The following is a 114,972-nucleotide window of genomic DNA, read 5'->3' on the forward strand; positions in this document are numbered from 1 at the left end:
TTGAACCACACGTTGAGCAGCCATTACTTGCCATTGATCCACTTGTTGCTGCTGTCTCTGGTAACGCTGTCGCTTCACTAATTTCTACAAAGTCTAAATCCTCTATATCTGAAAATAATTCTTCTACTAATTTGTCTTTTTCATTTCCCATTGATTTCTCTCTCCCATTAATTTATTTTTTTAACTTCTTTTGAATAGCCATACCAAGAGTAATTAAAACAATTGAAACTCCAACTAAAATCATAATTTCTTTTGGATAATCTAACACTGAGTCATTTGTTGACCATACCCCTCTCATCATGGTTAAGCCATAAATAATTGGATTAAAAAGGTAAACCAAATTCTTTAAAAAAGTTGGAAACATCTCTGGCGGGAATGTTAACCCACCTAAGAAAATTTGAAAATAGAATATTAATAGTGAAACTGATTGATAGGTTACACTTTTATTTATAAAAGCAGTTAAAAAATACGTAATCGCAAATTGATACATATTAATGATTAAAAACACTATGATTACATTTGGTACATTTTCAAACGGAATCGAAATATTTTTTAAAACTGAAGCAAATACAACTAATACTAACGATGCAACCAATTGAAAAATAAAAGTCGCGATGTAAAGACTGGCAGAAACTGTTAAACCTGATATCCCTAACAACTTAAATTTCAATAAATTCCCTTGTTCTTTATAAACAATGAAATTTTGTCCAAATATCACCATAACACCATTAACTATAATAATTGGGATGTATGCTGGTACAAGTAGGTTTGTAAGCGCCATCTGTCCATCAACTGTATAGCCAGATAATAAATTACTAAAAATGAAAAACATAGCTATTGGTAAGGTGAATCCTAAAATTACGCTTTTAACATTTCTTAATAGTAGCTTAATTTGATAGCCTGATAGAACTAATAAATTATCCATTTAAGATCTCCCCATTCTTTACTAACTTGTAACCTAATATTTTTAGAAAAGCATCTTCAAAAGTATGATTTTTGATAGCTATATCATATCCACCTAATTGTTTTACTTTTTTATACATTTCCTCCTCTTTATCTCCTCTGTAATCTAAAGACAACACATTTCCTTCATTTATAATTTTCCCACCAAACGCTGCATAGAACTCTTCTCTATTATCTGCTCTAAATTCAATCTTTTTAGCTGAGTCAAATTCTTCATTTATGATATTAGAAACTGTTCCAATTCTTTCAATTTTCCCCTTATTTAAAATAACTACCTTATCCGCTAAATATTCAACTTCATCTAGAAAATGGCTAGTTAAAATAACAGTCATTCTCTTCTCTTGATTTAGCTTTTTAACATAGTTCCAAATTTGATGTCTTGACATTGCATCAAGACCTGTTGACAGTTCATCAAATATAACAAGTTCTGGATCTCCTATTAATGTTAAAAGAATTGATAATTTTTGCCTTTGTCCACCAGATAAATCTTTAATATACATATTTTTAAAATTTGTAAATTCAAAATCCTGTAATAAACTTTCCAAATCAATGGAGCTTTTTAAAATTTTTTTGTATAATTTACACACTTCATATACTTTAGATTCTTGTTCATAACTTGACGATTGCATTTGATATCCTACCTTTTTGTATAAATCTTTCTTATCAAAACTAAACTCAATCTCCCCATCATAATCGATAATATTCATAATCGAATTGATTAAAGTTGTTTTCCCTGCACCATTATGTCCTAAAATTGCAACAATACTTCCTTTCTCTACAAAAAAGCTAATATCTTTCAGAACTTGTTTTTTTCCATATTTCTTTGATAATTTTTTTAGTTTAACTACATTCATGTTAGCTCCTCCTCTCAAATTTAAAACACCGTTTTCGCAACTAGTTTCATATCTGGTAGCTTTAAATGAAAGAATCGATTAATTGGTAAAGCTGCATCTACATATAATTTTTGGTGTGTGTTATTTATTAAAAAGATTAGGTTATTTATTAATAGAGAATAAATTGTTAACATATTTGCATAAGATGGGATTACTTGCGAATCACTACTCTTACGTACATTAGTTCCAAGTTGCTCTTTAGGAAATTCAGCTAATGAAAAGATACAAGGCCCTAATGTCATTTCGGTTACCGAATAAGGAAGAATACAATCAAATCCATCTAGCATATCTAGATCAGAGTTTAAAAACTCCTTTTCTACAACCCCAATTATCCTTTTATTTACATTCTCAATAGTATCAACAACATGAAATCCATTATTTTCTAATATTGTGGAGAGTAGATTGTTTTTGTCACCTAAGATATAGATACATGTATTTTCAAGTGACTCCCTATAATTCAATAAATCTTCTATTGGTGTTCCTGTTTGTTCACATAGTAAAAATACATTTCTAATATTCAATTCCTTACTTAACACCTTTATATCTTTACTTAATAAAAATTTTTCCGGAACTGATTTAAAAATACTAATCAGAACTTTTCCTTCTTCTGAATCCCAATCTTTTAATTTATTAATTTCAATTCCTTCATACATCATTTTTTGTAGTCTGGCATCATCTATTGATTCATTAACTTTGATCTTCGTTACACTTTTATTAAAAATATTCTCTATATAAATTGTATTATCTATATTTAATAATTTATTTTCTGCTTTTAATATAAGATTCATCTATCCCACCACCATTACATATAATAAGTCATACTCTTTTATATACTTTTTAAATTCTTCTTCATAAAATCCACCAATGCAAGTAGTATTCAACCCTAAATATTCCGCATATAGTGAAATATTTTGAGCCATATGACCAATTTCTTGATTTAGCAACCGATAAGATAATTCACCATATTTATCTTCCAATAATTGGTAGTCACTTGTGAAAAATATTTTTAATGGGAATTTAGCTAATTGGTTATCAATAACCACCTCATCTAAATAATGCCCTGTATTCAAAGAATATTTTTCTAACATATGCTTATATGGGTTATATCTATATATATCATCTTTAAAATCAGGAAGATTAATTGTTAAAAATAAAGTACACGGATACAATGCTCCTGGCGAAGGATACGCAAAGTAATTATTTTCACTATCTGTAATTCCCACAGAAAATAACAACAATTTTGATAGAATTTCTTTCGTAATATTTACCTCCGAACGAACCCTTCTCGTTCTTCTACGCTTTAAAATTTCTTCAATCTGTACTTTTGATGAATACTTTTGTAATGCAATCCCTTCGTATTTATCCCACTTCTTCGAACCTTTAACCTTTTTTATTTGAACTGATGTATAATTTCTTCTCGAAATTGAATGTTTATGAAAATACTTCCTCAGCGAAGATCTATCAAAATCTGTATCCCACCAAGTCACTTCTTTACTTAATTTCATATGTCAGTTCCCTCATTTCACTGAGACTCTTTGCAATTTCATACTCTAATTCAGGATGTACTCCCAAACGATTGTTTGTCATATGAATATGTGATAAAATCACATGAAGTGGAAACCCTTTTAATTTTTTTAATGCTTCTAAATACTCACTATATGCTTTTTGCGGAACATTCATTTTTTTTAAATAATCTACCCTTTTTTTAATTAAATAATCTTTTTTTTCAGAATCATCACTACAGTTTGCTTGTTTATATATTTTCCACATTTCTTTATATATGCTATATGTACTATTTGGAAGATCCAATTCTTTAATCGTCCAGAAAAGCAGATCAGTAGCAACTATTAATCTGTATCCAAAAGACAATGTATTTAACTTTAATACTAGATTGCTACTCTGAGAAAAAATGTTTTCTGATATCTCCATACCTTCCCTTCCACCATATCTATCGTATTCCGGTTCATAATTATCTTTTTCTACGGTACCATGCTGTTTCCAAAATACTGAACTTATATTTTCCCCTTTCAGCATTGTTTCATTATAAAAATTATCGTAATCGATTAATTTAATACTCTCTTTGGATATAAAATCTTCAATTGATTTTTGGAATTTCTCTCTAAAAAATTCATGATTGAAAGATTGCTCATTATTCACCCTTAATCTAATATGTGGACCACCTAGCCAATATCTTATAAAAAACCAATTATTTTTATCAGGTATATTCTCCTCAATAAATTTTGGAAACTTCTCACTCATATATTTGTCTAACGCGTTATAATCATGAATATAAGCATGATAGGAAAACCACATGTCCATACACCTCTCTCATTTTATAAATACTCCCTAATCTGAGTTACAGGACTATTACATAAAACACCAATATAATTTATTTCCCATGTATTATCTAGCTCTAATATCTCTTTTAAATATTCATCGTTATGATTTTTCATTGGTCGAAAAGCATAACCTTTTTCTGCACTATGAAGACAAAATGCTTGCATTAATTCCCCTGCAGAAATAATTGTAGAGATTAAACCATCTTTTTTAATTAATTTCTCGTTTGAATAACAAACTACAACTTTTGAATATGTTTGCAAATCAAAGAATTCATGATCATTATAAAGAATTTTACTAAAATCAACGCTAATATTTTGATTACTACCATTATCAAAAGTTATTTTCTCTTTCTCTACTATGCAAAAATTGATCTCTGGATTTGTAATGCAGTTTTTAACTCTACCAATTGAGAGTACTGCTTCTCTCGCATTCAATTTATCAAATTGTTCAGATATATTAAAGTTCCCTACCATTGTATGCGCCGAATTTCTTACCTTGTTATATGAAAATCCAATTTCATCATGCATCGGAATAAAACTACCTATTTCTTTTAATTTAAAATGCTCAAGCAGTTGACTCACATATGCAGTTGGTTTTAATTCATTAAACGTTTTCAATGTCGCGATTCTTTTCTGTTTAACATCCACTTCAATTTCCAACTCTCCATTAGGCCTATCCATTTCAACTAGGAAAGAAGCATATGAAGAATCTAGTGGTATATCCAATTGTTTTAATACTTCTGTAACATTAAATGATTTGTAACACCCATATTTATTTCCTAATAAGTTTAATGTATTTTTTACGTTAAATAACACGTGTCCAGCATCCAAAATACTGAGATATAAGGCGAACTCACTATAATACCGTGAAATATTCAATAAATCTGAAAAACCGATTATGTATATCTTGTCCATTGAAAAATTATTTCCTATTATGTGATCATTAACTAAGAACAGTTCATCTTCATATAAATCATAGAATAATACCTTACTATTAACCCAAAATAATAGTTGACAAGAATGCATATTCCTTGTTGAAGGAGAATGATTATGCTCCTGATATCTACTCAAAATATCAAATCGGTTTATCTTCAGCGTATTTTTTATAATCTGTTTCAGAATTGTATTCAATTCCGTTTCTTTTTCAAGATTGACTCTTGTCCCTCCAGAAAAATATTGTTTTTTTATAAATGGAGTTAGGTGTGTTAAATGAGTCATATTGTATCTATCTTTTGAGTATCGTTTATAATATTGAAATTCTAATGAATTCACTATTTCACCTACTTTATGGAAATGGATGAGGAACATTGGTTAGTACTTTGAAATCTCCCTCTAATTTATTTATCTTCACTGCTTGTTCTAATCGATCCCTATTGATATTTTGGTATTGCATTCCAAATCCAATATTTTGTAATGTTGGTATATGAATTTTAGTACAACTCAACCCCATATCTCTTAAAAATGCATTGCTTAAATCCGAAATAAAAATTTCTTTGTGATTTTGAGTTATCCTATTTAATAATTCCTCTAATAATTCTCCTTGGGTAATTCTCCTCCCATTATCTGCTTGATAGCTTTGAATACTCAATACGATATCAGTATGTTTCGGAGTATTTAAAGCAAATTCGAGGTGTTTCCTCATCTCCTTGGACGAAAATAAATATAGATGATCTTCTAATTTATTAACATTTAAATAGTTTCTTTTTAAATTTAAAAGTTCACTCTCTGTATACTTTTTATACATATATGCCTTAAACACTTTAATTGAAGTAGCAGCTTCAATTAATGCTGATTTTATTGCAGCTATTGGATTAATATTGGCTCCAGCAGCTGTATAAAAAGCTAAGTTTTCATCATTATCTCCTTTATATTCAAGTAAAACCCAGTAAGCAGGAATTCTTGATTCTAAAGTAATATCAAATAGATGAACTTTGTAATCAATCATTTCTAAATATGCTAGCATTAGCTGAATATCCGTATCTGGATAACTCTCGATGTTATCTAGTTTAATTGGTGGTGATTTTGTATACCAATGGACAAGAAATGAATCTCTTTCAATAACCTCCATCAAAGATACGATTGCCGCTTCTTCCCACGTACTACCTATCGCTGTTCCATTCGAAGTTTCAGCTATATATCTTTCTTCACTACCATCTTTATAAAATTGTTCATTAGAAAAATAGATAATTTGTTCTGGAATCAATACTTCCCTTTTCTTGTTATAATCAAATGTAGATCTCCATCTAATTTTCTTTTTTGAGGAATATTCATTAAATTCGAATGTTTTTAATTCATAATTTTCTTTTCCGTAATGATTAAATTTTTTCATCGGTAAATATTCCATCTTTAATTTCTTCAATTCATCTTCACTCATAATAATTGTCTTTGAATCTTGTGGAGCTACTCCATGAAATCTCTCCAAAGCCTCTAAGACACCTGTATAATAAGATTCATTGTAACTAGAAGCTCTGCCATATGCATCATAACTTCGCCTTCCTAATTTTGCATCAACAGCAATTAATGGCATGGAATCAGCAATTCCTCGATAATGTCCCTTAAATATACCAAATATCGGATGAATTAAACTGGAGTGATAAACTAAAATCTTTTTCATAATTTCTTCAAATTTTGTTTTCCTGAAATTTTGATAACTAATTTTACTAGAATCACAACTTAAATGTTCCCTAGTATTTACCAAGGAATAGTCTAAAACACGCCTTTCCTCAAATGTTTTTGTAATTAAGCTGAAAGTATAGTATTTTTCATTATTAACCAGACTTTTTAAAACTTTAATTATTTCATAATCAATAAACGCCATTTTTTCTTCATCAAAATCTTCAATCTCATAATCAGTATTATCTTGAATACGTTCTTTAATATAATGGTTCCAAGAATACAATGTTGCTATAACAATCAACTCTCTAACCTTTTTTATAATAATTTTGCTATTCATTGTATTCACCTACATCAATTCTCCTAGCAGCAAATCCAAATTTTAAAAGCTCGTACTCATAGGTCCATGCCCATTCTTCATACCTAATGTTATTTTCTTTAAAAAGCCTTAAGGCTTTTTCAATGAAATGATTTTCATCTTCATGGAATGGAACGAATTCTTCTTGTAGATCTGTTAACTTAATTTTATGCTCTTTAAAATAATATGGTGTTTTTACATTAGCTTCAGAGTTTAATTTATTGAAAATATAATTAATGACAGTCTTTTCGATTTGCTCTTCTAACCTAATTGTCTTTTGATTGTCACCAAATAGCTGCTGATCTTCAGTACCAATATATATTTTATACGCTCCTGAATATTCAAAACGTTCTATATATAAATTCACATCCGTTAAAAAATATTTATATGCCGATAACACTTTTATATTTCTCAATTGACTACTACTCATTTTAAAAATTGAACTAGGCTCTTCTAAGTGTTCTAAAAGCAGACATGCTTTTTTATAATAGTAATCTTTAGCTGTTGTAACCAACCACTGATTTCCAGTGTGTTTTGTTAAATATGATTGCAAAGTGAATGTTATTGTCTCAACGCTGTTCTTTTCAAAATTCAATCCAGCAATTGAATATTCTTCATTATCTATAACATCTTTCATTCCATATGTTGAAAAACCAATTTGCTTTAATTCCCCTAACTTTGTTAAATGATTCGATATTTGCAAATGAATTCTATTATTTAATAAATACTGTTCAAAATTATCGATTTGATCAATCGGTTCTATATCACTAACAATTAATGGGATTTGTGATGTACTAATAACTTCGATTTCACCTTGTTTTGTCTCATTTTCAATGAATTTTCCATTTTCATTTATATAAAAGGTATCTTTCCCAAAACCAATAATTTGTTTTAGAGTGAAAATGAAAATGTAGAATGCTCCCATGTTTTGTACCAAAGTATTGATTTCATTATCCAATAATTCATAATCTAGATAATCTACTACAGTTCCACAAATACCCGTATTAAATTTTTGAATAAATATATATCGTTGATCACCGCTTAAGATATCTTCCTTTTTATCTGTAATAACGAAATCATTATTTTTAACTTCTTTTTTATCCTTATATATAAATACATTTATATTATTTGATTGAAATACTTGTGCAATATTAGGGATCTTCACTACAAGTGTTTCAGCAATCGCAATATTAGATTTTTCAACTTTGCTGGCTGCTTCTTGCGAATTATATTGACTAGGCAAATACTGCGATAAAATTGGAAACCACTTTTGATTTTTATTTCGATCAATAGGATCATTTTCATAATAACTAAATAGCATACCGTGGTTTATAAGCAATTTCACTATTTTCAAACAACTTTTTCTGTTCCCCAACATAATGTTGGAGAACCATTCCCCATTTATTGTCTGAGTTAGTATCTTGGTAAGTAATTTATGCTCTTGATCATCAAGCTCAATCTTTAACGTTTTATAGCTTGTCTTTAAAAGAGTAATATTCTTCTTTCTATATATCATTACATTCTCTCGGTTTAATAATTTTATTTCTTTACTCATTGTATCTCCCTCCCTTTTTAAGATTTCACCTCTTTACTCACTGAACATCCTCTTTTTTAAAAATTTCAATGTCGTATTCTGTTGCAAATGTAGCATCATCGCTCAAACATTCTTCAATATATAAGTTTTCATATTTAGTACCTGCATGTTTTTTCAATATCTCCTTTTCGAAAACTTTCAGTGAAATAGGGTTTAGTACATCTACAAAAAATGGTTTAAAATCAATAAGCTTAAATTCTTTATCAGATAAATCTCGCTTAGCAACGACAAAAAATTGTTTTGGTAATCCATGCTTTGTAAAATACAAATTCAACCGTTTATGATATTCCATTGAACTTTCTAATTCTTTTTTATTTAAAAACTCTGCAGCACAACTTAAAGTAACTCTTCTTCTACTTAAAATAATATTATTTGCAAAAATCCTTGGAATTTTCTCTCCTCTAATTAAATCTGGAAATTTAAATGTCATCCTTCCAGAAGAAAATAGTTGTAGTAAGGTTGATATATAACCAGGCATTGCGGTAGGAATTAAAGATCCTCTAAATAAAATTTTCACACGCTTTCCACTATTTCCAGTATGGAATCTTATCGCATCCGTTTCTTTTTCAGCATCAATTGATAAACTTTCTACTTCTAAGTAATCTTTTGCAGCTTTTGAGAATCTTTTTCTTCCTGTTCCAACTGTTGTAACTAAATTATTTAACGTATATTCTTTTATATTTCCATTAAAACCAAAGTTTTCTGTGTACTCACTGTAATCTTGTTTTTTATAATAATCTTCTTCGAATTTTTGATAATTCTCATCACTAATCAGATATTTCTTAAAATAATCCATGAATCTTGCTTTGTATTTTTCTTGTCCATCATAAATTGCATTAATAATTATTTTGTCTCCATTTAGTTGCACGAAAAAGCTCGAAGATAGATCCGCTATATTATATATTTGCTCTGGAATTTTTTTATTATATTTTTCAATTAGTGAAATTATATTAACATCTTCTTTTCCATTACAAATTTCATTTAATTCTTTTATAAATTCCAATTTTAATTCATCTAAAAGTTTGACCCATTTAGAAGTTGCGTTAAGATATCGATATACTGGTCTTGACCAATATGGAAGAATTTCTTTAGATGTATCAAATAATAATGTAAAAAAATCATTGTTCATTTTTTTTACATTATGTTCCTTCAGTTGTTTTCCAAGCTCTAACTGCATTCTAATATTCACATCAAATAGTAAAGACAATCTTTGAAGACTTTTAAGAACAGGCAAATTCTTTTCTAATCGAGAATAATCTAAATGAAACTCGTCTTTTACCACGCCATCTTCATAAAACAATCTACTTGGATCTATATAGATATCCCTAGTTTCAGAGTAACTATTAAGAAGATTCGCCGTATCCTTATATAATTTGTTTCTATGGTGAATATTTATGGAACCTTGTAATTGATTCTTGATATTACTTAAAGATTGTAATATCTGTGAAAGCTCTTTATATTTTTCTGGGGATAAGTATTCATTTCCAACTTCCAGAATTTCCGAAATAAATTCTGTCTCATTTTTTTGAGAAAACCCAACAGTTGGTACTAATAATCCTATTTGTACATATTCTTTTATAAGATCTAACACCTGCTTTTCAGAGATTTTTTCTCCTTGAAAGACGCCTAATAAATCTTTCACACTAATAACACTATTTACACTATGTTTCTTAAAAAATTCAGCTAACCTCCTAGGCATTCTTAATTTCTTCACAATTTCACTTGTCTCAAAAATTTTTTCACTTTTCTTATCATCACTGGTAGCCACAAAGCTAATGTAATTTTTTTGATTTTCTTTCTCAATAGATAAGGGAGGAATTTTGTAGGTTACTTTCTTGTAAAAATTATCCTCATTGAGCAAAAATTCAAAAATTAATCGATTTAAAAATGCATAGTTTATTTTTATAAATTTTTCATATTTAAAAACAGATCTATCATCCTCATAATCACTCTCAACTAAGTTAACTCTCCCAACCCTTGTTATTTCAGAGAATGGGCTAGTCTTCATAGCTGCTCTTGAAAGTACCTTATAAAGAGTATAATCGAGTTTTCTTTCTTTATTTTTATGTTCTTCTGGTGGCAATGCTAAATACTTATTTAATGTTTGATAAATTTTGGGTTGAATCATTAATAAGTTATTTTTTATTTCATTACTATTCTTTACTTCTTCATACATTTTTCTTCTGGCATTGTTATAGGTATTCTCATACAACATTTCATATTCAGTTTCATGATTCAGATAATTCATCCATAATTCATAAAACATTGTAAGTTCTCTCACTATATCTTCATTTAGCTTAGAAGTAACTTCAAATAATATTTTTTCAAACTTATTAAATCTTTCATTATATATGGCTCTTTTTATGTTTAGTAATTTATTATCTTTAGAGACTTCAATGAGCCTTTCTAATAGGTTAATTAATTTTTCTTTCGATTTATCAAATTGTTCCTTTAACTCTAATATTTTCTTTATTTGTTCTTCAAATTCAATTTTATTGCTTATCTCTACTGACTTTTTCTCAATTGAATTCGTCCTAATCAACACAAAAGGATTCAGTGTTTCCATTAGAAATACCTCATTTCTAAAACTTAAATTTTCATAAGGAGATTGCTATAATTTTCTTCTACATGTTTAATTGCACAGTATCCATAAAAATGTTTTTTTAACATTCCTTGTTCAAAAAATGGCAATGTAATATAGAATAGATTAATAATATTTCGATAAATTATCATCTCATCTGACATCATTAGTGCTTCCAAATCTCCTTTTTCAAGTAACAAATTGTGAAATGGATTGTCCATCTTTGAAATATGCTTTTTAAACATTTGATATTGAATATTTAAATCAAGGTTTTTGTCATCAATAAATTTTTCTTTTTTGAAATCAGCCCTCATATCATCACTAATAGTTTTCCATACTTCTTTCCATTCACTTAAAGCTGATTTAGTTTCTTGAGTATAATTTATAACTTCTTCTTTAAACAACTTGTTATATAAATCATCAAATCGTTCCTTAACATTTTCATCATGTCCTTCAAGTTTTAATCTTGAGAAAAAGCCCATAACATGAGATAGATAAGAAATGTATCCCTGAGTAATATTTCCGTTAAATAAAGTAGCAATATATAGAAACATTTCCGTAAATAATTTTGTACGCTCCTTCTCATTCATATCACTAATCTCTTTTAATAATTTATTATTAACAGGCTGGCTCAAAAATCTAAATCTATGAAATAATTGTCTGTGATATTCAGAGTTATAAACACCACTTTTTCCCTCTCCTATTTCTACTACCCCATCATCTTGCATCTCAATATTTTCAGCTGTTCTTAACTCAAGATCAATTAATCTCTTTTGTTCTTTTTCATATTTTCTCTTTATCGTTTCGATAACAACTGGATCTACACTATTTTCATTTTTATAATGTTCAACATATTGCTTTACTTGATCAGCAAGTCTTTCCTCTGATTCCTTTTCTCTTAATGTAATTAAAATGCTCGGCCCTTTTAACCAATCTGTATCTAAAAAATAATTACCTGGTACTTCTTTCTCTAATACATTTTCGGCTAAACCTAACATTAATGGGGTTTTACTATTTTGATAATCATATACTCTCACTGGCACAATGAAACACTCCTATTTTTATATTTTGAATTTAAATACTAATATTTTTTATTTCTTACTCATTACCCTTCTTAGTTCTCCCTGTTTGTTTCCTCTAAATTTTCTAAGTTGTTCTTCAAATTTTTTTGTGTTTTCCTTTGTGACTACAGTATATCTCTAATACTTCTTATTTTTTTATTTTTATCTCTATTCACTTGATTTCCATCAAAATCGTTTTTACATAATATAAAAAAGACGATTTTGATATCAAAATCGTCTTTACCCACTTAAAATAGTCTTCATTATAAGATGTGAAACAAGAAAAAAGCAACACTTTTAAGGATTCTGTCCCACCTTATGTTCTTCCCTTTTCCAATCCTAATTCTCCATTTACTTTCGTGCACTTTTCTTCTAAAAAATGTCCTTCATAAAACACAAGAGCAGCTAAGCTACATAGTAAAGTCATTGGCACACTTACCTTATATAAATCTATAAAACTCTTCGCCATTTTCTTTTCTGCGTAATGCCTCACATCATTTGAAAATGTAAGAATTTCTTTTCTATTTCTTCTCTTCCTACTTCTCTATATTCTACTGGGGCTTTATTTAATATTTCACTGACTTCACTTAAAATTAGTTTTTCTTTTTGCTATTTGCTCAAATTTAGAGCTTCTACATTTCTTTTTCAGACGATTTGTTTTTAATCCGATGCTGAAACGACAGAGTCGTGAGAAATACAGTTACTCCCCATGCCCAAAGCGATTTTAAAATTGCATACGGAAATAGTGCAAAGACTGCAACATAGCTCCATCCTTTAGTCAAATAAGGTTTATCAGCTATTTCTGACCTCATACGTTTCTCATGTTTTAAGTTCAAAAGATATTCTCCCTTCTCATTTTCTTTTATTCACCTCAAACATCGGTGTGTAAAATAATCAAAATATGCATGTATTTTTGCTTACTATGCAAGTAAGATCATATTCCCTCAACCAACTCTTTCTTTTTACATATATCGTATATTGTGACAAAAATGGATAATACTAACAAATAAAGTTATAAAAGAATAGGGGCTTTGTAAAATGAAACGAAAAATATTTTTCTTACTTACTCTTCTTTGTATAGTATTGCCGATACAAGTAAGTGCCTTTACATTTCAAGAACTTCCTGTTGCTTCAAAGTCTAAACAATGGTATATCGAAATTGATAAATCTTACAACTCAAACAAACAAGCGATACAACCGAAGCAAGGTGTCTATGATACATATAGTTTATTCGTTAAAAATATCGGTAAAGATGTATCAAATGTATCTATAGAAATAGTTGGTAATGATCCATCAGCTAAAACTACATTTAAACCTACTGTACCACATACAAATGTCTCAAAAAGTCATACAAGTTTTGATTATATGGTTTTCCCACTATATTTTACTAGCCATACATTTAAAGTTGTCATGACTTGGGAAGAAAAAGAATTTACTTATAACGGGCATCCAGAAAGTAAAAGTAAAAAGATGAAACAAACATTTATATTTACTGAAGAATAACAAATTTTTCAAATCAAAAAGGTGTTTTCTGTGGAGAAAACACCTTTTTCGTTTATTACATTTTTAAATTACTTTTCAATGTCCAATATTTTTCTTGCTTATCTTTCATCGAAAACTCTACCCATCCATTTGGATCTTCACGATGAACTGTTACTTTTGATCCATTCGTTAATGTTCCCATTTCATTTTGTGTAATATCTGGGATACTCTTAATTTTCAAATCGTATGGATACGGCACTTTATAATATTTTCCAGATGCCTGAACAGCAATTTCTCTATTTCCTAAATCCTTATATGGAATTTCATTTCCTAACGCTTCAACGTCTAAAGTATGTGGGTTTTTCGGTAATCTGTTAGCATTTTTATAATCATTTCGATCAAACGGCTTAATACGCTCCATTAAACCAGCAATTTTTCCAGCCCATTCTGGATCGGATGCATATTTCACATTCATACCAACTAATGTTGGACCATTATAATAGATTGCACCTTTCTCTAAATAACGTTCTCTCACGTAGTTAGCATTGTACGAAATACTATCACGGTATGTTGGTAAATATTTTGCATGATAGAATGGATCGCGATCATATGCACGTAGTCCAAATAAATTATGTTTACGATATGCAATCTCAGATCTTCCATATCCAGATTCTAAAATTGCATGTGCTGCTAAGTAAAGAGCATTTACACCATGTTCATTTTGTGCTGCAATAAAGTCTTGTCCATGGCCAATTAACGGACTATCAGAACGCGATTTCTTAAGAAAATTATCAATTTCTTCTGCTGTTACATTGGAAGCTAATGTTAAATCTAAATTTAAATAAGATTGTTCCGCATTAAATAAAAATTGTGCATATTCCTCACGTGTGACAGTTTTTGACGGATAAAATGCACCCGTTCCATCTCCCTCTGCCATTCCATTAGACTGTAACGCACTAATTGCATCTTTCGCCCAAGAATTCGGATCCACATCATGAAATGTATGATTCGCCTTTACTTTTAAATGATAAGCTCTTTGTAAAATCATTGCCATTTCAGCGCGAGTTAATGAATCCTTTGGTCTAAAGTTTTTGTTCTCATCCCCTGTAAAGATTCCCATCTCCGTTAAAGCTAAAATCCCATTTGGAAACATTGTTGTACTTGCACTTACATCATGATATGGATTTTTATATTCTGCTTTCGCTTCTGGTTTCAATGCACGATAAATAAGTGCAGCTACTTGTTCACGCGTTACGCTGTCTCCCAATCCAAATTTACCGTTGTCATAACCTGCAATGATGTTTCGATTTGCTAAATCATTGATTGCCTCATATGCCCAATGACTCTTTGGTACATCTGAAAATCCTTTTTCTGCCGCAAATGAGGTTGTTGGAACCATTATAACTTGTAGTGCAGCTGTCATTGCTAAAACGTTAGAAATTACTTTTTTCATCTTACTCTTAACACGTTATGTACTTACTTGTCCCGTGTTAACTAGCCTCCTTTTTTCATAAAATACTAGCATTTCATCTATCAAACTCATTCATACTCTCCTCTTCTTATAAGAAGGAGATAAAAATACCCTATGCTACGAGATAAATTAGCTAACGATAAAAGTATACGTTATTAAAATCAACTAATCTAGCCCTATATCTTAAAAATTAATATAAAACGATATATTTCTCTATTTTAATGAAAAATTATATTGTAAAAAAAACAGTTTATCTGAATGCTAGATTTGAAAATCAAATCGCTATTTGACTAATTGGCACTTGAATACGTCAGACCTTTTCCATTTGTACTCCCCTCTTTTTCACTGCTTACAAACTTAAAAAAAATAATTTTCTGAATTTAAATAAATAACTTGATTCCTCGAAAAATTTAAATTATTATAAAACACATGTTACCAACAACTTCATAACTGAAACACTCTCGCCTAAAACGTGAGATAGAGGTTGCAGCACTTATGATTATTCTAAAGGAGACACAGAGATGTCAATGAGTTTAGAGGAAAGGAAGTGTTGCCGAAATCGATAAATTTCTCTGCATTTATCGATTGGGGCTGTTTTCGAATAGAAACAGAACTGTCATATATACAGACGTGTATATATGAAGAGCTATCTACAAAAAAGAGATATCATGTTTATACTGATATTCCTTTTTTGGCGATTTTTTTATTAGCTCCGTTTTCTGTTTCCCTTTTCCTGTAACAGCACCATCCTCATCTATTTGAGATGGTGTTTTTTCTTTTCTGTCCGGTAACTACAGGAATATTGGGGATTTTCATATTACTCTCCTATATTACATTTCCTGATGTATTGTGAAAAATAAGCTGAAAGAAGGAATGAACGATGGAAACGATTGTGCAAAAATTCGGCGGTACTTCTGTCGGAAATATTCAACGCATTCAACATGTCGCTAATTTAATGATCGAAGAGTACGAAAAAGGACATAATGTCGTCACTGTCGTCTCAGCAATGGGCAAAAGTACTGACGAACTCGTTGCACTTGCTACTTCTATTACAGAAAATCCAAGTAAGCGCGAATTAGACATGCTGCTGACAACTGGTGAACAAGTAACAATTTCACTCTTAACAATGGCATTGCAAACAAAAGGATATCAAGCGATTTCATTAACAGGTTGGCAAGCTGGTATTACAACTGAACCTGTGCACGGAAATGCTCGCATTACCGATATCCATACAGAGCGAATCCAATCTTATTTACAAGAAGGGACAATTGTTATTGTGGCTGGTTTCCAAGGATTAAGTGAAGAAAAAGAAATTACAACCCTAGGCCGAGGTGGTTCTGATACAACTGCTGTTGCATTAGCAGCTGCTCTTAAAGCAAAGAAATGTGATATTTATACGGACGTAACTGGTGTTTACACAACTGATCCACGCGTTGTAAATAATGCATATAAATTAGATGAAATCTCTTATGATGAAATGTTAGAACTTGCCAACTTAGGGGCTGGTGTCTTACATCCGCGTGCTGTTGAATTTGCGAAAAACCATAATGTCGTATTAGAAGTCCGTTCCAGTATGGAACAAGAAAACGGAACAATTGTAAGGGGAGAATGTAACATGGAACAACAATCCATCGTAAAAGGTATTGCATTTGAAGATAATATTACACGCGTTACAATAAAAGGATTAGAGCATGACTCATTATCAACGATTTTCTCTACATTAGCAGAGGCTCATATTAATGTTGATATTATTATTCAAAGTATTACAAATGAAGGAACTGTGCATCTATCTTTCTCTATTCATTCAAATGATTTAAGAGAAACATTAGAAGCATTAAAACAAAATCAAGAAACACTTCACTATGAATCTGTAGAATATGAAAATCATCTTGCGAAAGTATCCATTGTAGGTTCTGGGATGGTGTCCAATCCAGGCGTCGCTGCCCATATGTTCTCTACATTAAAAGAAGAAAACATTCATGTTAAAATGGTAAGTACATCTGAAATTAAAATATCTGTTGTTATTGATCGTCTACATTTAGTAGATGGTGTAGAAGCACTTCACCAAGCGTTTATGACAAAAGTTGAACCATTGGTACAAATGAATAAATAAACTTGCTACATAACAGCAAAGAATATTTCTTTGTTGTTATTTGTTCTCTAGCTAATTATGATTATGTTACACTATGAAACACGAAATGTTTTCCATATCATTTAAAAAGGTAAGAAAACAATATTGACATAATAAAAAACAATTTCCCCTTTTATATAGTGGAAATTGTTTTTTATGATTTGCAAATTAACTTCCAAAAAAGATACCTACAAGAGAGTAGATAATAACTGTGGAAAATAAAATTGTCATATGGAACAGTGAGAAAATAAACAATGATTTTGCCCATTTCTCTGAATCCATTTTTTTATACCCATAAATACTTAAGGCCAACCATAAAATGCTTAATAGAAGCGATACTAACATAAGGCCGATACTTAATGATCCTAAAAGAATACTTATGATAATTAAAATAACTAAATACACATTTGTTTGTATATATGTTCTTTTAACTCCCTTCACTACTGGAAGCATTGGAACGTTCGCAGCCTCATACTCTTTATGTTTACGAATCGCTATTGCATAGAAATGAGGCATTTGCCAAATAATCATAATAATAAAAAGACCGATAATAGCTGGATGTGTCACATCCGGATATATAGCAGCCCAACCGATAAGCGGCGGCATTGCTCCTGAAACACTTCCGATTTCTGTGTTGTAAATGGTTCTTCTTTTGCTCCACATTGTATATGGTACAATATATAAAAATAAACCTATAAACCCTAGTATTGCTGCTAAATATGTCGTTAGCGCAAGGAATACTAAACCAAAAATCGTCATAAATATTCCAAGCCATAGTGCTGTCTTCGGGCTTATATCTCCCGTTACAGTTGGTCTATTTTTTGTTCTCTCCATAATAGAGTCAATATCACGATCATATAAATTATTAAATGCCCCCGCTGCTCCTATTATTAAGATTGAACCTATAAAAGCAAATAGAATCTCTGGTATTTTTTCAAACGGGCTTATTTTATATTTATATAAAGCGAGTGTCAATCCAGCAAACATTGGCACCAAATTGGATTTAATAATTCCAGTTTTAATAGTTTGAGCCAAAATTTCCGGTCGTTGTCTTTGGGCATTTGTTACTTCTTTTTTCCTTCCCATAATATCTTTTCTCCCTTCCATTAAATTATCTTACTACAATAGAACAAATGATTCCTACTTTTTTATCCACTATTTTAGGGCAGTGAAATCTCCATCTAAAAAGTTAAGTACATGAAAGAAAGGCGATGAGAAATAATTGCCCGTTAATATGTGATAAAGAGTATGAATCTTCTCGGTCACTTCATTTTTTCTGCTATGTATCGTTCACAAATTATATACGAATTCGAACTTATATACCACTCGGTATATTAATACCTCATGATATAATTGTCAAGAGAGGGGGTATATTATGAGCCGCCAAAGATTAACCCAAGAACAACGAAAACATGAAACACGAAAGTTACTTTTAGAATCCGCTTTTGAAACATTTGCTAAATTAGGCTTCCATGGAGCTTCTGTTGATAAGATTGCAGAACATGCTGGATTTAGTAAAGGAGCCGTTTATGCTCATTTTCATACGAAAGAAGAACTATTTCTAGCAATTGTAGAAAGACAAATGCATCTATATGTGCAAGATATTTGTATCATGATAGAAAAAGAGCAATCATTAGCAAGCTTTATCGAGAAAATGGACCAATATTCCCATTCTCTTAGACAGAAAACAAAAACATGGAACATGCTTACTATGGAATTTCTTCTATATGCAATGCGTGAGGAATCAGTGCGAGATAAATGGGCAAGATTGATTGCTGATGCGGTAGAACAAATTTCTAAGTCTATTGAAAATTTCATACAAAACACAGACTATCAAGCTACTTTATCAGCAAAAGAAATAGCGTGGACTATCCTTTCATTAGAAAACGGTATATCTATATTTTATAATATCAGCCAGCAGCATATTCCGATGAACCTATATAAAAAGGCTCTACAAAACATGTTGCTATCCTTCGACACAAACATGTAAAAATTTCTTTCATTACATAATGAAAAGCACATTTTATATCCCATTAAAATGTGCTTTTTTATCACCTTCCCCTCGCTTCCCTACTGATTTAAATCGGGCATATAACTGTCCTGTTTACTGTAACTACTCAATCAGTGCGATACAAAACAGTAAGATAAATAAGATCATGTGCTGATATTCCTAAAAAATTTAGATACGGAATATGATTAATCCTAAATACTATAAAAGCATGTACAATACTTCAAACAGTTCCCGCGTCTTACTCCATATCTAATTTAAAATATGTTATCAAGAGTCCAATTACAGACAACAGCATAGAAACGATTCCTAAATCAATACCGATCACATAAGAAAAACACCTATATAATAACTGTCAATCACTAATTTATACTCGTTTTATGATTATAAAAAAGGATAGCGGTTCTATGATTGAACCAACTATCCTTTACATACTTTCTATTTAAAACAAATGAATGTTTTCCTTCTTACAAGCTTCCCGCATTTCATCAGGCCATACAGAAGATTGAACTTCACCGATATGTGCTTTACGTAAGAAATACATGCACATTCTTGATTGTCCAATGCCACCACCAATTGTTAATGGTAGTACATCTTCTAAAATTCCTTTATGGAAATCGTAATCGCGTTTGAAGTCTTCTCCAGCTTTCGTTAGCTGTTCGTCAAGTGATTGACTATCCACACGAATTCCCATTGAAGATAATTCAAATGAAGATTGAAGTACGGGATGCCAGAATAAAATATCACCATTTAATTTCCAGTCATCATAGTCAGCTGCACGTCCATCATGTTTTTCACCAGAGCGAAGTACATCACCAATTCCAATAATAAAGACCGCACCATATTCTTTCGCAATTGCATGTTCACGCTCTTTCGGTGTTAGCTCTGGATATTTATCTTCTAATTCTTGCGAAGTAATAAATGCAATATCTTCTGGTAAATATTTACCGAGGAATGGGTACTTTTCAAATAAATGGTCTTCTAAATCTTTAAATATTCCATAAATCGTCCGTACTGTCTCTTGCAAGTATTCCACTGTACGCCATTCTTTTTGAACAATTTTTTCCCAATCCCACTGGTCAACGTAAATGGAATGTGTTGCATCAAGCTCTTCATCACGGCGAATCGCATTCATGTTTGTATATAAACCTTCACCAGCTTCATAGCCATATTCATGTAGCGCAAATCGTTTCCACTTCGCTAGTGAATGAACAATTTCTAATTCTTCTCCTGAATGTAGCATATCAAATTCAATTGGGCGTTCTACACCGTTTAAGTGATCATTTAAACCTGATTTTTTCGTTACGAATAATGGTGCAGATACACGGAATAGTCCAAGTCGTTTTGCCAATTGATCTTCAAAGAATGTTTTAACTTCCTTGATTGCGATTTGTGTTTCTCTTACTGTCATTAATGATTGATACATGTCCATTTCCTCCTAAAATGTTTGGATGTAATGGAAAGAAACCAATCAAAAAAGCCTTTCTTTCCCAAAAAACTGGGACGAAAGGCTTTGGTTCCGCGGTACCACCCAAATTAGCAACAGAGGTTGCTCACTTATACAGTACGGAGATACAAATCTCGATACTGTTCTTCTTGTAACGGCGAAGTTCCCGGCTAAGTCTACTTTCCATAGTTGGATTTCGGTTAGCGACTCCAGGAGGTTCTTCATAATAGGTTTCGTATCAGGCTTACACCATCCCTGACTCGCTTTGACTACGTCCTACTACTACTCGTCCTTTCATAGTCTTTTTTGTTGTCACATCTCTGAAACATTTTATTAATGATTATTTTATACAAAAAACAAAGAAAGTCAATGAATTTTTAAAAATATGTTTCAATTCTTTATTTTAAGTCTTTATTGATTGTTGTTAATATGCTATCTTTACTTCTTTTGCCTCGTCAATCCGAAAAACGTTTCACTGACCGAAACGAACATATACACAGCAATTAATATAATCGTTCGAAATATAGAATCCGCAGTATTTCTTATTATTTTCATTTTCTTTGTAATTCCTTTCAATATTACTTGCAAATTCATGATATACTATAGCATTCAAGTCGTTTTTTATTTAAAACAAACATAGTCCTTTATCAAGATTATTTTCTCAATGATTGACTATTATTAAATAATGTCTTTATATAGCGGAGTGATGATGTGAGTAAAACGAAAGCGAAACCGAAAAAAGGTGTAGGACAAGGTACAGGAAGCAAAGGATGGAACCGTTGGCAATCAAGCGCAAGAAAAAAGAAAATTGCAAAGCCATATAAAAATAAAAGTAAAGGGACTAACAAATAAATTTTGTTTTATTTCTTTACTTTGTTCAAAACAAAATAAAATTATTACAGCAAAAAAGCTATGCTTTCATCTAGGTGAAAGCATAGCTTTTTTTACATTTAAATCATAAGTATATCCCGAATTTCTTCCTCCGTAATAGAAAATAATTTCTCTTCCCCCGGTTCAATCACTTCAGCAATTAAATTTTTCTTACTCTCTTGAAGTTCATGTATCTTTTCTTCAATTGTTCCGCGGGCTACTAACTTAATCACTTGTACTGTATTTTTTTGCCCCATTCGGTACGCCCTATCCGCCGCTTGTTGCTCAACTGCTGGATTCCACCATAAATCGTATAATATTACCGTATCTGCACCAGTTAAATTGAGACCAGTACCACCAGCTTTTAAAGAAATAAGAAATAGATCTCCTTCTCCTTCATTAAACCGATTGCATAGCTCTACACGCTCTTGTGATGGTGTATTCCCGTCTAAATAAAAGTATGGAATGGCTTGACGATTTAGCTCACGACCAATAATAGAAAGCATCTTCGTAAATTGAGAAAAAATTAAAATACGCTTCCCTGTACTTCTACATTCCTCTAAAATTTCTAACAATTGTTCAAATTTAGCTGAACTCCCCTTGTAATCATCAACAAATAAAGCGGGATGACAACAAATTTGTCGCAATCTCGTTAAACCAGCTAAAATTCTAATTTTATTTTTACGTAACGTATCTTTATCTAAATGCTTTAACGTTTCTTCTCTTAACTTTGCTAAATACGCTGCATAAAGTCGCTTTTGATCTGGTAATAACTCCGATGATTGTAAGTGTTCTATTTTATCTGGCAACTCATTTAATACGTCTTCTTTTAGCCTTCTTAATACAAATGGTTTCACTCGCTTCGCTATATCTTCACGTCTTAAATCGCCGAACTCTTTTTTTCCTGGTAGTAGTTCTGGAAAAACGACATAAAAAATCGACCATAGCTCTTCTAATGAATTTTCTACAGGTGTTCCCGTTAATCCAAAACGGTACTCAGCCTGAATTGTTTTCACCGCTTTTGCAGTTTGCGTCGTATGATTTTTAAATGCCTGCGCCTCATCTAAAAATAATGTATGAAATGGCTCTGAATACAGCCTCACATCTCGTCGTAATAAAGGATACGATGTAATCACCACATCGAAATTCGTTATATTCCTTAAACTATTCCGGCGCTCTATTTGCTTCCCATCTACAATCATTGCTCGTATATGAGGAGCAAATTTTCGAATTTCATGAAGCCAGTTATACACTAACGAAGACGGTGCCACAACTAAGACAGGCAGCTTTTTTTTCCGAATTTCAGGCAAAACGGAGACAATGTACGCAATACTCTGAAGCGTTTTGCCAAGTCCCATATCATCTGCTAATATACCGCCAAAGCGATAATGTGCTAACGTCTTCATCCATGCAAATCCATACTTTTGATACTCTCTAAGTACTGTCGTTATTCCCTCTGGTATAGGAAATTTAAGATTTCTAGGATTTTGAATATTTTCTATCAAATCTTGAACAGATTGGTCCATATTTAAAATGTTTCCTTCTTGAAGTGAGCTTAGCCATTTTATACTACGCACAAGCGGTACATTCACTTCTTTTCCTTGTAAAAAATCTTTTCGAATACCTGATTCTTTTACAAATTGGTTGACCTCGTTAAATTCTTTACTTTCAAGTGATAACAAGGATCCATTCGCCAATCGGTAATATTTTCGCTTCTCTTCCAGCGCTGCCAGCACTCCCTTAATTTCAGCTTCTGGAATTCCTTTTATGTCAAATCGAAATGATAACCAATCTATTCGCTCTTTTCGCCTTACTCGTACAAGAGGGGCACTGCCCCCTTTTACAATCCGCAACTGAATCGCTGTCGTCGCGTAAACAGTAAGCAACTTTTTTAACCTTGGAACAACATGATATAAGAAATGATATTCCGCTTCCTCATTGTGCATAAAATAGCCGCCTTCCGTTTTCGCAAAGGCACTTTCATCCATAATCCGCAATATTTCCCGCTCTTTCTTCTCATCTCGATTTAAAACAGTCGGTTGCCCCTCTTCTAGCGGATTGATTACAACGTTCCCATATTGAAATTCAAGTCCTGCTAATAAGCGATTTTTCACTCGATCTAAAAATAGTTTTGCTTTTAAAGAAGGCATTTCAAACCTTTCTGATACTACTTCATCCATCCGAACTGTCCCAATCTTCATTAACCCTGGTACAACCTTTTGGATAAACGGCTCTATTTTATCACTTGGAATATGAAATTGATTACGTATGGACTGGTTCATCATCTTTTTTAAGGCAATAAGCCTATTACAATCCTCTATCGTTAAAGAATATAGCTTTCCTTCTAAAAGAGCATACCCATACGCACTCATCACGTCCACCTTTTGCAAGCCAGCAATTTTCAACATATAACCGCTGTTTTCTCCCTTATGAAATGCAAACGTTAAAGGTAACAATCCCCCTGAAATATGAAATCCATTGTGTACTTGCTCACCTTGTATAAAACTCACAAAAGAAGCTTTAGACAGCAAAGTAAGCATCTCCTCCCAAGAAGCGGGCGGAATAAAAATCATACTTTCATCTTGTTCAGAATGTATTTGCAACGATTCTACGTACATTTTCTCATTTTGATAAATTTGAATAAGTCGCTGAATAATTGTATCTGTTTCTTGTTCGAAACTATGTTCTTCTGGTATGTAAGTAAAATCATTTGTACATGTAAAAGATTCTCTTCGCTCGACCTGATGTAGAAATTCTCTAATCTTATGTATAAAGTATTGTTTCTTTAACCGTAATTGGATACCTAATACCGCTCCGCCGCTTTTCAAAGATACTGGCACACAAATGAATTCCACATCTAGTACTTCACGTGTATCGAAACGATGCTGCTTACTCTTTGGACGTAGCGGCTTTTGGTCAAATAGGTGCAACATACCATTTGCCAATCGCTCATCTTCAGTGTATATAGAACTTGATTTTTGATTTATCTCAAGCGATTGCTCTTGTTGAAAATGATTGATGGAGAATAATACAGCTGCAATATGCTGACAGTATAATGGGATAGACGCAAGTGAAGGACATGTACACGTTCCAACAACATTACCATGATTCGCTTTTTCTATCACAACATAAAAATCTTCCGTCCCTTTCACAGTTGCCTCATAAACATTGCTCTCAACATGATAATTTGTAATATGTACCCGATTTTCTCGATAATACATTTCACCTTTTTTATATGCAGCTTCTCCACATAACCGTTTAATCATTGTTTTATTTACCATACATGTAATCCTTTCTTTGAAATCAAAATCCTCCGCCGACTAAAACGATATTAAAAAATATTAAACCATATATTCATTCTTCTATTCCCATTTTATATAGAACACTTACTCTTATACAACATTTTACATGCATATATACGAAAAGGGATTGCAGCTTTCACACCGCATCCCTTTTTTCTACATGAGTTTTTGAACTCCTTGAACAGCTTCATATCCAAAATACATACCAAATCCAACTAATATGATTCCTGCTGCAAGAGAAATCCATTTCATGATACGATCATTAACAAATTTTCTACCGAAGTGAATCGTCGTTGCCATAAATAAGTCCCAAATCATAATCCCGACAAATATCATAATGCTGTATAGCAATGCTTTTTCCTTACCTACAGTACCAATCGCACTTGTTAAAACTGCACCGTAGATTCCAATCCAAAATACAATATTAAGCGGATTAGAAATTGCAATGAAAAAACCAGCGGCAAATGATTTCATCGGATGTTCTTTTTCCTCGTTTTCTATACTGTCAACCTGCTTAGAAGCATCTCTTATACTTTCATAACCGAGATACAAGAGTGTAAAAAAACCGAATACCCAAATCATTAATTTGGCAATAGGTGTTGTTAAATACGTAGAGACACCAAAATAAATAAGAAACATCATCATAACATCAGCTAACATCGCACCTACCCCTACAAGCCATGCGCTTAAAAATCCGTTTTTTATTCCCTTATTTATTTGCGCAACATTGATAGGACCAACTGGTGCTGATAAAGAAACCCCAAGCAATACGTAACTAAAAAGAACGCTAATCACGGTTCCTCTCATCTCCTTTATATGTACTCCTAAACGAAATGTATATTCCATTATATCCTTTCATCGCAGAAAATTAACAATTTCCTGAATTTAAAAAGAGAAAGAATACTCACCTATCCCGTAACCCTGAAAGCAGAATTCCGTGTTGCAACTTCTCTATCGTATCCAACAGCCAACGCTGCGGAAGACATGCAGCTATTTTTTTACTGTTGTCGGCATAACTTCAATCGGAAAATAATATCCAGCGATTAAGCATGTTGGTAGAATCACTGAAGCTCTCCTTTATACGAAAGCTTTGACCCCTTCTATCACAAGTCCAATTACAAAGCCACATACAGCACCATTGACACGAATCCATTGCAAATCTTTCCCTACATTTTTCTCAATCATTGTAATAAGTGTTTGATCATCTAATTTATCTAAGTTCTCTTGCACAAGTTGTCCAATTTTTGAATGATTGTTTTCCACAAGTTTCACAATTTGCTTTTGCAACCAATTCTCCATTTTTTGCACTACTTCTGCATCTTCTTTTATTTTATTGAGCTGCTTCATCATAAACGGCAACAAATACTGATCTGTAAATTCTTCTTTTTTAATAAAAGTTACTGCTCTTTCTTGTACTTGGTCTAATAGTTCTTTTATTTTTTCAGCTGCATTCCAGTTCGCAATCCACGTTTCTTTCCATTTTTGTAACTCCTGTAATACTGCTTCATTTTCTTTTACTTGAACGAACTCCTCACGCATTTTCATTATGATAAGCTGTCTCGTACGATTATGAGGATTTTGCAAACTATGAATGTTACTTATGACAAATTTCTGCAATATATTTCCGATTTTTTCTTCATCGACAATATTCATAAATGATTTTAATGTAAATTGCAAAAAGCCATCTACTTTTATATTTTCCATCGCTTTCATCCCTAAGCTTCCAAGCTGATACCGCGCTTCATCTTGCGCGGTCCATTCCTTTGCTTTCGCTAACATATAATCAAGCGCCTTCTCATCATATTCTTGCCTTACGAGTTGATCCATTAAAATTTGCAGTATATTTCCTGTATCGATTGTATGCAAGTATGTTTTTAATTCTTTTTCTACAATAACAGCAAGTTTTTCTGTATTCATTTGCCGAATCGCTTTTTCAATAATCGTAACAAATCCTTTTTTGACCGTTTCTGATTGCAGTTCTCTTTCTGCAATTTGTAGTACCATTTGTGTTAACTGCAACTCTTTCAGTTTGCTTGTAATACTTTCCTTTGTCAGCCAATCATTTTCTAATGTTGTAACAAGACCTTTTGTCATACGTTTGCGATTTTTCGGTAAAAGCGCTGTATGCGGAATAGGAAGTCCCATCGGATGACGAAATAAAGCGGTAACCGCAAACCAGTCAGCGAGTCCCCCTACTAACCCTGCTTCAAAACCACCTTGCATAATTTCTCCTGCTACTACATGTTGAAACGGAATAGTAGCAACAAATCCAATTCCCATCACACCAAGAGAAATTCCTGCTATATATTTTGATTGTAATGACATTGTACACACACCCTCTTTATGTAAACTGAAAAATTTGTTCCATCATTATCTGTAAAAGTCCATATATATACTATAAAGAACCTCTTTAAAAATAACAAAGAAAATCCCACTGAATAAAGTTTCACTTTATTGATAGCAGGATTGTTCTCTTTACATATCGAAGCTTTTATATAACAAAATCATGAGGAGGCTTCATAAGTGAGATTAACAGTAATTGGTGGCGGTGATTTACAAAATGGAAATCACCTTCCTATTAACGAAAGGCTTGTAGAACTAACGTATAAACAGTCTCCAAACGTATTATTCATTCCAACAGCGAGTCATGACGATGAAAATTATATTGAATCATTTTTCAATGTCTTTGGAAAACAATTAAACTGTGAGGTTCATGTTTTACGCACATTAAATAGGACACCGAGCAAAAAGGAACAGGACGCTCTCATTCATGCTGCAGATCTCATTTATCTTGGCGGTGGAAACTACATCCATATGATGGAATGTTGGAAAACATATGAAATAGATAAAAGTTTACAGCGTGCATTACAAAAGGAAACATTAATTGCAGGAGTTAGCGCTGGTGCTATGTGTTGGTTTACTTCTAGCATTCGTTCAAATGAGGAACGAAATGATTATGCGGAAGCACTTGGATGGGGAATCATCAACAAAAGATTTTGTCCGCATTATCATCAACCAGACCGGGCCATCGCCTTTCACTCACTTTTACAACGTTATGAAGGAAATATAGAAGGTATTGCTTTAGAAGATGATTGTGCCATTTACATTACTGAAAATTCATTTGAGATTATTGGAAAACCAGAAAAAGCTTGGGAATTTTACACGAGTAATGGAGAGCTGAGTAGGCAGCATCTTGACGTTACGTTAAAAAGTTATTTATAAAAATAGCAATACCCCTCCATACAGGGTATTGCTATTTTCTAACTCACAAGTCGTGTAATTCGTTTTTTCTTCCATACAAATCGATAATAGCCATATTGTAAAAGCAAGCTCACAATAAAGGCAGCTGGATAGCCAATCCATATTCCTTCTATGCCAAGGTCAGTATGGTACGATAATACATAGGCAACAGGAACCTCTACAAGCCAAATCGATACGACACCGATAATCGTCGGCCAAAGTACTGTTCCACTTGCACGCATAGTAGCACCAATAATTTGCGCATGTCCAAAAATTAAATAGCTCCATAACGTAATCATTACTAAGCTATGCGCAATATCAATTGTACTTGAGCTTGTTAAAAATAGTGATAAAATTTCTCTTGCGAATAAGTAAATGAGAGCAATTAAGACGCCCCCAATGACATAATTCATAATAATACCAGCTCGAACGACTTTTTGTAATCGTCCAAACTGATTCGCACCAATTGATTGTGCAGCAAAGATGGAAACAGTAATTCCAAGACTAACTGCTGGCATTTGTACATAGCTTGCTACTTGATTCACAACTCCGTATGCCGCAGTTGCATCCGAACCAAAGCGATTGACAAATGCAATAACCGCAATCTCAGATAAAGAAACTAAAATCATATTAATACTTGCTGGAATACCAAGACGCAGCAATAATTTGAGCAGCTCCCAATCCATGCGAAGGTATTTTCGTACCGTCTTATCTAACTGTAATGGATGGTTTTTCTTCTTTAAGTACATAAGCATTACAACAAACGTGATGATCGTTGAAATAACAGACGCATAAGCTGCCCCATACACATCAAGCTTCGGAAGTCCGAGCCATCCAAATACTAAAAGCGGTAATAAAATCGTGTTTAAAGCTGTACTGACAATTAAGAAATAAAATGGCGTTTTGGAATCCCCTGTTCCGCGCATAAACGTTGTATAAGCAAAATATAAAAATAAAACTGGCATCGAAATAAATAAAATCCGTGCATAATGCACACTCGTATCAATAATATTGGCTGGCGTACCCATAAAGCGCATAATATCCATTGCAAATATACTTCCAACAATCGCTAAAATAACCCCTATAATAAATGTAAACGTTAATGTTGTCCCAACAATTGCTTTTAAGCGCTCTTCATTTTTAGCCCCATACGCTTGACCAATTAAAATGGAACTACCAGATCCAATTCCAATTACAAATGAAACAAGTAAGAAAAAGAGTGGAAAGAACGCTGAAATAGCGGCTAAATCATGTTCACCAAGCCAGCGTCCTACAACTACCATACCAAATAATTGTCCAACTGATTGTAAAACATTACTTAACAGTAGAGGAACTAAAAATATGGACATCGATTTCCATATTGGTTTTTCCTTCATGTCTTGATTTTGTGATTCTACACTTTCTTTCATGTTCTCTACAGATGATTTCAATATTCATTTCTCCTTTATTTTAGGATTGCTCGGTTATATCCGCACTCTCCAAATGGTTGTAATTGTTCCAACCATTTTTCTTCTAGTTTTTTCAATTCTTCTTTCGGGTGAAAAGATTCTGTTTCTTTCTTTTGCAACACCTCTAATCCTTCAAACTTAAAGTCTTCTTCACCATATTGTTTTCATTCCTCTTGTAGTACCCGATTTATATGTGAACCTACATTTAGCTCAAAGCATCTTCCATTCATCATCTTTACATTCATTGTACTTTCTACACATATCTTTTGATTTTTTGTATCGGTAATTAAGTAAATGCCTGCTTCCACCTCTATCTCTTTGTATAGTTGTTTTTAATTCTGCTCTTTTATTCATTTTCCTCTTTCCTTTCTTATTATAACTTCACCCAATATTGGCTTCCATCATCAGTCCGATCAAGAAAACCATATTCGATTAAATACCTTCTTAACGTTACAAAATCGGAATATACACCTTTCAAAATTTCATTCACTTCTTTTTCGGTATACTTTTTGTTACGATTAAATTTCTTTATTAAATGACGCAATATAATTAATTTCCTTTTTTGTTTTTTTGGAAATTTAGCAAGCGGACCATCTAATCCTTCCGTAAAATGCATTTTTAATATTTCATCATTTTCTTCTTCGGTAATATTGTAACGATCGTCCACCATCGTAGCAGTTCTATGAATGGGTACAAATTTAGATGGCACGTTTTCCTTTTCTTCAGACAGTTCCATTAACGCTAAAAACACTCTTGCTTGCTTCATTTTCTCACGCAATGTAAAGCGATGATTACGAATCGTCGATGTACTTCCCCCATCCAGCTCTTTCACAATTTCTTTATCGCTATATCCCATATAAAAAAATTGAACCATCTTCTTTTGTAAATCTGTTAAGCCTGTATACTTTTTATCAAGATGCAATAAATAATCGAACATAGATATATGCTCATTTTGAATGTGTACTTGTACAAACTTTTCCGATTCATATAAAACTTGCTGATCCTGGTAAATAACTCCTTTTCTAAAGGACTCTCCACACGCTAAACAAATATAGGTTTCTGTTTCTTCCTCAAACACATATCCTTTCTTTAATTCTTCAATCGACGCATCCCAAAATTTCTCTGAAATATCACTCATACCAAACAATCCTCCACATGGTTTACTTTAAGTATAAACAAATCATAATATCGTTTATTATTCCCTTTTCATCTTAACATAACAAAAACAAACATTTCAATATTTCGTTTATTTATTTTATAAACATCTATAAAATATATCTACACATAATTAACATTGATAAAGAGAAGTCATTCTTTTAATAATCCCATACTTCGAATTTTTGCAAACAAAAAAGACGCTTTCTTTAAAATAGGAAGCATCTTTTCGTTCTTTATGATTACCATTATCATCTTGCGTTTTGCATAACTGTTTTTTTCTTCACACTGTTTACTAAAATTTGGCTCATTTTAATCATATCCTTTTTCCGATTTCTCTGACTCCATTCGTCTTGAAATTGATAGGTGCATCCACTAATTATAAGCATACAACTATATATAAAACAGATCTTTATTATTTTTTCACTACTCATTTCTATCACCCTCAATACAGAAAGCTAATAACCAAATCACAAAAGAAGTATGTATCGTTTTTCTTAACTTAAATAGTTTACATGAACCTTAAGTTAAGAAATATGCAATTATGCATATTTTAATTATTAATCTACGCGTTATGATTTAATACTACATAGAGGTGATTGATTTGAAATTTAAAGTGAAACAAAATCCGATTCATATTATTTTATTCTCTACGATTGCAATCGCTTTCATCATTCTTTTCTTTCTAGAAGATAGTCATTCACTTCTTAATACCTTTATGGTCGGAATGACCTTATATAATATAATTTCTTTCGGTCTACTTACAAATTCACTTCTTCCTCTCTCATTATTCATTGCGGTTTTGTAAGAACAGAAATTTTGTATGAAGACATTCGCCATATAAAATACTATGGTAAACCGCTCCATTCAGAGAAATGGACAAGACAACGACTTGAATTTGCATATGGACTATTTGATACTTTAACAGCTTGTGTACCGCAAAATGAAGACGAATTTCTTTCCGAATTAAAAAGCAAATGTCCAAATGTAAAAATATTAGATAGACACGTAAATTAAAAATAAGAGCACTGTCTCACTTTTATTATAAGTAGGACAGTGCTCTTATTCGCTTCTATGATAGAATATTTCAATTTAAAATTTTTATTCTTTCGGAGCAATCATTTTCTCCGGATCAACAATTTCGTCAAATTGTTCTTCTGTTAATAATCCTGACTGTAATGCTGCTTCTTTTAAAGTTAATCCCTCTTTATGTGCGTGCTTTGCAATTTTTGCTGCATTTTCATATCCAATATGCGGATTTAATGCTGTTACAAGCATTAAAGAACGATTCACATTTTGCTTAATTACTTCTTCGTTCGCTTCAATACCAACTGCACATTTATCATTGAATGAAACCATGGCATCCGCTAATAAGTGAGCAGATTGTAAGAAATTATAGGCAATAACCGGTTTAAATACATTTAACTCAAAGTTCCCTTGGCTAGCCGCAAATCCAATTGTTGCATCATTTCCCATTACTTGTGCTGCTACCATTGTTATAGCTTCACTTTGTGTTGGGTTTACCTTACCCGGCATAATAGAGCTACCCGGTTCATTTGCTGGAATAATAATTTCGCCAAGACCACTGCGCGGACCACTTGCAAGCCAGCGCACATCATTTGCAATCTTCATTAAATCAGCAGCTAATGCTTTTAGTGCACCATGTGCAAATACAACTTCATCATGACTTGTTAACGCATGGAACTTGTTCGGCGCAGAAACGAACTGTTTGCCTGTAAATTGGCTAATTTCTGCCGCTACCATCTCACCGAATTTAGGATGAGCATTAATCCCTGTTCCAACTGCAGTACCACCAATTGCTAACTCTTTCATATATGTATTACTCTCTGCAATCATGCGCTCCGTTTTTTCAAGCATACGATGCCATCCACTAATTTCTTGTCCTAATGTAAGCGGCGTAGCATCTTGCAAATGTGTACGACCAATTTTAATAATATGTTGAAAAGCGGTTACCTTTTCTGCTAATGTACCTTTTAACTTCGCAATAGCTGGTAATACATGCTCTTCCACTGCCATTACGCAAGCTACATGAAGAGCTGTTGGAAATGTATCATTTGAACTTTGAGACATATTTACATCGTCATTTGGATGAATATGTACATCAATCCCTTTTTCTTTCAAAATTTGATTCCCGCGATTCGCAATCACTTCATTCACATTCATATTTGATTGTGTACCACTACCTGTTTGCCATACAACAAGAGGGAAGTGTTCATTCCATTTCCCTTCCATAATTTCATCAGCTGCTTGTACAATCGCTTCTGCTTTTTCTTCAGCTAATTTTCCTAATTTTTGATTACTAATCGCAGCACTTTTCTTTAAAATAGCAAACGCCTTTACAATTTCAAGTGGCATACGCTCAGTGCCAATCGGAAAGTTCTCTTTACTACGCTGCGTTTGGGCTGCCCATAATTTGTCAGCTGGAACCTTCATTTCTCCTAATGTATCTCTTTCAATTCTATACTCCATTTTTTCATCCCCTTGAAAATAAAATATCTACATTTCTTATTTTAGCAGAATTCCAATCAAATGATAAGAATTCTCACTTCAGTACCTAAATAAAATAGAATGATTCCTTAGAATATAAAAAGTCACCTTCTGCTCTTAGCAGAAGGTGACTTTTTATTTATGATACTTGCTTTCCTTTTTCAGCATCATCTACATACCAAATAAATTTACCTGTATATCCATAAATAATTGCTAAAGCTAAAGATACGAAGCTTAGCCACATAAATGGAATGTATGATAATGTCGCTACTCCTAAAATACCGGCCATAAAAATACCATTATCAGACCACGGAACCATACCAGCTGTTAATGTTCCACCTACTTCAGAGTTACGAGCTAATACGCGGCGATCTAATTTTAATTTATCATAGTTTTCTTGCATAATTTTTGGAGTCAAAATTAACGATACGTACATCGCACAGCCAAATACATTTGCTAAGAAAGCTACAATTAATGTAGACAACGTTACATTTCCGGCAGAATTTAATTTCTTCTCAAATTTCGATACGATTACTTTTAAAACACCTAGTTTTTCAAGTAAGCCGCCAAATCCTAATCCAAAAATAATAACAGCTACTGAACCGAGCATACCGTTAATACCACCACGGTTTAATAACTTATCAATAAATTCAATCCCTGACTGAATTGAGAATCCATTATATGCTGTTCCAATTGCCTCCCCAAAGTGCATACCTTGAAAAAGCGTAGCCCAAATCGCTCCAAGAAGTGCTCCCATTGCAATTGTTGGCATAGATGGGCGCTTCATTGCCAATAGCATAATAACAATAAACGCTGGAACAAGCATCCATATGTTAATATCAAACTGCTTCAATAAAGCTCCTTTTAAAAACTCTACTTTGTTTAAATCAACATGATCTCCATCATACATCCAGCCAGCAATTGTAAACATAATTCCTGTAATGATATAAGCTGGGACGTCTAGTACAAGCATCGCTCGAACGTGTGCAATTACATCTACTTTTGCCATAGAAGCAGCAAGTACTGTACTATCTGAAAGTGGGGATAGTTTATCACCAAAATAAGCACCCGACAGCACTGCCCCAGCCACTAATGGAAGTGGCAATCCAAGCCCTTCTCCAATTGCCATCATCGCGATACCAGCTGTCCCAACTGTTCCCCATGATGTTCCTGTTGCAATCGAAGTAATGGAACAGATAATTAACGTTGCTAATAAGAATATACTCGGGTGAATAAACTCTAATCCATAATAGATTAATGTTGGCACAATGCCACCAGCAATCCATGTCCCAATGAGTGCCCCTACTGCAACTAAAATAAGAACGGCTTCTAATCCATTAGCAATTCCCTTTATAATTGCATCTTGCAATTCTTGATAACGAAATCCTAATCTGAGTCCTAGCGCAATCACTAAAAACCATGAAATAAATAGCGCTAATTGAATAGGGAGATTAAAAATCGTTTGAAAAGAAAAGACGACAGCAAGAAACAGTAATAACAAAATGATGATTTCTGGAATCGTCGGTAATCTTACACTTTTCATTTGCTTCTCTCCTTACAAGTCGATAACATGATGTGTGTCGTCTTACTTGTATACGATATACAGTTAGCAAAGACAAACTAAAATTTTCACATTATTTCGATTTATTCTTTTAATATAATATATATGACCCTCTCTATTGTAAAAGTAGATTGTCCTTTTCGCAATGAAAATTATAAAAAATCTTATATTTTTATTTATAATTTCCAAAAATGCATATGAAACCCTTATAACTATAAATGAGAACAAGCTAGATCCCTAGGAGAGGAACCAGCTTGTTCTCATTTTTCTTTTTTCGGCTTATTGATTACATTTCCCCATATTATAATTACAATTGTGCTGATGACAACAAATGCCGCATAGCCAATTCCAGCATTGTCACCAATTGTTTCTAAGCCAAATGGTAATAAGATTGTGACAATGCCGATTGTATAAGAAAAAAACCTGATATTTTTGCAAGTTTTTCCTTATCTCCTACAAACGTTTCTTCTTGATATCCTGCTAGAAGAAATAATCTCTTTTTTATGTGAATTTGGTATCCTAACATGATGATGAACATACCTAACAAAAAACAAATGATAAAACCACCGATCATCAAATCTCCCCCTCCAATCATTTACCATCTCTCCATCTATTATCTAATTTATTTTTTCGAAAATTCCATTTATCTTTATTATTATTCGTGATATATTGCATATTGTATTACATATTTTACTGCATTTCCTCTAGAAAGGAGGCTTTTATTATGAATTCAGCTAGGTTAAAAGGAATTATAATGGTGATTATAGGAGCCAGTTTATGGGGATTATCTGGGACTGCTGCACAACAACTTTTCCAACAAGAACGTGTATCTGCCGAATGGCTTGTAACAATTCGCCTACTTATATCAGGCTTTCTATTGCTCTTATTTGCATCATTTCGTAGTAAAAAACATGAAATATTCGGGATTTGGAAACAAAAAAGTGATGCGAATAAAATGATTTTATTCGGATTACTAGGTATGCTAGCTGTACAATATACTTATTTTGCATCTATTCGTGAAGGAAACGCTGCAATTGCAACATTATTGCAATATTTAGCACCTATTTTCATCACTGTATACTTAATCTTCAAATGGAAGATTCGCCCGAAAATCATTGACTTTATTTCCATTACACTTTCTTTAATCGGAACATTCTTTTTATTAACAAATGGTTCTATTCATACTCTTTCTGTTTCTGCTCCTGCTATCATTTGGGGTATTTTATCAGGATTATCATTAGCATTTTATAGTTTATATTCAAAAGAGTTATTAGATAGATGGTCTTCAGCAGTTATTGTGGGATGGGGAATGATCATCGGGGGGATTGGTGTAACCATGTTACACTTCTTTTCTACAAATGAATTTATCTTACTATCTAGCATGAAATATCTCCACATTCAAAACTTACTTTTGATCGCATTCGTTATCATCTTTGGTACACTCATTGCATTTTATTTATATTTAGACAGCATACGATACTTAACTCCAAAAGAAACAACATTATTTGGTTGCACAGAACCTCTTGCAGCAATTCTTTCAAGTGTTCTTATTTTGCATGTTCCCTTTCAATCATTTCAACTACTAGGCGCAATTTGCGTGATCGTAATGGTACTTTTATTGAGCCAAAAACCTGATGAAGGGAAACCAAAATTACGGCTTGTTCAAACAAAAAAGAAAATAGGAAGTAAATAGCGAAAGGAGTTCTTCTTCATTATGCCTATTCCTCAAAATTATCAAAAACAAGAAAGATTATCCGCTAAATCACTCGTTTTAAATCAATTACAAGACTGGATTATTGAAGGGGTCTTACAACCTGATGAAAAGATTCATGATGGAGAGCTGGCTAAAGCTTTAGGAGTAAGTCGAACACCTGTTAGGGAAGCACTTCAAGTATTAGAAATTTCAGGACTAGTCGAGATGGTACCGGGACAAAAAACAAAAATTGCACCAATAAAATTAGAAGACGTACCTATCATGTATGAAACAATCGCTGGGCTTCATACAATCGCTGGAAAACAAGCTATGAAGCATATCAATGAGACTGATATTGTAGAGCTTTCGCAAATCAATTCTACATTTCAAACAGCATTGCTTGAGAAAAATACAAAAAAAACGTTACAATTAGATGTAGCATTTCATAATAAAATAGTAGCAATATCAAAAAATACATATATCGAACCTTTCTTAGCCAACCTTCACCTTCATGTATTACGCCTTGAATATATATTTTTTCAAGCTCTTACTCCAGCAAAGCAATCGATTGAAGAGCATCATTTCATGATTAAAGCTTTACAAGAGAAAGATGAAGAGAAATTAGAGAAAATGATCACACAAAACTGGTTACGCCCAATGAAAGAAATTCAAAACATCATTTCTACAAAATAACGAAGAGCCGTTTATGCTGCATCCAACATAAACGGCTCTTCTGACTTATTCTATATCTATATAACTATGCCTGAATTTCAGCGTATTTCTTAATGTTCTTGTATTCTTTTTCTAGTTCCTCTAATGAAAGCTCATATAATTGGCGATTGAGAATTTTAAATACCCCTGCCCCAATTAACTGATCAATCAATTGCTTTTTTCGATTTTCAATAGCAAAACGGAGTTGACTACACACTTTTAAAAAAACTCCTTTCTACAATGATTATAGATGATAATCTTTATCAATTATCAATTTGACTATAAAAGGTGAAACTTTATAAGTAAAATAATTTCATGAAATATTTACCTTCCAAACTGTTTGTGGCCACATTATATATATGTATGTTGCAAGGCAAATGTTATGACACTTTTTCGCATCTTTTTTCTTTCATACTTTGCAAATTGTCTTCGAATCATTGAATGCTGTATATTGACTTCTTCTTTTCACATATTTGTTCCTTACGTTCATAGCACTTATTCTTATCGTAATGTATCTGTTACACCCTTCCTATACCCTCTTCGTCATTTTCATGCTCGATTCCTTTTTCTCAAAAAAACAAGACTACTTCCCTTTCTTTCTCATATTGTTTAATAATGTACAACTAAAAAAGGAGGCGTTTCATTTGAAGCGATTATTTCTTTGTATGGAGCGTGAAATTATTGTTGCTGAAGAGAAAGATGGGGACTTCCAAATTCAATGTCACTTACAACATATGCAACCCACTTGTATCGCAGTTGACCCATTCCAACCGAATCGTATTTACTGCGGTACTTTTGGACGAGGATTATGGGTAAGCGATAATAAAGGAGATTCTTGGAGACCGATTGGCGATGCCTATCGCTATTTTGATTTTCCGAAAGAAGATGGAATTCTTCATTCTACTATTACTTCCATTACTATAAGCTCCGCAAAACAAAAGAACGGTTACGGCACTATTTATGTTGGAACAGAACCTAGTGCGTTATTCTGTTCAGAAAATGGAGGAGAAACGTGGACAGAACTAAAAACGATGAAATCATTATTATCTTCCTATACATGGGCTTTTCCACCTCGTCCCTTTACGCATCATGTACGATGGATTACAATAGACCCCCATAATGAAAATACAATACATGTATCTATCGAAGCTGGCGCCGTTATTCAAAGTAATGATCATGGACAGACATGGAGCGATAAAAAATTCGGTGCTCCAATCGACGCCCATCAGTTACTCATGCACGATGATGCCCCTAACCGCCTATATGCATCATGTGGTGATGGATTTATGAACGGACCTGAACGAGCATATCTCGAAAGCCACGATAATGGTAATACTTGGATTTCATGCAGTGAAGGGTTAGAACATCATTATTTATATAGTATGGCAATTGACCCAGCTGATTGTGATACAATCCTTGTTTCTGCCGCACCAAGTGCCGACTTAGCTCACCACCGTATTCCTTATGAATCCTATATATACCGAAAAACGAAGGATACCTTATTTGAACAAGTACATAAAGGCTTACCACCTGCAATCGGCACAGTCATTTCCATGCTTGCTACGAATCCAGCAGAACCTCATACGTTTTATGCTTTAAATAATAATGGCGTCTTTCAATCTATAGATAGCGGGGAAACATGGGAGCAATTAAACATTCCATGGAAAGAAGAATATAAGACGCAGCACCCTCACGCCCTATTCGTAACTACCTTTTAAAAAGAAGGGACTAGCCTGCTAATCAAGGCCAGTCCCTTCTTCCTTTCTTTTATTAGCTCTAAATTCATGTAAATGATTTAAATAATGAATTGTTTCTTCTTTTCCTAATGCCACATGATTTGCGAGCATCGTATCTCCTACTATTTTATGATATAAATCAAAATAGACATGATTGATCACGTGATTATCTTTTATATTCTTTAGCCCTTCAATGAAGGGGATCATATGGTTCACAACATCAAATTCACAAGCTACATTTTGTACATAATGTATTTCTGGAACGTATTGTATACTTTTATAAAATTCTATTACATTTATTCTTTCTCGATATTTTTCTATAATTTCTTCTTCAGATAAACCAGAATAACTATGACGAAATACATTTTGTACTGGTCCTGAAATCCATTTTGTTAAGCAGGTTTGCGGATTATTAACAAGAGCCACTGTATCCTTAAGAAACCCAGCTAGCATGAAAGACATAAATCCACCGCCTGAACTACCAAAAAACAGCACATTTTTATGAAGTACCTTTGTTTTTTCGATTAACTTTGTAAGAATGGTTGCAATATCTTTTAAATAATATCGTTCTTTTGTCCCTTGCCCCCACCCTAGCAAAATATTACCTAAATATAAAGTAGGATCATTATAATAAATAACAGTATCATGTAAATCATTGATCCAAGAATGCCGTTGAAAAATCGGTGGCCCAATTGGATTCTCATGATATCCTCCCGCTCCAGATCCTAAAACGATCATCCTAGAAGAGTTTGACTTCACTCTAATTAAAAATTCATATTTCACCCCATTCCACATGACGGACAACATAAACGGTTCATCATATATAAGATGAAATGAATCTAAATTCTCATATTGAATGTGTATATTCTTATATTGATCAATCAAATAACCTAACACCCCCCTTTTCATATTCTGCCTTCGATAACGAGAAAGTTCATCATCATAAAACGAGCCACCTACTCCCACTCTAAAACTTAGGCGAGAGTCTTACTGTCCTAAAATAACGGGATAAAATTGATATCTTTTTTACAATCTATACAGATTGTAAAGTTTAGACAAAATAAAAACATACTATATGTAATGCATCTTATGCCATTTTTGTTTGGACACTCCTATGCAATCTTGTATATTACACAACATGATTACTTTTCTACTAAAAATTTCTGAGAATATTTTCTCAAGTCTACAATTTATTTCATCTCGTATACTATTTATAAAGTTAGATTTTATCTAGCTATACATTTCATTTTATTAATCTATCACTATTTTATAATTAGGAGATGAGACATATGTGTGGAATTACAGGTTGGGTCGATTGGAGAGAAGACCTTTCAAATCAACAGCATATTTTGCAGGCTATGGCAAACCGTATTAAACACCGTGGCCCAGATGCAGAAGGCTTTTGGCTATCCCCGCGAGCAGCATTCGCACATCGTCGTTTAATTGTCATTGATCCTAAAGGTGGAGCGCAGCCAAAAACATATAAGGCTGGTGATGATACATTTGCCATCACATATAATGGTGAAATTTATAATTTTCGAGAACTAAGAGAAATCTTACAAAAGAATGGGCACACATTTGAAACATGTTCAGATACAGAAGTATTGCTCCATGCTTATTTGGAATGGAAAGAAGACTGCGTGCAACATTTAAATGGTATTTTTGCTTTCGCAATATGGGATGATCAAAAACAGCAACTCTTTTTAGCGCGAGATCATTTAGGTGTCAAACCACTTTTTTATACAGAGCGCAACGATAGTATTATTTTCGGCTCAGAAATTAAAGCATTACTTGCTCACCCGTCCGTGTCTGCTGAAATTGACGAAAGTGGTATTAATGAAATATTTGGGCTCGGGTCATTTCGAACTCCAGGATGCGGTGTGTTGAAACATATAAAAGAAGTGCGCGCCGGACATTATATCACATTTACAGAAGATAAAAAGGCAGTAAAAAGATATTGGACTTTAACAAGTAAAGAACATACAGATACTCCAGAAGAAACAGCCTCACATATTCTTTCCATTCTACAAGACACTGTAAAACGACAACTCATTGCTGATGTACCTCTCGTTTGTATGTTATCTGGCGGCTTAGATTCTAGTGGTATTACTGCTCTAGCAGGAAAGGAATTTGCAAAGGAAAATAAAACACTTCATACGTATTCCATCGACTTTGTAAACAGCGCCAAAGATTTTGAATTAACTTTTTCTCGCACTGGTCTAGACGCCCCGTGGGTAAAACGGGTATCTGAACATATCGGAACAACTCATCACGATATTATTGTCAATGCAGAAGAATTAGCAAATCATTTATTCGTACCACTTTATGCAAAAGATTTACCGGGTGCCGGCGAGATAGAAACTTCACTATATTTACTATTTCAGGAAATGAAAAAAGACGCTACTGTTGCTCTTTCTGGCGAATCAGCTGACGAAGTATTTGGCGGATACCCTTGGTTTCATCAAGAAGAACTATTATATGTAGATCAGTTCCCTTGGCTCACCAACTGGAAAAACTCTTCCTTCCTCTTACAAAATGAAGTAAAAAAACAATCCAATCTTGATCATTATATTCATAATCGATTCCAAGAGGCCATTCAGGAAGTTCCGATCCTCCCTGATGAAAATAAAAAAGAAGCAAAACAACGCCAAATGTTTTATTTATTCTTAACAAGATTTTTACCGTTTTTACTGGACCGAAAAGATCGCATGAGCATGGCGGTTGGCTTTGAAGTGCGCGTACCATTTTGTGATTATCGACTCGTAGAATATTTATGGAACGTACCTTTTGAAGTAAAACGGATTGATCATATTGAAAAAGGCATTTTACGTCGGGCATTACAAAGCGTTCTACCAGATGACGTTCGCAACCGAAGAAAGAGCGCTTATCCAACTTCACAAGATCCGAATTACTTGCAAGCCATTCGTAATTTAACGCTTGATATGTGTAGCAATAAAAACAATCCAATCTTCTCACTTATCGATCATTCCGCATTGCTTGCAATTGCAAATCAAACGAATCAAGAAATCAATGATTTGGATGCGAGAAGTACAATGGAATATATGCTACAAACGAACGAATGGTTAAAAAGCTATCATATTCGCATTCGGTAAACAAAAAAGAGCTCAGATTTTTACATACTCTGAGCTCCTTTTTCTATTTATATTCCTTTATACGTTTGTTCTTTTCTGTATCAATCGACCATCCAATAATGGTAGCGCAATCTCTCCCTTTCCATTTCAGAACATTCTGTAACACAGGTTCAATTTGCAAGCATCCCCTGCTATGTAATACCTCAAACAATGATTGATCATCTTCTAACATTTTTTTATCGCAATCCAAAATTCCATCTGTTACCATTACAATATGATTCACTCCACGTTCTAAACCACGAACTCCTGAAGTAAAACAAGATGTATTCGCTGCAAAAATATTTCTTCTTCCTATACATTCATAATATTTAGGCTGGTTAAGCCTTCCTTTCCCGTTCTTCTCTCGTTCAGAGTGAAATAAATAGGCAAAGCACTCTCCTACTGATAACCAATACAAAAACTCACCTTTTCGTAAACAAATCAAACAAGCTAGTTCTTCATTCTCTTGTTCACATTTCTCAATAAACCATTCATCGGTAAAGAGTGCTAATAAATACATATGTGTATGATGAAATGCCAGATGGACAGGATATGAGAACAATTCTTGTAACTTTTCTCTTCTCTCCGAAATTGCATCTATAATATATTGAATCGTTTTCGTTTTATGATGGGCATCAAAAATCATCACAAATTCAAATTGCGCATCCCACCAAGCTAGTACTGCATCTCCTCTTTCATACGCATCACTTTCTTGATTCCCGCCATAAACCCCAACTGAAAGAGGACCACATTTTTCAACATGTATTTGATCTACATACATTTTTTCATGACTAATCCATTTAAATGTATTCAATGATATCATCCTCTCTCTTACTATATGTATGCCCTTACAGTAAGAGTACCTTAAAATTCAAGAAAAATAAACTTTTTCTATAATAAAAAGACATTTACATCTTTACAAACGATTATATCTTATTATACGATATAATAAAAAATGGAAGGACTTTCTTATTATGAAACATATCAATCAAAACTGGGAAACGATTTATTACCATTTACGATGCGAATATGAAAATAATCTATCTCATCAAGCGATTCGAATTCTTCAAATCACTTCCCGAGAAGCAGAAACAACAATTAGCAAAATTGCATCTGAACTAAATCTCTCTCATAATACAGCATCCGAACATGTAAAAAGGCTCATTCAAAAAGACCTTATTCTAAAGGAACGGAATAAAAAAGATGAACGAGTCGTGAATCTCGCATTGACTGCTAAAGGGAAAGAAGCACTCATAAAACATACTTTATTAGATGAAAAGAAATTAAAAATATTGGAATCCCAATTATCAAAAGAAGAACAGCAAATAATTGAACAAGCTTTTTCCATACTTGCAAAGGAGGCCCAATATGCATTTCCTCGTTAAAGTCATTGTTTCAGCTCTCATGATCGGGGGCGTAACAGAATTAGCGAAACATTATAGTACAATTGGCGGTTTCATTGCTGCTCTTCCCCTTATTAGTTTGCTTAGCTTATTTTGGCTTTCTGTTGAAGGCGGGAGTAAACAAGATTTAAGTCAATTTGCAATCGGTGTATTATATGGCTTTCCTGCATCAGCGCTGCTTTTATTTGTGGTGTATCTTGGTTTAAAACACTCCTTCTCCCTTCATATATCTGTACTACTTGGCGTGGGCGTTTGGTGTTTACTACTCGTTTGTCAAAAAATATTTCAAGCTTAGAAGGTGATCATTATGACAAATAAAAAAGGAAGCAGTTCTTCTGCTTCCCCCTACATCTATTCGTAATCTTCCTCATATTCATCATATTCATCATCTTCATTATCATCGTAATACGAATTTCCGTTATTTACATAAATCGGGCCGTTTGCAACATCAACGCGAAGTACCCATGCCCACGGTACCGCTAAACGCTTATGTAATGAGCGCCAAAAATGCATGGATTTTCTTTCATACTCCTGAAACTCCTGAAGTACATCTTTATAGGAGGAACCGTCTAACTGAACATTCGCTTCTAATAAACGAGAATAGGCATAATGTTGTAATTCTAATTCAGCTGCAACTTCCATTTCTTCCGGTGTTGCCATGCCAATAATTGTTCCATCTGGCGGTACAACTTCATACACATTATGAACTTCAATAAGCCCTTCTTTCTCTTCCTCAAACATACAAACAGCCTCCTTTATCACACCATTTTATCTTGCAAAGCCTTACTTCTCTAATCACTTCCTTCTTTCCTGCTTTTTTGATAAAAAATTACAAAATATTCAGTTGATGATTTCATTGTTAGATTGACTCACTCTTCTTTATTTACATAATAAAATTATTTTATTATAACTTTTTTCTGAACGCTTCATTTGTCACTATAGATTTAATAAATAAATCTAAATTATTTCGAATTTTTCTCGCTTCAATAGGATCCAAATCGTTAGACATAAAAACGATTTCCGTCTTGTTTCCTTCTTGATCCGTTCCATAAAAACTATTTGTGAATACAAATACAGTAGAACCACCTTTTCTACCTGCATGCTCATACTGATTCCTTTCAAGAACAGTCCCTTTAAAAATTCGCTCAACCTCAGCTTGCATCGCCTTTGGAAAAACAGTTCTGCTATTCATTTTCCCTATTAAATTCATATAATCTGTAGCAGTTGCACTTACTAATCTATCAGACCAAATACGTTGAAATCCCATATCAACCCTTAATGGTATATTACGATTTTTCCATTCCTTTTCATCTTTCATCCATTCATGTATTTGAAAAACATGATTTTTATATTCATCGCTAGACATATTACGTAACATGTCTAGTGATTGATCTGTCGGTACATGAAGTTCTTTCTCTACATATCCTCTCATATATAGTGACGCTGTGTATGGATAAAAATCATCATGACTACTTAAATGTAACTCTTTTATACTTTCATTTACTCTTTCAGCCCCTAGTTTATCTAATAAATACGTTGTATTTGCATTGGAGCTAAACTGAATCATTCCTTTCGCCACTTCTTCTATAGATACCGTTTCATTTTTTATTACGCTTCGCTCTTTTATATCCTCAATCCATTTTGGGTGTGCGCCGCCATCTGTGTTTGGAACGTAATATTTTTCTAGATCTCGCAACGGAATGAGTTCCGCTCGATCTATTTTCCCTTCTGCCACTTGCTTAGCAAATTCCACCGCTATAACGATTTTTGCCATGCTTGCTAACGGTAATTTTTCATTTTCGTTCACTGTCACTAAAAGTTCTCCATTCCTCCTAACCATTAAAGAACAAACTTTTTCTTTTTTATGCTCTTCTACATATTTTAATATGTACTGAGGATCTTCTTTTTTTAAGTAATATCGAACGATACATATAATCGCAATACATACTAACAGAATCGTTAAAACAGTATAACCTATTATTGTTATAATCATAATTCCTCCTTCTATCCATATTCTAATTTTATTATAATATAATTATATACCGTATTTTGGAATACATTCAATTAAATGTATGTAATTGCAATTGCTCCCTTATAATCGTTTGCATAACAAAAAAACATGCCTTCTCATCCAAGCATGTTTTGTGATATTCTTCACATTATTTTTCTAAAAAATGAACCTCTTTACTTCCCGTGATGTAACATGAAATCAGCGAATTCTTCTTCGATATGATTTAACTTCGCAATCCCTTCTTTCCATTTGTGAATATAACGTGAAACTCCAAAAATAAATAAAAGAATAATAGCAGAAAGAATAATACCATATACAATCGCTACAGTACTCATAGTTACACTTCCTTGTAATAGGTTATGATTTTATTATAATCCTTTTTCTCGCAAAATGTCGGAAATTCAACTTTTTGTAACAAAATTGAATTTCCTAATTATTATAAAGAGAAACCTTTCGAATAGAAAGATTTCTCTTTCATTTGTATATTATTCCACACCAACAGAAATAGTTTCTGGTAATGTACTGCCGCCATCAATGACGATATGTGTTCCGGTTATGTAACTCGATTCATCCGATGCAAGAAAACCAGCTAGCTGTCCAACTTCTTCAATTCTTCCTAATCGTCCTAATGGAACGCCTGAGGCAATTCCATCAATAACAGTATTTGGTTTATTTGGATCAGATTCATTTGCAATTTGTTCGGCCATCGGTGTCATAATATAACCTGGACAAATTGCATTCACAGTTATATTATGTTTTGCTACTTCACGCGCCAACGCTTTTGTAAATCCCCAAATGGCTGCTTTCGTTGTCGCATAAGCTGTTTCTCCTTCATCTGCCACTAACGTTCCTGTTACAGACGACATATTGACAATTTTCCCGTAATTTTTCTCAATCATATATGGTAAAACAGCCTTTGCAAAATTCCACACACCATTAATATTTACTTGGAATTGAAAATCACGCATCTCATCCGACATATCTAAGAAATTTGCAAGCCGAATGACTCCCGCATTATTGACCAATATATCAATCTTCCCATATTTTTCATATGCATCTTTTGCAATCTCTTTAACGGCTATAAAATCCGTTACATCCACTTGATAACTAGATGCCTCTAACCCGTTACTTACAATTTCCTTTGCTGTTTCATGAACCTTTTCGGAAATATCAACGAGTAATACTTTCGCTCCTAATTCTGCAAATACATGAGCGATTCCCGCACCATTTCCCATTGCAGCACCAGTAACAAAAGCAATTTTTCCATCTAATTTCCCCATTTCATAACCCCCTTATGATTTGTAGAAAACTGTCTCACAAATTCATCTTAACAAATATCCCTTTATATATCTTTAAATTACAAAAAATGTCAAATAATATTCAAAAAGAGACTGTCATAATAAATGACAGCCTCACAACTTTTAACATATGAGTCTATTGATTCTTTTTCGCTTCTATTTTTTCATGTGTTTTCTCAAGTTTATCCAATGCTTCTCCAACTTTTTTCTGCTTTTCTCTTAACTCATCAACGCTATCTACCGCTTTAATCAGTTTATCAATTCCTTTTTCTTCAATTTTTCGTTTCTTTTCTGCCCTCGCGTTTACTTTTTCTTCAATATCTTTCGCCTTTTGAAGCATATTTTCGGCATTAGACTTCACAGCTTTTTCAAGCGTCTCATCCATATTCATTTGTAACACTTTATTTGCATCGTCTTTTGTTTCTAAATACTTTCCATCTTTTAATGCATTTGCACCGTGGTCCATAAATTGAGCAACTTCTTTATATGAATTCGCTTCACTTCCTGATTTTTCTTTTTCTGCTTTTTCAAACCACATCACTGCATCACTATATTTTTCATTTTGCAATGATGTCAGACCCGTTTCAATATACGTATCATAGTTACTGCTACATCCTGCCATGATAGCGAACAGAAATAACGTAACAAAACTTATTTTTCTCATGATGTTTTCTCCTTTTTTCTTTACAACGCTTTTCATTTTAAATGTAACATACATACATCCTACTTTCAAAACGAAAAAAGATTACAAGATGCTCATAAGCAACGTTACATATCCAAACTAAATGTTTCTATTTTAAGCTGACATATTCACTCTGTTTTTCGTCCCATGCTGTTTAATTCCTACGAATACAACGAAAAATAACCCTGTTCCTAACGTTATCACGACAATACTCGTTGGCAATCTATCTAATAAAAATCCATATATAATCATTCCAAGTGGTGCAATTGCGGTCGCAATCGTTTCAAGAAGGCCAAACACGCGACCTAAGTATGCTTGGTTGATTGTCTTTTGAATATGTACTTGCATCGGGATATTTACAATCATCATAGAAAACCCACTAAGAAGGACAAAAATTATATAGTAAATAAAGCTTGCTACTTTTGGAATCGTTATTAATAATGGAACTACCGTACATAAGCTTAAACTCGCAAATATTAATAACCCAATATAAACAGAGCGAAACGGATTACTTATTTCCTTACGAACGGATAAAACAGCCGCTCCAATTAACATTCCAACTGCTAACATTCCTTCTATTATCCCCAGTTGCTTTGAAGATAAATGTAAGCTCTGAACAATTATATATGGGAGTGAAACGAAAAGCGCACTCGAAAAAAAGTTAACCCACAGCGCAATTTTCATTAATCCATATATTTCTTGTTGCTGTCTTACATATGTAAATCCTTCTTTTATACTCGTTAAAAAAGGTTCATGATTTTCTGTGTCTTCCTTTTTATACAAATGAAATGCGATACATAACTGTACAATAACAGCTAAAAAGAATGTGATACCATTTAAGAGAAAAAAGGATGTGATTGAAAAAAATCCAAATATCATTCCTCCAATGATTGGAGCTAAAATTCTTGATAAAGAATCCGCTGTTTGATTTAAAGCATTCGCTTTTTGAATTCTTTCTTCATTCACTAAATGCGGGATGGACGAGGTGAGTGCAACAGAATAAAAGCTTGCACAAACGGATAATAGCGCTGCTGAAATATAAATGAAGAAAAGTGATGGTTCAAATGTAGTAGCAAGAATAAACATCGTAAACATCGTCAAACTACTTAACAAATCCATGCCGACAATGAGCCATTTCCGGTTAACGCGATCCGCCACTGCCCCGGCAATAGGGCCACATACCATTCTTGGAACAGATCCGCAAATAAGCGTAGTTGCAAATCCTATTCCTGAACCCGTTGTTTTTAAAACATATAGTCCCATTGCAAACGTATAAATCCCTGCTCCTAATAAAGATATAATTTTTGCAACCATCATGAAAAGAATGTTTCTCGTTGCAATTTTTATCCTCGGATCATTTTGTTCTATACTTACATCTCCCATTATACTCTCTCCCCCTGAAGGTTAAATTGTGTTACACTTATTATACAATTCGATCCCATTTTCTTACAATCATTTCCTAATTCGACACTTTCTCGATTTATTAAAGAAACATTACAATCCATACAAAAGCTTTAAATATGTCTCAATTTGGTATATTATTCCTTCCCTTTAGCAAAAATAGTAAAGATGGGAGGAATGTAAAATGAATGTACAACGTGCAAAAGAGATTTCCGAATCCGCAGAACAAGCAAATGTTAGTTTTCAAGGTATGCCTGTTATGATTCAACATGTTGATGAAAACAGTGAAACAGCCCGCATTTATGATGCCGCAAATCCAGAACGTGAATTAACTGTTCCAGTTAAGAGCTTAGAGGAAAGATAAGAACCCCCACTTCAAATCATTTTGAAGTGGGGGTTCTTATTATTCTGAAACGAACGGCACGAATATATCTTGTTGAAACATCTATTTCATTTCAAAAGAATACGTAATATACTAAATAAAACCTCTCTTAAAGGAGTTTTCATATATCTATGACATTACTTTTACTTACCTTCATTATTTTCATTGTCATATTAGCACTTGCTTTTATATGTATCACGTTAAAAAGGGGAACCTATTTAGGTCGTCCTTATCGATATTCTCTTATTGCGATGTCCCTTGTTCTCATGCATTGGATTTTAGTGTTAACACACTTTTATACACTGCTTCCAAATTACATAAGTGATTTTCTTTTCCTTCCTATTTGGTATTTTCTTTGCATTTTAGGATTTATCGTTTGTGTGAAAGAATGGCGAAATAATCGAATTATTTCTATATGTGTCAGTGTATTTTCCTTTATCAGTTTTCTCTTTGGAATGTTGCTGCAAGCTATTTCTAATATGTAAACTTGTAAAAAAGCTATCCACTTAAGATAGCTCTTTTATCCGTTTTCGTTCCATCCAAACAGGTATAAATAAATACAGTACATATGCAAAAACCATCCAGATTGTGAAAGAAATCATTTGCTGTAGTGATAGTTGCGGAAAGAGCGTCGAAGCATAATATAAAAGAAAGGAATCGAGAAACAAACCAATTCCCGTTCCAAAAATCCCTAGTTTTATAGCGGCATATCGGGAAGAATCTATTTTTTGATAAAACCATAACACTACATATAATGCTATTGCTGTACCAATCTCCAAAATAAGAAGCATGGGAAGAAATAAGCTTGATGTGATTTCAACTAATACGTAAGAACCAAATAAGATAAAAAATAGAGAGGCCATAAACCAAACACCAATTGAAAAAATAATTGTAATCCATGATTTACCGTTCAATGTTTTCTCCTCCTTTATCTATACTCCTACATGTTGTATTAATTTGTTTACCCCATTATATGCTTCTTCTGTAGAAAACTTTGGATTATATAACGCTTGTAGTGCCAATCCATCTATAAGGGCATTACACATGATACTCCAAGTTTCAAATGTAATTCCTTCAATCGGTGATTTTTCCCACATCCCTTGTAATCCTACCTGTAGTTTTTCATTTTCATAATGTAATAGTTCTCCAATCGTTTCTCTCATCGATTCATTCTGTAAACTACTTGCCAATAGTTGAAAAAATAAATGATGATACACAGAGTCTTTTGTACACCTACTTTTTGCTGATTGCAGAGCTTTTTCAACCTGAAACCCTTCATCCATCTCCTCCCACGCTGACTGACAAAATGATTCTGTCACCTCAAGTAATAGTTGCTCTTTCGTTTTAAAGTGATAATAAACCGTCCCTTGTGTCACATTTGCCTTTTCTGCTATAGCCTTTAACGTTAATTTCTCCATTCCTCGCTCCGCAATTAATGTTTTTGCTGCTTGCAACAATTGTTGCTTATGAATGACATTCGGTTTTGCCAACTAAATCTCTCCCTTATAAGTTAGTTATACAACTAACTTAATTATAAAAAAATTCAAAAGAAAAGAAGAAAAGCTTCCATCAGCTTTTCTTTCTTCTACTCTTCTCTCTATAAGACTGCCCAGATGCCGCATTACAAGGTGTATAATATATTTGTGGTGTTGCTTTGTTCACAAACATTGTAAAGGTAATAAAACCAATGAGAAAGAAAATAAATAATGTAAATAAAACAATACCTACTGTGAAAAGAATCATAACACCACCCCTATTCTAAGCTTTATTACTACATGTTTCGATATCATTCCTTAAGATTCCTTGTTATAAAAACAAACGTAACAAAATAATCACAATTACTCCTGTTAATACGGTTCCTAATAAGCTCCTTGTATAAATAGCGACGAGAAATGTCGGAATTGCAGCAATCATATAGTCCCACTGCATCGTTTCATTCATCAGTAATACTTGCGCAAGAAGAGCAGCTAATATTGCAATCGGTATGTACTGTAACCACTTTAATACCCAATCTGGAATTTGAAATTTTTGAAATACAATAAGGGGCAGGACGCGTGGAATGAATGTAACAAGTCCAGCTCCTATTAAAAGAAACAACACATCTAATCTAATTTCCATTTCTCAATCATCACTCCTATCGTTGCTGCTGTAAGCGTTGCGATAATGACAGCTATGCTCGCTGGCATAAAGAAATGAGCGCTATATGCAATCATGATTGCAGCTACAGCAACACTAAGATGGATCATTCGTTTCGGTTTGCTGCTTATGAATTGCAGAACAAATAAGCCGATAAACATCGCAGGGAGGGCATAATCCATCCCGTACGTATGCGGATCTGGTATCCACTCTCCAAAAAGCCCGCCAATAATCGTAGCGATAATCCAATTCATATATGCTGTTACATTTAACCCGAACATCCAGCTTTCTCCTATATATCCCTTTTTCGCTCCGTGCTGCACAGCAACACCAAATGTTTCATCTGTAATTTGTGAACCAATTACTATATTTCTAAGGAATGGTACTTGTAAAAAATATGGAGCTAGCGCAGCACTCATTAATAAATGACGTAAATTCACAAAGAAAACGGTAAAAATAATAGCTGATGCCGAAGCTCCAGCAGCGTACATACCAGCTAGTATAAATTGTGCAGAACCAGCATAAATAAGCGTCGACATAAAAGCGATTTCTATAATAGAAAAGCCAGCTGTCTTGGCGATTACACCAGCTGCAATACCAATACTTAAATATCCTAGTACAGTTGGCAAACAATCTTTCACGCCTTGGCGAAATGTTTCATCATCTTGCATCGCGAATTGTACTTTTGCTCTACTCATCATCCTGCCTCCTCCCTATCTTTTTGCCTCTGTTTTCCTGTTATAACATGAACGAAATTAAGGCAGTAACAGCCCGATTGGTAGGGCTCATCAGCCGCTTAGATTGCCCCCACGGATTAAAAACTGCTTTGTCATTTCTTAGTGGCCATTGTGATATCTACTAATATAGAAAGAAGCAAGAAAATAGTCAATAATATTTGGAATTTTTATAAAAAATAAACAGAATATTCCATTCGTTTTTTATCAACCGTTCACATATTAAAATTATGTATACAACATGGTATGTTTGATTTGCAGTTCTTACACTTATTTAAGGGGGAATTTTTATGTTTAAAAAAGTCGCTATTGGAACGCTAGCAGCTGGATTTGCTTTATTGGGAGCAGGAGGAGCATTAGCTGCTGAACAATCTTTTGGGAAATACGAAATTGTAAAAGCAAACGATCAATTAACAGCTAGTTATGTTCAAGATGAAAATAGTACTGTCAAATCAGTAACGTCTGGCAAAGTTGACGGAGGCTATTGGATTCGTGGAAAGAAAGATAAAAATGTGTACTCATCTTATAAACATTACTCTGCACAAGGCCATGCTTCTGTTGTAAATGGAAAAGGTGATTACAAAAGTGGCGGATGGAAAGCAAAAAATGTGTTTAGTACAGCGCAACTACCATGGACATCTGAAGGGACAAATAAAGCATACTACGATCATAAATAATAACGAAAAAAACAAGAGGAGTTTTGCTCCTCTTGTTTTTCACTATTACGATTCCTTTCTTCTGAATCACTTGATCACGGCTTCTCTTTCCACATATTTAATGATATGATTGGGAAAAAGTTCATTTTAGGGAGAAATAATTATGAGAAAAATCATTTATATCTTGTTTACCACTTTATTATTCCTACTAGGAATTTTCGGATTGGACACCTTTAAAGAATACAAAACAAATCAACTATTATATAAAAATACAACAAGTATTTTATTAAATTTCCAAGATGCAAAGCCACATTCAGAAAATTACATTGCATTCTTTCAAAAAATAGCAAAAAAATATGATGTTAGTATTTCAAAGTACATTTTTACAAGTGAAAAAAATCTTACGATATATACAACAGACGTAAGTTTACATAACCAAGTGGACATAAAGGAAGGAACATTACCGACGCTACATTCAGGGGAATTTCTTAGTACATCGCAAAGCAAAGATAAACAGCAAAGTGGTGTAATCAAACAAATTGATCCACAATTAAACATGACAATTAAGCATTTAGATTCCAATACAAATTTCAGTGGGAATGGTCTATATTATGTTTCTACCCAAGATAAACAGAAAATTCACGATTTAGTAACCGAGTTAAATAAAGAAGTTGCGAATGCAGAAGTGTTTAGTGAGAATCATCCTTCTATGTTTCATTTCAATGTATCCCAAATGATAATCATTGGCTTAGTGATTCTCTGCCTTTACATTGCCATTGCTCATTATCTAATAAATCGATTAAAAGAATTAAGCATTATAAGAGTATTTGGATATTCTATCTCGAGAATCATTGCGCATGTTTTCTTATTGCTAACAAAGCCTATCGTACTTGCTAGTTTCACAGGATATTTGTTAGCTAGCATCTATTCCCTTTTACATAATGGTACAAATTACTTTTTGTACTTAACATGCCTATTTTGGATTTTTACACTTTTATTTGTGTTCACATTAACAATCCCTGCTATTTTTATGATTGTTTTTCTATTTTCTAATAACACCAATGTCTCCAAAATAAAAGGAGAAAAGCCTTATACTCTTATTATGATTTTAAATTATGGCCTAAAGCTCACCTTTATTTTCGTTCTTCTTTTCTCTGTTCATCAATGGAACGAACTAGCAAACGAGCTAAATCAAAAATTAGCTAGTTTATCTTCATGGAAACAGACAAAAAACATGTACGCTACTTCGGTAACTTTTAATGGTGAGCATGATAGAAAAATAGAATATCAAACAGGTAAGCTGATAAAAGACTTCTATACAAAAATGGAAAAAGAGCATAAAGGCTTTCTCATAGATGCTTCAAACTATTATAAAGTGAACGGTGAATACACATATCATTTAAATGCAAATGGTGAGGACCCGGCTCTCTCTCCAAATGGAAAAAGCATAACAATCAATGAAAATTATCTACACTATAACCCGATTGATTCCGTAGATGGTACAATGGATAAAAAAATAATAAGAAAAAAGAATGTCATGAATATACTTGTTCCAGAAAAACTAAGGAAGTTTGAAAAAGAAATTAAGAAAAATTACCGGCAGCATTTTTATTTCCAACAAGTGGAAGTCGAAAATATTTATAATGAAGCACTAGGGAAAGCGAAAAATACAACGAAGGAACAAGATCTATCTGTCAATGTGATCTACGTGAAAGATCACCAAAACTACTTTACTTATGATCCAAATGCGGAAGTAGAACATAACAATATCGTTACCGATCCAATTGCAATTATCGATACTGGTTATTTCGATAATTCCTTCTATTTATCTTATGTTTCAAGATGTTTCTATTTTTATTCCGACAATCATGATGCTTATAGCACCATTTTGCCGACTATTTCTAACAGCAACGTTCAGTCATCCATTCAACATGTAGATTCACTCTATGATAAGCACGGTCAAGCAATTCAAGATTTAAAAAGGGAGAAAGAGAAGATAACAATTTTTATTGTGACACTCATCTTATCCAACTTGCTCTTAACCTATAATGTAGTAGCAACATATTATCAAAAAAATAAATTTAAACTATATGTACAAAAATTATTTGGATATAGCGCTTTTGCTAGAAATACTTCGCTTATTTTGTTGCTATTTGCGATTAACTTTATTCCAACGATCAGCATGTATGTCTATCTTGGTAACATACTCCCTTTCTTAACAGGACTGTTTGTCATACTTTTAGAATTTGTTTTTGGGACCATATTTGATCAAAAAATTAGTAATAACACATTCCATTCCATTATAAAAGGAGAGCATTAACATTGATTGAATTAAAAAATATTCATAAACAATTTCGCGGAAAAAAAATACTAGAAAACTTTCATTTAAAAATTGAAGATCAAGATTTTGTTGCTATTGTTGGAGAAAGCGGTCGTGGTAAAACAACATTATTAAACATAATGGGGCTATTAGAAAAAGCGGACGCTGGTGATATTATTATTGATAAGATTACAAATCCTACTAAAAAACAAATTTTACTCTTACAAAGGAACGAATTTGGTTACTTATTCCAAAATTATGCATTAATTGAAAATGAAACAGTTGAAAAAAATTTATTGATTGCTTTAAAGTATCAGCCTCATATGAATAAACGTGAAAAAATAAAAGCCGCTTTACAAGAAGTAAATCTTGTTGGCTATGAAAAGAAAAAAATCTTTGAATTAAGCGGTGGTGAACAACAAAGAATTGCTTTAGCTCGCATCCTTATTAAAAAGTGCAACTATGTTTTCGCGGATGAACCAACAGGTAATTTAGACGAAAAAAATCGAGATCAAGTATTTGACCTCTTAAAAAAAATGAACGATAACGGCAAAACGGTTGTATTTGTAACGCATGATTTACAACTAGCAGAAAAAGCAAAACGAATCATTCATATTTAATACGAATGATTTATGAAAAAATCCCATTCTTCTCTACTAAAGAATGGGATTTTTAAATTAACGTAATATTTCATTCGCTTCTTTTTCATAAATTTTATCAAATGATGTCATAATACGTTGTGAAGCTTGGACCATCTTTTGATTGGTCATAATATCTGCCATTTCTTTCGTCATATCTACATTTGAATTTTCTAGCATGTAGTTACGAACCGCTCCTGTTCCATTTGGCAAATCAGCAATATCCCCCTCTGCGAGTGTAAAGCTTTTATTTTCTCGCTGCACAAGGCGTGCATTTACTTCCGTATTTACCATCTTCGTTTGCAAACGAGCAATATGATTTTGTGACACCTCGTCATATAGCATACCGTCTTCTTGCACTTTGACCTTTGTCCCTTCCGGAATACGAATACGCTCATGATTCTCTCCAAGGACATAAGCACCCGATGCTGTTTGTAAATAGCGATCCTCATTTATTGTAAACTGACCATCTCTCGTTAAAAATGTTTCTCCACCTTTGGAAGTCACAAAAAATGAGGCAGTCCCCGATGTCCCATCATCTAAGTAAAAATCTGTAGGACGATTTGTAATTTGCACACTTCCTTGTATTAAATTCACATGTGTTGCGGCTGGCACAACTGCATAATCCGTTGTACCAACCGATGTACTTGGTCCATCTCCAAGACGGTACGTATTTTGTGAATCAAATACTTTAGAAGTTAGATTTTCCGCTTTAAAACCAGGTGTTTGTGCGTTTGCTACGTTATTTGCATGTACATTAATGTGCTGTATGTAATTCATCATACCCATAGAACCTATATAAATACCGTTCATACGAATTTGAATAAGACAAGTGCCTTATTCTACACCTCTTTTCTTATGATGTATGTAACATCTGTTTTGCTAAATGTTCTGCTGTAGCGATATGTATATGTTGCTTCACATCTTGCCCATCTGTCATTAAGACAATCGGAGCTGATGAGACTGCTGGAATTTTTAACAACTCACCGCTACTTGCTGTTTCATCAAACTTTGTAAATATAATTCCGTCAATATGAATTTCTTTAAAATTCGTAATGATTTCAATCATATCTTTACTTTTCATCGACGCTGATAATGTTAAACAGATAGAATCAGGATTCACTCGTTTCATCATTTCAATCATTTCTGCGACTGTTTCTGCTGTACGATAATTTTGCCCAGCTGTGTCAATGAAGATATAATCCACGCGTACCTCTTCTTTAAAATACGTAAGAGCTCTTTCCATAGCCGCTTCATCACGAACTGCAATTACTTCTGCCCCAATTGCTTTCACATACTCTTGCAACTGTTGCACCGTTCCAATTCGGGAATGATCCGTTGTAATAAAACCAACCGTTTTCTTTTGACCATGAAGCTGCCAAGCCATTTTGGCAATTGTTGTCGTTTTTCCCACTCCTGTTGGTCCAATTAAAGCAATCGTTTGTACATCTTTTTCAAATATATTTTCTGTATAAAAATGCGACTCCATATCTTCCAATATAAACGTGATCACTTCTTCTTCTGTAATCATCGTCGCATGTTTAAACTTCATTTTCATTTTTTCCGCATATGCGTTAATAAAATATGGTTCAACTTCATTTTGTTCTAGCAGACGAATCACTTTTTGAATAATAAATGGTACAGATTGTTTGTTTTCTTCTTTCTCCTGTGCTTCTTCTCGTTCTCTTACATTAGCCAAAGAACTAAGTTGTCTCACTTTTGGATGCTTTCCTTTCTCTGTCTGTTTCACAACAGTAATTCCTCTTTGGAAAACTTGCAATAGTCTTTGTTTCTTTTTTACCCATTCCTCACTATTTTCAATCGGAATGGTCATAGAAGGAAGTGAACTCGTTGTATGTTCTAAATTATGAAGCACGGTTCCAATATCATTTGTTTGTACAATTTTTTCTGGAGGCTCATGAACCATTTCCATCAATTGTTCATGAAATTCTGGCACTTGTGTCCTCTCTTTATTTTTCTTATCTTCTGGAAAAGCAACCAACATTTCATATTTCTTTTTCCAAAAGAACGGAATACTTCGCTTTACACTTTCATCGACGACATAATAATAATTATCACCATATTGCTCAAACAATTTGCGGTATAATTCGTTTTTTGAAGCAGCCTTAATGAGCTTAAGCGCTTCTTTTTTCTCGTTCATTTCCACAATCTCACCTCCTTACTATTCGATATAAGCAATTTGATCTACAACAATTTCTGGCGCAAGTTCACTAATACATAACACCTTTGCTTCTATTTGATATCGTTCAAGAAGTCTTACAATCCCAAATCGAAAATCTTTGCGGCGCGTTAATAAAACGGGCTCTCTTCCCATTAAACGCGCTTGTTTAAAGATGTGCTGTACTTGTTCTATAACGCGCGTTTCCAATTCTAAATCCCAGTTTAATAAATAACCTTGATAGGAGTTATTCACAACATCTGCATCTAACTCAAGAGAATCAGAGAATAGCGCCGCATAAATTTTCCCATCAGGATTTTTCGCATGTTCACAAATGACTTTTGAAATACATTCGCGCACAAATGAAGTAACCCCATCAACGTGATTTTGATAAACTTCTTTTCCATCAATAATCCCTTCCATAATTGTTGGTAAATCCCGAATTGAAATTCCTTCTTTTAAAAGCTGCTTAATCACGTTTTGAACAAGTGATAAATCAATTTCTTTCTTCTTAATTTCTTCTAATAGAACGCCGTGGTCGTTTTCAAGCGATTGAATTAAATCTTTCACATGTTGACGCTGAATTAACTCATGAAGATTGCGGCGTATAATAACATCTAAATGTGTAATTAAGATGCTGAGTGGTTCTAATACTTGGTACCCTTTCATCTGTGCATCTTGTACCATATGTTCTAAAATCCAATATCCATCTTCACCAAAGATTGGATCTTTTGCTGGTTCTGCATCTAAATCAGCCATCACATTAGGCGTCTTCAGCGCTAATAAATAACCCGATTTCAACACCCCTTCAGCAACTTTCGCTCCTTTAATTCGAATCATATAGCGTCCGCGCGGTCTAAAGCTCGTATTATCTTTAAAGTTAATTCCTGGTACATTGATCCCAAGATCTGTAATAATCGATTTCCTCATGAGAACAACTTTATCACGGGCTGTTTCCCCATTAATCTTCTGCTTAACTAGCGCCGCTAAATCCAAGCCAAGTTCGACGATGATTGGATATTTATCTGTAAATACACCGAATGAATCTTCCACTTGCTTTAGCTGATCTTCATCGTTTTGAATCATTTCTAATTCTTTTTGCATTTCCGCTTCTTTTTCTTTTTCCATGCGTTTTTTATTGCGAATGCCTAAGAAAATAATTCCGCCACCAACAAGCGCAAATGGTAAGAATGGAAGCGGCGTAAAGATCCCCATTGCCATAAAGAGACCGCCAAGCGCATAGACAACAACTTCATGCGCCATTAACTCTTTAAAGATTCCTTCACTTACTGTATCAGGTGAACCGTCAAATACTCGCGTTACGATAATCCCTGTTGAAATCGCAAGCATTAATGAACCGATTTGGTTGACGATTCCATCGCCGACAGTTAACTGCGTATAATGAAGCGCAGCTTCAGAAAAACTCATCCCCTGCTGCATCATGCCGACAATTAAGCCGAAAATAATGTTCACGAATAAAATGACAATCCCGAAAATAACGTCCCCTTTAATGAACTTTCCGGCACCATCCATCGCTCCGTAAAACTCTGTTTCCATATTTAATTTTTTTCGTTTGTCTTGTGCATCTTTTTCTGTAATAATACGCTGGTTTAAATCAGCATCAATAGACATTTGCTTCCCTGGTAAAGAATCCAGTGTAAAACGAGCTGCAACTTCAGCGGTACGAGATGCACCATTTGCAACAATAAACTGGAAAATAATTAACACCGTAAAAATAACGATACCAATTAATAAGTTCCCACCAATTACAAACTGACCAAACTCTTCAATAACATGACCTGCATTCCCGTTTGTTAAAATCGCCCGCGTTGTCGAAACGTTAATCGATACGCGGAAAATCCCGATTAATAACAGCATGGTCGGAAATGACTTTAATTCGTCCCACTCTTTAATACTTGTTGCTCGCATATAAATAAGCACTGCCATGCTTAATAAAAAGACGATAATTATATCAAGTATAAAGGGCGGAAGTGGAATTAAGAGCGCCACGACGAATGACGCTGCTAAAAAGATAGAAAAATAGGTTCTTGCAGAATCTATCTTAAACAAAGAGATCGCCTCCAAACGCGCTTTTATACTTCAATTTGTTTCGTTTGAATTAAATAGCGCATAACTTCAATGACAGCTACATATAAATCTTCTGGTATCGCCTCATCTTCTTCCACTTGGTAATATAAGGACCGAGCAAGCGGGCGATTTTCTACCATTGGTATTTCTTGTTCCCTAGCAAGCGTACGCATATATAATGCGAGCTCATCTTCTCCCTTTGCGACAACAATTGGCGCAGCATCCACATGTTTGTTGTAGCGAAGCGCTACGGAAATATGTGTTGGGTTATTAACAATAAACGTTGCACCATCCATTTTCTTCGCAATCGTTCCTTGTAAGATAGCATGCATAAAGTTTTTTCGCTTTCCCTTTACTTGCGGGTCTCCTTCATTATCTTTATGCTCTTGCTTTACTTCTTCTTTTTTCATTTTAATATCTTGCTCGTACTCCCACTTTTGATAAATGAAATCAACAATAGAAAGAACAATTAAAATGATTAAAATGGCTAAAAAGATCAATTTAATTTGGCTAATAATTTCTGTTAGTGATGCGGTCCAGTTAAACCCAATCATACTGACAATTTTCTCTAAATTCTTTTTAAACAGAACGTACGCAACATAGCCGATTAACACCATATAAAACAATGACTTTACAATATCGACTAAACTTTTCCGGCTAAATAATCTCGTAAAATAATTTTTCGGATTCATACGCGATGCTTTCGGTTTAATAATTTTAGATGAAAATAAAAAACCAACTTGGATCATATAATTAAACAGATGAAACGCATAGACGAGGATGAAAACGGGTACTGATACTTTCAGAAGCAGTATTCCCATTAAATAAAAATACTCCGTCACATCTGCATTTTTACCAATCTCTTCGAATAACTTCGCAACTGAATTGGCAATTTCATAGCCAAGCCAATCTCCAAAAAAATAAACGACAACTGCTAGTACGAGAATCGAGAATAAATTATTTAAATCTTTACTTCGGGCAATATTCCCTTCTTCACGCGATTTTTTGCGCTTCTGCGGGGTGGCCTTTTCTGTTTTATTATCCTTTGCCATATGCGCCCCCTACTTTGTTAAGAAAAAGTTAAATAGTTTTGTATATTCCTCAAGTAATACATTTGTTAAATTTTTAAATATATATGACAACATTGGAACACTCATCGCAATTAACAAAATACCACATGTAATTTTAATTAAAAAAGCATTCATAAATATGTTAAGTTGTTGTGCATTTTTAGCAATTAAAATTAATACAAAATTAATAATAAATAAAGTTCCCATAATGGGGAGTGCTATCTCAACAGCTGAAGTGATTACAAATAATAAGGTTGCTAAAACACTATCAAAAAAATTAGTTGTTAGCAATTTTGAAATTGCTTCTGTATACTGAAAAGATTTTAAAATTGTGGCAACAAAGTAATCAATTCCACCAAGCGAAACAAAAATAACAACGAAAAAGACATCAAAAATTGTAGCAATAAGTGTTGATTGTGTACCACTGTTTACATCAAATAAGCTAGCTTGTGAAAAACCGATATCAAAATCTATAATATGACCAGCCATTTTAGGGATATTCAACAGCATTTCTACAATTTTTGCTAATGCTACTCCAATAACCAGTTGCGTTACAGCAAAGGTTACAACTTCTCCAAATGTTGTAACCTGAGATACATCAATTTTGTCCGCTACCGTAATTGATAATCCCAATCCAAATGTAACCTTTACCATCGCTGGAACCGATTTACCAGAAAAAAAAGGTAAAAAGTATAAAAAAGTAGCAATACGGCAAAAAGCAAAAAAAGCACTTTCCCACAACTCTATACTCATCTCACATCACCCTTTTCAATAAGAGCGTAACAATATTGGAATTTTATCATACAAATCCAAAATGAGAGTCGTTAATTCTTGAAACATCCATGGCCCGACAAGAACAATAACTAGAATAATCGTTGCCATCTTAGGTAAAAACGTTAAAGTTTGTTCTTGAATTTGCATCATCGCCATTAACACTGAAATAATGATAACAACAATCATACTAACTCCAGCTACAGGAAGTACGATTTGAAATCCTTTATAAAAAAAAGTTTGAAAGATTTCCGTAATAGGCGTTATATTCATTCAAAGTTGACTCCTATCGCATATATATTCTTAACCAAATCGGTATCTAACTAAAGATGCTATTTCAAATTCACAATAATCCTTTTATGCATTTGTCTAACTAACCGTCTTAAACATAATATCTACGACTTTCGTATATCCACCTAAATATACGAAAATAAGTATTTTAAACGGCAAACTTAAAATCATCGGCGGTACCATCATCATCCCAAGATACATTAATAGCGTACTAATGATTAAATCGATAAAAACAAATGCTAAATAAATGAACATCCCTGTCAGCAACCCCTTTTGGATTTGCGTTAACGTAAATGATGGAACAAGCGTAAATAGCGAAATATCTTTCGTATTTTTTGGTAACTCTTCTCCACGTACTTTCAACATCATTTTTAAATCATGCTTATACGTATGCTTGGCCATATACTCCTTCATAATAGGCGCGGTCTTTTCAGCCGCTTGGCTAACTGTTATTTTCTCCTTCGTCATCGGATCCCACACATCACCTTTTAATTGTCCTAATACCGGCTGCATCGTAAATAGCGATAAAAAGAGTGCCAAACCGACAAGCACTTGGTTTGGCGGTAAATTCATGACGCCAAGCCCTTGCCTTGTAATTCCTAGAACAATCATAAAATACGTAAAATGTGTGAATAAAAGAACAATAGAAGAAGATAGTGATAAAAGGGTAACGAGCGCAAATAACTGCACACTTGAATTACTCGTAAACTCTTTCCCATTTTCAAAATGAATAAAGCCATTTGGCTCTGCATACGCTGGATTTACAAAAATAATAGAAAAAATAATAGAAAATACAAAAATGACCGCAACTAACGATAAATTTTTCTTTATTCTCATGATGGTTCCTCTACTTTTTTCATTTCGCTCTTTATCGCGTCTTCTAGCGCTTGTTGGAACTGATTTCCTGTTAATTGCACAGATTGCACACCGTTATTACTCACAACAGTGAACACTTGCTTTCCGTCCACTTCAAATAAAAAGGCGCTCGTTTGATGGTTTAAATACACGCCATCCTTTACTTGAATATGGCCGTTCTCACCTTGTTTAAAAAATTGCTGTTTGCGCGTCTTTTTCGTCATATAGTACGCACCATACCCGAGAACGCCAAACAGTAATACAACTTGTAATAAGGTCGTCATATACGACATATGACTCCTCCTCTACTCTTTTTCCTGTACTTGTTTTTGCGCCTTTAGAAGCGCAGCGTGTTTCTTATCGGCCTCAATTTCAGAAATAATAATACCAAACTGTTCATCCATTACAATTGCTTCTCCAATGCCGACTTTCATATCACTTAAATACACATCGACTTTATGCCCAAGGTTTTTCTCAACCTCTAGCACATCACCAACTTTTAAATTTTTCACATCGCCAAGCTGAATCGATGCTTTTCCAAGTTTGACACCAAGCTCAATCGAAATATCCGAAATAGTATCAATATGAGCTTTAGCTGAATCATTACGCTCTCCTGTATATTCTTCTAAACTCATTAACGATACAGGTGATACTTCATGCTTCATATAACCCCTCCTATTCTACAAATTTTTTAAATAAGAACGCCTTACGAGTTTTATCCTTGCCAATAAAACAATTAAACTTATGTTTTCCATCTACATATCCACGTAACTGATCGGTTACCTTTGTACGTAGTGGAATAATATCGCCTTCTTCAATTTGTTCAAGCTCACCAATTGTCATTTTTTGTTCCCCTACTGAAACGCGAACTGGTTTATACACTTGATTGACTTTCGTTTCCACTTCTGACGTATACTTTTTCCGTTTGTCAGAAGAATGTTCCACAATATTTTCCGATGTTAACTTATCCATAATGTCTTCCACTGACAAGAACGGAATGCCAATTCGAACCGTTGTATTCCAATACTGTGTTTTCATGTTCACATTGAGTAAGGAAATAATATCGCTCGCTGTCGTAATCTTTAACGCATTAGGATCTGTCTCTGTCGTCACAAACTTCGGCTGAATTGCCACAACACTTTCAAATGCTTGCTCTAAATTTTTACAAAGTAAAGAGAAAATGTTATCAAGTGTTAAAAATTCAAATGCTGTCAGAGACCGGCGCATAGAAAAGTCGCGTTTACTATCCCCGCCAAGCCAACATTCGTGAATATAAATAATGAATGCAAGATCCATCTCAATTACAATTTCTCCAAGCTCTGGTAACCCAAGATCGATCACGCAATATAAATAATAATCTTTCGGCATTTTCTCCACATACTCACTTGTAAATGGAACTTGTTCAACAGTTGAGGGCTCTAGTTCAATTGGAATGCGCATCCGTGCCGCAAGTGACTGAGACGTTTGCTTTCCAAAGCTCGACGCAATCGCTTGTAAGCTTCGTAAATGCTCAACTCCAAATTTCTCTGGCCTATTAAAATCATATTCTTGAAATTTCTCTTGCTTATCTGCCTCTTGCGCAAAAGCTGGCATTTCTGAGCCATCATTCATCGCCTTCAGCAACGCATCAATTTGCTCTTGGCTTAATTTATCGCCACTCATGAAAATCCCCTTCCCTATCCTTTCAATTCAACAATTTCGACATACATCTTTCCGTTTTTTGTCAAAATCTTTCCGGTACCAATCTCTTCATTCTCCAGCATAAGACGAACCGTATTTTTTGTTGAATCTTCAAGACGATACAATGTTCCTTTCGTAATATGAAGCAGATCTTCAATTTTCTTTTTCGTTTTCCCAATTTCAAAATAAATTGTTAACGGAATATCATCTTGTAATTTCAAATCTAGCCAACTCCCATATCATGTTCACCAAAATATCGTATTTTTCTTCATATACTATGAATTTTTTTATTTCGAAACATCAATATTTAATATTTTTTTAATATATCCTTCTGTTTCTTTAAAAGGCGGTACACCTCCATACTTTCTTACATTGCCGGGACCGGCATTATAAGAAGCAAGTGCTAAAACGAGATCGCCGTTATTTTTTTTCAAATACCCAACGAGCTCTTTTACCCCAGCCTCAATACTTTCCGCTGGTGAAAATGGATTTTGCACACCAAGTTCTCTCACATTTTCTGGCATGAGCTGCATTAATCCCTTCGCACCAGCGTGGGATACCGTTTTCGGATTAAAGTCCGATTCTACTTCAATCATTTTTTGAATTAATGTTTTCGGAATTCCATATGTACGACTCACCCGATCAATAATATCCATATACTTCCCTTCATTTTCAGAACGTATCTTTTGAATATTATATTTTTTTGTTAACTCCCACGCATCTACACTCTCATTGTTCATTTCTGGGAAACGGCGCACAAATTCTTTTTGCGCCGTTTGAACCTCTTCTACCTGCTTTGATTCAGGCACCTCAAGTTGTTGAGTCGATTGGCTTACTTCGTCTACTTTTGTAGGCTGCGCAGTAGCTTTCACCTCTTTCACTGGAGTACTTTGCAATGTTTCATGAAAACGACTACTTACAAAAGTTTGAGGACTACTTAACTTTTGCTGAATTTGCCCTTTCTTATAAGAAAGAGCTTCTTTTACTATATTTCTAATTATCATAATATCACCTTTTCGGTAAACAAAGATAATCTAATATTAGAGTTTTTTTTTTAAGTTTGCAATAATCCTTTTCATAATATGCAATGAAAAAATGAAAAAAATGAAAAAAATGTTAAACTATTATTTTTTATATTCATTAATTCAAATTTTCAGTTGACACCCGCTATAACAAGGATTACAATAAATCTCGAAATTGATTTTTTTGTATATTATCGTTTTGAGATTTACAAAAAAATAAAATAAAATAAAAATGGAGGTTCTTAATAATGAGAATCAATACTAACATTAACAGCATGCGTACTCAAGAGTACATGCGCCAAAACCAAGAAAAAATGAACACTGCAATGAACCGTTTATCAAGCGGTAAATCCATCAATAGTGCAGCTGACGATGCAGCAGGTCTTGCAATCGCAACTCGTATGCGTGCAAACGAAGGCGGTTTAAACGTTGCTTCTCGTAACTCACAAGATGGTAAATCTATGATTCAAACAGCTGATTCAGCATTAAACACAGTATCAAACATCTTACTTCGTATGCGTGACTTAGCAGTTCAATCTGCCAACGGTACAAACTCTGATACTGACCGTGCTGCTCTTCAAAAAGAGTTTACACAATTAACTGACCAAATCAACTATATCTCTAAAAATACACAGTTTAATGGTACAGATTTAATGTCTAACGCTGCTACTACAATTAACATCAAGTCTACTGATGCATCTGGAGCTGATACAATTAATATTGAATTAACAGAAATTAACGCATCTACACTACAAGTTAACAACGCAGCAATCGGAAGTGCTAGTAATGCTGATAATGCAATTGCAGCTATCGATAGCGCAATTAACAGAATTGCTGATCACCGCGCAACATTAGGAGCAACATTAAACCGTTTAGATTACAACATTGAAAACTTAAACAACCAAGCAACTGCTATGGCAGCTTCTGCTTCTCAAATCGAAGACGCTGACATGGCAAAAGAAATGTCTGAAATGACAAAATTCAAGATTTTAAGCGAAGCTGGTGTAAGCATGCTTTCTCAAGCAAACCAAACACCACAAATGGTAAGTAAATTATTACAATAATCCATTGATAAAAAGAAATACACCTTTCTGTAGAGAAGGTGTATTTCTTTTTATATCAATCATTTTCCATAAAATTCATCCATTAAAACCTTCTTATTTTCGCAATCATTTTTGTACACTTTAAGATTCAAGAAAATATATTTGTATATATCACTACTTTCCCTTTTTGCCTTTCTTACCACCTCAAATAACCGATAAAACTTAGTTAAGTCCTTACAATGAATTTCACAATATGACGACATTGCTTCTGTTAATGAAAAGATACATATCGCATAACACAAAATGAAAATTTAGCTACAAAGCAGTTAATTTAAACCTTTTTGTATTCATGATATTAACTTAAATTTATCATTGATCCACTATCTCACGGCATTTCACATATTTCACATGCAACAAGAGCTATTTTTTCATAGAGAAAGGCTGCGCAACCAAATTATTGCACAACCTTAAAATAATATATAATTACCGACAACATGCCTACCTTATCCATTTAAATACTTAAAAACGTCTCATTATATTCTAAAGAAGGCCCAAATGTATGAATCAATTCTGTTAATGATTTAGAATCTTGCCCTAATATTACATATACCTCTGCTGCTAAGTAATAGAAATCTGTATATGAAGGAGCAATTAAAAAAGCTTTATTTAAAATCTCAATTGCCTGCTTATATTGTCTTGTTTCTATTAAACACTTCACTAGCCACTTTATAGCAAGTACCTGATCTTTTTTTGAAAGCTGTGATAGCAATAAATTGAGCTGTTGAATTATGGTATCAAAACGATGATTTAAATAGTGATTTCTAAGTTCTCTCATCCAATTTGGGATAAATTGAAAACTTGAACTTTTACTTATTTGAATAGGAAGTACAATCATCTCTTCTGGTACAATATCATATTTCTTTTTCTTGTTCATCAGTCGATTTTCTACTCTTACTAGTGGTGTATTAAATACATAACATGGATAATTTATTGGTATTCCATATTCTACGTCCAATCCAAGTGATAAAAGTCTTTGCAAGTATAAAATACTTCCCTCTTCTATCTCTTCTCCTTCAGTTAACCAGAGACACCACTCTTCTAGCATACCCTCTTGAATTTTATTCATGTATTCAATCATCTTTTGGTCGTTTAAATGGACTGGTAATTTTTCCACTCTTAAAAGCAGTCTATGTGGCGACACCTCTTCAGATTCCCATACTTTTATTGCACCGAATAAGTATTCTTCCCATTGCACCATAATTTTTTCCCATTTAAACTTTTCAGATGTTAAATAACCTGCTTTAATCAGATTCTTTCTTTTTTCTTCATTATCAATTAAATCAATTAAACAAGAAGCTAAACTGTCCGAATTACCAATTTTTCCAAGTAGACAATTCACTCCATCTATACCGTATTCCTTTATCCCTTCATTATCAGTAGATATTACGGCACATCCACATGTCATTGCCTCTAATGGTGGTAAAGGAAAAGATTCATAATAAGAGCCCGAAATAAATATATCACTTGATCTATATATTTCTCCTAACTGTTCCTGACTAGGATTAATAACTAATTCGCCATCAAACTGAGATTCTGGTGTAGTTTGACTAACCCAAACTTCATCAAATTCACGGCCCGTTTTTCGTACAATTTTTAAAGCTTCTCTGACAATGGAAATTCCTTTAAAATGATTATTTTCTTGTCCCACAAATAACACTTTTAATTTATCATGCGGCTTTTTATTCACTATTGGTGGGTAAAAATAATTATCGTTTAAAGCATTATGAAGTATTTTTCCCTTACAACCAAAATTTTTATCTAATGTATCCATTAATACCTTAGAGACTCCTACTACAGGGATAGGAAATCTCCATATCTTTTGGTAAAACTCCTTAGAGGATTGCGGAATTTTATCAAACTCGTAAATATAGACATCTCCTTGTTCAAATAAAATTACTGGTGCGTTACCTAACAGATAACATTCAGGTACTTGATCAGCTACTGTACACACAATAATATCTACATCTGGAATAGATTGTACAAAACTCGTTTGTTGAAGTGCTTGTATATACTTAGCTTTTATTTCTTTCCAATCTGGCTTTGGATCTCTAGAAATAATAAATACTTCATGACCTCTATCTACCAACTGATTTGTATGTTCTAAAATAATTTTCGCCCCACCACAAACACGTGTATGATTCATAACATATGCAATTCTTAATTTCCGTTCCAATTTTACTGCCTTAAAATTAGTATATACTCTTTCTCTTTTCTTTTTATTATTTACAGATGAAGTGGCATTTAATAAAGTCTCTATTCTTTTAAGTCTATTATTAATTATATATTCATTAATGTTCACAAATTTCGTCCCGCCTTTTTATCATCCATATATTTACACCACAATTCAAAAAATGAGTATATTTTTCTGATATTTAAATCTTTAATCTGATCTTTCCTTGTAGCCTTCTTCCAAATATTATTAATTGTTTCTTGTATACTTTTGTTGGTTAAAATAGCTGAAACCGACTTTGATGTCTTTTTTTTCGCAATTAAGCCACAATACGGTTTAATGTGACAATCTGGTAAGTCTATGGAATCAAAAAACGGCTTAGATTCCATAATTAATGATATTAATTTTTGCTTAGTTAGACTGTCTGGGATTTCATCTATCCAGAAATCAAATTCTCCAAAATAACCTGAAAAACAAATTTCAAAATCTAGCAGCGAAAGTATCTTTCCCCATACTTCAGGATACATTGATGCTGTATTATGTCCTTCATAATTTTTAAAATCTAAAAACATACGCATAGCTCTCAATGGGAACCCCGAGAAATTAGGTACTTCTATAACTAAATATCCATTCTCCTTAACCATTTCACTATGTTTTACTAAAACATCCAGCCAATTTGAAAAATGTTCTATAAAACCAAAAGAGCAAACAATATCATGCTTCGTAGTAGAATAATCCAAACTGAAAAAATCTTGTTTTTTAAACTGTCCAATAGAATATCCTAGCGATGATAGATAAAAAGGCATACTTTCTACTTTAGGTGTTAAGTCTATACCATTCAAAGTGTAACCGGCATCACCAAAAATCGTTAGGAACCTTCCTGGAAAACATCCGATTTCTATACAACTTTTTCCTTTTCCTATTGGAATATGTTCATTAATCCAAACTCGGAAAGGATCATTCTCGGCCGGTTTATATATATCTAAGTTTTCATATAGTGTATCCCAGTGGTTTTGGTTTACTAACCCTTTATTCTCACATAAACCATCTGATATATTATTAGTAGTAGAATATATAGCAGCCACTTGCCTATAAACCTCTTCATGTTTTTCAACCATTATATCAATTGAAAATTTTTCTTCTGCATCTTTTCTCCCTTGAATTCCCATTCTTTTCGTTTCTTCTCGATTTCTAATCATATATTGAAGGCATTCAGATAATTGGTCACTATTTTCAGGTTCAAATAATATACCGTTCTTTAAATGTTGTACTTGTTCATTCATTCCGTTTACTTTGCTACATACAATTGCACATCCAGACGCCATAGCCTCGATTACAGAAAAAGGGAAATTTTCAAGTCTAGAGGGTTGTACAAATATATCAAATTTCGGCAACTCTTCTTGTAACACTTCTCTTGGTACGTGTCCCTCAAATTTTACTGGTAATTGATGCGTTTTTACCATTTTCTCTAGTTTGTCCCTTTCAGATCCATCACCAAACATTGTTAATTCATATGATAGGTTTTCTTTCTTTAATGCTATAAGTGCTTGCAGAAGTATATCATATCCCTTAAGATGGTATAAATTACCTGTTGTTGCAATTTTAATTATTGGATTATTTTTTTGTTTAACTTGAAAATCTGAAACATTTATTCCGTTATGAATAACAGTACGTTTTTCAGGAGCAATTAATGGTAAATTTTTATCTAAATACGAGCTTACAGTAATGAGTTTATCTGGAATATTTACAGCTTCATTATCGTATTCCTTATAAAATTCAGCATTTTTCCGATTCTTTTCCCACATAAGTGTTTCACTATATATACATCCATGAATTGTCCCAACTAAAGGTATATTCGGAAAGACTTCCTTAATCACCGAATTCAATAAACCTATTTGTGAGTGAATTACGTCATAAGTAGAGTTTACAGAGTTTAAAATTTGTTTGTGAATAAACCTTTTTACTTCTGTTCGTATTACATGTTCTGGTACTTTCCCCTTAAATTCACCATTCAATGCATTTTGATATTCAACTATACGTTTTATATCCTCTTGGTTTAACTTTTTCACATCTGTATAAGAAACTAAATCTACTAAATGTCCTTTTTTTTCAAGCCCACTTTTTAGTGTTTGAATATAAGTATCTACTCCTCCCTCACATGGATGAGCATCATAAGCAACTATTAATACTTTCATTTCTACGCTCCTAATTATTTTCATATTTTCTTAATAAATTAAATCTCACTCTTTTAAATAGACCTCAACAATTTCCCCTTCAACCAATTACTATCAGAGAATTTCTTAATCGCTTTTGATATAATTCCTTCTGTATCACCTAGTTCTATCTCTATGCTATACTTATAAAAGCGAAAATCTGATTTAAATTTCTGTAGTGCTTCAAGAGCAATACGATAGGCTTCTTCTTGATTCTCATGCATAAGCAAATATTCAATAATATTCACATATCCTTGCTTAGTAACATGATTTTCATCTGATAACTGATAAAAATCCATTGCAATTTCTTCATATGCATTGTTATAAAATAAATCAGCAATTTTAGCATGAATTTGCTTTGGAAATAAACTTGTGTACGAAATGAGTTTTTCTACAAATTCTGCCTTTTGAAAACGTATTGCTTTCTCTAAGATTGGTAAATATTCATCTTGTTTTATTTTTTTCGCATTTTTTGTTGTATTGAATAAATTGTAAAATACATGTTTAAATTTAGAATTTTCCAATACAGTTTGAACATATGCGTCTTTTGTCATTGCATATAATACAATAAGGTCCGCTATATCGAATACTTCCATTTGTATACCATACATCAAATTATCTATTGTAAATTGTAGCGGTTCTTCTGCAATAATCATATTTGCTTTCAATTGCAACGAACTAATGAGCAACTGTTGCTGATTTATAAAGTCATTCATAAGTAGTAATGCTACTTTTCCTAGACCTAGATCTAGTAACAGTTTTAGTACTTCGATACGAATATAATCTGATTTAATAATCTGACGAGTGCTTATAAAATCATATATTTCTTCTGGAGTATGATATTTGCTTAATAAGCTAATAATATTTACAATGATTTTAACGGATGAATTATTTTCATTTAGTGCTTCTACATAATGTTGTAAAGCTTGTTGATATTGTCTTTCTTGTGTATAGATTTCACCAAGCCTTACATGTGGAAAGAACATTTTTGATCCAGCATTGAAAACTGCATTTTGATATATCATATTATTAGAAATAATGTGCGCATATACTTCTTTCGCATCATCAAAACGTTTTTGTTTAAAATAAATCTCACCTTTCCAAAACGGAAAGTCTGGTGCTGTAGGAAATACTTCTTCTGCATCATTAATAATTACGATTGCTTCTTCATAACGCTTTAATTCCACTAACATCTCCACAATAAAATATAAACATCTACTTACCCATTCTTTATAAACATCTTCTTTATTCTGATAAGCCTTTATAAATGACTCCAATGCTTCTTTTGTTTTGCCTAAGCTTCTAAGCTCTTGTCCGTAGTTAAAATAAGTAAAACCATCACTGTTATTAGATTTTAATTCTTTCTTTAGAATATCCATATTTCTTTTTCGTTTATTTTTCTTCCTGACTATATTTGGTAAATATCCATAATGATAAAGTTTTAATGTTGAAAAGGTTACTTCTTGTCGTCTTTCTCCTTTTTTTACAATTTGTTCATGAATGGCTCCCGAAAAATGAAATTCTCCATTATTTTTATAAACCCTTTCCATATGATTCATAGATAAATTATCTCCATATTTATCCGAGAAACTATTAATTTCAACTGCATACACATCAAATTTATTATCATGCAATTTGATTTCCTCTATTGCAGCAGCAAGATTCTCTGGATCTACACATTCATCCGCATCAATTGCAAGAATCCATTCACCACCTGCTTTAGAGGCTGCAAAATTACGTGCTTCCGCAAAATCATTTGTCCATTCAAAGTCATATACTTTATCTGTAAACTCTTTTGCAATTTCTTTTGTAGTATCTGTTGAACCTGTATCAACTACAACAATCTCATCCACCCCACCTTGCAGGGATTCTAAACATTTTCTTAACATATCTTCTTCATTCTTTACGATTAAACATGCTGATATAAATGGTTTCATACTATTTTTTAACTCCTTTATGTATAAGAATATATCATCCTATAATCATTATATTACTATTTTATATATTTTTTTAATATTTTTTTATAAAATATTAAAACTTAATAATATGGTATTTAAATTGCAATAAAAATTCTCTATACTTAAACATAAAGGTGGTGTACAAAAACATGAAAATTGGAACAAATATACAAGTTCTACATATGCTAAATCAAAACGAAACATATGGAAACCAGACAGCAGAACATTTTACAACCAGAAAACGAATGAATCATACTGCTAACAATGATAACGAGCTTGTTCTTACAACAAGAATGCATGTGAGAGATCAAAAAGTGCATATAGCAATTCGAAATACTGAAAATGCTATTTCTCTATTACGCAGGATGGAAACTTCTTTGCAAACTATTAACCGTATCTTAATACGAATGCGTGATATTGCTGTACAAACGGTCAGCGGGATAAATTCTAGTGTAAATCAAAATGCTCTAGACAAAGAGTTTCAAGAGCTTATAAAACAAATTGGCTATATAAATGATACAAATTCTTTTCATGACATTCCATTTTTTAAATATGGAGATAAACTAGAAAACGTAGTTCATATTCTTAGAAAGACTGTGAATCTTTCATCTTCTTCATTACGAAAACATCAAAAAATTAATGATTCTACTTCGTCTACACCAACTAATATCACAGTCTCAACCGCTATTGCTAACATAGAATTAGCCTTACAAACCCTCTCACGCTATCAAGAAAATATTGGCATTATAATAAAGCGCTTACAATCTGATGTTGATTGTTTAACTAATCATGCAACCACTATGATTACTGCTAGTTCTCGTATGGAAGATGCCAATATAGTACAGGAAATGAGTAAGTGTGTAAAAGATAGACTCTTAACAGAGATCACATTAAGTACGATTTCACAAGCAAATCAAGTGCCATCACTGATATTAACGTTACTACAATTATAATTTGATATTCCCTTTTATGATTGAAAAGATTCCATACAAAATAAAAGGGAAATACATATCTTATTATGTATCTCCCTTTTATTTTGTACCCAACTTTTTATTGTGTTACTGTCATCACTTGTCCATTGCGGTCAATCATAATCTTCATTTTACTATCTTGTGCATTGTATAATCCCAATTTATGTAAATCTTGTTTACATACATCTACAAAATACGGAAGCGAACGAATTTGATCAATATCAGAACTCGTAATGAAATGAATCAAATGATGTGTTATTTCTTTCATATCTGTAACTAATTCTTCTTTTTCACGATTTAACCGTTCATTTTCTTTTCGTAAGAACGCAAGTTCACCTTCTAGATCATTTTTAGCAGTCTCTTCTTTCACACGCCCTGCGGCTATGCTAGACAACTTATAAATCCCTTCCATAAATTGATGGAGTTCATACTCTTTTTTCTCACTATGCTCACTAATCGTTTCAAAATTATTGACAATTCCTGAAAGTACTGTAACAAGGTTATATTCCGTCTCTACTTTTGAAATACTTGCACTAGCCATTTCTCTTCGCTCTTGCTTCCACTCCGGGATTGTTTCTTTCACCGATACATATTTACGTTTACGTCCTGGCTTTTGTTTTTTTATATTCGCAAACGGTATTTCTTCTTTTTTTAATTTATAATACGTATTTTGTAATTGACTCTCTGTTTTTTGAAAAAGATTCAATTCCTTTTTACTAATATACTTTGAAATATTAGCAATGTTTAAATCATGACGTTGACAAAATTGATACACTGCATATAGCAACTCGAGTTCAGACTTTAACCATGTGATATTTGATTTTTCATATGCTGAAATCCCGCCATTTTTTTCAATATCTATTTGAAATAATACCATTTTATTATATAAATCAACTAGCTCTTCGTACCCAACTTGAAATTGTTTTTCAATTTTTTTAAATTCTGATTCTAAATATGTGTCATTTTTCTTATCATTTGACATGTTTTGTAAAAGACTTAATACATTAATTGCTTTGTGGTGATACATAATTTGTGTCACTCCCCCCTCATTCTTTCACAATATTCATGTTATTTCCGTCTTTCTAGAAATTAGAAAGTTTTTCACATCCACATTATACCATTTCTAAATTGTCTGTCAACTAATAAACAGACAAAAATGTATAAAAAATATCGAAATAGAATAAATCATATTTTTTATTGTTAGATGTTTTTATTAAACTCGAAAGATCTTTTTCTCATTTATACAGAAGAAAACCTTACCATGTAAATTATATAATACAACTCTTACAACTTCACCGAAAAAATTTTGCGGCTTTACGCAGTAAGAACATGCTATTCCTTCATAAGATATATCATATTTTCATATTTTTATTTTTTCTCTTTTCACTTCAAACATAAAAATCATATTTTATTACTTCATGTAATAAAACCTCCCAGCTTAATATTCAAGAAGAATATTGGACTGGGAGGTTACAATTAAATCAATATATACTCTTTCCTCATAGAAGTGTTATTTTATAAAACAAGCTTATCAACTAAACCGATTAATTCTTGAATATCTGGTTTACTTACTTGTGCATTCGCCCCAACAGATTCACCTTTATGGTATAGTTCATTTGTAATAAGTGAAGAAAAGATAACGACTGGTAATTTGTTCATTACTTCATGATCTTTTATTACTTTTGTTAAATGATGTCCATCCATTTTTGGCATTTCAATATCTGTGATCAGCAAATGAATATACTCAAACATTTTTTCTCCTTGTTCTTTCGCCAGCTTTTCAATTTGCGCTAAAGCTTCTGCACCATTACTGAAGAAATTCATTTTTGTATATCCTGCTGCTGATAACGTTTCTTCTAAGATTTGACGAAGCATTGCTGAATCTTCCGCAATGTAGATAACTTTTTCTGCACGATCTGTTTTTTGTTCTAGTCCTGAAAGTTTATTTGCTTCATAGCTAGTATTACTAATTTCACAAACAATTTTTTCATAATCTAATAATAAAATAATTTTCCCATCCAATTTTACAATTCCAGATGTTGTTTCTTCAAGCCCCATTGATAAAGAAGATGGTTCATCAATTTGTTCCCAAGAAATACGCTGAATACGGTGCACTTCATCTACTCGGAAAATAACTTTCATTTGATTTAATTCTGAAATAATAAACTTTGTTTGATCTAGTGGTTTTGTGGATTTTAAACGTAACGCTGTCGCAAGATTAATAACTGGTAAGATTTCACCACGCACTTGCACAACACCTTCAACCGCATGATGAGATTCTGGCACAGATGTGACAGGAAATGGATTAATAATTTCGCGCACTTTCATTACGTTAATACTAAATAAATTTTCGCCAACAGTATATGTAACGATTTCTAATTCATTTGTTCCGCTTTCTAATAAAATGCTTTGCGCTTGTGACATATAGGTGTCGCTCCCCTTCCAATATTCCTTATATTCATTTATTAAATTAAAAATAAACAAAAGTCATCTATCTAACAAAAATAACAGATAGATGGTTCATGAATCTATTCTTGTATAAATGAAGCTAACGCCTCTAATAATACTTCTTGCGCCTCTACAATTTCCGATGGAAGTGATTCCCATTTTTTCGCAAGTTCTGTTTCCACTTTCATTCGTAAAGATGGTTCCATTGCTGCTAATACATATTCTTTTGTTGCAAGATCTACATCAAGAAGAGAAAGTACATAAAGTTCAGGATCATTTATCTTTTGGAACAGTTTCTTTAACATAGCAGGTGCAACATGTTTTAACTTTTCAATATGAATTTCTCTATTTGAAAATAATAATTCATATTGAATAAACGTTACATTTTCTCTTATTACCTTAAAATAACAGTTGTTCTTCTTATCATTAACAAAGTAACCGTTAGGATCAGCAATAATACTCTCCACCTTTCGAATTAAATCGGGTAAGCTATTTGCTGACATAATCGTACGTTGTTCCATTTCACTCGGTGAAATGAATGTAACTCGATATTTATTTTGTACCATATGCTATGCTCCTTTCAGTTTCATTTAAGAAGCAGCTAATAGTTCAATGTTATTGAACCAAAATGCCAATTGTTGTTCTGTAATACTTGACAGATTAATAAAAAATTCCCGGCACTTCATCACATCTGTAAAAGCTTGATATTTCCAATTGTCTCCACTATAAATACCTACAAAATAAAATTCATGAATTCTTCCAATAACAGCTTGTCTTTCTCCAAATGTATAAGGCGGAATCTTCTTTATTTCAAATTGATCCGGCAAATAGCGATGTTCTTCTTGTTCTATTTTTATAATTTGTTTTGCAAGTTCTAGCTTATCTTGAAAAAAAGGTAATTGCAAAATTCGTTCTTGTCTTGTCATAATCCGAAAAAGCCCTTTCCATCTATCATATAAAATGAAACTTTAATCAGTGGGGAATGAAGCTCCCCACTGATTATGAGCCCTCACCAATCGGGCTGCTCTAAAATAGCGGATAAACATGTAGCAACTATCGAAGTTACTACATGTTTCTAACCTATATTATCGAATTAAATTTACAACTTCGTTTAATACGTCATCCGAGACTTTAATTACCTTTGCATTTCCTTGGAATCCACGTTGATATAGCATTAAGTCAACAAATTCAACAGATAAGTCAACGTTAGAGCCTTCTTGTGCACCACCTATTATTTTTCCAGCACCATTTTGTTCAGCAACACCAATAAATGGATCACCTGCAGATGCTGTTGGAACATAGTTACCATTTCCTATTTTCATTAATCCATCTTGATTTTTGAATGTTGCTACTGCTAACTGAGAAATAGCTCGAGTGCTATTATCTGAATAAGTTACCATTACATAACCATTATCAGAAATCTTATAATCCATTGCTACTGCTGCCGCCCTACCATTTACATCTTTATGATCTAATGTATCTTTCGTTGGCAAATTTGTAAGCTGGCTTAAATTTAACTTGAAAGTATCCCCACCAAATGGAATATCTACTTGTCCTCCTTTTATAACCTCTTTTGTCACTGGATCACGTACAACAGCTTCATCCGTTCTTGTTAATTTACCAGTAATAGGATCAAATTCAAGAGTTTTCGTTAAAGTTGGTTTTTTATCTCCATTTCCAGGTGCTTTATCATCCGCAATTGGAGTAAACTCTTTTTCATTTTTTGAGTTATTACGTGTTAACACGGTATACTTATACTTACCTGGAACTGGCTTTTCTACCTTTTCTGGTTTTATCGGATTACCATTATCATCTTTTGGAAATATTGGTTTACCATCAGAACCTATCGGTAAGTCTGGATCTACGAGTTCCGTAACTTGTTCAATCTGTACACGCATAGTAATGTTATCCCCAGATTTATTAAACACGGGAAAATCATGTATAATCTTCTTGTTATCCCTAGAAAGGTTACCTATCAATGAACCTTTACTGGATACTTCTCCGTCAATTGCTGAACCTAATGGAATTGAGATTGGACCCGCCGGATGTGAAGTATCTGGCTTCCCATCTTCGTCTAGCTTGTAAGCTAATACATACTGACCTTCCCCATTGACAATATAATTATTTTCAGATTTCCCAAATGTTCCTTTACGTGTATATTGAACACCATTTCCTTGTGAATCACCTACGACAAAAAAGCCATTCCCTTCTATTGCAACTTGGCCATTTATACCTGTCATTGTAATGGAACCACCATTGTAATCTGTGGATGTTCCACTAAATTTCACACCATTACCGATACTTTTTGGATTTGTTCCAGCCTTTGTGTCATCACCTTTAGCACCTACTGTATTGTTATATAATAAATCATCAAACACAGCTTTTTGTTTTTTATATCCTACTGTTTGTGCATTGGCAATGTTATTAGATGTAACACTTAATGCGTTTTGCATTGCACTCATGCCTGAAATACTTGTATATAATGATTTAATCATTTCCTTTACACTCCTTATGCTTTTTATATTTATGTAATTACTTAGTTTCTGTCTTTATATCTTCTTTTTGTTCTGGTTTCTCAATTGTCTCTATCTCTTTATCTGATACATTCGTCACATATTTCATCAATACAATTTTATCCCCTACAACAAGTTGAACTTCATTGTTCGCAGCTAATCGTACGGCATCTACCTTTCCAGATATTTGGTTTCCATCAGTAGATGGTCCTAGTATATACTTACCTAAAAACTTCATCCCACCATCTAGAGCTGTTGTATTGACAGTGTCTTTTAGAGCATTAACTGCTTTTGTCATATTTTGCACCTGCTCCATTAGAGACATTTGTGACATTTGATTCATCATTTGATCCATATCCATTGCATTAAATGGGTCTTGATATTGCAAACTTGTTAAAAAAAGCTTTAAAAAATCATCTTTTCCCATAACACCAGGTGTTTTTTGCTCATCTACTTTTGTTGTGGCTCCTGCTTTCGTTTGAGCTTGTGTTTGAGTCGCTTGCATATGATTCATATTTGTTGCATTTAATCCAACACTCGGCACTTTTTTATCCCTCCAATAAACCAGCAAAATCTTCTTCTGTACGTTTTGCTTTTTTCATTACAACTTTTCTTTGCTTCTGTGCTTGCTCACGCTCTTGTTGCTGGCGCTGTTGATCCCTATTTGCATAACTTAATTCAATATGAATCTCTTTCTCTTTCAATTTGAACTTTAATTCATCAAAAATCATTTCAACTCTTTTTTTCGCATCTTGTTTATCCATTTCGACATGGACTTGAATATGACTACCTTGTTTTTTCATATATACGGTTAATGTTCCGAGTTTTTCAGGATTTAATTGAAATAATACTCTTTCTTGCTTGACAATAAATTTCTGTAACGCCTCTACTTTCGCCTCCATTTTATTCCCTAAATCTGAAAGTGAAACTTTTGGCATTTTTAATTGCACGTCACCTTTTTTTACAATCGCATCATTTCCAGCAAGAATGGAATTTATATTCGATTCTCCAATTGATTTGTCCTTTATAGAATCTTCCTTACTTTCTAAATTCTCTTCTAACCCATCAAGAGCTTCCTTTTGAATCTTTTCTTTATCTTCTGTATTAGCAAATACTTCTTTTAACATGTCGGCTTTTTCCATTTGTTGATTTTCAAAGTCTGCTTGATTCATTGGTGAGCCGAGAGCACTTACTTTCGTTATATCGCATGATTCTTTTTGAATAGATTCAAAAGAGCATAACATATTTTCTAATGAAGTTATTTTCCCTAGCATCATTTGAATTGTATCTTCTGAACATATAACATTTTCAATATTACAGTTTTTTAAAAACCCCTGCAGTTGTTGGATCTCTTGTGCTGGTAACTCATCTATCTTTATATTTCCATATGTTTTATATAGCTCTTGTATTTTTTGTATGTATTGATATAACAATTCTGGTTGCATACGTAACTGTTCCATTGCCAGTGCTTGGTCAGAAATTTCTAATAGTAATTTTTCCATCTTTTGTTTTTCTTCTATTTTCTCCTTAAGTGTAAAGGGAGCTTCTATATTATCGTTTTCCATTCGGTAAATATCGGATACTGCATCCTGTGTTTGTGATACATTCTCCTCTTTTGTTTTCTTAAGTTTCTCTTCTATTTTATTATCAGCTAGTGGCTCTTCATTCATTTTAGTTAAAAATGAAACATCTTCATCTTTTAACTTCAATCCTACCTGTTTTTCATTTTGCAGAGGCGAGCGAAGCTGCACCGGAAGTACAGGATTAATCATAAAGTTCACCTCATCCATTCATGCACATTTTTAAATCAAGAAGCATTTTTTCTTCTAATTTCTCCTGCTCTTTTGTGAGTTTTTTACAATCTTCTTGATACATTTCATCAATTACCCGTTCTTTTTCTTTTATTTGTTCTAAAAAACTTTCATTTTCCCTAATAAATCCAGCTATTTTTTGTATTTTCCGATTCCATTCTTCTATTCTTTCAGGCGAAAACGTATGAGAAGAAAGCATACCAACCATAATTTGTTTCCCATTTTGGGCTATTTTGCTACGTGACTGAAAAACATGTAAAGCATATTCTTTTTGTTGCTCTAGTTTCTTTTTTTCAGAAGTCAATTTGTATACTTCTTTTAAAATCTGTTCTTTTTCTTGATTGATTTGCAATTTTATCGTATCATACTGCTGTTTATTCACCTATTTTTATAACCCCTTTCTATTATAACGCTCTCTTTTTCTATTATATAGTTTTTTTCAAAAAAAATCTGTGAAATATTAAAAAACAAAAATAAGACCTCATACGCGAGGCCCTTATACAATACGCTGCATCGCTTGAACAATGTCCTCAAAGTGATAACAATCTGTCCGGCCTTGCTTTAAAAATGTATTTATACCATCTATTTTATTCTTACATTCAAAAATATAAGCATTTTCTTCATTTTCTTGAATCGTTCCTAATTTAAAATACAATTCATTTTCTTTATAAATAGATAGCGTTTTTCTTATTTCATTTGCAAGCTTCCAATGATCCGGTGTTACAATTTCTTCCATGATACGACTCACTGAATCTAACACAGAAATAGCTGGGTAGTGACTAAGCGTTGCTAGTTCACGCGATAATACAATATGACCATCTAAAATCCCACGAGCTAAATCTGGTACCGGACCATTTAAATCATCGCCATCAACAAGAACAGTATATATACCTGTTATAGACCCTTTTTTTGTTTTTCCAGAACGTTCAAGTAGTTTTTTCATATAACTTTCCATAAGGAGTGTTTTCCCACCAATTGGCAACTCTTTGACTGCAATATCGACACTTCGTCTTGCATCAGCAAAACGCGTAACAGAATCCATCATAAGCAAAACATTATTCCCTTGGTCACGGAAATATTCAGCAATTGATGTTGCCAGCTTCGCTGCACGAAGTTGCATCAGATGACTTTCATCAGAAGTCGCCACAACAACAACACTTTTTTTCATTCCTTCTTCTCCAAGTTCTTTACGAATAAAATCTTTCACTTCGCGACCACGTTCTCCTACTAAGCTAATCACATTAATATCAGCCTTTGCATTTTTCGCAATCATTCCAAGTAATGTTGATTTACCAACACCTGATCCCGCGAAAATACCAATTTTTTGACCAACTCCAATTGTTAACATTGCATCAATAGATTTAATTCCTGTTTCAAATACTTCGGTAATTTCTTCTCTTTCAAACGCATGGATAGGAGGTGCATCTAGTTTTACTTTTTGAAGCGGGATATTCTCACTCGGTTCATTTAAAATCTCACCATTTGCATTTAACACTTTTCCAAGCAATGCATTTCCTCGCGGCACTATAACATCTTCTGCAATTAAAGTTACAGAATCGCCATAGCATACCTTCTCAGTCTGCTCAAATGGAAGTAACATATTATTTTCTTTTTCAATTGCAATCACTTCACATAAAACATGATGTTCCCCAACAAGACAAACATCACCAATTTTAGCTTTTGGACCTTTTGAAATAAAGAACTGTTCCTGCACACTATGCACTTTTCCTGTTTTTATATAAAACGACGTTTCGATAAATGTATTCCACTTTTGATGTTCATTTATTAACATACTGTTCATACATTTTTCTCCTCAAATACCTTTTGTTCTTCCCACTTTTGACGAAGTTTTTCGAATATAGGCTTGAACTTAAATTCGAAAAACTCTTTCTCTTCCTCAATGACAAATTCACCAAATTGTAAGGAAAAATCATATTTCCATTCTACAAGCTCTAGAAGCCAATATTCTTTCGAATGTTTTTTTTCTTCTTCTATACGCTCAACAGTTTCTGGATGAACCGTTATAATTAGTTTTTCAAACGAAGTTGGAAGTGTTTGAACAATTCCTTTTAAAATTGGAAGAATATCCAATTCTCTTGTATCTATCGCTTGATTCACAATTTTTTCAGCAAGCTGTAATGATTGATCCCATAGTAATTCTGCCCATTCATAGGCCGTTTCTTGCTGTTTCTCTTGAAATTGAGCACGCTCCATCTCCATTTGTTGCCTGTGTTCCTCAACCTGTTTGTGGAATTGTTCTTTTTCCTTCAAAAGTTGTTCTCTTTCTTCTTGAAATATTTGCTGCTCTTTTCTTAATTTGTTCATTTCAGTATGCAGCATTTCTTGCTGAGCAAGCAGTGTTGCATAATCTATTTCTATTTCAGTTTCTTCGTATTCTGAATGAATTTGCTTTGGAAATTGTAATTCATACGTTTCCTCAGAAAAAGAAACAGAATTCTTAGGAATTCTGTTTTTAAATAAGGACATCATCTTCACCTCTTTGAATGACAATTCTTCCTTCTTTCTCTAGCTTTTTAACAGTACCTGTAATGGTTTGCTGTGCTTTTTCTGCTTCAGTCATCTTAAGTGGTCCTAAACCATCTAATTCTTCAAGTATCATGTCTCTACGGTTAGAAGACATACATGTAAATAATTTTTCTTTAATTTCTTCTTTAGCAATTTTTAGCGCCTTCGCAATGACACCATTATCAGTAATTTCTTCTAGGACGCGACGGAGCGCAAGGTCATCGAGACCGAGCAAGTCTTCAAAGACAAACATGTTTTCTTTAATTTTCTCAGATAGCTCATAATCCATTTCATCCAGCTTTTGAAAGACTGTTTTTTCCACACCGCGTGAAACATTGTTTAAAATATTAACAATCGTTTTAAGTCCATCCGTTTTGTTAATAGCACTAAATGCCATATTATTTAATTTGGATTTTAATAGTTCACCAATTTTGCCGATTAACTCACTATCCACTTGCTCAAGTTTTGCAATACCCATTACTGTCTCCACACGCTTATGGTCTGGCAATCTTTCGATTAATTGTGAAGCAAGCTGCGGTTTAATATACGATGCAATAATAGCAATTGTTTGCGGCGATTCGTCATTTAGAACCGTTAGTAATGGCTCTAAATCTGTAAGTGAATTTAAAAACTCGAATGGATTGTCCTTGTTATACCAGAGATCTTCTAATAATTTTTCTAATTCTTCTTCGGGCATATTTTTAAATATGCGGCGAATATATTCTTTATCTGGCGTAACTAAGTTCAGTTCTTTCACATTTAATTCATATAAAAATTGTCCTAATACATTTTCTAATGTTTCGGGTTTATATACATGAAATTTAGCAATTTCACGCAATAATATTTCTTTTTCCTCTGCTGTCATATATTCGATGACTTTCGCTGCCACCTCTTCATCTAATGTACGAATAAGGATGGCAGCTTTTTCTTTGGAGGAGATTTCATCAAACATCACTTTTCCTCCCTACTGTCCGTTTAACCATTTTTTAATCACTTTTGCAGTACCCTCTACATGCTCTTTTGCAGCATCTTGCACTTGTTCATCTAAAGTTGGTTCTGCTGGTTCTAGTTTTTCTTCAGGAATTTCCATAATTGTTTCATCAGTAGCTGCTACTTCTTCTTCTGCTAATGGTTCATATTCCTCGATTTCTTCTTCTTGTTTTCTCTTACGTCTTGCTAATAAATACCAAATCGAACCACCTAATGCAAGAAGTCCCCCCGCAATTCCTCCGATTAACCACCAGTTGAAACCATTTGCTTCTGGTTCTTTCGCTTTCTCTTCTTTTTGTTGATCAAATTGAACAGTAACAACGTTTACTTGGCCATTTGTAAATTCTCCATTTGGATCAATTTGTAAACCGGCTGCTGTTCCAATTGCTTCCTTAAACGTTGTCATATCAATTTTTCGTTTTGTTAATGTATCGTTATCTACCCAAACAACAACATTTGTTTTTGTTAATTCTGGATGTTTTTTAATCGTCTCAACTGTTTTATCAATTTCATAATTTTCAATTTTATTTCCATTATTATTGTCGTAAATAACTTTACCATTTTGATTATTATTCGCACCATAATTTGGAACTTCTCCGTTTGCCGTAATACCCGCGCCTTGTTTTGCATCAGCGCCTTCTTGTGCAGTTGAACGCTCCTGTTGATCTTGTCTACTACGAAGAACGCCCTTATCACCATATTTCTCGGATTGACGTGTCACTTCATCATAATTAACACTAACTTTTGTATTAACCTTAAATTCATTCGATTTGAACATTGTCATTAATGTCGCATCAATATCTTGTTTTAGCTTGTTTTCAATTTGCTGTTGCATTTCTACTTCTTTTTCATAAGAAGACGAACTTGCATGTGTTGATGCATCCGCACCTTTTGAAATAATACCTTTTTTACTATCAATAACGCTAACTTCTTCTGGCTTTACTCCAGGAACTGCTGCGCTAATCATTTGCTGAATACCTGCAACTTGATCTTCAGTTAACAGCTGCCCACGTTTTACCCCAACTGTAATCGCAGCCGTTCCTTTCGCCTTTTCTTCGTCAAAAATCGTTTCTTTTTCAGGTAACGTAATTTGAACATTAGCACTTTCAATTGTTGCAAAGTTTCTTACAATATCTTGTTCAAGTTGTTTCTTCGTACCGACAAGCTGTTTCATCTTCTTATCTTGTTCACTGGATCCAAGAGAACTTTCTAATAAAATCTCTTCACCGCTTTTTGAATTAAACGGCAATCCCATTCCATTCATTTCTTTTCGAACCCACGGAGCATCTTTCGTTGAAACTTTAATAGATCCATCATTAACTAATTGATAATCTACACCTAGCTTTGATAATTCTGCTGTAATTTCTTGCTTATCTGCATCATTTAAATTTTGATAGACAACAACATATTTATCTGGCAAGGTGAAATATAACAGCGCTCCTGTTCCAATCGCTAAAATCGCAGCACCAATAACCATCTTATGCCATGTTTTTAGCGATTGGAAAACATTTTTTATCTTTTCCATCTAAACACACCCGTCCATTTTCCTAAATTTGCATATTGAGTAATTGTTTGTAGTTTTCAATAAGATTGTCACGTATAACAGCAGCTGTTTTCATTTGTGATTCTGCTTTTTTTTGCTGAATGAGAACATCGTGCGTCTCTCCTACACCTTTCGTAAGCAAATCATATACTGCTGTTTGAGCGTTGTTTTGCGTTTGATTCATATCTTCCAATAATTCGATAAACTTCTTGCCCTCAATCACGGACGGCTGCGAATTCTTAAGTGTACCAATTGATTGAATAGATCCAAATGGCTGTGTATTTAACATTGATTCAATTTTCATATTCTCCCTCTTCCCTATTATCCTCTACCGATTTCTAAATCTTTATCGAGCATTTTTTTATTTGCATTTAATACACTTGTATTGGCTTCATACATTTTTTGTGCAACCATAACATTCGTCATTTCAGCTGTCATATCAATATTTGGATAACGAACATACCCTTCTGCATTTGCATGTGGGTGTGACGGGTTATAAACCAAATTTTCATTTGGATCTGATTCAATCCGCGTAATTTTCACTCCATCATTTGGAGCTTCTTTGAGCATACTTGCAAAATTACGATTTGATTCTAATACAACACTGCGACGACGATAAGGTTCTCCATCTGGTGCACTTGTTGTATTTGCATTGACAATATTATCAGAACTTACTTCCATCCATTTTCGTGCAGCAGTTAGTCCTGACCCACTTGCATTAATTGCCTGAAACATAGCTGTCTCTCCTTTTTTCTTAACGTCCTCTTGCTGCTTGATTAATTGTGTACTGTGTATTAATCGCATTGATTGAAATACCGTATAATTGATTTGTTTTTAGCAAATCTAGCATTTCTGTCGTTACATCAACACTATTTCCATCTTTATTTACTTGCATGGATTTCTCTTGAATCTTTGCATATGTATTTTTTACATTTGCTGTTGGCAAATGCAGTTTATTTGTTTGATATAAACTCGAATTCGTCTTTAAATCAGATGCATTTTTTTTATACAATTCATTGCTCATTTGCATTTGTTCAGAAAATATAACATCCTGTGCTTTATAACCTGGTGTATTCGCATTAGAAATATTGCTAGAAATCGTATTTCTTTTTGTTACCAAATAGTTCATATAATGCCCTACATCACTAACTAAATCCGACATATTCCACACCCTTTCTATCATTCTGAGCCAACCATATTCATCCACTGATGGAAGTTTCACTTCATTCTTTACTCTCTTATATGTATTCGTTTATTACAATAATACTTTACTATGTATCCTTCAATATTTTATGCCATTTTTTCAATATTGTCTTTAGAAAAATAAAAAAATGTAAAAAATAATACAAAAAACAAGATAAAAAATTCATTTTATACTAGTTCGTCGAATAAATTTCCCTTTCTGTTTATTTTAATAAAATGAAACCTCTATCAGTGGAATTCCTCACTCACTAATGAACATATTACTCACATGAAGATTTCTTTTACATGTGAGTAATATGTGTTCATTTCAAATATCAACTATTTATTTATCAATATTTTCCATAAAAAGCATTTGCTTTCATACGTCCATCATTTGACATAATTATTTCTTCTAATATTTTTTGTTTATCTCGAATATGTTGCGCAGCCTTAATAATATAAGGACTCACTTGTTCCGCTACTTGAGCACGCATTTCCTCATCTAACGTCATCATCCAGCGATTTAGCATTTCACTTTTTTCAGAGAATTCTTCCTCCGTTACATTTAGTTCCCCTATCTCATTAAAACAGCTAACAAAAGCTTGATAAATATCATTGTGCATTTTCCAAAGCTCCTCGATATCCATCTATTAAATCTTGTAATACTTTTACAATTGCATCAATATCTTTAGCCTCACGTGTTATTTTCATCATTTGAATTTGAGAGCTAATCCAATCATATAAACCGTAAAGACTATCATATAAATCTTTTGTAATTTCTGGATTCAACTGTAATTTTAGCTCTTCAAAAATACGTTCTAACTTTTCGAGGAGTATCTCTCCCTCTTGAATTTGAAAATTACTGAGCAATTGCTCTAATTTTTGAAACTCAACAATGCATCTTTCATAAATGAAGATTGTATTTTTAATTGGATTACTTGTCATAATATCATTTTGCATATATCGTTGCCACGCTTGCATACTAACACTTCCTCAATTTTCATTAATCATCACTTTTTTGTTTTGTCATAGCTTTCATCGTTTTTAACTGCATATCAAGTAAAGCCAGTGTAGATTCTAACTTAGCATATTTATCAATAATAGATATTTGTTTCGTTTTATTAATTGTATCAATGTCACTAATTTTTTGATTTAATTTGCTTACTTGCTCATCAATACTTTTAGATCGTTTTCCAATAAAACCTTCATCACCAAATATCTTATCGAGCTTTTTCTCCATATTATGTCCTAAACCATTTAAACCAAAGAAGAATTTTTTTGTTGTTTCTGGATTTTCTTTAAATGCAGTTGTCAACTTCGCTTCATCTAATTTCATAATTCCTGTTTTATCAACTTCGATACCAAAAGAGAACAAAAATGTTTTATCTTGAGAATATGAAAAAAGACTTGTCATAGCACTTTGAATCGAAAATGCCACACTACTTCCTTGCAAAGCACCATTTTTACCTGCAAACAAATCTAAACTTGAAACAGCTTTATTATATTCATCTTTCATTTTTTTGATTAAATTAATAGAATCCTTTATATCAGAATCTTGAACTGTCAAAGTAATTGGCTCCGCTGTTTCTTTTTCTAAATTAATAGTCACACCGGGAAGAGTGCTAATTTTATTAGATTTACTAGTTCCAGCAATCCCATTTATTGTGTATTCCGCATCTGATGGTTTTGTAATCTCATTTGCGATTGCACCGGTACTATCTATTAATCCGATACTCTTTAAAAAGCCATTACTTCCATCAGTTAATTTTATTTCGCCATCTTTACCCTCTGTAGTTGATGTAAAAAATAAATGTCCCCCTAGAGAATATACAGACACACCATAGTTTCCATTATTAATTTTGTTAACTACATCTTTATACGTCATATCCTTTGTAACTGTAACATCTTTATTACCAATTTTAAATGTATCATCTTTTCCAATTTTATCATCCAACTGAATTGTCCCTGTTGTATTTGTTGAATTCGCTGGAGCCGTAGTAATTTGATGTCTTTGTGCAACCTTTTCAACTGTAATCGTATATGTACCTGCAATTGCTGAAGCATCCGCTTGGGCGGTAAGAAATCCATCTTTAGAAGCTGCTGTTTTCTTTTCATTCCCTTTAAATGCAGATAAATCTTTAAAAATTTGATAAAAACTCCCAAATTCTTTTTTTACACTTGCATAAATAAGTTTCTCATTAGTGAGTGTTTGTTTCTGATTTGCATAAGGCGTTTTTTTCATTTCTAAAGCTTGCAGTTCTAAATTTACTAAATTAGAGGTATCAATTATGTTATTCCCTAAATTCCAAATCTGCTGTCTACCACCTACATTGGTGATTGTTCCTCCCATTTATAACCACTCCTTCTTATCATTACATGTAATCCAAAATACTAATTTTACTCATCGTACTTACTGATTTTAATGTCGCTTCATACGTTGCATTAATATAAGCTAAATCAGAAATCGCTACAGCTAAATCTACATCCTCGATTTCTTTTCGATTTTCTTGGAGCGCTAAGTTTTGTTCATTTAAAATTGTATTGAATGTATCCAACGTATTCATTACTGCACCTAATTCTGTTGTTTGATTCAACACCTTATCTAAATTTTGCTTATTTTCTTCTAGTAATGACTCCAAGGATTTTTTATCACCTTTTTGTAATGCATCTCCCATTTTCTTTAATGTTTGAATAGTTGAAGATAACAAGTTATCCCCTTTACGAAAAACTGTCACTTCATAGCCATCATTTAATGTCCATGTAACATTTTTATTTCCACCTTGATATGTACCATCCTCTGTAAAAGGTTGTTTTTCTACACTTTCCCCGCCAAAAAGATAGCGCCCTTGTTCTTTTGTATTAGCCAAATATACCACTTGCTTTAACAATTGATTAACTTCTGTACCTATCGCTTTCATTTCCTTTGGACCGTTCGTCCCATTTACAGCTTGTAGAACCAATTGATCGACTCTTGTTAGAGATTTCGTAATACCTTGTAACGCTGCTTCAGTTTGAGACAAAACATTTTTTGAATCTTTTAAATCTTTTTGCATTTGTTCGATATTTGCTAATGAATGTTCGATTGCAAATGATTTCCCCGCTGCAAGCGGATCGTCACTCATATGTAAATTTTTCTTACCTGAAGTAACTTGGTTACGATGATATTGTTGCTGAACACTTAAACCCATCAGTTGGTTTTTAGCCCAATTTGCATTTTGGAATGTAGATACTCTCATAAAATCCCCTTCTTTATTGTTGAATTTTTATAAATCAATTAAATTTATCCTTATCGAATGATAGAAAACAAGCTATCAAATACTTCATTCATTGTTGAAATTGCCTTCGAATTGGCAACGAAATATTTTTGAAAGGCCATTAAGTTAACCATTTCTTCTTCCATATTAACGCCTTCCATACCCATTTTCTCTTGTTCAGTATCTGTGAATAAGTTTGTATGAATCTCTTTATAGGCACTTGCTGCACTTTTATCTGATGCAATTCCAACAAGAAATTTATCTAATGCTTGTTTATAAGAAAGCCCTTTTGTATATTCTTTATCTGAAATTCCTGCCAATTCTTTTGCTGTTTCAGTAGAAATTTTCATTTTTGAAACGTCATTTGCAAGTTCTGGATTTAAACGAATATTTTTGGCGATATCTCCAACAAAGAAATCTTTTTTCATAACTCCATTCACTTGATCTTTAATAGCAGACATTAATTCATTTAAAGAATCTTTATAGCCTTTAACATCCTTTTCCTTATTTCCAGTAATCTTTACTTTCATATCAATTGCAGATAAAATTTTTCCACTCTTTAATGGAATATCTGTTCCGGAAATTTGTACTGAAATCGGTTCTTTCTCCTTTTGCAATTGAAGTGGATACGTATCTTGTCCACTTACCGCTAATACACCAGAGATTCTAACACTCGCAATATTAGGATTTCCAGATTCATAAGATACTTCTATATTAGCATATTGAGACATTTCTGTAATAATCCGATCTCGCTCGTCCAAGAGCTGATTCGGTACTTTCAAACCAGCCTCTCTAATATTTTCATTTGCTTTTGCTAAACTTTCAGCAAGACGATTAAACTCGTCTACATGCCCTTGAATATCTGCTGATACTTGCATTTCTGCTTCTTCTAAATCTCTTCCAATGCGGTTTAATTGATTTGTAAATTTACCTGTTGCAGCAATAAGCGTATCATAATAATTTGCTTGTTCTGGATTTTTAGCTACTTCACGAAATGCATTAAAAAAACCATCCATCAAGCTAGATAATGAATTCGGCCCAGTTGTCCCTATAATAGACTCTATTCGTGATAAAGCATCGTCCATATACCCGTAGTAAGACAGCTGAGATAATTGCTCATTATATTGTTTTGTTTTAATCTCATCTGTAATACGTTCTACATCCATTACCTGAACTCCATAACCAATTCGTTGTTCTGGTGTATTTCCATTATTCGCTCCCACAGATCCGTAGTTTACTGCTTGACGCACATATCCCGGTGTATGAATATTGGTAAGATTTTGTTGTGTTGTTTTCAATCCAACTTGTGCTGCTAACATGCCTGATAGCGGTTTATTATAATCAGATAATCTCATAATTTTTTCACTTCTCCTTTACAATAGCTCATTCATAAATATTTGCGAATTATGATTCTTTTCTTGATTATATTCAGAAACAGAATCCACAATACTTTCTGTAGTTTTTAATAATATGTTTAAATAATATCGATTTTTCAATAGAATTATTTTTACATTTTTTTCTAATTCTAGTAGTTTTTTTTGTAATTCTTCTATTTTTTTAATTTCTTCTTCTGTAAAATACGAAAACAACGAATGCATTCGAAATGGTTCAACGCCATGTTCTTGACAACATTGAACAACGCTATCTTTGAAAGTAATTGTTAGTTGTTTTACACCATCTATATATCGCAGTTGTTCCACTTGCAGTCGCTGTACTTCATTTATGTTTTTTTGTTTTAAATTCTCATATATCTGTTCTCCAAGCAAACTAATATTCTCATATGCCTTTTGAATGACAACGAGCTTCTCATATAACTGTATGTACATATAACTTCCTTCCTTTTTATAATACTAGATTCACGATTAAACCATGAATTTCTCCAATTTGGTTTAATATTTCTAAATGACCTGTTTTTGTATTAATTAAATTCATAACATCCTCTAATTCATTTAAGCCCGTTTCAGCTTGTTTCACGATCGTCATTTTTTGCGAATATCCATACCTTGGATGACGCGACATAACATCTTTGTACTGTAATACATGATCAACGTAGAAATTCAAAAATGATTTCACTGTATTTTTATATTCCATTACGTTATCAAGAGTTAACTCTAATTCAATTTTTTCTTTAATTTCTCCAATATTATCAACAAATGCTTCCATTTGCTCTAACAACTTATCTTTCTTTGAATCCGCATGCAAATTCTCCGAAAAAGCAAGTCCAGTTCTCAAGTTTGCTTCTTTCGGCATTTGGTTTGCAGGTGGTATATGCGATAAAATTGGATTGTGCGAAATAGAACGTAGCATATCAATCACCTATACATTTATTTATTTTTTTATTTATTAATCGTAAAATCCGGTTATTTATAATTATACTCTGTATAACGATATTTTGCAGTTATTTTTTGCGGAAGTTATGTTACAATTTAGCATGAGGTGGCGCAAATCTATGAATATTTTTCTTTGTGGTTCAAATCAATTAACAGCATTAGATCGAAAAGAAATAAAAGCTTTTTTATTAGACTATGCTCACAAACATAAAATTCACATATTATGTTACAAATCTATTGAAAATGAAGTGCTTCATTTCTTTATAGAAAATGAACATTTGGCTCCAAACTTATGCCTGTACACATTGCAATCGCTACATTTACTAACAGATGAATTTCAAGAAGCGGTCGATTATCTAAAAGCATACGGAGCACAATATATCACATTTGATTACCCGTATGATTCTATTTATCGCTCAGAGTATATGTCTTTTATCAAACAAATTGTTGAAGACAGCCAGTTAGTTCTCTGCTTTTACAATGGAGATAAGCATACGTCTGTTATTCCTGTCGATATCGCAAAGGATGCGGGGGTTGATGCAGTGATTTATGATTTACCCGGATTACAGCAAAACCAAGTAAAAAAAAGCTTTGAACAAAAAATCCGCATGATGTAATACATCTAAAAAGGGGGAGGCACAATACAATATATTGTGCCTATATAACTATGATAAATGAACAAAATTATAATTATTTTATAACGAGTCTTAAACAACAATTCCATATAGATATTTCTTTATATAAGCAGGACAGAATGAGGAGAAGAATTGATTCTTTCCTCTCACGCAAAGGTTTTGAAAATTATACTCATTTTATCAACGCCTTGCGAGGCGAGCAAGAATTGTTTACAAATTTTATCGATCACATTACGATCAATGTATCGGAATTTTTTCGCAATAAAGAGCGTTGGCAAACACTTGAAACAAAAGTTTTACCAAAGCTACTCCAACAAAATACTGGAAAGTTAAAAGCATGGAGTGCTGCATGTGCAGCTGGCGAGGAACCGTATACCCTTTCATTCATTTTATCAGAGCGATTGCCAGCTTTTCGATATGAAATTCAAGCAACAGATCTCGATTTTCATATTTTAGAAAAAGCAAAACAAGGTCAATATACAGAACGGTCTTTGAAAGAGTTACCAGATGCTTTTAAAAAACGTTATTTTATAAAAGAAAACGATATATATACAATAAGTCCTAGCATAAAACAACGGGTAACCTTTAAACAACACGATTTATTGACACAAAGTTTCGACACAAATTTTGATTTAATTATTTGTCGCAACGTTATGATTTACTTTACAGAAGAAGCAAGGGCGCTACTTTATGACAAATTTAGCCGTTCCTTAAAAAAAGGCGGCGTATTATTTGTCGGTAGCACGGAGCAAATTTTAACTCCTGAGCGCTATAATCTTCAGCGCTTTGATACGTTCTTTTATGAAAAAATATAAAAAGGTCGCTGCTTTCTAAAAAAGCAGCGACCTTTTATCTCTTTATCATAACCGTATGAAAAGAATACAAACAATCCATATAAGTAAAAAACAAATCGTAATCGACCACTTATGTTCTTGCATTGCTTTTTTGAAATGGTGTGACAACTGTGTCATATTCATTTCGGCTAACGCACGCCATACACTCACATCACGATCCTGAGAAGGATGAACACCATTTATTAATGAAGTTTCATTTGATAGTTTTGTCATATAAGTCGTAATGACGCTCATAATCATATTCAAATTACCTTGAGAAGGATTCTGCTCCGCCAAAGAAAGAAGCCCACTTACATCTAATAATGGGATAAATACTTTCCGTCCAAATACAAGCTGCACTTCGGCATAATCATACGTTCCATCTAATAAAGGAATCCCCTTTACATGTGCCTGCTTTACAATTCCTTCTATACTCCTCACAATTTGCTCATATATTTGTTCGGACTGCTTTCCTTCCTTCGCTACTGTATGCAGTTTTGAGAATAACTGAAGTATCGTATCTATTTCCTTCATGAGAAATGCTGTGAGCGCTTTTCCATCACCAATATTTGCAAGTAAAATACCGATTTCATGATTCTTTGTAATGATTTGAGATTGAGTTGTAATTACTAGATTACTTTGTTTTCGCTCTTTATGTATCTCCTGTTTAGAAATAGTCGCAGACTGTTTGAACGGGTCTAACGTCTTATTTTCCATACCAATGCGCTTAACATCCATTTTCATGCTCCTTTTCAAGCACTTTCGCATTTCATTATTATGTTAGCTCCACTCTTTATTACTTTTTACAACAAAGAATAACGCGAACAAGCCCGCTATTATCATAAATATTTGTGAAGCTTCAAATCTCTCTTCTTTTGGCTGTTTCTTCTCTTTTTTGCTTTCAACTTGCTCTTGCTTCTTAGAGACCGTTTGATGATCTTTTTCATCTTTTTTTGACGGCTGTACTTTTTTCACTTCTTGTTCAGGTTGTTTTTGCTCTTCTTGTTTCTTCGGCACATCAGCAATTGGGCCAACCATCTCTTCCTTCGCAGCAGCTTTCTCTTCTTTGATCGGCTCTTCCGTTTGCTTCTCTTCTTGAACTTGTTCTTTTGGATCTTCGCCCTCTTTAGATACTTGTTCTAAAACGGAGATAATATACGAACTTTCTTGCACAAATCGGTTACCAGCAGCATCAACGATTTCAAGATGAAGATGGTATCTCCCCGCTTTCATCGCTTCTGTCACTTCATAAACTTTCCGCCAATCCTGTTCATGCTTTTGATAATCTAGCAAAAAAGTAATATCATTATTCAGTTCTTCCCCTTTTAATACAACACGCACTTCTTTTACTATTGATTCTGCATCGGAGGCTTTCACACGAATCTCTAACATATCACCATTTCTCCGCTCGATTATCCCATCCTTTACGCCTTCAACAACAAGTTGTTCTAACTTCGGCAATTCTTTATCTAAAGTCGGAGCTTCATTTTTAATGTTAACGAGTGGGATTTCTGTTTCTTTTTCTATGATTTCTTTACTTTCATCGTCTTCATACTGTTGCATGAGCTGAAGATGCCAATCTCCTTCTAAATCATAAGCTTCAACTGTGTAGGATGCAATCCACTTGTTCGCTTCTGCTTCATATTGAAAAATTAACGACCGCTCTTGCTCATATTGCCCTTCTTTCACTTGCAATTGCAATGCTCCGGTTATACTGTTTACATTTTTTTCTTTTGGTTCAATCGCAATTTCTAGCTTTTCTCTTGGAATAAGCTGCTGCTTACTCACCGTAACTACACATAACTCTGTTTCAATCTTTTGTTCTTGCTCCTCTTGCTGCTTTTCTTGGTGTTCTATTTCTTCTTTTGGTTGTTTATTATTTTGCACATCTTGTTGGTTGATTGTTTCGACATTACTTTCTTGTACACTCTCTTCTGCTTTACTTTGAATTGGGAAGAAGAGAAGTAACTGTAATATCATCCAGCAAACGAGAACATATCTCATACTATTCATCTATTTGTTCAAGCTCCTATTTAACGTCTTATAACGATTTTGTAACTTTCACACCGAAAAATCCATCAACATTAACAAGTTCACCGTATGCAACTAATATATTATTCACATAAATTCGAATTGGCTCATCAATATCTTCATCAAGCACAACTGCATCATTTTCATGTAAACTTAATATATCTTCAATTGTTTTTACTGTACTTCCAAATACAAATTCCACATTTACTTCCACATCTTGAAGAATGGATGCATCGATTCCCAATGCATTAGTTGTTGAAATCTCTTGGAACTCGAATGGTTGCGCTTCTGATACTTGAACTGCTTCTTCTTTCATTTCTTCTTGGACAACGTCTTCTGTCTCAATTTCAGCTTCTTCTATAACAGGATCTAACAGGCGCCGTACCATTTCCTTCGCTTCTGGGATTGGCAAGATCTGATACATCTTCGATTGAACAAGTTCTCCAATTTCAATATTAAATGTAATTTGAACTAGTTCATTCCAATTTGTACCTCCTCCCAAATATTCCATTTCTTCCTTTAAAGTAATAAATTTTACTGTTGGTGGAGTAATATCCATCTTTTCCTTGAACATTTCTGACATGGCAGTTGCTGCATGTCCCATCATTTGGTTCATAATTTCTTTAATGCCACTTAGTTCTAGTTCTGTTAACTCTTGATCCGGATCGATTTCACCTGTTCCCATCATCATGAGATCTACCATCGTTAAAGCAACATCTTTCGTAAATACAAATACATTTTCATTTTTTAAACCTTCAACAAAGTCAACATTTAATATAACAAATGGAATTGGAACACCATCATAATGACGAGCATTGATTGTTTCTACATTCGGTGTACTGATACTAACCGGTTGATTTAATACTGTCGATAATACAGTTGATGCGGAACCAATGGAAATATTGGCGATTTCCCCTAACACATCTTTTTCTTCTTGTGTTAATTGCTCTTTTACAGATTCTGTTTCTACTAATTCTTGATTGTCTTCTACTTCTTTTTTTGTTTCAATATTTTTCTTTTCTTGTTCTGTACCACTAGACAACTGTAATAATTTGCCTATCATTTGTTTCGCATGTTCAACTGATACAATTTGCACAAGCTTAGAATTTACAAGACTATCTATTTTTAAATCAAACGATACTTTAATAATTATATTATTTTCTTCACTACCAGAGATTTTCTCCATTTCATCTAGTAGTTTTACAACCTTAATAGTCGGCGGCGACATATCCACTGTATCTTGAAAAAACTCTGACATAGATGTTGCGGCAAACCCCATCATTTGATTCATAGCTTCCTGTACTGCACTTAGTTCTAATTCTCCAAGTTCTTTTCCTTCTTCCACTTCACCTGATCCCATCATCATGAGATCCGCAATAGCCAACGCAACATCTTGTTGAAGAACAAACAAGTTTTCTATATCTAATCCTTTTGTAAAATGAATATTTAATACGACATGTGGAACTTCTATTTCTCTCGCATCATATAAATTTACCATTTCAACATGAGGAGCAGTAATACTGACCTGTTTATTTAAAATCGTTGATAGGATCGTTGATGCAGAACCAAATGAGATATTCGCAATCTCGCCTAGAATATCACATTCTTCAGATGTAAGTAATTGTTCTTCTTTTTCTGCCACAAGAGTTTCCGTTTCCTCTTTTGTATGTTCTTCAGGCATTTTTCTCGCCTCCTCATTTCTATTTCTTTCTTATGGTTTATATAGTCTTTCTATTATACCCGTTATATTTTAACAAACTTATGATAAGAATTGTGATATAAATGAATAATAATACAGTTGATTATTATCGTCACGAAAAACTCCCCAATTTTGCACATTAGGGAGTTTCATTTCACTTATAAACCTTCTGGGTTTAAAATGAGGACTACCCGTCCGTCACCAAGAATTGTTGCACCAGAGAAATGCTTTGCACTCTCTGCAAAGAAGTCACCTAATGACTTTAAAACAATTTCTCTTTGACCAATAATTGTGTTTACGATAAGTCCGTAGCTACGATGCGTATTACGCACGATTAAAACAGGAATCATTTGATTATCATATGATGTAAATACCTCTTCTGCTGTTTTTTCACCAAAGATCACACTTAAATGTTTCACTTCAATAATTTGGTCGCGATAATTTAAAACATCTTTTCCTTGCAATGATTGTATATCTTCTTTTCGAATTCGAATTGCTTCAACAATATTACCAAGCGGTAAAGCATATCGTGTCTCATTCGTTTGAATAAGCATAGATTGGATAATAGATAACGTTAAAGGAAGTTCAATGCGGAATATGCTACCTTTTCCTTCTTCTGAATCAACAATTAAATGGCCGCCGAGACTATTGAGTGTATGTTTAACAACATCTAATCCGACACCTCTTCCTGAAAGATCTGAAACAACCTCCGCTGTACTAAATCCAGGTTGAAAAATAAGATCAAATACTTCACGATCTGTTAATTTATTCGCTTCCGCTTCTGTTACAACTCCATTTTTAATTGCTTTTTCTAATACTTTTCCTTTATGAATCCCGTTTCCATCATCAGTAATTTGAATGACAACGTGATTTCCACTATGAAAAGCTTCTAATTTTATTGTTCCTGTCTCATTCTTCCCTGCATCACGACGTTTTTCAACTGTTTCAATGCCATGATCTATTGCATTACGAATTAAATGAACAAGCGGATCTCCAATCTCATCAATGACAATCTTATCGACTTCTGTATCTTCACCCGTAATCTGTAAATCAATCTTTTTCCCTAAATCTTTCGCTAGCATGCGCACCATACGTGGAAAACGATTAAACACCGTTTCAATCGGTACCATACGCATGTTTAACAATACATTTTGAATGTCTTTCGAAATGTCTCCCAAACGATTTAAATGCTCTATTAGTTCTTTATTTTGAATCTTCTCTGCTAATTCATCGATGCGTCCACGTTCAATGACACTTTCTTCAAACATATTCATTAATCGCTCTATCTTTTCTAACTGAACACGAATAGAACGATTTTCTACTTTTGCATTTCTTCCTTTGGCATTTCCTTTAGGAGATGTTCCTTTGTTAGCCGGTTGAGAAGAAGATGTGGCACTCTGCTTCACTTCTTTCTCAGCTTGTGCCTCCATGGCTGACTGTTCCTGTTTCGCTTGTTTCACTTCCACTTTTTCAATTTCAGAAACATGAAGTGCAGCTTGCGTTAGCTCTTCCTCGCTTCGCTCTGTATTCATATAGACTGTAAACTCAAATCCAAAAGCATCTGCTTCAATTTCCTCTATACTCGGAACTGTTTTTTCAATATCTCCTAAATTTTGCAATGCCTCTATACACATAATGGCTCGCACTGCTTTTAACATCGCTTGCTGCTCAATCGTAATATGAACTTCATGCGAAATCGTTTCATTACCAGATAATTCGATTTGTTGCTGGTTATCTATTGTACTGACTACATCACCATTTAACAAAGCTTCTAGCTTCTGTTTGGTAGCCGTAACATCTAAATTCCCTACACCACCTTGTTGTACATCAGCGACCATTTTTTCTAAATTATCAATGCATTCAAAAATAACATCTATAATATCGGCATTAACTGCCATATTTCCATGACGAATTTCATCAAGAACATTTTCCATCTTATGTGTTAAATCAGCCATCTCTGTAAATTCCATACTTGCAGACATACCTTTAAATGTATGTGCAGAACGAAAAATTTCATCAACAACACCCATATCTTCAGGATTTTGTTCTAAATTTAAGACATTTTCATTTAATGATTGCAAATGTTCTTCTGCCTCTTCAAAAAATATACTTAATAGATCTGTTTGCATGTTATTCCACCTACCTTATCAAGCATTTCATTTATGTATAACAATTTATTGTTTTACAAACAATAGAAAAAGGGGCCCACACTTCTATATCTATCATTGTTCGATTCTTTGTGGCACCCCTCTTTATATGAATTAGCTCGCTGCTACCTTTGTTAATGCTTCAATAACACGATCGGCTTGAAACGGTTTAACAATAAAGTCTTTTGCACCGCCCTTAATCGCATCTAATACCATGCCTTGTTGTCCCATTGCAGAACAAATTACAACTTTTGCATTTGCATCAATTTTTATAATTTCTTTTAATGCTTCTAGTCCATCCATTTCTGGCATTGTAATATCTAATGTAACAATATCGGGTTGAAGCTCTTTATATTTTTGAATTGCTTCTACTCCATTTTCTGCTTCACCGATAATTTCAAACTCCGGATTACTTTTTAATAAATTTTTAATCATCGTTCTCATAAACATTGCATCATCTACTACTAAAATTTTATGTGCCATTCTTTTCAATTCTCTCCTTCTATGTATAAATATATCATAATATTTCACCTTATCATTCTCACTCATTATACAAAATAAAACGAGAAAATTTAATATTTTTTTAAAAGAATTTTTGTATTTCTATTATTTTTTAATGAAATGTAAATATATTATTCTTTTATATATATGACAACCCGGCGATTTTTCGCCCAATTTTCTGGTGAATCGTTCGGTACAACTGGTTTTGTATCGGCATATCCAACCGCCGCTAACCTTTTAGCTTCTATATCATATCCTTCAATTAGATGATGAATCATGTTCGCAGCGCGTGCAGAGGATAACTCCCAGTTTGATGGGAATTTTTCATTATGAATTGGTCTACTATCCGTATGTCCTTCTACAACAATTGGATTCGGAACCGACTGAAAGAATCCTGCTAATCTACTAATAATCTCTTTCGCTTCTGGTTTTACGTTTGCATCACCAGTATCAAATATTAAATTATCAACAATAACAATGCTAACCCCTGTATCTTCACGGTACACCTGTACCTCCTGAATTCCATTCTCTGTTACGTAACCTTTTAGCTTCTTATATAAATCATCCATTCTTTTTTTAGACGATACTTTTTCATTATTTTTTTCATGAGAAATATCCGGTATTGTATTTTCCATTACTTGTGCATCCACTTGCCCTGCATCACTAAACTTCTCAAGCATTTTTGATAACTTCGCTGTATCTTGTTTTGACGTCGCAACTAATAATACAAAAAAAGTAAGCAATAACATCGTTAAATCAGTAAAGGTCGTCATCCATCGAGGTGATCCTTTTTGCGGTCGTTTCATCATCATCCCACCCCTAAAAAGTTACGCTGCTCGTTTTTCTTTTTTTATTTTCGTTTCGTATACATACGTATCAAGCTTTAATTTTAATTTAGAAGGGATTTGTCCACGATATAATTCTGAAATTGCCTCCATAATAAATTTCTTTTCAATGTATATATCTTCAATACCACGGTACACTTTTTCAGCAAGCGGAATCATAATCATATTAGCAATAACAGATCCATATAACGTTGTTAACATGGCAACTGCCATTCCCGTTCCAATTTGAGACGTATCCTGTAGATTTTGCAACATAATAATAAGACCAATTAATGTCCCAATCATTCCCCAAGCTGGTGCAAAATCACCAATTTTATCTAACAATGCTGCACCTTTTTTTAATTCGTATACTTCTGTTTCAATATCTTTTGTTAATACCTCTCTTAACTCATCTTCATCGTACCCACTGAGCATTAAGCGAATTCCTTTTTGAATAAAAGCATGACCTACTTCTTCTCCATCAGCTTCCAATGATAACAATCCATGTTTTTTCGATTTTTTGGAAAACTCTACAAACATCTCTGTTAATTGTTCTAAATCTTCGTCTCTTCTATGCAATACAGAAAAAATACTTTTTATATATTTTTTCATTTCACTAAATCTATACGCAACAACTACTGTTGCCATTGTTCCTCCTACAACAATTAAAATAGATGAAACGTCCAAGAAATTTTTAAATCCTTTTATTCCACCTCCACCAAACATAATAGCCGCAATTACAACGGCAAATCCTACTATAATCCCAAATGGGCTAGAAATATCAATTTTTCTTTTTTTCTTTTGTGGCCTAATTAATGGTTGATTTTCATCTCTCATATTTCTGCCCTTCCTTTTTCATTTTTTTATTTTTTCATTTTTTTATTTCGATAATACGTTTTCGCATTCGTTTTTTATTATACTTCCCTTATCTATTTATCGCAATAACCTCATAAAATTGACACATTTATTTTTTATATTAAAATTACAATATACCGATATGAGGAGGATCCATATGGAGAATAATATTTTAAAAGTCATTGCACTCGCAGAAAAATTAAAATATGAAATGAGACATAGCTGGCTTTCAAACGGTCGTCAAGAAAGTGTTGCTGAACATACATGGCGCATGTCGCTTATGGCAATCTTAGTTCAGCCTTATTTGGATAAAGAAGTAAATATGGAAAAATTACTTAAAATGGTCATTATTCATGATCTTGTGGAAGCAGAAGCCGGAGATATTCCCGCTTTTGATACAATGAATAGTCAAGAATTACAATTAAAAAAACAAGAAAATGAACAACAAGCTATGTTAAATATTAAACACACACTAGAAGGTCCTCTTGGTGAAGAATTGTATCATTTATGGATGGAATTTGAAGAAAAAGAAACATATGAAGCAAAAGTTGCAAATGCTTTAGATAAACTGGAAGTAAAGATCCAACATAACGAAGCAGATATTCGCACTTGGCTTCCTATTGAACATAAAATGACATTTCAAGTTGCTAAGCACACAGACTTCGATTCCTTCTTATCAAAATTACAAAAAATAATTGAACGAGAAGGCGAAAAGAAATTAATTGCCGCTGGCATTGATGTTGAGGCTTGTAAACAATAGTTTCCTATCAAGACACTCTAAAGAGTGTCTTTCTTTATTTAGAACTATATTTCATACGATTCTTTCTGTTCATTCATAAATCTATTAATTAATGCATCCAACTCTCTACTAAACAACAACACTTTATTGTGCGCTAATCCATATTGAGCCACAAGTACACTTAGCTCTTGCTTCTGATTTTCTATTTTCTCTTGTAATTGTCTCATCTCCATATCTATAATAAAAACTCCTTTTCCATATTATTACTTTTAAAGTATAATACATCCGCTCATATAAAAAAATAAAAAAACAAGAATTTATTTAAAAATTTATAAATTAAAATTCATAGTTATAGAAACATCCTTTATTGTACTCACTGCTCTTCATTAAATTCTCTAAACGTATGGGAATAAATAGTTGTTTTTTCATTTCATTCAGCCTTATATTGTATCATTCTATTCGTGGCTAATACATTTGCATGAGATAGAACTTTTTCATTATTCTGCGCAAAAATAAAACATCCAGCTGGAAGTTGCGTTTTGAATCAGTCAGAATAAAAAATCCCCATCGATTCAAAAAGTTTTGCTTTATCTCATTCATTTTTTTAAATGGACCTGCTCCTTTTTGGTCAACAAACATAACGTATGAAGTACCCCCCTTGTTATACAAATGCACATTGGGAAAGGAGGAAAAAATCATGGGTTATGAAGCTAGTGGCTTTGGTTTTAGTGGCGGATTTGCTTTACTCGTTGTGCTGTTTATCCTTTTAATTATTATCGGATGCAGCTGCTGGGGCGGCGGATTTGGATATTAAAAGGGCACTCAACTGAGCGCCCTTTTTTCTTATTTCTCCGCTACCCAAAATAGAAATAGGACTAGCACTTATAAAAAGAGCCTATCTCAAAATCTATACTTTTGAGGTAAGCTCTTATCACACTACCTTTTATTTAAACCCCTTTTATTTAAAAATTCCTTCATATGCATTCGTTTTTCGTTTGACATGAATGTGCTCATCGATTCTGTCCATGTTACATTTTTTTGATTGCTAGATCGAGCACTATAATATGCACTCATCGTTTCGTCATATTTTTCTAATAATGATTCATATTTCGCTACATCGTATGTATTTTCATGTAAAATGGCTTCGACTGGCAAGCGCGGTTTTACCTCATGTTCTTGATCTGGCACTCCAATTGTCATCCCAAAGACTGGATATACTTTATCTGGTAAATGAAGCAACTCACTCACTTCTTCTGGGTTATTTCGAATACCCCCAATATAACAAATACCATATCCCAATGATTCTGCAGCAAGCGCTAAGTTTTGAGCAAATAATGATACATCTACTGTAGCAACGATAAAATCTTCTACGCTATCGTGCTTGATCTCTGCTCCATGTTTCTCACAAGCAATTTCTAAACGTTTTAAATCGGCACAACAAACAACGAATGCTCCGCAATGTTGCACATGTCGATTTCCAGATTGCTCTGCTAGCTTTGCTTTTAATGTTTCATCTGTTACATAGAGAACGGAATACGCTTGAACAAAATGAGATGATGCTGCATGCTGAGCTGCCTGTACCATTCGTTCTATTATATTTTTAGGAACCGATTCCTTTTTATATTTTCGTACTGACGTATGACTCTTCATTTTCTGTATCATTTCATTCATCAAAATCGCCCCTCTTCCTAATGAAAAATTAACACTTAAATTGTAGCAAAAACTATTTTTTCCTTCCAAGTAAAGTGACATCATAATAAGGTATTATATTCGATTCAACATCCAATATTTTGTGATTGCAAAATATTCGCGAATATTCGATTTGATGACAATTGGTTTCGGGGTTCTAGCAGAAAGCCCTTCTAAATGTAAGCCCTGTTTCTCAGCAATTTTCTTAGCACGAAACATATGAAAATCATTTGTAACAAGAAGACCCTTTTTTCGATCCGGTGGAATCAGCTCTTTAGAGAACGTAATATTTTCATCTGTATTTGTCGAGCGATCTTCCAGTATCATTCTTTCCTCTGAAATGCCCTGTTTCATAAGTCCACGTTTCATTGCTAATGCTTCTGAAATATGTTCCTTCTTCCCTTGTCCTCCCGATAGAATTGCGATTGTTCGCTCATTCTGTTTTAAATAGTTCGCCGCGGCATCAATTCGATATTGTAACGCATATGATGGTTTACTTCCTTTCACACTCGTTCCAAGCACAATCATATAATCTGCATCATTTTTCACTTCCATATGTCCATGCCTATATATTTCGTACTGCAAGAAGCTTATATAACCAATGATAATGAACATTGTAATCAGGCTATATTTTATACTTTTTTTCTTTGTTAACATTTACGATTAATCTCCTATTTTTCTACTTTTCATTATAGTACCACTATTAATATTTTCATATATAAAATCCCAACAAAATAAATCAACTCTCAAAATGTAATATTTATCATCTATGCAGGGCATAGTAAAGAAAGTGTATACCATTTATCATGCAAATTTGTCTTAAGGGGGATCAACGTTGTTTGTTTTTTTAAGTACAGTAACTTTCTTATATATGTTATTTATTATAGTGATTAAACTATTAGGAAAGTCAGCATTAGCACAGCTCACACCGCATGATTTTGGCGCTATCATCTTTTTATCTTATTTAGCTTTCGGAGCGATTAAAATAGACAACCTATTTCAGGCCATTATGGGCATTATCATTGTTACATTTCTCCATCTTCTCATTACAAAGCTTAGCTTGTTAAACAAACTGAATCCTTTTATTCTTGGACATCCAACACTTCTCATCAAACATGGAAATATTTTATTTAAAAACTTAAAAGAAAGCAGATATCCGATTGCAGAACTACTCTCTAACTTAAGAGTAGCTGGATATCCCAATGTCAGTGATATTGAATATGCGATTTTAGAGGCAAATGGCTCTATTAGTATTTTACCAAAAAGAGAACTCATCCCGCTTACTCCAAAAGATATACATATGGATGTTGCATACGCCGGCTTACCAGTAGCAGTTATTGTTGATGAACAAATTCAATATGACAATTTAAAACTAATCCATAAAAATGTAGATTGGCTAAAAAAAGAATTAAAAGCAAAAGGATTTGATACAATAAAAGGCATCGCATTTGCTTCTGTTCAAGAAATCGATGGTTCTTTTGCCATTAGCCTCAAAAACGAAAAATCCCCTTAATATAGAAAAAAGGGGATTTCTATTATGCTGCATTCTTTTCCTATATCCCCCTCTCCTCCTTTGAAAGCGGGATTCAGTTTCTCCACAATTCATTACACTTCAATAATAATCGGCAGAATCATTGGTTTTCGTTTTGTACTCGTATATATGAATTGACCTAACTTTTCTCTTATTTCCTTTTTCAAAATCGACCATTGGCCCGTATAAGATTGCTGCAGGCGCTGAATCGTTTCTACAACGGAGTGATTAATCTCCTTCAGAAATTCTTCCGAATCACGAACATATATGAAACCACGTGAAATAATGTCTGGTTCTGAAATCATATCTCCGTCTGTTTTGCTCAAAGTAATTACAATAATAAGCATACCATCTTCCGAAAGTTGTTTGCGATCACGCAAAAGAGCATTTCCTACATCACCAATTCCCAGTCCATCTACATATATGTTCCCAGCAGGTATCCTTCTTGATTGATAGGCGACTTGTTTCCTTATATCCACTACATCCCCATTTTTAATGATAAAAATGTTCTCTTTTTGAACCCCAACAGACTCCGCTAACAAACTATGATGGTGTAACATTCTAAATTCACCATGAATTGGAATGAAATATTTCGGTTTCATTAAAGTTAACATTAGTTTTAATTCTTCCTGATATGCATGCCCGGACACATGCATCCCTGTCGAACTTCCCGTACCGTAAATCACATTGGCACCTAATACAAATAAATTATCGATAATACGTGACACGTTACGTTCATTTCCAGGTATAGGCGTTGCCGCAATAATGACCGTATCCTCCGGCAAAATTTCCACTTGACGATAACTTCCACTAGCTAAACGAGCAAGTGCTGCCATCGGTTCCCCTTGGCTGCCTGTACAGAGAATTGCTACTTTCTCTGGATCTAACCTATTGATCTCATCCGCTTCAATTAACATTCCTTCAGGAATCGTTAAATATCCTTGCTCCATTGCGACAGATACTACATTTACCATACTTCTTCCTAGTAACGCCAATTTCCTATTTGTTTTTAAACAAGCTTTCACTACTTGTTGCACACGATTCACATTCGAAGCAAAAGTAGAGAGAATCACTTTTCTTGGCGCTTTCTGAAACGCTTCTTCTATTCGTTCACCTACCAAGCGCTCTGAGGGGCTAAATCCGGCTCGCTCCGCATTTGTACTTTCAGAGAGTAACGCTAGTACTCCTTTCTCCCCAATATTCGCCATTTTATGAATATCCGGATATTGCTCATTTACAGGTGTTAAATCAAATTTAAAGTCCCCTGTATGTACGACTGTTCCTTCATCTGTATGAAATGCAATCCCGAGACAATCAGGAATACTATGATTTGTTTTAAAAAAAGTAAGACGCATTGTCTCCAACTCAATTTCAGATTCAGAGTCAATCATAATCAGTTTTGTTTGATTTTGTAAGTGATGTTCTTTTAATTTCAGTTCGATTAAGCCGAGCGTCAATTTGCTTGCATAAATGGGGATGTTTAATTGTTTTAATATATACGGTATTCCCCCAATATGATCTTCATGTCCATGTGTAACAAAGAGTCCTCGAATCTTTTCTTTATTTTCTTGTAAATATGTAATATCTGGAATAATAAGGTCAATGCCTAATAAGCTTTCATCTGGAAATTTAGAACCACAATCTACTACTACAATCTCATTTTTATATTGAAGGGCATACATATTTTTCCCTATCTCATTCACTCCGCCTAACGCAAAAATTGATAATGTATTTTCTGACATGCTCAAATTCAATATCCTCCCTTTCTACCGATTAAAGGATATCTACATAAGCATAGTATCCTTTTTATAAAACCATTCCATTTAAGGGTTATTATCTGCTATGAAAAGACGTTCCATACATATAAGAACATGAATTTTTTCGTAAAAAGATACTATCACTAAATCATGAAAACTATGAAAATCTTTAAAATTAACATTGATTTTTTTGAAAATGTATTATATATTTGTTACAGGTTCAAATTACAAGTTCAAAAGAACCTGTATTAAGAACCCTTGTTTAATGTGTACATACAATCTTACATTAAGCAAATTCCGAGAAATCGTTATATAAAACAAAAAACGAAAAGGAGAGATGAGATGGAATTTTTCTTTCAAATTGCCTTAATTTTATTAAGTACAAAAATCGCAGGGGATATTAGTGTTAGACTCGGGCAACCGTCTGTGCTTGGAAAATTACTTGTCGGTATTATAATCGGTCCTGCAGTATTAGGATGGGTAAACAACTCAGATTTACTTACACAATTAAGTGAAGTCGGCGTTATCCTTCTTATGTTTATGGCTGGACTGGAAACGGATTTAAAAGAACTGAATGAAAATCGCAATTCTTCTTTTGCAGTTGCTGTCGGCGGGATTGTTCTTCCATTTGTAGGCGGTTATGTAGCTGGTCTTGTAATCGGTATGGATCAAGCACACGCAGTCTTTTTAGGCCTCCTGCTATGTGCGACAAGCGTAAGTATCTCTGTCCAAACACTTAGAGATTTAGGGAAGATGAAAACACGTGAAAGTACAACGATGCTTGGCGCGGCTGTATTTGATGACATTTTAGTTGTCATTTTATTAGCATTTGCAATGAGCTTCTTAGGTGCTGATGATGTAAACTTAACAATGGTTGTCTTGAAGAAAGTTGTCTTCTTTGCCTCTATTATTTTAATTGGTTGGAAAGGCGTTCCAATGATTATGCGCTGGTTATCACCACTGCGCGTCTCAGAATCCATTATTAGCGCAGCTCTTATTATTTGTTTTGCATTTGCGTATTTCGGTGAAATATTAGGAATTGCAGGTATTATCGGTGCATTTGCAGCAGGTATCGCGATTTCTCAAACCGATTATAAACATGAAGTCGAAAAGAAAGTAGAACCAATTGCCTATGCAATGTTCGTTCCTATTTTCTTTGTAAGTATTGGCATGAACATTACATTTGCAGGTATTGGAGATAAGGTGTGGTTTATCTTAGCCTTAACGGTAATTGCTGTTTTAACAAAGCTGATCGGCTGTGGATTTGGGGCACGTATAACAGGATTTGATTTACAGTCCTCTACAATCATTGGATCTGGTATGATTTCACGTGGAGAAGTTGCTCTTATTATCGCCGGGCAAGGATTAACGTCTGGATTATTAGCAAAAGACTACTTTACAGCCATTGTAATCGTCGTTATTTTGACAACAATGATTACACCGCCAATGCTGAAGTACTCTTTCGGTGTGAAAGATAAGCAGTTAAAGCAAAGTGCATAATCTTCATCATAAAACAGCAAGCCAAACAATATGGCTTGCTGTTTCCTATTTTATACAATCCATCGCTGTTTTCAGCGTCCCTACTACAAAAGCAATTTCCTCACTTGAAATAATAAGCGGTGGTGCCAACGTTAACACATTGTTGTAGCCCGCTGTTGTCATCCCATTTCGTCCAATGATTAATCCCTTTTCTTTACAACCATTCACTACGCTTGCTATTTTCTCATCCTCAATCGGTTCTTTCGTCTGTTTATTACGAACTAATTCAATCCCAACAAGCAATCCTTTTCCTCGAATATCTCCGACGAAAGGGTGCTCTTCAAGTTCTTCTTTTAACTGTTCTAACAAGAGAGCTCCCATTTGTGCAGAACGCTCAATTAAATTTTCATTTTCCATAATTTCTAAGTTTTTAAGTGCAAGTGCACAAGCTGCGGGGTTTCCACCAAATGTATTAATATGACGGAAAAACTCATATTCCCCTGTCCCTTTAAATGCTTCATATATTTCTTTTTTTACCGCTGTCGCCGACAATGGTAAATATGCACTTGTTATCCCTTTTGCCATTGTCACAATATCAGGTTTCACACCATAATTCATAAAGCCAAATGCTTTTCCAGTCCGGCCAAAACCACAAATAACTTCATCACTAATCAGTAAAGCTCCATGTTTTTGACAAATTTCATGCACAGCCTTCATATAGGATTGCGGCGGCATTAAAATACCACCACCTGTAATGATTGGCTCCATAATAAACCCAGCGATCGTTCCGCCTAATTCCCATGTCATAACGCGATCGATTTCTTTTACACACTCTACATCATAAATGTCTTGCGATTTTATTTCCGGCATTCGATAACAATCTGGTGGTGTTACATGTAAAAAGCCTGAAGCAAATGGCTCATATTGATATTTACGCTGCGCCTGTCCTGTCGCTGCCATCGTTGCCATCGTATTTCCGTGGTAACCGCGATAACGCGATATAAATTTATAGCGGGATGCTTCCCCTTTTTGGACATAATATTGCCTTGCTATTTTAAATGCTGTTTCGTTTGCTTCCGAACCACTATTAGAGAAGAAAATAACATATTCTCCTCCTAACCATTCATTTAATTTTTCGGCAAGTTTTATTGCAGGCTCATGCGATTGTGACATTGGAAAATAGGATAACCTTTGCAATTGCTCATACGCCGCCTCAGCAAGCTCTTTTCGCCCATATCCGCTATTTACACACCAAAGACCACTCATTCCATCTAAATATCTTTTCCCGTCTATATCTTCTACCCAGCACCCTTCTGCTTTCGCTCCAACCATTATTCCTTTCGGGCTAAATGGTCGCATGCCGTGCCAAACATATTTTTCATCCTTTACGAGTAGTGCATCTGTTTGCTTCATTTTCACCATACATTCCACCTTTCATAACAACTTATTCTTTCTCAAGCTGTACTGGTGCCATGATGAGTTAAAACTTCCTGCTTATCTTCATTCCACATGAACGATACAAATCCTACCCATTCCAGCGTTTAAAATGAAAAAAGAGCTCTCCCAAATCGGAAAGCTCTTTCGTTTAATGACTAGAAACATCACTCACGCCATATCCTGTATTAGATTTAACAAGAATTTCATCAAATTTCGCTTTATCCTCTTTCCTGCTGGAAAAAATTGTTCCTAAGTAAGCCGCCAAAAATCCGAGTGGAATGGAAATAATTCCTGGTGTTGTATAAGGGAATAACGCCTCGCCAATAAAAATTGCTTTCCCGGCTTCTGGGCTCCACACATTTGGACTAAATGCTACTAAAACAATGGCTGAAATTAATCCAACAAGCATTCCACAAATAGCCCCCGTCGTATTAAAACGCTTCCAATAAATTGTATATAAAATAACGGGTAAATTCGCACTTGCAGCAACTGCAAATGCTAAGGAAACTAAGAACGCAACATTGAGCGTTTGAGCAAATAGCGCCAAAATAATCGACAATATAGCTACGCCAAGTGATGCATAGCGCGCCATCGATACTTGTTCTTTCTCGGTCGCTTTCCCCTTGCGAATAATTTCATTATAAAAATCGTGAGCAAAAGCTGAAGCAGCTGTTAAAACAAGTCCCGCTACAACGGCTAAAATCGTTGCAAATGCAATAGCAGAAACAAAGGCAAATAAGAAATCTCCTCCCAGCGCTTTGGCTAATAGCGGCGCTGCCATATTCCCTGCTGGGTTCGCCTTCACAATCGCTGCATTTCCAACAAATGCAGCTGCACCAAAGCCGAGAAAAATCGTCATAATATAAAATGCACCGATTAACCATGTTGCGCATACAACAGATTGACGTGCTGTTTTTGCATCGCGAACCGTAAAAAAGCGCACAAGAATATGAGGTAAGCCTGCTGTTCCAAGAACAAGTCCTAAATTTAAAGAAAGTGTATCCAGTCCATCTTTATATTTCACTCCTGGATGTAAGAATGCTTCTTTCAGCGGTGTTGCTGTTTTCATCTGGGTGAACATGTCCGTTATACTAAAATGAAATTTGGCAAATACAATGACTGAAATAATAAATGTACCTGCCATAAGTAATACCGCTTTTACAATTTGTACCCAGCTCGTTGCCGTCATGCCCCCAAAAATAACATATACCGTCATTAATGTACCAACGATTAAAACTGACGTTGTATATTCAATCCCTAACAATAATTTAATAAGTGCACCCGCTCCTACCAATTGAGCAATCATATAAAAAATGGAGATGGTCATTGTATTTAACGCCGCAATGCCTCGCACTTTTTTCGCATTAAAACGTGCTGCAATCATATCCGCTAGTGTATATTTCCCTAAATTCCGCAAGGGCTCAGCTACTAAATATAACACGACTAAATAAGCAACTAGAAAACCAATGCTGTAAAAAAAACCATCAAATCCCGTTAACGCAATCGCTCCTGCAATTCCAAGAAACGAGGCAGCTGACATATAATCACCAGCAATAGCCAGTCCATTTTGCCAACCCGTTAATCCTCCGCCAGCTGTATAAAACTCGCTCGCATTTTTCGTTTTTTTCGAGGCAAAATACGTGATCACTAGCGTACCAAGCACAATTATTAAAAACAGTATAAATGCCGTCGTATTCACTTTTATCCCCTCCCTTTTTTCACATCGTGGAGAATCCTCTGAGCAATTTCATCAAATGATTCAGCTTTTTTGCTATAAATCATACAAAGCGCCCACGTCATAACAAATTGAGCAAAAGCGAAAATCCACGCCCATGTCACATCACCAAACACTTTTGTATGTAACACTTTTGAATACGATGTTAAAATCGGTAAGGCAATGAAAAAACTAAAGAAAAAGATGCTCATCGGAATAATAAATCTCTTCTTCTTTTCTAACAATGCTTGAAATTCAGTTGATTGCACAATTTCTGTATAATTGATCTCTCTTTGCAACTGACGCGCCGAACTATCCTCTCGTTTCATTTCCCATTCTCCTCTCCATTTCAAAGGTCTAAATTTTATAAATATTCAGAAACTTATATTTATTTTAGACAATCTCTCCTTTGCTGCAAAGGTTTTTCAGTAGACATTTCCTGTCATATTACTACAATTTTCTACTATATTTTTTCGCAATAAAATCTAAACATCATTACACTATCATGTCGTAAAAAGAATCCCTTAACAACTCGTTTCATCCCCCTCTTTCAGAAAAAAGCAGCCGTAACGACTACCGTTACGACTGCTTTTTTATCTATCGTATTCACATGATATTACAAATTTGCTTGCCGATTTATTGTAGACAAAAAGTTCTTTGGATCAAATATATTTTGCTTCGGAATAATATGTTCAACCGCAAAAACCGTTACTTCCCCTCTCTGCACTTCACCAATAATCAGTCCAAACTCATCATGATTTACTGCAAACGTTGGTTGCTTTGTTTGTAATAGTCTTTCTACCGTTTGAAGTACAGCTTCATATAACGAATTTCTGTCGGTCACTTCTTTTCGAATTTTTGGACCTAGTGTAATAATGATTTCTTTTCCATGAATAATGGTTCGATACATAACAATCTCCCCTTCAATCTTGTATGAACAACATCAGTTCAGCTTCCTCTCACATATCCCTTCAAATAAGACTGAAGGAGTATATATTGTAAGGAAAAATCCGCTATGAAAAAACACCGAAGCCTTCTTAATGAATATATTCTATATTCTGCTGCAAAATTCCTTGTTTTACACTAAAAACGTTTGAAAAATACTCTCATACTATACAGAAGTAGTTGTGCGCATGAAGAAAAATAGCAGTATGTATTTCCCATTAAAACTGGGATTCCAAAATAATAAAGAAAAGTTGGATTCAATGCAGTTTTTTATATTTTGTTCCATTCAAAATATAAGAAATTTGAGCAAAAAATTATTTAAAAATACAAAAATTTAAAACCGCTTACTTGACTAAATTCTACCATTTCGTGTATATTTAAATTAATCATTTAGCAGAATATTCGAGAATATAGCATTTCTAGTTTTGTGAATGTGCAATATTTAAAATGAATATGACTAAATGAAAAAGTAATTGTTTTTAGGAGGAATTGTAACATGCAAGGAAAAGTAAAATGGTTTAACAACGAAAAAGGGTTTGGTTTCATCGAAATCGAAGGTGCTGACGATGTATTCGTACACTTCACAGCAATCCAAGGCGAAGGCTACAAATCTTTAGAAGAAGGTCAAGAAGTTTCTTTCGACATCGTTGAAGGTAACCGCGGACCTCAAGCAGCTAACGTAGTAAAACTTTAATCTAACGTATAATAGGGGGTTACCAATGAGGTAGCCTCCTTTCTTATTCCTTTGTATATTTCCCTTTTGCAGAGCAAAAACTATGTGAAATGTGAAACTACAAAGGAGGTAATCAGGATGGGCTCACATGTAAATGATTTTGAAGAAGTAAAATTCCGCGTAGAAACTGCACAAAAACTAGTAGGTTCTGCAACGATTACAATGGACCCGGAATCCTTGGAGCATGCGACAAATGCAGTTGAGTCGGCACGCTCCCAACTTGAAATTATGAAATCCGTTGCAACGGATTTAGATGAACCTTTTTTACGAAATGAAGAAAAAAAATTAGACCAATGCGAACATCAATTACAAGAAGCTAAGCATTGATCTTCCCTCTAACTGAATTCTATATATGAGAGGAAGAAATGAGACGATAAAAAACATCCAGAGGAACCTCTGGATGTTTTTTCAGAGTGTTGAAAAACAACGCTGTCAATACGATTTTTAAAAAAACCTTTAAAAATGTCTCCTTTTCTAGAATAATAAAAAGAAAGGAGG

Annotated in this window: 116 protein-coding genes, 4 pseudogenes, 1 riboswitch and 1 other annotated feature; of the genes and pseudogenes, 28 read left to right on the forward strand and 92 right to left on the reverse strand. The window is 33.5% G+C overall.

The window, feature by feature from the left end; translation table 11 throughout:
• The 13 genes from MR056_RS13040 to MR056_RS13100 form a co-directional block, all read right to left on the reverse strand.
• The coding region (locus tag MR056_RS13040) for a thiazolylpeptide-type bacteriocin (protein ID WP_242136568.1) at positions 1-151 on the reverse strand (151 nt) is incomplete at its 3' end.
• A gap of 21 nt (positions 152-172) precedes the next feature.
• Positions 173-925, reverse strand: coding sequence for an ABC transporter permease (locus tag MR056_RS13045; RefSeq protein WP_087098410.1), 753 nt, complete (start codon positions 923-925; stop codon positions 173-175).
• A complete protein-coding gene (locus tag MR056_RS13050; protein ID WP_087098408.1) occupies positions 918-1,817 on the reverse strand; it encodes an ABC transporter ATP-binding protein in 900 nt (299 codons plus the stop codon). The genes MR056_RS13045 and MR056_RS13050 overlap by 8 nt, the downstream gene beginning before the upstream one ends.
• Before the next feature lie 20 nt (positions 1,818-1,837).
• Entirely contained in the window at positions 1,838-2,644 is an 807-nt protein-coding gene (locus tag MR056_RS13055) for a hypothetical protein (protein WP_087098407.1), read from the reverse strand.
• Positions 2,645-3,361 (reverse strand): SagB family peptide dehydrogenase, encoded by a 717-nt coding sequence (locus MR056_RS13060; RefSeq protein ID WP_210351330.1) that lies wholly within the window; start codon positions 3,359-3,361, stop codon positions 2,645-2,647. It lies immediately after the preceding gene.
• The gene (locus MR056_RS13065) at positions 3,348-4,175 is read right to left on the reverse strand and encodes a thiopeptide-type bacteriocin biosynthesis protein (RefSeq protein WP_087098403.1); all 828 of its coding nucleotides are present in this window, start codon (positions 4,173-4,175) and stop codon (positions 3,348-3,350) included. The genes MR056_RS13060 and MR056_RS13065 overlap by 14 nt, the downstream gene beginning before the upstream one ends.
• A gap of 14 nt (positions 4,176-4,189) precedes the next feature.
• Positions 4,190-5,467: a hypothetical protein gene (locus MR056_RS13070; protein WP_140388412.1), complete on the reverse strand. Its 1,278-nt coding sequence runs from the start codon at positions 5,465-5,467 to the stop codon at positions 4,190-4,192.
• A gap of 13 nt (positions 5,468-5,480) precedes the next feature.
• Entirely contained in the window at positions 5,481-7,148 is a 1,668-nt protein-coding gene (locus MR056_RS13075) for a YcaO-like family protein (RefSeq protein WP_242136569.1), read from the reverse strand.
• Positions 7,141-8,721: a hypothetical protein gene (locus MR056_RS13080; RefSeq protein WP_087098397.1), complete on the reverse strand. Its 1,581-nt coding sequence runs from the start codon at positions 8,719-8,721 to the stop codon at positions 7,141-7,143. Before MR056_RS13080 ends, MR056_RS13075 begins: the two co-directional genes overlap by 8 nt.
• A 37-nt stretch (positions 8,722-8,758) precedes the next feature.
• Complete coding sequence (locus MR056_RS13085; RefSeq protein WP_087098395.1) at positions 8,759-11,326, reverse strand: hypothetical protein; 2,568 nt, start codon at positions 11,324-11,326, stop codon at positions 8,759-8,761.
• 23 nt (positions 11,327-11,349) lie between these two features.
• Positions 11,350-12,384: a hypothetical protein gene (locus MR056_RS13090; protein ID WP_087098393.1), complete on the reverse strand. Its 1,035-nt coding sequence runs from the start codon at positions 12,382-12,384 to the stop codon at positions 11,350-11,352.
• A 334-nt stretch (positions 12,385-12,718) separates the two neighbouring features.
• Entirely contained in the window at positions 12,719-12,871 is a 153-nt protein-coding gene (locus MR056_RS13095; RefSeq protein ID WP_176371926.1) for a hypothetical protein, read from the reverse strand.
• Between the two features lie 163 nt (positions 12,872-13,034).
• On the reverse strand, positions 13,035-13,238 hold the full coding sequence (locus tag MR056_RS13100) for a hypothetical protein (RefSeq protein WP_087098391.1): 204 nt from the start codon (positions 13,236-13,238) through the stop codon (positions 13,035-13,037).
• 202 nt (positions 13,239-13,440) lie between these two features.
• Between MR056_RS13100 and MR056_RS13105 the strand changes: the two genes are divergently transcribed.
• Entirely contained in the window at positions 13,441-13,905 is a 465-nt protein-coding gene (locus MR056_RS13105; RefSeq protein WP_087098389.1) for a hypothetical protein, read from the forward strand.
• A 55-nt stretch (positions 13,906-13,960) separates the two neighbouring features.
• Here the strand turns inward: MR056_RS13105 and MR056_RS13110 are convergent, their stop codons facing one another.
• On the reverse strand, positions 13,961-15,337 hold the full coding sequence (locus MR056_RS13110; protein WP_087098387.1) for an S-layer homology domain-containing protein: 1,377 nt from the start codon (positions 15,335-15,337) through the stop codon (positions 13,961-13,963).
• Between the two features lie 488 nt (positions 15,338-15,825).
• A riboswitch (Lysine riboswitch) is annotated at positions 15,826-16,012 on the forward strand.
• Between the two features lie 223 nt (positions 16,013-16,235).
• Between MR056_RS13110 and MR056_RS13115 the strand changes: the two genes are divergently transcribed.
• Entirely contained in the window at positions 16,236-17,468 is a 1,233-nt protein-coding gene (locus MR056_RS13115) for an aspartate kinase (RefSeq protein ID WP_087098385.1), read from the forward strand.
• Between the two features lie 186 nt (positions 17,469-17,654).
• Here MR056_RS13115 and cyoE read toward each other — a convergent pair whose 3' ends face one another.
• Positions 17,655-18,572, reverse strand: a complete 918-nt coding sequence (gene cyoE / locus MR056_RS13120) for a heme o synthase (RefSeq protein ID WP_087098383.1) — start codon at positions 18,570-18,572, stop codon at positions 17,655-17,657.
• Between the two features lie 289 nt (positions 18,573-18,861).
• Here cyoE and MR056_RS13125 point away from each other — a divergent pair, with 289 nt between their 5' ends.
• The gene (locus tag MR056_RS13125; protein WP_087098381.1) at positions 18,862-19,476 is read left to right on the forward strand and encodes a TetR/AcrR family transcriptional regulator; all 615 of its coding nucleotides are present in this window, start codon (positions 18,862-18,864) and stop codon (positions 19,474-19,476) included.
• A gap of 460 nt (positions 19,477-19,936) precedes the next feature.
• On the opposite strand, the gene asnA is transcribed toward MR056_RS13125, so the two are convergent.
• A complete protein-coding gene (asnA, locus tag MR056_RS13130; RefSeq protein ID WP_012093919.1) occupies positions 19,937-20,920 on the reverse strand; it encodes an aspartate--ammonia ligase in 984 nt (327 codons plus the stop codon).
• A gap of 70 nt (positions 20,921-20,990) precedes the next feature.
• Positions 20,991-21,248 (reverse strand) — a binding site (T-box leader).
• A 404-nt stretch (positions 21,249-21,652) separates the two neighbouring features.
• On the opposite strand from asnA, the gene MR056_RS13135 reads away from it, so the two are divergent.
• The gene (locus MR056_RS13135) at positions 21,653-21,793 is read left to right on the forward strand and encodes a DUF3934 domain-containing protein (RefSeq protein WP_012093917.1); all 141 of its coding nucleotides are present in this window, start codon (positions 21,653-21,655) and stop codon (positions 21,791-21,793) included.
• Positions 21,794-21,891: 98 nt separating this feature from the next.
• Here the strand turns inward: MR056_RS13135 and MR056_RS13140 are convergent, their stop codons facing one another.
• From MR056_RS13140 to MR056_RS13155, 4 genes and pseudogenes are all read right to left on the reverse strand, one after another.
• A complete protein-coding gene (locus MR056_RS13140) occupies positions 21,892-25,092 on the reverse strand; it encodes a DEAD/DEAH box helicase (RefSeq protein ID WP_255815961.1) in 3,201 nt (1,066 codons plus the stop codon).
• A 177-nt stretch (positions 25,093-25,269) separates the two neighbouring features.
• Positions 25,270-25,920 carry a LysE family transporter gene (locus MR056_RS13145; RefSeq protein WP_239431030.1) on the reverse strand — a complete coding sequence of 217 codons (651 nt, stop codon included), beginning with the start codon at positions 25,918-25,920 and terminating at the stop codon, positions 25,270-25,272.
• A 124-nt stretch (positions 25,921-26,044) separates the two neighbouring features.
• Positions 26,045-26,178 (reverse strand): annotated as a pseudogene (locus MR056_RS13150) (ABC transporter permease); the annotation flags it as partial.
• Between the two features lie 12 nt (positions 26,179-26,190).
• Positions 26,191-27,438, reverse strand: a complete 1,248-nt coding sequence (locus tag MR056_RS13155) for a DUF445 domain-containing protein (RefSeq protein ID WP_210351548.1) — start codon at positions 27,436-27,438, stop codon at positions 26,191-26,193.
• Between the two features lie 198 nt (positions 27,439-27,636).
• Here MR056_RS13155 and MR056_RS13160 point away from each other — a divergent pair, with 198 nt between their 5' ends.
• Entirely contained in the window at positions 27,637-28,335 is a 699-nt protein-coding gene (locus tag MR056_RS13160; protein ID WP_087094782.1) for a peptidase E, read from the forward strand.
• Between the two features lie 38 nt (positions 28,336-28,373).
• Here MR056_RS13160 and MR056_RS13165 read toward each other — a convergent pair whose 3' ends face one another.
• From MR056_RS13165 to MR056_RS13175, 3 genes and pseudogenes are all read right to left on the reverse strand, one after another.
• Positions 28,374-29,762, reverse strand: coding sequence for an MATE family efflux transporter (locus MR056_RS13165; RefSeq protein ID WP_375293718.1), 1,389 nt, complete (start codon positions 29,760-29,762; stop codon positions 28,374-28,376).
• 35 nt (positions 29,763-29,797) lie between these two features.
• Positions 29,798-30,155: pseudogene (locus MR056_RS22685) on the reverse strand (GIY-YIG nuclease family protein).
• 19 nt (positions 30,156-30,174) lie between these two features.
• Positions 30,175-30,939: a DUF2087 domain-containing protein gene (locus tag MR056_RS13175; protein WP_210351544.1), complete on the reverse strand. Its 765-nt coding sequence runs from the start codon at positions 30,937-30,939 to the stop codon at positions 30,175-30,177.
• A gap of 621 nt (positions 30,940-31,560) precedes the next feature.
• Here MR056_RS13175 and MR056_RS22690 point away from each other — a divergent pair.
• Positions 31,561-31,764 carry a hypothetical protein gene (locus tag MR056_RS22690; protein ID WP_345891814.1) on the forward strand — a complete coding sequence of 68 codons (204 nt, stop codon included), beginning with the start codon at positions 31,561-31,563 and terminating at the stop codon, positions 31,762-31,764.
• Positions 31,765-31,775: 11 nt separating this feature from the next.
• Positions 31,776-31,973 (forward strand): PH domain-containing protein, encoded by a 198-nt coding sequence (locus MR056_RS22695; RefSeq protein WP_375293717.1) that lies wholly within the window; start codon positions 31,776-31,778, stop codon positions 31,971-31,973.
• An 84-nt stretch (positions 31,974-32,057) separates the two neighbouring features.
• Here MR056_RS22695 and fumC read toward each other — a convergent pair whose 3' ends face one another.
• The 3 genes and pseudogenes from fumC to MR056_RS13195 all read right to left on the reverse strand — a co-directional run bounded on the left by fumC (position 32,058) and on the right by MR056_RS13195 (position 35,599).
• On the reverse strand, positions 32,058-33,446 hold the full coding sequence (fumC, locus tag MR056_RS13185; protein WP_012093909.1) for a class II fumarate hydratase: 1,389 nt from the start codon (positions 33,444-33,446) through the stop codon (positions 32,058-32,060).
• A gap of 157 nt (positions 33,447-33,603) precedes the next feature.
• Positions 33,604-35,007 carry a Na+/H+ antiporter NhaC gene (gene nhaC, locus MR056_RS13190; RefSeq protein ID WP_048722752.1) on the reverse strand — a complete coding sequence of 468 codons (1,404 nt, stop codon included), beginning with the start codon at positions 35,005-35,007 and terminating at the stop codon, positions 33,604-33,606.
• Between the two features lie 278 nt (positions 35,008-35,285).
• Positions 35,286-35,599 (reverse strand): annotated as a pseudogene (locus MR056_RS13195) (DUF3784 domain-containing protein).
• 150 nt (positions 35,600-35,749) lie between these two features.
• Here MR056_RS13195 and MR056_RS13200 point away from each other — a divergent pair.
• Positions 35,750-36,718, forward strand: a complete 969-nt coding sequence (locus MR056_RS13200; protein WP_012093906.1) for a DMT family transporter — start codon at positions 35,750-35,752, stop codon at positions 36,716-36,718.
• Between the two features lie 21 nt (positions 36,719-36,739).
• On the forward strand, positions 36,740-37,411 hold the full coding sequence (locus MR056_RS13205) for a GntR family transcriptional regulator (protein ID WP_012093905.1): 672 nt from the start codon (positions 36,740-36,742) through the stop codon (positions 37,409-37,411).
• A 64-nt stretch (positions 37,412-37,475) separates the two neighbouring features.
• Here the strand turns inward: MR056_RS13205 and fbpA are convergent, their stop codons facing one another.
• Entirely contained in the window at positions 37,476-37,646 is a 171-nt protein-coding gene (gene fbpA / locus MR056_RS13210; RefSeq protein WP_048722750.1) for a Fur-regulated basic protein FbpA, read from the reverse strand.
• A 427-nt stretch (positions 37,647-38,073) separates the two neighbouring features.
• On the opposite strand from fbpA, the gene MR056_RS13215 reads away from it, so the two are divergent.
• The gene (locus tag MR056_RS13215; RefSeq protein WP_048722749.1) at positions 38,074-39,147 is read left to right on the forward strand and encodes a WD40/YVTN/BNR-like repeat-containing protein; all 1,074 of its coding nucleotides are present in this window, start codon (positions 38,074-38,076) and stop codon (positions 39,145-39,147) included.
• An 18-nt stretch (positions 39,148-39,165) separates the two neighbouring features.
• Here MR056_RS13215 and MR056_RS13220 read toward each other — a convergent pair whose 3' ends face one another.
• A complete protein-coding gene (locus tag MR056_RS13220; protein ID WP_048722747.1) occupies positions 39,166-40,050 on the reverse strand; it encodes a hypothetical protein in 885 nt (294 codons plus the stop codon).
• A gap of 404 nt (positions 40,051-40,454) precedes the next feature.
• Between MR056_RS13220 and asnB the strand changes: the two genes are divergently transcribed.
• Positions 40,455-42,278 (forward strand): asparagine synthase (glutamine-hydrolyzing), encoded by a 1,824-nt coding sequence (gene asnB / locus MR056_RS13225; protein ID WP_048722745.1) that lies wholly within the window; start codon positions 40,455-40,457, stop codon positions 42,276-42,278.
• A gap of 43 nt (positions 42,279-42,321) precedes the next feature.
• Here the strand turns inward: asnB and MR056_RS13230 are convergent, their stop codons facing one another.
• Positions 42,322-43,119 carry a PP2C family serine/threonine-protein phosphatase gene (locus MR056_RS13230; RefSeq protein WP_048722743.1) on the reverse strand — a complete coding sequence of 266 codons (798 nt, stop codon included), beginning with the start codon at positions 43,117-43,119 and terminating at the stop codon, positions 42,322-42,324.
• A gap of 151 nt (positions 43,120-43,270) precedes the next feature.
• Between MR056_RS13230 and MR056_RS13235 the strand changes: the two genes are divergently transcribed.
• Together MR056_RS13235 and MR056_RS13240 are read left to right on the forward strand one after the other, a co-directional pair.
• Positions 43,271-43,681, forward strand: coding sequence for a MarR family winged helix-turn-helix transcriptional regulator (locus MR056_RS13235; protein ID WP_012093899.1), 411 nt, complete (start codon positions 43,271-43,273; stop codon positions 43,679-43,681).
• The gene (locus MR056_RS13240) at positions 43,665-43,994 is read left to right on the forward strand and encodes a DUF3147 family protein (RefSeq protein WP_012093898.1); all 330 of its coding nucleotides are present in this window, start codon (positions 43,665-43,667) and stop codon (positions 43,992-43,994) included. The genes MR056_RS13235 and MR056_RS13240 overlap by 17 nt, the downstream gene beginning before the upstream one ends.
• Before the next feature lie 56 nt (positions 43,995-44,050).
• Here MR056_RS13240 and MR056_RS13245 read toward each other — a convergent pair whose 3' ends face one another.
• The 6 genes from MR056_RS13245 to MR056_RS13270 form a co-directional block, all read right to left on the reverse strand.
• Positions 44,051-44,440, reverse strand: a complete 390-nt coding sequence (locus MR056_RS13245) for a hypothetical protein (protein ID WP_012093897.1) — start codon at positions 44,438-44,440, stop codon at positions 44,051-44,053.
• A gap of 163 nt (positions 44,441-44,603) precedes the next feature.
• Positions 44,604-45,692 carry a serine hydrolase gene (locus MR056_RS13250; RefSeq protein ID WP_094398335.1) on the reverse strand — a complete coding sequence of 363 codons (1,089 nt, stop codon included), beginning with the start codon at positions 45,690-45,692 and terminating at the stop codon, positions 44,604-44,606.
• 191 nt (positions 45,693-45,883) lie between these two features.
• Complete coding sequence (locus MR056_RS13255) at positions 45,884-46,045, reverse strand: hypothetical protein (RefSeq protein ID WP_012093895.1); 162 nt, start codon at positions 46,043-46,045, stop codon at positions 45,884-45,886.
• Positions 46,046-46,195: 150 nt separating this feature from the next.
• Positions 46,196-46,990 carry an SDR family oxidoreductase UcpA gene (gene ucpA, locus MR056_RS13260; RefSeq protein ID WP_048722739.1) on the reverse strand — a complete coding sequence of 265 codons (795 nt, stop codon included), beginning with the start codon at positions 46,988-46,990 and terminating at the stop codon, positions 46,196-46,198.
• A 154-nt stretch (positions 46,991-47,144) separates the two neighbouring features.
• Positions 47,145-47,672, reverse strand: a complete 528-nt coding sequence (locus MR056_RS13265; protein ID WP_012093893.1) for an outer membrane protein assembly factor BamD — start codon at positions 47,670-47,672, stop codon at positions 47,145-47,147.
• A gap of 132 nt (positions 47,673-47,804) precedes the next feature.
• Positions 47,805-49,073, reverse strand: a complete 1,269-nt coding sequence (locus MR056_RS13270) for an MFS transporter (protein ID WP_048722737.1) — start codon at positions 49,071-49,073, stop codon at positions 47,805-47,807.
• Positions 49,074-49,275: 202 nt separating this feature from the next.
• Between MR056_RS13270 and MR056_RS13275 the strand changes: the two genes are divergently transcribed.
• Positions 49,276-49,455 (forward strand): H-type small acid-soluble spore protein, encoded by a 180-nt coding sequence (locus tag MR056_RS13275; protein ID WP_012093891.1) that lies wholly within the window; start codon positions 49,276-49,278, stop codon positions 49,453-49,455.
• Between the two features lie 143 nt (positions 49,456-49,598).
• Positions 49,599-49,958 carry a hypothetical protein gene (locus tag MR056_RS13280; protein WP_094398336.1) on the forward strand — a complete coding sequence of 120 codons (360 nt, stop codon included), beginning with the start codon at positions 49,599-49,601 and terminating at the stop codon, positions 49,956-49,958.
• 21 nt (positions 49,959-49,979) lie between these two features.
• On the opposite strand, the gene MR056_RS13285 is transcribed toward MR056_RS13280, so the two are convergent.
• The 5 genes and pseudogenes from MR056_RS13285 to MR056_RS13305 all read right to left on the reverse strand — a co-directional run bounded on the left by MR056_RS13285 (position 49,980) and on the right by MR056_RS13305 (position 52,280).
• The gene (locus tag MR056_RS13285; RefSeq protein ID WP_048722735.1) at positions 49,980-50,387 is read right to left on the reverse strand and encodes a hypothetical protein; all 408 of its coding nucleotides are present in this window, start codon (positions 50,385-50,387) and stop codon (positions 49,980-49,982) included.
• Positions 50,377-50,963: pseudogene (locus MR056_RS13290) on the reverse strand (TetR/AcrR family transcriptional regulator). Before MR056_RS13290 ends, MR056_RS13285 begins: the two are co-directional and overlap by 11 nt.
• A gap of 79 nt (positions 50,964-51,042) precedes the next feature.
• A complete protein-coding gene (locus tag MR056_RS13295; RefSeq protein ID WP_094398337.1) occupies positions 51,043-51,216 on the reverse strand; it encodes a DUF3951 domain-containing protein in 174 nt (57 codons plus the stop codon).
• 63 nt (positions 51,217-51,279) lie between these two features.
• On the reverse strand, positions 51,280-51,591 hold the full coding sequence (locus MR056_RS13300) for an AzlD domain-containing protein (protein ID WP_012093886.1): 312 nt from the start codon (positions 51,589-51,591) through the stop codon (positions 51,280-51,282).
• A complete protein-coding gene (locus tag MR056_RS13305) occupies positions 51,576-52,280 on the reverse strand; it encodes an AzlC family ABC transporter permease (protein ID WP_373367228.1) in 705 nt (234 codons plus the stop codon). Before MR056_RS13305 ends, MR056_RS13300 begins: the two co-directional genes overlap by 16 nt.
• A 353-nt stretch (positions 52,281-52,633) precedes the next feature.
• On the opposite strand from MR056_RS13305, the gene MR056_RS13310 reads away from it, so the two are divergent.
• The 3 genes from MR056_RS13310 to MR056_RS13320 all read left to right on the forward strand — a co-directional run bounded on the left by MR056_RS13310 (position 52,634) and on the right by MR056_RS13320 (position 55,939).
• Entirely contained in the window at positions 52,634-53,020 is a 387-nt protein-coding gene (locus MR056_RS13310; RefSeq protein WP_012093884.1) for a lactococcin 972 family bacteriocin, read from the forward strand.
• 142 nt (positions 53,021-53,162) lie between these two features.
• Positions 53,163-55,319, forward strand: coding sequence for a bacteriocin-associated integral membrane family protein (locus tag MR056_RS13315; RefSeq protein WP_048722731.1), 2,157 nt, complete (start codon positions 53,163-53,165; stop codon positions 55,317-55,319).
• Between the two features lie 2 nt (positions 55,320-55,321).
• On the forward strand, positions 55,322-55,939 hold the full coding sequence (locus MR056_RS13320) for a putative bacteriocin export ABC transporter (protein ID WP_012093880.1): 618 nt from the start codon (positions 55,322-55,324) through the stop codon (positions 55,937-55,939).
• A gap of 57 nt (positions 55,940-55,996) precedes the next feature.
• On the opposite strand, the gene MR056_RS13325 is transcribed toward MR056_RS13320, so the two are convergent.
• The 12 genes from MR056_RS13325 to MR056_RS13380 form a co-directional block, all read right to left on the reverse strand.
• On the reverse strand, positions 55,997-56,770 hold the full coding sequence (locus tag MR056_RS13325) for a flagellar basal-body rod protein FlgG (protein WP_094398338.1): 774 nt from the start codon (positions 56,768-56,770) through the stop codon (positions 55,997-55,999).
• Between the two features lie 43 nt (positions 56,771-56,813).
• Positions 56,814-58,124, reverse strand: coding sequence for a flagellar biosynthesis protein FlhF (gene flhF, locus MR056_RS13330; RefSeq protein ID WP_048722729.1), 1,311 nt, complete (start codon positions 58,122-58,124; stop codon positions 56,814-56,816).
• Between the two features lie 15 nt (positions 58,125-58,139).
• Complete coding sequence (gene flhA / locus MR056_RS13335; RefSeq protein ID WP_012093877.1) at positions 58,140-60,206, reverse strand: flagellar biosynthesis protein FlhA; 2,067 nt, start codon at positions 60,204-60,206, stop codon at positions 58,140-58,142.
• Between the two features lie 23 nt (positions 60,207-60,229).
• Positions 60,230-61,276 carry a flagellar type III secretion system protein FlhB gene (gene flhB, locus MR056_RS13340; protein ID WP_048722727.1) on the reverse strand — a complete coding sequence of 349 codons (1,047 nt, stop codon included), beginning with the start codon at positions 61,274-61,276 and terminating at the stop codon, positions 60,230-60,232.
• Positions 61,277-61,285: 9 nt separating this feature from the next.
• The gene (locus MR056_RS13345) at positions 61,286-62,047 is read right to left on the reverse strand and encodes a flagellar biosynthetic protein FliR (RefSeq protein WP_048722725.1); all 762 of its coding nucleotides are present in this window, start codon (positions 62,045-62,047) and stop codon (positions 61,286-61,288) included.
• A 15-nt stretch (positions 62,048-62,062) separates the two neighbouring features.
• Complete coding sequence (locus tag MR056_RS13350) at positions 62,063-62,338, reverse strand: flagellar biosynthetic protein FliQ (protein ID WP_048722723.1); 276 nt, start codon at positions 62,336-62,338, stop codon at positions 62,063-62,065.
• A 96-nt stretch (positions 62,339-62,434) separates the two neighbouring features.
• Positions 62,435-63,193: a flagellar type III secretion system pore protein FliP gene (locus MR056_RS13355; protein ID WP_048722721.1), complete on the reverse strand. Its 759-nt coding sequence runs from the start codon at positions 63,191-63,193 to the stop codon at positions 62,435-62,437.
• Positions 63,190-63,504, reverse strand: coding sequence for a flagellar motor switch protein FliN (locus MR056_RS13360; RefSeq protein WP_048722720.1), 315 nt, complete (start codon positions 63,502-63,504; stop codon positions 63,190-63,192). Before MR056_RS13360 ends, MR056_RS13355 begins: the two co-directional genes overlap by 4 nt.
• A gap of 12 nt (positions 63,505-63,516) precedes the next feature.
• On the reverse strand, positions 63,517-63,876 hold the full coding sequence (locus MR056_RS13365) for a flagellar motor switch protein FliN (RefSeq protein ID WP_048722719.1): 360 nt from the start codon (positions 63,874-63,876) through the stop codon (positions 63,517-63,519).
• A gap of 10 nt (positions 63,877-63,886) precedes the next feature.
• The gene (gene fliM / locus MR056_RS13370; RefSeq protein WP_242136567.1) at positions 63,887-64,873 is read right to left on the reverse strand and encodes a flagellar motor switch protein FliM; all 987 of its coding nucleotides are present in this window, start codon (positions 64,871-64,873) and stop codon (positions 63,887-63,889) included.
• A 14-nt stretch (positions 64,874-64,887) separates the two neighbouring features.
• Complete coding sequence (locus tag MR056_RS13375; RefSeq protein ID WP_012093869.1) at positions 64,888-65,112, reverse strand: flagellar motor switch protein FliN; 225 nt, start codon at positions 65,110-65,112, stop codon at positions 64,888-64,890.
• 66 nt (positions 65,113-65,178) lie between these two features.
• The gene (locus tag MR056_RS13380; protein ID WP_048722716.1) at positions 65,179-65,895 is read right to left on the reverse strand and encodes a lytic transglycosylase domain-containing protein; all 717 of its coding nucleotides are present in this window, start codon (positions 65,893-65,895) and stop codon (positions 65,179-65,181) included.
• Positions 65,896-66,161: 266 nt separating this feature from the next.
• Here MR056_RS13380 and MR056_RS13385 point away from each other — a divergent pair, with 266 nt between their 5' ends.
• Positions 66,162-66,977: a flagellin N-terminal helical domain-containing protein gene (locus MR056_RS13385; protein ID WP_048722714.1), complete on the forward strand. Its 816-nt coding sequence runs from the start codon at positions 66,162-66,164 to the stop codon at positions 66,975-66,977.
• A gap of 490 nt (positions 66,978-67,467) precedes the next feature.
• On the opposite strand, the gene MR056_RS13390 is transcribed toward MR056_RS13385, so the two are convergent.
• Genes MR056_RS13390 through MR056_RS13400 form a run of 3 tightly spaced genes read right to left on the reverse strand, consistent with a single transcriptional unit; the run spans position 67,468 to position 73,336 of the window.
• Entirely contained in the window at positions 67,468-69,315 is a 1,848-nt protein-coding gene (locus MR056_RS13390; RefSeq protein WP_048722711.1) for a glycosyltransferase, read from the reverse strand.
• Positions 69,312-71,381, reverse strand: a complete 2,070-nt coding sequence (locus tag MR056_RS13395) for a glycosyltransferase (protein WP_048722710.1) — start codon at positions 71,379-71,381, stop codon at positions 69,312-69,314. Before MR056_RS13395 ends, MR056_RS13390 begins: the two co-directional genes overlap by 4 nt.
• A gap of 53 nt (positions 71,382-71,434) precedes the next feature.
• A complete protein-coding gene (locus MR056_RS13400; RefSeq protein ID WP_094398340.1) occupies positions 71,435-73,336 on the reverse strand; it encodes a tetratricopeptide repeat-containing glycosyltransferase family 2 protein in 1,902 nt (633 codons plus the stop codon).
• A gap of 170 nt (positions 73,337-73,506) precedes the next feature.
• Here MR056_RS13400 and MR056_RS13405 point away from each other — a divergent pair, with 170 nt between their 5' ends.
• Positions 73,507-74,310, forward strand: a complete 804-nt coding sequence (locus MR056_RS13405; protein WP_048722708.1) for a flagellin N-terminal helical domain-containing protein — start codon at positions 73,507-73,509, stop codon at positions 74,308-74,310.
• Between the two features lie 97 nt (positions 74,311-74,407).
• On the opposite strand, the gene MR056_RS13410 is transcribed toward MR056_RS13405, so the two are convergent.
• The 22 genes from MR056_RS13410 to MR056_RS13515 form a co-directional block, all read right to left on the reverse strand.
• Positions 74,408-75,355 (reverse strand): DNA-binding domain-containing protein, encoded by a 948-nt coding sequence (locus MR056_RS13410; RefSeq protein ID WP_048722705.1) that lies wholly within the window; start codon positions 75,353-75,355, stop codon positions 74,408-74,410.
• A gap of 488 nt (positions 75,356-75,843) precedes the next feature.
• The gene (locus MR056_RS13415) at positions 75,844-76,752 is read right to left on the reverse strand and encodes a chemotaxis protein (RefSeq protein WP_048722702.1); all 909 of its coding nucleotides are present in this window, start codon (positions 76,750-76,752) and stop codon (positions 75,844-75,846) included.
• Between the two features lie 104 nt (positions 76,753-76,856).
• Positions 76,857-77,342, reverse strand: coding sequence for a hypothetical protein (locus MR056_RS13420; RefSeq protein WP_048722700.1), 486 nt, complete (start codon positions 77,340-77,342; stop codon positions 76,857-76,859).
• A 24-nt stretch (positions 77,343-77,366) separates the two neighbouring features.
• On the reverse strand, positions 77,367-77,702 hold the full coding sequence (locus tag MR056_RS13425; protein ID WP_048722697.1) for a DUF3964 family protein: 336 nt from the start codon (positions 77,700-77,702) through the stop codon (positions 77,367-77,369).
• 159 nt (positions 77,703-77,861) lie between these two features.
• The gene (gene flgE / locus MR056_RS13430) at positions 77,862-79,271 is read right to left on the reverse strand and encodes a flagellar hook protein FlgE (protein WP_048722695.1); all 1,410 of its coding nucleotides are present in this window, start codon (positions 79,269-79,271) and stop codon (positions 77,862-77,864) included.
• A gap of 37 nt (positions 79,272-79,308) precedes the next feature.
• Positions 79,309-79,833 carry a flagellar hook capping FlgD N-terminal domain-containing protein gene (locus MR056_RS13435; RefSeq protein WP_048722692.1) on the reverse strand — a complete coding sequence of 175 codons (525 nt, stop codon included), beginning with the start codon at positions 79,831-79,833 and terminating at the stop codon, positions 79,309-79,311.
• Positions 79,834-79,837: 4 nt separating this feature from the next.
• Positions 79,838-81,061 (reverse strand): flagellar hook-length control protein FliK, encoded by a 1,224-nt coding sequence (gene fliK, locus MR056_RS13440; RefSeq protein ID WP_157671204.1) that lies wholly within the window; start codon positions 81,059-81,061, stop codon positions 79,838-79,840.
• Between the two features lie 10 nt (positions 81,062-81,071).
• A complete protein-coding gene (locus MR056_RS13445; RefSeq protein WP_048722688.1) occupies positions 81,072-81,482 on the reverse strand; it encodes a hypothetical protein in 411 nt (136 codons plus the stop codon).
• 114 nt (positions 81,483-81,596) lie between these two features.
• Positions 81,597-82,901 (reverse strand): flagellar protein export ATPase FliI, encoded by a 1,305-nt coding sequence (locus MR056_RS13450; protein WP_048722686.1) that lies wholly within the window; start codon positions 82,899-82,901, stop codon positions 81,597-81,599.
• A complete protein-coding gene (locus MR056_RS13455; RefSeq protein ID WP_048722684.1) occupies positions 82,898-83,587 on the reverse strand; it encodes a FliH/SctL family protein in 690 nt (229 codons plus the stop codon). The genes MR056_RS13450 and MR056_RS13455 overlap by 4 nt, the downstream gene beginning before the upstream one ends.
• Complete coding sequence (gene fliG, locus MR056_RS13460; protein WP_048722683.1) at positions 83,574-84,578, reverse strand: flagellar motor switch protein FliG; 1,005 nt, start codon at positions 84,576-84,578, stop codon at positions 83,574-83,576. Before fliG ends, MR056_RS13455 begins: the two co-directional genes overlap by 14 nt.
• Positions 84,579-84,590: 12 nt before the next feature.
• The gene (fliF, locus tag MR056_RS13465; protein ID WP_048722681.1) at positions 84,591-86,141 is read right to left on the reverse strand and encodes a flagellar basal-body MS-ring/collar protein FliF; all 1,551 of its coding nucleotides are present in this window, start codon (positions 86,139-86,141) and stop codon (positions 84,591-84,593) included.
• 22 nt (positions 86,142-86,163) lie between these two features.
• Positions 86,164-86,463 carry a flagellar hook-basal body complex protein FliE gene (gene fliE / locus MR056_RS13470; RefSeq protein ID WP_048722679.1) on the reverse strand — a complete coding sequence of 100 codons (300 nt, stop codon included), beginning with the start codon at positions 86,461-86,463 and terminating at the stop codon, positions 86,164-86,166.
• A gap of 17 nt (positions 86,464-86,480) precedes the next feature.
• Positions 86,481-86,894, reverse strand: a complete 414-nt coding sequence (gene flgC, locus MR056_RS13475) for a flagellar basal body rod protein FlgC (protein ID WP_012093849.1) — start codon at positions 86,892-86,894, stop codon at positions 86,481-86,483.
• A gap of 19 nt (positions 86,895-86,913) precedes the next feature.
• Positions 86,914-87,342, reverse strand: a complete 429-nt coding sequence (gene flgB, locus MR056_RS13480) for a flagellar basal body rod protein FlgB (protein ID WP_048723072.1) — start codon at positions 87,340-87,342, stop codon at positions 86,914-86,916.
• Between the two features lie 349 nt (positions 87,343-87,691).
• Positions 87,692-87,964, reverse strand: coding sequence for a flagellar basal body rod protein FlgG (locus MR056_RS13485; protein ID WP_048722677.1), 273 nt, complete (start codon positions 87,962-87,964; stop codon positions 87,692-87,694).
• A complete protein-coding gene (locus tag MR056_RS13490; RefSeq protein WP_048722675.1) occupies positions 87,954-88,322 on the reverse strand; it encodes a flagellar export chaperone FliS in 369 nt (122 codons plus the stop codon). Before MR056_RS13490 ends, MR056_RS13485 begins: the two co-directional genes overlap by 11 nt.
• Positions 88,323-88,344: 22 nt before the next feature.
• The gene (locus MR056_RS13495; RefSeq protein WP_048722672.1) at positions 88,345-89,691 is read right to left on the reverse strand and encodes a flagellar hook-associated protein 2; all 1,347 of its coding nucleotides are present in this window, start codon (positions 89,689-89,691) and stop codon (positions 88,345-88,347) included.
• 22 nt (positions 89,692-89,713) lie between these two features.
• On the reverse strand, positions 89,714-90,577 hold the full coding sequence (locus MR056_RS13500) for a flagellar hook-associated protein 3 (RefSeq protein WP_048722670.1): 864 nt from the start codon (positions 90,575-90,577) through the stop codon (positions 89,714-89,716).
• 50 nt (positions 90,578-90,627) lie between these two features.
• A complete protein-coding gene (gene flgK, locus MR056_RS13505) occupies positions 90,628-91,950 on the reverse strand; it encodes a flagellar hook-associated protein FlgK (protein WP_048722669.1) in 1,323 nt (440 codons plus the stop codon).
• An 18-nt stretch (positions 91,951-91,968) separates the two neighbouring features.
• Positions 91,969-92,421 (reverse strand): hypothetical protein, encoded by a 453-nt coding sequence (locus MR056_RS13510; RefSeq protein ID WP_048722667.1) that lies wholly within the window; start codon positions 92,419-92,421, stop codon positions 91,969-91,971.
• Between the two features lie 16 nt (positions 92,422-92,437).
• Positions 92,438-92,902 carry a YaaR family protein gene (locus MR056_RS13515; RefSeq protein WP_012093841.1) on the reverse strand — a complete coding sequence of 155 codons (465 nt, stop codon included), beginning with the start codon at positions 92,900-92,902 and terminating at the stop codon, positions 92,438-92,440.
• Between the two features lie 142 nt (positions 92,903-93,044).
• On the opposite strand from MR056_RS13515, the gene MR056_RS13520 reads away from it, so the two are divergent.
• The gene (locus MR056_RS13520; RefSeq protein WP_048722665.1) at positions 93,045-93,542 is read left to right on the forward strand and encodes a hypothetical protein; all 498 of its coding nucleotides are present in this window, start codon (positions 93,045-93,047) and stop codon (positions 93,540-93,542) included.
• A gap of 50 nt (positions 93,543-93,592) precedes the next feature.
• Complete coding sequence (locus MR056_RS13525) at positions 93,593-94,375, forward strand: CheR family methyltransferase (protein ID WP_048722663.1); 783 nt, start codon at positions 93,593-93,595, stop codon at positions 94,373-94,375.
• A gap of 45 nt (positions 94,376-94,420) precedes the next feature.
• Here the strand turns inward: MR056_RS13525 and MR056_RS13530 are convergent, their stop codons facing one another.
• The 7 genes from MR056_RS13530 to MR056_RS13560 form a co-directional block, all read right to left on the reverse strand.
• Positions 94,421-95,131 carry a hypothetical protein gene (locus MR056_RS13530; RefSeq protein WP_048722661.1) on the reverse strand — a complete coding sequence of 237 codons (711 nt, stop codon included), beginning with the start codon at positions 95,129-95,131 and terminating at the stop codon, positions 94,421-94,423.
• A 42-nt stretch (positions 95,132-95,173) separates the two neighbouring features.
• Positions 95,174-96,406 carry a hypothetical protein gene (locus tag MR056_RS13535; protein WP_048722659.1) on the reverse strand — a complete coding sequence of 411 codons (1,233 nt, stop codon included), beginning with the start codon at positions 96,404-96,406 and terminating at the stop codon, positions 95,174-95,176.
• A 28-nt stretch (positions 96,407-96,434) separates the two neighbouring features.
• Positions 96,435-98,105, reverse strand: coding sequence for a flagellar motor switch protein (locus MR056_RS13540; protein WP_048722656.1), 1,671 nt, complete (start codon positions 98,103-98,105; stop codon positions 96,435-96,437).
• A gap of 176 nt (positions 98,106-98,281) precedes the next feature.
• On the reverse strand, positions 98,282-100,252 hold the full coding sequence (locus MR056_RS13545) for a chemotaxis protein CheA (protein WP_048722654.1): 1,971 nt from the start codon (positions 100,250-100,252) through the stop codon (positions 98,282-98,284).
• Between the two features lie 132 nt (positions 100,253-100,384).
• The gene (locus MR056_RS13550) at positions 100,385-100,753 is read right to left on the reverse strand and encodes a response regulator (RefSeq protein WP_048722652.1); all 369 of its coding nucleotides are present in this window, start codon (positions 100,751-100,753) and stop codon (positions 100,385-100,387) included.
• 149 nt (positions 100,754-100,902) lie between these two features.
• Entirely contained in the window at positions 100,903-101,580 is a 678-nt protein-coding gene (locus MR056_RS13555) for an OmpA family protein (RefSeq protein WP_048722650.1), read from the reverse strand.
• An 18-nt stretch (positions 101,581-101,598) separates the two neighbouring features.
• A complete protein-coding gene (locus MR056_RS13560) occupies positions 101,599-102,432 on the reverse strand; it encodes a MotA/TolQ/ExbB proton channel family protein (protein WP_048722648.1) in 834 nt (277 codons plus the stop codon).
• Between the two features lie 175 nt (positions 102,433-102,607).
• Here MR056_RS13560 and MR056_RS13565 point away from each other — a divergent pair, with 175 nt between their 5' ends.
• The gene (locus MR056_RS13565) at positions 102,608-103,210 is read left to right on the forward strand and encodes an HD domain-containing protein (RefSeq protein ID WP_048722646.1); all 603 of its coding nucleotides are present in this window, start codon (positions 102,608-102,610) and stop codon (positions 103,208-103,210) included.
• Positions 103,211-103,254: 44 nt separating this feature from the next.
• Here the strand turns inward: MR056_RS13565 and MR056_RS13570 are convergent, their stop codons facing one another.
• Complete coding sequence (locus MR056_RS13570) at positions 103,255-103,422, reverse strand: aspartyl-phosphate phosphatase Spo0E family protein (protein ID WP_012093830.1); 168 nt, start codon at positions 103,420-103,422, stop codon at positions 103,255-103,257.
• A 464-nt stretch (positions 103,423-103,886) separates the two neighbouring features.
• Between MR056_RS13570 and MR056_RS13575 the strand changes: the two genes are divergently transcribed.
• Positions 103,887-104,003 (forward strand): YjcZ family sporulation protein, encoded by a 117-nt coding sequence (locus MR056_RS13575; protein WP_081428358.1) that lies wholly within the window; start codon positions 103,887-103,889, stop codon positions 104,001-104,003.
• Positions 104,004-104,125: 122 nt separating this feature from the next.
• Here MR056_RS13575 and nfsA read toward each other — a convergent pair whose 3' ends face one another.
• A complete protein-coding gene (gene nfsA, locus MR056_RS13580; RefSeq protein ID WP_048722644.1) occupies positions 104,126-104,860 on the reverse strand; it encodes an oxygen-insensitive NADPH nitroreductase in 735 nt (244 codons plus the stop codon).
• A 93-nt stretch (positions 104,861-104,953) separates the two neighbouring features.
• Entirely contained in the window at positions 104,954-105,535 is a 582-nt protein-coding gene (locus MR056_RS13585; RefSeq protein WP_012093827.1) for a YdcF family protein, read from the reverse strand.
• 178 nt (positions 105,536-105,713) lie between these two features.
• Here MR056_RS13585 and MR056_RS13590 point away from each other — a divergent pair, with 178 nt between their 5' ends.
• On the forward strand, positions 105,714-106,391 hold the full coding sequence (locus tag MR056_RS13590) for a DUF421 domain-containing protein (RefSeq protein WP_210351538.1): 678 nt from the start codon (positions 105,714-105,716) through the stop codon (positions 106,389-106,391).
• A gap of 92 nt (positions 106,392-106,483) precedes the next feature.
• On the opposite strand, the gene MR056_RS13595 is transcribed toward MR056_RS13590, so the two are convergent.
• The gene (locus tag MR056_RS13595; protein ID WP_048723070.1) at positions 106,484-108,151 is read right to left on the reverse strand and encodes a ribonuclease J; all 1,668 of its coding nucleotides are present in this window, start codon (positions 108,149-108,151) and stop codon (positions 106,484-106,486) included.
• A 357-nt stretch (positions 108,152-108,508) separates the two neighbouring features.
• Here MR056_RS13595 and MR056_RS13600 point away from each other — a divergent pair, with 357 nt between their 5' ends.
• Positions 108,509-109,666 (forward strand): cation:proton antiporter, encoded by a 1,158-nt coding sequence (locus MR056_RS13600; RefSeq protein WP_012093824.1) that lies wholly within the window; start codon positions 108,509-108,511, stop codon positions 109,664-109,666.
• 45 nt (positions 109,667-109,711) lie between these two features.
• On the opposite strand, the gene MR056_RS13605 is transcribed toward MR056_RS13600, so the two are convergent.
• From MR056_RS13605 to MR056_RS13620, 4 genes are all read right to left on the reverse strand, one after another.
• Positions 109,712-111,067 (reverse strand): aspartate aminotransferase family protein, encoded by a 1,356-nt coding sequence (locus tag MR056_RS13605; protein ID WP_048722640.1) that lies wholly within the window; start codon positions 111,065-111,067, stop codon positions 109,712-109,714.
• A gap of 163 nt (positions 111,068-111,230) precedes the next feature.
• Complete coding sequence (locus MR056_RS13610) at positions 111,231-112,781, reverse strand: solute symporter family protein (RefSeq protein WP_048722637.1); 1,551 nt, start codon at positions 112,779-112,781, stop codon at positions 111,231-111,233.
• A 2-nt stretch (positions 112,782-112,783) separates the two neighbouring features.
• Positions 112,784-113,125: a DUF485 domain-containing protein gene (locus MR056_RS13615; protein ID WP_012093821.1), complete on the reverse strand. Its 342-nt coding sequence runs from the start codon at positions 113,123-113,125 to the stop codon at positions 112,784-112,786.
• A gap of 287 nt (positions 113,126-113,412) precedes the next feature.
• Positions 113,413-113,706 (reverse strand): hypothetical protein, encoded by a 294-nt coding sequence (locus tag MR056_RS13620; protein ID WP_012093820.1) that lies wholly within the window; start codon positions 113,704-113,706, stop codon positions 113,413-113,415.
• 531 nt (positions 113,707-114,237) lie between these two features.
• Between MR056_RS13620 and cspD the strand changes: the two genes are divergently transcribed.
• On the forward strand, positions 114,238-114,435 hold the full coding sequence (gene cspD, locus MR056_RS13625) for a cold-shock protein CspD (protein WP_012093819.1): 198 nt from the start codon (positions 114,238-114,240) through the stop codon (positions 114,433-114,435).
• Between the two features lie 117 nt (positions 114,436-114,552).
• Positions 114,553-114,801 carry a DUF2564 family protein gene (locus tag MR056_RS13630; protein ID WP_048722634.1) on the forward strand — a complete coding sequence of 83 codons (249 nt, stop codon included), beginning with the start codon at positions 114,553-114,555 and terminating at the stop codon, positions 114,799-114,801.
• The last annotated feature ends 171 nt before the right edge of the window (positions 114,802-114,972 follow it).

Origin of the sequence: Bacillus cereus group sp. BfR-BA-01360 (genome assembly GCF_022663595.1) — a bacterium.
GTDB classification, from domain to species: Bacteria; Bacillota; Bacilli; order Bacillales; family Bacillaceae_G; genus Bacillus_A; species Bacillus_A cytotoxicus.

Bases quoted from the DNA above. Each gene is read 5' to 3' on its own strand.
- MR056_RS13165 (WP_375293718.1), bottom strand. From the start codon at position 29,762: ATGAAAGAAAGTGTAGAATCACAAAATCAAGACATGAAGGAAAAACCA.
- MR056_RS13550 (WP_048722652.1), bottom strand. From the start codon at position 100,753: ATGGCACATAAAATTTTAGTAGTAGATGATGCAATGTTTATGAGAACG.
- MR056_RS13540 (WP_048722656.1), bottom strand. From the start codon at position 98,105: ATGCCTGAAGAACATACAAAAGAGGAAACGGAAACTCTTGTGGCAGAA.
- cspD (WP_012093819.1), top strand. From the start codon at position 114,238: ATGCAAGGAAAAGTAAAATGGTTTAACAACGAAAAAGGGTTTGGTTTC.
- MR056_RS13265 (WP_012093893.1), bottom strand. From the start codon at position 47,672: ATGAGAAAAATAAGTTTTGTTACGTTATTTCTGTTCGCTATCATGGCA.
- cyoE (WP_087098383.1), bottom strand. From the start codon at position 18,572: ATGGGAAGGAAAAAAGAAGTAACAAATGCCCAAAGACAACGACCGGAA.
- MR056_RS13055 (WP_087098407.1), bottom strand. From the start codon at position 2,644: ATGAATCTTATATTAAAAGCAGAAAATAAATTATTAAATATAGATAAT.
- MR056_RS13065 (WP_087098403.1), bottom strand. From the start codon at position 4,175: ATGGACATGTGGTTTTCCTATCATGCTTATATTCATGATTATAACGCG.
- MR056_RS13605 (WP_048722640.1), bottom strand. From the start codon at position 111,067: ATGGTGAAAATGAAGCAAACAGATGCACTACTCGTAAAGGATGAAAAA.
- flgB (WP_048723072.1), bottom strand. From the start codon at position 87,342: ATGATAGAAAGGGTGTGGAATATGTCGGATTTAGTTAGTGATGTAGGG.
- MR056_RS13075 (WP_242136569.1), bottom strand. From the start codon at position 7,148: ATGAATAGCAAAATTATTATAAAAAAGGTTAGAGAGTTGATTGTTATA.
- MR056_RS13490 (WP_048722675.1), bottom strand. From the start codon at position 88,322: ATGCAAGCGTGGCAACGATATATGCAAAATGATATTATGACAAGTAAT.
- MR056_RS13515 (WP_012093841.1), bottom strand. From the start codon at position 92,902: ATGCTACGTTCTATTTCGCACAATCCAATTTTATCGCATATACCACCT.
- MR056_RS13380 (WP_048722716.1), bottom strand. From the start codon at position 65,895: ATGATAATTAGAAATATAGTAAAAGAAGCTCTTTCTTATAAGAAAGGG.
- flgE (WP_048722695.1), bottom strand. From the start codon at position 79,271: ATGATTAAATCATTATATACAAGTATTTCAGGCATGAGTGCAATGCAA.
- nhaC (WP_048722752.1), bottom strand. From the start codon at position 35,007: ATGAAAAGTGTAAGATTACCGACGATTCCAGAAATCATCATTTTGTTA.
- MR056_RS13060 (WP_210351330.1), bottom strand. From the start codon at position 3,361: ATGAAATTAAGTAAAGAAGTGACTTGGTGGGATACAGATTTTGATAGA.
- MR056_RS13145 (WP_239431030.1), bottom strand. From the start codon at position 25,920: ATGAGAGGAACCGTGATTAGCGTTCTTTTTAGTTACGTATTGCTTGGG.
- ucpA (WP_048722739.1), bottom strand. From the start codon at position 46,990: ATGGGGAAATTAGATGGAAAAATTGCTTTTGTTACTGGTGCTGCAATG.
- MR056_RS13415 (WP_048722702.1), bottom strand. From the start codon at position 76,752: ATGTCACAAGCGCAAAGCATTTTATTAGAAAGCGGAACAAATGAATTA.
- MR056_RS13140 (WP_255815961.1), bottom strand. From the start codon at position 25,092: ATGGTAAATAAAACAATGATTAAACGGTTATGTGGAGAAGCTGCATAT.
- asnB (WP_048722745.1), top strand. From the start codon at position 40,455: ATGTGTGGAATTACAGGTTGGGTCGATTGGAGAGAAGACCTTTCAAAT.
- MR056_RS13270 (WP_048722737.1), bottom strand. From the start codon at position 49,073: ATGGGAGATGTAAGTATAGAACAAAATGATCCGAGGATAAAAATTGCA.
- MR056_RS13585 (WP_012093827.1), bottom strand. From the start codon at position 105,535: ATGTTAACAAAGAAAAAAAGTATAAAATATAGCCTGATTACAATGTTC.
- MR056_RS13235 (WP_012093899.1), top strand. From the start codon at position 43,271: ATGAAACATATCAATCAAAACTGGGAAACGATTTATTACCATTTACGA.
- MR056_RS13315 (WP_048722731.1), top strand. From the start codon at position 53,163: ATGAGAAAAATCATTTATATCTTGTTTACCACTTTATTATTCCTACTA.
- MR056_RS13500 (WP_048722670.1), bottom strand. From the start codon at position 90,577: ATGAGAGTATCTACATTCCAAAATGCAAATTGGGCTAAAAACCAACTG.
- MR056_RS13300 (WP_012093886.1), bottom strand. From the start codon at position 51,591: ATGGAAATTAGATTAGATGTGTTGTTTCTTTTAATAGGAGCTGGACTT.
- MR056_RS13455 (WP_048722684.1), bottom strand. From the start codon at position 83,587: ATGTCCTTATTTAAAAACAGAATTCCTAAGAATTCTGTTTCTTTTTCT.
- MR056_RS13255 (WP_012093895.1), bottom strand. From the start codon at position 46,045: ATGAGTACTGTAGCGATTGTATATGGTATTATTCTTTCTGCTATTATT.
- MR056_RS13230 (WP_048722743.1), bottom strand. From the start codon at position 43,119: ATGATATCATTGAATACATTTAAATGGATTAGTCATGAAAAAATGTAT.
- MR056_RS13355 (WP_048722721.1), bottom strand. From the start codon at position 63,193: ATGAGAATAAAGAAAAATTTATCGTTAGTTGCGGTCATTTTTGTATTT.
- MR056_RS13350 (WP_048722723.1), bottom strand. From the start codon at position 62,338: ATGAATATAACGCCTATTACGGAAATCTTTCAAACTTTTTTTTATAAA.
- MR056_RS13095 (WP_176371926.1), bottom strand. From the start codon at position 12,871: ATGGCGAAGAGTTTTATAGATTTATATAAGGTAAGTGTGCCAATGACT.
- MR056_RS13050 (WP_087098408.1), bottom strand. From the start codon at position 1,817: ATGAATGTAGTTAAACTAAAAAAATTATCAAAGAAATATGGAAAAAAA.
- MR056_RS13105 (WP_087098389.1), top strand. From the start codon at position 13,441: ATGAAACGAAAAATATTTTTCTTACTTACTCTTCTTTGTATAGTATTG.
- MR056_RS13565 (WP_048722646.1), top strand. From the start codon at position 102,608: ATGGAGAATAATATTTTAAAAGTCATTGCACTCGCAGAAAAATTAAAA.
- MR056_RS13365 (WP_048722719.1), bottom strand. From the start codon at position 63,876: ATGAAGCATGAAGTATCACCTGTATCGTTAATGAGTTTAGAAGAATAT.
- fliG (WP_048722683.1), bottom strand. From the start codon at position 84,578: ATGTTTGATGAAATCTCCTCCAAAGAAAAAGCTGCCATCCTTATTCGT.
- MR056_RS13535 (WP_048722659.1), bottom strand. From the start codon at position 96,406: ATGAATAGTATGAGATATGTTCTCGTTTGCTGGATGATATTACAGTTA.
- flgK (WP_048722669.1), bottom strand. From the start codon at position 91,950: ATGAGATTATCTGATTATAATAAACCGCTATCAGGCATGTTAGCAGCA.
- MR056_RS13245 (WP_012093897.1), bottom strand. From the start codon at position 44,440: ATGTTTGAGGAAGAGAAAGAAGGGCTTATTGAAGTTCATAATGTGTAT.
- MR056_RS13620 (WP_012093820.1), bottom strand. From the start codon at position 113,706: ATGTATCGAACCATTATTCATGGAAAAGAAATCATTATTACACTAGGT.
- MR056_RS13575 (WP_081428358.1), top strand. From the start codon at position 103,887: ATGGGTTATGAAGCTAGTGGCTTTGGTTTTAGTGGCGGATTTGCTTTA.
- MR056_RS13510 (WP_048722667.1), bottom strand. From the start codon at position 92,421: ATGTACATACAGTTATATGAGAAGCTCGTTGTCATTCAAAAGGCATAT.
- asnA (WP_012093919.1), bottom strand. From the start codon at position 20,920: ATGTATCAATCATTAATGACAGTAAGAGAAACACAAATCGCAATCAAG.
- MR056_RS13175 (WP_210351544.1), bottom strand. From the start codon at position 30,939: ATGAGTGATATTTCAGAGAAATTTTGGGATGCGTCGATTGAAGAATTA.
- MR056_RS13125 (WP_087098381.1), top strand. From the start codon at position 18,862: ATGAGCCGCCAAAGATTAACCCAAGAACAACGAAAACATGAAACACGA.
- MR056_RS13560 (WP_048722648.1), bottom strand. From the start codon at position 102,432: ATGAGAGATGAAAATCAACCATTAATTAGGCCACAAAAGAAAAAAAGA.
- MR056_RS13200 (WP_012093906.1), top strand. From the start codon at position 35,750: ATGAATTCAGCTAGGTTAAAAGGAATTATAATGGTGATTATAGGAGCC.
- fliM (WP_242136567.1), bottom strand. From the start codon at position 64,873: ATGAGTGGCGATAAATTAAGCCAAGAGCAAATTGATGCGTTGCTGAAG.
- MR056_RS13385 (WP_048722714.1), top strand. From the start codon at position 66,162: ATGAGAATCAATACTAACATTAACAGCATGCGTACTCAAGAGTACATG.
- MR056_RS13570 (WP_012093830.1), bottom strand. From the start codon at position 103,422: ATGGAGATGAGACAATTACAAGAGAAAATAGAAAATCAGAAGCAAGAG.
- MR056_RS13360 (WP_048722720.1), bottom strand. From the start codon at position 63,504: ATGTCGTATATGACGACCTTATTACAAGTTGTATTACTGTTTGGCGTT.
- MR056_RS13450 (WP_048722686.1), bottom strand. From the start codon at position 82,901: ATGAACAGTATGTTAATAAATGAACATCAAAAGTGGAATACATTTATC.
- fliE (WP_048722679.1), bottom strand. From the start codon at position 86,463: ATGAAAATTGAATCAATGTTAAATACACAGCCATTTGGATCTATTCAA.
- MR056_RS13525 (WP_048722663.1), top strand. From the start codon at position 93,593: ATGATAAATGAACAAAATTATAATTATTTTATAACGAGTCTTAAACAA.
- MR056_RS13085 (WP_087098395.1), bottom strand. From the start codon at position 11,326: ATGGAAACACTGAATCCTTTTGTGTTGATTAGGACGAATTCAATTGAG.
- fumC (WP_012093909.1), bottom strand. From the start codon at position 33,446: ATGGAGTATAGAATTGAAAGAGATACATTAGGAGAAATGAAGGTTCCA.
- MR056_RS13615 (WP_012093821.1), bottom strand. From the start codon at position 113,125: ATGAAACGAGAGGATAGTTCGGCGCGTCAGTTGCAAAGAGAGATCAAT.
- MR056_RS13250 (WP_094398335.1), bottom strand. From the start codon at position 45,692: ATGATTATAACAATAATAGGTTATACTGTTTTAACGATTCTGTTAGTA.
- MR056_RS13275 (WP_012093891.1), top strand. From the start codon at position 49,276: ATGAATGTACAACGTGCAAAAGAGATTTCCGAATCCGCAGAACAAGCA.
- MR056_RS13310 (WP_012093884.1), top strand. From the start codon at position 52,634: ATGTTTAAAAAAGTCGCTATTGGAACGCTAGCAGCTGGATTTGCTTTA.
- MR056_RS13520 (WP_048722665.1), top strand. From the start codon at position 93,045: ATGAATATTTTTCTTTGTGGTTCAAATCAATTAACAGCATTAGATCGA.
- MR056_RS13205 (WP_012093905.1), top strand. From the start codon at position 36,740: ATGCCTATTCCTCAAAATTATCAAAAACAAGAAAGATTATCCGCTAAA.
- MR056_RS13495 (WP_048722672.1), bottom strand. From the start codon at position 89,691: ATGGGAGGAACAATCACCAATGTAGGTGGTAGACAGCAGATTTGGAAT.
- MR056_RS13600 (WP_012093824.1), top strand. From the start codon at position 108,509: ATGGAATTTTTCTTTCAAATTGCCTTAATTTTATTAAGTACAAAAATC.
- flgC (WP_012093849.1), bottom strand. From the start codon at position 86,894: ATGTTTCAGGCAATTAATGCAAGTGGGTCAGGACTAACTGCTGCACGA.
- MR056_RS13530 (WP_048722661.1), bottom strand. From the start codon at position 95,131: ATGGATGTTAAGCGCATTGGTATGGAAAATAAGACGTTAGACCCGTTC.
- MR056_RS13115 (WP_087098385.1), top strand. From the start codon at position 16,236: ATGGAAACGATTGTGCAAAAATTCGGCGGTACTTCTGTCGGAAATATT.
- MR056_RS13410 (WP_048722705.1), bottom strand. From the start codon at position 75,355: ATGTATCACCACAAAGCAATTAATGTATTAAGTCTTTTACAAAACATG.
- MR056_RS13295 (WP_094398337.1), bottom strand. From the start codon at position 51,216: ATGATTCTTTTCACAGTAGGTATTGTTTTATTTACATTATTTATTTTC.
- MR056_RS13240 (WP_012093898.1), top strand. From the start codon at position 43,665: ATGCATTTCCTCGTTAAAGTCATTGTTTCAGCTCTCATGATCGGGGGC.
- MR056_RS13630 (WP_048722634.1), top strand. From the start codon at position 114,553: ATGGGCTCACATGTAAATGATTTTGAAGAAGTAAAATTCCGCGTAGAA.
- MR056_RS13395 (WP_048722710.1), bottom strand. From the start codon at position 71,381: ATGAAAGTATTAATAGTTGCTTATGATGCTCATCCATGTGAGGGAGGA.
- MR056_RS13425 (WP_048722697.1), bottom strand. From the start codon at position 77,702: ATGACAAGACAAGAACGAATTTTGCAATTACCTTTTTTTCAAGATAAG.
- MR056_RS13110 (WP_087098387.1), bottom strand. From the start codon at position 15,337: ATGAAAAAAGTAATTTCTAACGTTTTAGCAATGACAGCTGCACTACAA.
- MR056_RS13305 (WP_373367228.1), bottom strand. From the start codon at position 52,280: ATGCAAGATGATGAAACATTTCGCCAAGGCGTGAAAGATTGTTTGCCA.
- MR056_RS13400 (WP_094398340.1), bottom strand. From the start codon at position 73,336: ATGAAACCATTTATATCAGCATGTTTAATCGTAAAGAATGAAGAAGAT.
- MR056_RS13405 (WP_048722708.1), top strand. From the start codon at position 73,507: ATGAAAATTGGAACAAATATACAAGTTCTACATATGCTAAATCAAAAC.
- MR056_RS13555 (WP_048722650.1), bottom strand. From the start codon at position 101,580: ATGATGAAACGACCGCAAAAAGGATCACCTCGATGGATGACGACCTTT.
- MR056_RS13420 (WP_048722700.1), bottom strand. From the start codon at position 77,342: ATGGTACAAAATAAATATCGAGTTACATTCATTTCACCGAGTGAAATG.
- flhB (WP_048722727.1), bottom strand. From the start codon at position 61,276: ATGGCAAAGGATAATAAAACAGAAAAGGCCACCCCGCAGAAGCGCAAA.
- MR056_RS13485 (WP_048722677.1), bottom strand. From the start codon at position 87,964: ATGCACAATGATATTTATCAAGCTTTTGTTAGCTGTTTTAATGAGATA.
- MR056_RS13545 (WP_048722654.1), bottom strand. From the start codon at position 100,252: ATGCAAACAGATCTATTAAGTATATTTTTTGAAGAGGCAGAAGAACAT.
- MR056_RS13345 (WP_048722725.1), bottom strand. From the start codon at position 62,047: ATGAGTATAGAGTTGTGGGAAAGTGCTTTTTTTGCTTTTTGCCGTATT.
- MR056_RS13595 (WP_048723070.1), bottom strand. From the start codon at position 108,151: ATGTCAGAAAATACATTATCAATTTTTGCGTTAGGCGGAGTGAATGAG.
- nfsA (WP_048722644.1), bottom strand. From the start codon at position 104,860: ATGAATGAAATGATACAGAAAATGAAGAGTCATACGTCAGTACGAAAA.
- fliK (WP_157671204.1), bottom strand. From the start codon at position 81,061: ATGATTAATCCTGTACTTCCGGTGCAGCTTCGCTCGCCTCTGCAAAAT.
- MR056_RS13045 (WP_087098410.1), bottom strand. From the start codon at position 925: ATGGATAATTTATTAGTTCTATCAGGCTATCAAATTAAGCTACTATTA.
- fliF (WP_048722681.1), bottom strand. From the start codon at position 86,141: ATGGAAAAGATAAAAAATGTTTTCCAATCGCTAAAAACATGGCATAAG.
- MR056_RS13325 (WP_094398338.1), bottom strand. From the start codon at position 56,770: ATGAACGGTATTTATATAGGTTCTATGGGTATGATGAATTACATACAG.
- MR056_RS13155 (WP_210351548.1), bottom strand. From the start codon at position 27,438: ATGTCATTACAATCAAAATATATAGCAGGAATTTCTCTTGGTGTGATG.
- MR056_RS13080 (WP_087098397.1), bottom strand. From the start codon at position 8,721: ATGAGTAAAGAAATAAAATTATTAAACCGAGAGAATGTAATGATATAT.